Genomic DNA, 114,467 nt, shown 5'->3' on the forward strand with positions numbered 1-114,467 from the left:
CTGCCTGACGCCGGGCCAGCACCTCGGCGGCCACGGGCACCTTGATCAATGAGGCCAGATACCACGGCGTATCCGCCTGCCAGGAGAACGCCTCGCCGCTCTGTAGATTCTGAACGTAGACGCCCAGCGCTCCACCAAAGGCCTCCTCGATGGCGGCCAGCCGCGTGCTCAAACTCCCCTGCCAGGCGCTTTGTTTATCGACTTCAAAATACCAGTCGGCCTGGGCCGGCAGCGCGATTGAAAGCGCCACCAGCAAAAGCCCGGACTTGAGCGTGCGTATCAACCCTCGCAAAGCGTTTCCTCTGTATTGTTGCTTCTGTGTCGTTACTACTGTGTCGTCATGCTCAGGCCGACCTGAACCGCGCAGCGTTTAGCGGTGCGCCGTTATCCAGCGGGTGAGCCAGATCCAGAGCGCCGCCCCAAGAATCAAAAGCCCCCCGGCGCCCAGCGCCTGGGGGTACGTGATGGTGTCGTTCAAGCCCAGCAGAAAGCGCAGCACCAGAAAGATCATCACGATATGAAAAATGAACGCCTTGAGCGCGTCGCTTCCGACCAGCGTCAGCGGCAAAAGTGCCCGGGCGGCGGTGCGCCCGCCGGCCAATGCCAGGCCCAGAATGATGAAGGCCCCGCCGACGCTGAACAGCATGAAGGCAAGCTCTGGCGGGTGCTTGCCGGCGTTATTCGCCACCGCCGTCATGGCCGCGTACACGTCGCCCTGGGCTGCGGATAGCGCGTAAAAAGCACCGACCATCACCGCGCCAAGCGCGATCAACGCTAGCACCAGCCGACGCTGCGCGCCCTGCTCGCCGTGACAGCGAAGCGCCGCTTCGCCAATCAAAAGTCCGATGAAGATGAGCGGTGCGCGACTTAGCTGCCCCCAGGCGTAGTAGTCGGGATGATCGACCAGCAGCGCCTTCAAAATGGCGTGGCCGCCGAAATCGAACCCCTGAAGCCAGGCAGAGAGCGCCGTAAACCCTATAATCGCCGCTAGCCGCGACCACAGCGGTGCCTTCGCCCACAGCGGCAGGATCAGCGGCACCCAGACGAGTGCGATGGCGTAGAAGCCGAGGATCTCCACCCAGATGGCGAAGTTGCCGTACAAAAGCGTGGTGAGGATGTCGGCGGGGGCGTAGAAGGGCAGCATTTCGACGATGGTCAGCGCCTTGTACCAGAACCACACCTCGAGGCCACGCAGCCAGAGCTTCAGCCGCCGCTGGGGCCAATCCTCGTTTTGTGTGCGCGGCAGAAACGCCACCGCCAACGCGATACCGAACACCGTAATGAACAGCGACGAGGAAAATTTGGTGAGCAGATGCACCGGCACCATACCCCACTCGGGCACGTTGGGGATCCCCACCAGCCCGCTGACGGTGTGGCTCAAAATCATCAGTCCAATCGCGATACCGCGGGCCAGATCGATCGCCTCGACCCGCCCCTCGATCCGAGGCAATACCGGCACTTCGTTAAAACTCGGCACGTAACGTACATCCCTGTCGGCGGCTTGAAAGCGCTCAAGCCGTAGTGGAGAACGTTAACCTTAGCCCAACGCTCAAATCAGGGGTAGCGAGGCCCTTTAAACGCAAAACGCCCCGCAATCGGCGGGGCGTTTCGTGGCTCATCCGTGAGCCAGAAGCAGTGTCTCCTTGATCAGGAACGGGTTACCAGTTGCTGTCGGACTCCATGTCGGTGTCGGTATCCGTATCGGTTTCCCACTCCTCCTGCTCCTCCTCTTCTTCCTCGTAAGTAAATTCCTGCTCTTCCTCTTCGTACTCGGTCGTCACACCCGGCTGTTGATCCGTTTCATCACTCTGGTAGGTGCCCTGCCCCTCCTGCATCGTGTCTTCGTGCGGCGTTGGCTCCTGTGGCGTGGTGGTCTCTTCTTCCATACCGGCAAAGGCCAGTGGGCTTGCCATCAGCCCGAAAGAGACGCCGAGGATACCCAGCTTTTTCAGAGATTCCTTCTTCATGATCGTACCTCCTGGTGGTTTCGCTTTGCTGCTTTAAAACGTGGGCGAAAGATGAAATGCCCGGTTGACACGTTTACTGAGTCGACACGAGAGCGGCTCCTCATCCTGATGTTGCGCTCTCGGCCCACTCATTGCAGCGGGCGTACCAGGTTGGCACCACTTATCTTAAAGTCCTTTCACGTCATAATCTTGCAATAAAAAACCGTAGGCCAAAGGCTACTCCAAACCAGGAATAATAAGAATTATTTTGTTTACGGTTGGCACATGGGCCGGGGTGGTCATGTCAACCGGGGTTAGCAAAACGCCGGCTGTGAACCGGCGAGATTTTTCGCAGTAGGTTTGAGCGTAATAATCAAAACAAGACCGGCGCTACCCGATGCCAGCGCGCTAGGCCGGCCCCACCTTCGCGTGTTATCAGTGCGAATGGCGCGGCACCTCCGCCCCCCGGCACCCCACCAGAAAGTCGAAGTCGCACCCTTCATCCGCCTGCAGTACCCGCTCGATGTAGAGCTGGCGGTAGCCGCCCTGGCGGGCAATCAGGGACGATGCCGCCGTGGCGTCAGATTCGGCCAGCCGAGTGGCGATGTCCTCGTCGCTCACTTCCAGATTCAGCTGCCCGCTCTGGCAGTCCAGCGCGATCCAGTCGCCGTTTCGCACCGCGGCCAGCGGGCCGCCCGCCGCCGCTTCCGGCGCCACGTGCAGCACCACCGTGCCGTAGGCGGTCCCGCTCATGCGCGCATCGGAAATACGCACCATGTCGGTCACGCCCTGGGCCAGGATCTTCGGCGGCAGGCCCATGTTCCCCACCTCCGCCATACCGTGATAACCCCGCGGGCCGCAGTGCTTCATGACCAGAATGTCGTTGGCTTCCACGTCCAGGTCCGGGTCGTTGATGCGCGCCTTGTAGTCGTCGAAGTCCTCGAACACCACCGCCCTGCCGCGGTGCTGCATCAGCTCGGCCGTCGCCGCCGAGGGCTTGAGCACCGCGCCGTTGGGGGCGAGATTGCCGCGCAGGATGCAGATCCCGCCGTCCGCGGTGAGCGGGTTGTCCAGCGGGCGAATGACGTCCTCGTTATAAAGCGGCGCGTCCTGGACGTTTTCCCACAGCGTCCTGCCGTTGACGGTCAGGGCGTCCCTGAAGGGCAGCCGGTCGGCTTCGCCCAGGCGTCGCAACACCGCGGGCAGCCCGCCGGCGTAGTAGAACTCCTCCATCAGAAAGCGCCCGGAGGGCTGCAGGTCGACCACCGTGGGCGTCCCGCGCCCGACCCGGCTCCAGTCGTCGAGGCTCAGATCCACGCCAATGCGCCCGGCGATCGCCTTCAGGTGAATGACCGCGTTGGTCGAGCCGCCGATCGCCGCGTTGGTGCGGATGGCGTTATCAAAGGCGTCCTTCGTGAGGACCTTCGAGAGCCGGAGATCCTCGTGGACCATCTCGACGATGCGATTGCCGGAGAGGTGCGCCAGCACGTAGCGGCGCGAATCCACCGCCGGGATGGCAGCGTTGTGGGGCAGCGACACGCCGAGGGACTCCGCCATGCAGGCCATGGTCGAGGCGGTCCCCATGGTGTTGCAGGTGCCCGCCGAACGCGACATGCCCGCCTCGGCGGCCATGAAGTCGTGCAGCGAGATCTCGCCGGCCTTGACCTGCTCGGAGAGCTTCCAGACCACCGTGCCGGAGCCAATATCCTTGCCTTCATGCTTGCCGTTGAGCATCGGCCCGCCGGTGACCACGATGGTGGGGATGTCGCAGCTCGCCGCCCCCATCAGCAGCGCCGGGGTGGTCTTGTCGCAGCCCACCAGCAGCACTACTGCATCGATGGGATTGCCGCGAATGGCCTCCTCGACGTCCATGCTCGCGAGGTTACGGGTGAACATCGCCGTGGGCCGCAGGTTGGACTCGCCGTTGGAAAACACCGGGAACTCGACCGGGTAGCCGCCGGCCTCGAGCACGCCCTTCTTGACGTGCTCGGCGAGCTTGCGAAAGTGGGCGTTGCAGGGGGTGAGCTCCGACCAGGTGTTGCAGATACCGATGATCGGCTTGCCCTGGAACTCGTGGTCGGGAATGCCCTGGTTCTTCATCCAGCTTCGGTACATGAAGCCGTTCTTGTCGGCGGTGCCGAACCATTGAGCAGAGCGCAGAGGCGTTTTTCGAGCAGACATAAGGATCTCTCCGTATCAAAATCGGTGATTGAACAGTGGGATTTAAAAGGGAGTCAGTCGATATCAGGCGCGCTGTCGTCGGGTCTGCTTCCAGCGGTCGAACATGACGGCCAGCAGCAGGATCGCCCCACGCACCAGGTACTGGTAAAAGGTCGGCACATTGAGCAGGCCCATCGCGTTCTGTACACAGCCCATGATCAGCACCCCGACCACCACGCCGGTGATCGTCGCCACCCCGCCGGAAAGCGCGACGCCACCCAGCACACAGGCGGAGATGACCGCGAGTTCGAGCCCCATGGAGGTGTTGGGGTCACCAAGGCCCATGCGCGAAGCGAGCAGCACACCGACCACGCCGGCGACCACGCCTTGCAGGCCGAAGACGATGATCTTCAGCCGGCGCACGTTCACGCCGGCAAGCGAAGCCGCTTCCGAGTTGCCGCCGGTGGCTAGCACGTTACGCCCGAACGCCGTCATGTTGAGCACCACGCCGAAGATTACGAAGCAGGCCAGCATGGTCCAGACCGGCAGCGTCAGGCCCAAAAACGAGGCGCTGCCCAGATCGAAAAAGCCCGGCACGGTAATCATCACCGCATCGCCGCCGGAGGTGATGTAGGCCAGCCCGCGCACGAACTCCATGGCCGCTAGGGTCGCGATCAGCGAGTTGATGCCGAAGCGGGCGATCACCAGGCCGTTGAAGGCACCCACGGCGCCACCGGCGACCACCCCCGCGATCACGCCAATCACCACACTGCCGGAATTCGTGGTCATCACCGCCGCCACCACCCCGGCAAACGCCACGATGGAGGCCACCGACAGATCGACTTCGCCCAGCGCCAGCACCAACATCATGGTGGTGGCGAGGCTTCCGATCAGCGTGATGGAGAGCAAAAGCCCCACCATGTTGCGCCCAGTGAGAAAATCGGGAATGAAGATCGCCAAAGCGATGAACAGCAGCATGAAGATGGCGATCAACCCCGAGGTATCGAGCAGCGTACGCAGCGGCTTGATCAACCCCTGCCGCCCGGCGGGACGTGCCGGCGCCTTGCGGCCCTCATCAATTGTGTTTTTGTTCGTTGTCATGATGAATACTCTAAAAAAGTCGTTTCATGCCGGCAGCGCCAGCCCCAGCAAGCGCTCCGGCGTCGCCTCGCCTCGCTCGACCACCTCGATCAACTCGCCATCGCGCATCACCGCGATGCGATCGCAAATCGAGCTCACCTCGGCCAGGTCGCTTGAGATCACCACCACGCTCTTGCCCTGCTCTGCCAAGTCGTAGAGCAGGCCATAGATATCGCGTCGCGCCCCCACGTCGATACCGCGGGTCGGCTCGTCCATGACGAAAAGGTCGATCTCCTCGGCCAGCCAGCGGGCAAGAATCACCTTCTGCTGGTTTCCACCGGAAAGCTTGCCTATCGGCGCGCGATACCCCGGCGTCTTGACGCTGAGCTTCTCGATATACGCTTCAGCCTTGCGCCGCTCGCGTCCGGGGTGGCGAAATACGCCCCATCGTTTGAAGAAGCGCCGGCAGCTGATGTTCAGGTTGTCGGCAACACTCGCTACGGGAAAGATGCCCTGGGACTTGCGATCCTCAGGACACATGGCGATACCGGCACGGATCGCCTCGGCGGGGCTCTTGAAGCGCCGCGTCGTACCGTTGAAGGTGACGCTGCCGCCCTTGGGCGTCTCGACCCCGCACACCAGCCGCAAAAGTTCGCTGCGCCCGGCGCCAACCAGACCGAACAGCCCGAACACCTCGCCCTTTTTCACCGCGAAGCTGACCGGCGCGTTGATCCCGCGGCCTTCGATACCCTCGACGCTGAGCACCGTCTCCCCCGTCTCTCGAGAGCGATAGCCGTAGACGTCGTCGATATCGCGCCCAACCATTTCGCTGACCAGCAAGTCCTGGGTAAGCGCGCCCATCTGCTCATGCGTGCGAATGTGCTTCCCGTCGCGAAAGATGGTGACCGCATCGCACATCTCGAATACCTCTTCCATGCGATGGGTCACGTAAAGCACTACCCGGCCCTCGTCGCGCAGGCGCTGGACGATCCGCTTGAGCTGGCGTGTCTCCTGTACCGACAGGCTACTGGTCGGCTCGTCGAAGGCGATGATGCGCGCGTCGCGCAAGAGCGCCCGGCCGATCTCGATCATCTGTTGCTGGCCGATGGAGAGCTCACGCACTTTAGTCGATGGATGGATCGCCCCTTCGCCCAGGTCCTCGAGGATCATCAGGGCTCGCTCTTTCAGTCGGCGGCGGTCGACGAACCCCTGCCGGGTGGGCAGCTGCCCCAGCAGCAGGTTTTCCGCCACCGACATGTTCGGCGAGAGGGTCAGCTCCTGGTAGATGATCGCCACCCCTTCGCGCAGCGCCTCCCGGGCGTTAGCGAAGACGTGACGCTGACCATCGATCCAGAGCGCGCCTTCGGCAGTACGATTGACGCCGCTGAGCACCTTGAGCAGGGTCGACTTACCGGCACCGTTTTCGCCCATCAGGGCGTGTACCTGCCCGGCGTGGGCGGCAAAGCTCACCCTGTCGAGCGCGCGCACGCCGGGGAACACCACGCTGATATTCTCGAAACGCAGGTAGGGATCCGTCATATCGCTCTCCTCCACGCCGGACGACCTTAAAGGCCCAGCTCGTCGCGAACTTGCTGCCAGTTGTCCCGCGTCATCAGCGTACCGGTGGTTTCGGTATTGGCTGGCGGCTGCTCATTCTCGGCGATCCAGCGGTAGAGATCCTCGGCCGTCTGGCGGCCGTGCATGGTGGAACTCACCGCCACAGTGCCGTGAAACCCGGTTGGGTTATTGCGCGAGAACTCGGCAAAGGCGGCGCCTGAGCCGTTGATACCAACGCCGATCACGTCCTCTGGGGCTAGGCCATACTGCTCTGTCGCACGTACACCCCCCAGCACACTCTCTTCGTTGAGCGCGTAGATCACCCAGTGCTCGTATCCGCCACGCTGAGAAAGGACCGGGGAGGCAGCAGAAAACGCGCCGTTGGTATCGGTGCTTTGTTGAGGTGCATCAAAGATGTTTTCTTCGGGAAATCCTGCTTCGAGCAGCGCTTGGGTGGCGCCATTGGTGCGCTCGACCGCCGTGGGCAGCTCGTTGTTGGTGATGCGCAGTGCAGCGACCTCTTCCATGTCCCACCCACGCGCCTGCATTTCAGCAGCAATCGCCTCGCCGACCTGCATACCAATTTTAGTGCCCGACATACCCAAATGGGGCACATCGGCCATGGGTTCTCCGCTGGAATTCACGAACTGGTCATCCACCGTGATGACTTTCATATCGTACTGATTGGCACGGTTCATGATGGCCGGGCCCAAACGAACGTCAGGCGGACAGATGACGAACCCCTCGGCCCCCTGAGCGTAGAGGTTGTCGATCGCGCTAAGCACTTGCTGGCCGTCCTCACCACCTAAACGAACGACTTCAAAGCCCAGCTCTTCGCCGGCATTGGTCGCCGCTTGCTGTTCGTTGATGAACCAGGCCTGCTCGGGTTTCTTGACGATGAAGCCGATTTTCACGTTTTCGTCACTTTGTGCTTGGGCACTGAAAGGCGCCAGCATGATGGCGCTGCAAAGGGCGAGGCGGGCGAATGAGTAGGTCAAATGCATGATAAAACTCCTTTATTAATCACTTGTTGTTATGAGTCAATTGCCGCTTTGAACCGCTTTTTTTAAATCACTTGTTTCTGGGGCGTGCGCTCTTTTGATCGAGCCTGATCAGCTATCGTCGCTTTCCCGGGTAGAGAAGCGCAGCACGGTACGCGAGTGGTAGCGCTCGCCGGGCTCGAGAATCGTGCTCGGAAAGCTCTCCTGATTGGGCGAATCAGGGAAATGCTGGGTTTCCAGCGCAAAGCCCGAACGCTGCTGATAGGCTTCGCCGCGCTTGCCGGTCAGCTCGCCGCCGAGGAAGTTACCCGAGTAGAACTGGATGCCCGGCTCGGTGGTCTCGACCTCCAGCACTCGGCCGCTTTCCGGTTCCCACACCCGCGCCGCCAGTACCAGCGCATCGTTATCAGCATCCCCACGATCGATTACGAAGTTATGGTCGTATCCCTGGCCAAAGGCCAACTGCTCGTTGTCCTGATCGATACGCTCGCCGATGGCCGTGGGCCGGGTGAAGTCGAAGGGCGTGCCTGCCACCTCTCGCCGCTCGCCGGTGGGAATCAGGGTGTCATCAATCGGGGTGAAGGTGTCGGCATTGAGCATGAGCTGGTGCTCTTCGATGCTCGCGTGGCCCTCGCCGGCCAGATTGAAGTAGCTGTGCTGGGTCAGGTTGACCGGGGTGGCCTTATCGGTTTCGGCGCTGTAATCAATGATCAGCTCGTTCTGATCGGTGAGCGTATAGCTCACCTCGACGCTCAGCTCGCCGGGATAGCCCTCTTCGCCATCCGCACTGACGTAGCTCAGCGCAAGCCCCGAACCGGTCTCGTTCTCGAAGGGCTCGGCCTCCCAAAGCACTTGGTCAAACCCCTGTTCACCGCCGTGCAAGTGGTTACCCCCATCGTTGGTGGCAAGCGTATAGGTCTCGCCATTCAGGGCAAAACGGCCGTCGGCAATACGGTTGCCATACCGGCCGATGAGCGCGCCGAAATAGGGGTTGACCTGCCGATAGGTATCCGAGAGATAACCATCGAGAGCGTCGAAGCCGAGCACCACGTCGTCGAGATGCCCCTCGCTGTCCGGCACCTTCAGCGACACGATAGTGCCGCCATAGTTAATGACCTCGAGTTCGACACCATTGGCGTTGGTCAACCGGTAGCGATCCACTTTGCGACCGTCGGCCAGTTGCCCAAAGGAGGTCTTTTCGATAGCCGTGGTTTGGCTTGAAGTTTCCATATTGGCGGTCTCGCTCTGCGCCTGGGCCGTGCTCGTCAAAAGCAGAGTGCTCACCGCGCAGAGTATTGTCGGAACGACCCTATCTCGAGTGGCGTGCAATGGGGGCATGACACCCTCCTGGTAAGGTTATTGTTATCAGGGGCGAAATCGACTTCGCCTTGTCAGCGTCTACTCTAGACAAGCGGGGCATAACCAACCAATATGCAAAAAAGCCAATTCCAATACTCATATCAATATCAGTAACCCGACGAAGGCTTGTTTCATGGGAGATCCAGGCGAGGCTTGGTTTCAAAACGCTCGACTAAAGTTGCGTCATTTTCAGCTCTTTCTCGTGATCGACGAGCATCGCAACTTGCATCGGGCGGCGCACTCGCTGGGCATCAGCCAGCCGGCCGCTTCCAAGCTGCTCAGCGACCTGGAGTCCCACTTGGGCATACGACTGTTCGAGCGCAAGCCACGAGGACTCGTACCCAACTTGTTCGGGGAGGTCATGATTCGCCAGGCCCACAGCGCGCTATCGACCCTGAACCATACCGGCGAGGAGCTCGCGGCATTGCGCGATGGATATCGGGGCACCGTGGCGGTGGGTACCGTCATGGCCCCCGCCGTGACGCTTCTGACCAGCGCCATCGAACGGGTTCACCGCGACCGCCCGGAACTCAAGATCAGTGTCGATGTGGATGTCAGCAAGACGCTGGTGCACCGCCTGCTGGAGGGCGAGCTCGATTTCGCCATCACCCGTGTTCCGGCGGGTAGCAACATCGAGCACTTTGTCTTCGAGGAGATCGGTGAGGAGGAGCTGTGCTTCGTCTGCCGCTCAGCGCATCCTCTGGCCAATGGACAATCGCCGACTCTTGGCGCCATGGCCGCCTACCCTTGGGCGCTACAGCCTCCCGGCGCGCTGATGCGCCAGCGGGTCGACAGCCTGTTTCTTCACCACCAGATCGCGCCGCCGCGCCAGGTGGTCGATACTGCCGACCTGCTGGTGTCGCTGGCGCTGGTATCGAAGTCCGATACCCTGACCGTTATCACTCAGGAAACCGCTGACCTGCTCTGTACGCCTCAGCGTTTTTGCCGACTGGCTTTCAACGAAAGCCTGAGCGTACAGCCTTATGGGCTGGTCAGTCTCCGTCATCGCCAACTTTCACCGGGGGCGGCGGTGCTGATGAGCGAGCTGCGATCATTGGTTGCCGAGAACCAGTATTAACGGCTCGGCCAGGGCGACCGGTACGGTTTAGCCATCAAAGCTCAGGTACTTTCACCCGGTTGCAGGGTGAAACCCACATCGTGGCGCTTTCGGTGAACACGCTGCCCGGTGAGCCGCCGGATCAGCTCCTGGCCCGCCAAGCGTCCCATCGCTTGGCGCGGTGAGACGATCGTCGTGAGACGGGGCGTGATGTGCTGACCAAGCGCCAAGCCGTTGAACCCGGCAATGGCGATATCTTCCGGAACCCGTAGCCCTTGGCGCTGAGCCGCAAGCAGCGCGCCAGCACCGAGATCGTCGTTGGCAAAATGGATCGCCTGCGTCGCGGGGTACTCGCTTAACACACGAGCCAGGCCCAACGCGCCAGCCTCGAGACTCCCCAGTGTCTCCAACTCCACAAGCGGCGCCTCGAGGCCGCTACGTTCGAGAATCTCGCGGTGTCCCTGATAGCGCATGAGCGCTCGATAGTCGTCGGAGAGCCGCGCGCCAACATAGACGATGTGCCGATAGCCCCGGTCGACGAGGTGATGCGCCATGCAGCGACCCGCCGCGGTATGGTCCAGACCGACGTTGAGATCGAGACTCGCCCCCAGCTCCATGACCTCCATGATCGGTTGGCGAGCGTTCGCCAGCAGCGTATGGCACGCCTCGCTATGGCGTAGCCCTGCCATGATCAGCGCCGAGCAGGACCACCCCATGAAGGTGCGCACCAACTCATACTCGCGATCCAGGTCGTAGTCAGTGTTACCCAGCAGCAGTTGATAGCCTTCGTTCTCCAGAGTGTCCTGTAGACCCTTGATGACTTCGACGAAGACACTATTGCTCAGAGAAGGCACGATCACGGCGATCAACGAAGAGCGTGAAGAAGCGAGGCTTCCGGCGACCAGGTTGGGCACATACCCCAAGCGCTTCACACTTTCCAGCACGTTGTGACGCGTTTGGTCGCTAACCTTATCAGGGTGATTCAGCGCTCGCGACACTGTCATCGGCGACACTCCAGCGGCTTTGGCCACCTGCCCAAGCGTCACCTGATTGGAGCGACGGCGCGATTTGATCGCATCGAAATCGGCTTTAGACATTAGTCACATATCCTGATAGTTCGACTTGTCGCTGAGTGAAGGGTCATCTAGAACGTAATGGTAGCGCTATCATGAGCGCTTTTCTCGAGTGATTCATCGAAGCAGTCATAACAACAAGACAGAGGTAACGCCAAGTGAGCACGCAACGACAACGCCCGGCCCGCGTCGGCGTCATTGGCCTTGGCGCCATGGGCCTTGGCATTGCCGAGAACCTTCGCCAAAGCGGCTTCGATGTCACCGGCTGCGATATCAACGCTTCGGCGCGTACGGCATTTATCGCCCTGGGCGGCACCAGCGCCTCGAATCCCGCCGAACTGCACGGCTGCGATATCGTGTTGACGGTGGTTATCAACGGTCATCAGGTTGAACAGGTGCTGTTTGGTGAACAAGGGCTAGCCTCAACGCTGGCCCAGGGTAGCCTGATCCTTCAATGCGCCACGATTGCCCCAAGCCAAGCCAAGGCGCTGCACGCGCGCTTGGCGTCGCACGGGGTGGGCATGCTCGATACTCCAATCAGCGGCGGCGCGGCCAAGGCGAAAAGCGGTGAGCTTTCGGTCATGGCCTCCGGTGAGCCCGAAGCCTTCGCCCAGGCACAGCCCGTACTCGATGCCATGGCGGCGCACGTTTACCGTTTGGGAGACGCTCCCGGTATCGGTTCGAGCATGAAGCTCGTCAACCAGCTGCTGGCAGGCGTGCATATCGCCACCGCCGCCGAAGCCGTAGCGTTTGGGATTCGAATGGGCCTCGATCCCGAGGTCGTTTACGAGGTGATCACCCACTCGGCGGGTAACTCCTGGATGTTTGAGAATCGCGTTCCACACATTCTCAGTGGCGACTACACGCCGCTCTCGGCGGTCGATATCTTCGTCAAGGACCTCGATCTCGTACACCAAACCGGGCGTGAGCTGTCGATGGCGACCCCGGTAGCCGCGAGCGCGCTGCAGCAGTTCATGGCAGCAAGCGGGGCGGGGTTTGGTCGCGAGGACGATGCCGCGGTCATCAAGGTATACAAGGCGCTCTCCGGTATTTCTCTTCCGAGTGCTGCCAACGACTCTTAAGGTGATTGACCATACGTCCACCACGAATACCAAGCCGGATTCGACGAATTAGAACGAAAGGTATCACGACACCATGATTCGACTAGCTGCCAATCTCAGCATGATGTTCAACGAGCATGCGTTTATGGACCGGTTTTCGGCCGCAGCCGAGGCCGGGTTCAAGGGCGTCGAATACCTGTTTCCCTATGCTTATAGCGCACGGGAGCTAGCTGACGCCCTCGAACAAGCGCAGCTGGCGCAAGTGCTATTCAACCTGCCGCCGGGGGATTGGGAGGCGGGTGAACGCGGGCTTGGCAGCCTTCCCGGACGCGAGGCCGAGTTTCGCGACTCGGTCATTCAGGCCCTGCAGTACGCCGAAGCGTTGGACTGCCCGCAAATCCACGCCATGGCGGGCGTGCTACCCGATCAAGCCGATGCATCGACCCGCGCCGAGCATGAAGCCACATATCTGCGCAATCTGCGCTACGCCGCCAGTGAGGCGGCGAAACTGAACCGAACGCTGCTGATCGAGCCTATCAATAGCCGCGACATGCCGAACTACTTTCTGTCGCGTCAGGCGCAGGCGATGAATCTGCTGAAGCAGGTCGAGGCGCCCAACCTCAAGCTTCAGTTCGATCTTTATCACTGCCAAATCATGGAGGGTGACCTGATACGCCATCTGGAGCGTCAGTTCGAAGCAATCGGCCACGTACAGATAGCCGGCGCCCCCCAGCGCCATGAGCCCGATATCGGCGAGATCCACTACCCGGCCCTGTTCGAAAGGCTCGAGGCGTTGGGCTATGACGGCTGGATCAGCTGTGAGTATCGGCCTGCCGGGGCGACACGCGAAGGGCTTGGCTGGGGGCGTGAGTACGGCCTCGCGCCGTGACCCAACACGGGTCGAGCGACAGTGAATCGTCTAAAAAACCAACAAACGACAATACGACGAGGATATGCCCAACATGCACATTCTGATCACGGGGGCCGCCGGATTTCTCGGCCAGCGGCTTCTCCACCAGCTGCTTCAGCGCCAGACGCTTTGCGATCAGCCGATCACGCGCATAACACTGGTCGACCAGAGCCGAGCCGAGACGTCCGAAACGCCGGACATTTCACTTGAAAGCCATGCCATCGACATCAGCGCACCGAACGCATTCGACACGCTCCTCGAGCAGCGCCCTGACGCGATATTTCATCTAGCGGCGGTGGTCAGCGCCGCCGCCGAGGCCGACCTGGACTTGGGTATGGCGGTCAACTTCGATGCTACGCGCGCCTTGCTGGAGGGGTGTCGAGCCCACCATCTGAGCGAGACCCGCTTGGTCATGGCGAGCTCCGTGGCCGTTTATGGTGGGGAGCTGCCGGAGGTGCTGGACGATATGACCGCGCTGCAGCCGCAAACCTCCTACGGCACTCAGAAAGCGATGTGCGAGCTGATCATCAACGACTATAGCCGCCGCGGGCTGATCGACGGCCGCGTGCTGCGCCTGCCGACCATCGTGGTGCGACCGGGGCGGCCAAACGCGGCGGCGTCGAGCTTCGCTTCCAGCATTCTGCGCGAGCCCCTGAATCAGCAAAAGGCGATCTGTCCGGTTCCTCGCGAGCAGGCGATGTTCGTGATGTCGCCTGCCCGAGTGATCAAGGCGCTGATTCACGGAGCAGAGCTTTCATCCGAGGCGCTGGGCGCGTTTCGCGCGCTCATTCTGCCGGGCATCACCACCGACGTGACCGAGATGCTCGAAGCCCTGCAGGAAACGGCGGGCGCCGAGGCCGTTGCGCGAGTCCGTCATGAGCCCGACCCACGCATCGCACCGCTGGTGGCGAGCTGGCCCGCGCGCTTCACCCCGCAAAAAGCCGAGCGGCTCGGCTTTGTGGGCGATCGCAACTTCAAGGAAATACTCGAGGCCTACGTGGCCGAGTACTGCTGAGCAGCATTCGCCAGCTGCAGGCGAACCCAACGGGGCCTACCGCTTACAGGCCCTATCCATCACGACGAATGACATCAATACAGCCCGGTAACAACGACAATAAAGGAGCAGTATCATGACCCTTCGTTTCGCAAAATCTCCTCTTTCCACCGCCGTTGGCGCGGTGAACACGCTGGTCCTGGCAGGTTTCGCCTTCCAAGCCCAAGCGGCTATGGAAGTCAGCGTGGGCTACGCCATTTCCAGCGATTCTCACTACGGCGCCGGCTCCCGAGCGTTCAAGGAAACGCTCGAGCGCCTATCCGACGGTGAGTTTACCGTGACCGACCACCCCAGCGGCTCGCTCGGCGGCGAACGGGCCATGATCGAGGGACTTCAGATCGGCACTGTCGACGTAGTCATCACCTCGACGGGGCCTTTAGGCAACTTCGTACCGGAAACCTACGTGCTTGATCTGCCGTTTCTGTTCACCAGCTACGACCAGGCCCGCTGCGTGCTCGACGGCGAGATCGGCCAGGAACTGCTCGACAAGATGAATGAACACGATCTGGTCGGGCTTGCCTGGGCGGAGAACGGCTTTCGCCACATCACCAATAGCCGTCGCGCCATCGAATCCCCCGAGGACGTGCGCGGGCTGAAGATCCGCACCATGGAAAATCGCATTCATCAGCAGGCGTTCGAAGACCTCGGCGCAAGCCCCACGCCAATGGCGATGCCGGAGCTCTTCACCGCTCTTCAACAGGGCACCGTCGACGGCCAGGAGAACCCTCTGACGGTCATCATAGCGGCCAATCTTTATGAGGTTCAGGATCAGCTGTCGCTGACAGGCCATGTCTACTCCCCCGCTATCGTACTCGGCTCACCGGTGCTAATCGATGGGCTTAGCGACGAACAGCGCGCCTGGTTCGACGAAGCCGCCCAAGCGGCGGCCGAGGCCACGCGTGCCGAGGTTTCGCGCCTGGAGGAAGAGGGCGTGGCGTTTCTTCAGGAAAACGGCATGACAGTGACTGACGGCGTTGACCCCGCCCCGTTCCAGAGCGCCATTGAAGAGGTGAATGCCGAATTCGTCGAACAGTATGGCGACGACATGCTCGAGCGTATTCGCAACAGCGACTGCTGAGTCTGATCGTGGCGCTTCGGCGCCACGTTTTCACTTACCTGGCGGATGGGGTGGTGCATGGTGTCCTGGTTTCTACGCCTTGAGCAGGTGCTGAATCGGCTGGCGCTGACGGTGGCGATCGCGATGTTGATCGTGTCGGTGTCGCTGGGGTTCTATCAAGTCCTTACGCGGTTTCTCTTCAACGCGCCGTCGACCTGGTCGGAGACGCTGTCGCGCGCAACGATGATCTGGTGCGTGTTCATGGCCGCCGCGGCCACCTTTCGCGGTGGTTTTATGATGGCGGTTGAGGTCATCTACAAGCTTGTACCCAAGCGCGCCCTGCTGGCGCTGGAGTGGTTCATCGGGCTTTGCTGTCTGCTGGTACTGGCGGTGCTGCTGATTTACGGCATCCAGATGACTCAGCGCGTCAGCAACCAGATGCTGTCCGCGCTGGAGGTATCGATGTCCTGGGCCTACGCGGCCATTCCCGTGGGCAGCGCTTTCGCCATGCTAGCGGTGATCGCCCGGCTACTCGCCCAGAGTTTTGGACTCGAACCGTTGGGGCCAGTCCACGACGAGGCCGTCGAGCAGAGTAGCGCTCAACCAGTGCGCCCTGCGTCCCACGAAGAGTCTCGCTCATGAATCTTGCCATCGGACTGTCGCTTCTGATCCTGTTCGCTACCGGCGTCCCGATCGCGATCTCGATCATGCTGGCCTCGATCATCGGTATCGAGTTTTTCTCGCGCTTCCCCTTGGTCATGGTGCCGCAGCAGCTGTTCGTGGGGCTCGACAACTTCCCGCTGATGGCCATTCCATTTTTCATTCTGGCGGGCAACCTTATGGCCGCCGGCGGTATCTCCAACCGTCTGGTGGATCTAGCCAAGTCGATCGTGGGCGGCGTGCAGGGCGGGCTCGCCATGACCTGTGTGCTGACCTGTATGATGTTTGCCGCTGTTTCCGGCTCGAGTGTGGCGACCACCTTCGCTATTGGCGCGATATTGATTCCCGCCATGGTGAGACACGGCTATCCCAAACCCTTGGCCGCTTCCATTCAGGCGTCGTCGGCGGAGCTTGGAGTGCTGATTCCCCCCTCGATTCCCTTGATCCTGTTCGGGGTGAGCACCAATACCTCGATTGGCCAACTCTTCATTGCGGGTATCGGCCCGGGGCTTCTGATCGGGCTGGCGTTACTGGTGTTTCTCTACGTGTTCTGCAAGCTGCGCGGTTACGGCCTGCAGGATAGCCAGGACCGTACCCGATTCGTCACCGCCTTTCAGCGCGCCTGGGCGGCCATTCTGATGCCGGTCGTGGTCATCGGCGGCATTTATGGCGGCGTCTTCACGCCCACCGAAGCCTCGGCGGTGGCGGTGTTTTACGCCCTGGTCGTCGGCGCCTGCTACCGGGAACTCAAACTCAACGATCTATTGTCCGTTCTGCGCCAGAGCGTCATTTCGACAGCGGCAGTCATGTTGATCATTTCGGCAGCGGCGCTGTTCAGCTTTCTAATCAGCCGCTCCGGGCTTCCGGCCCAAGTGGCGGGTGGTGTCACGGCGATGTTCGAAAGCCCCTGGGCGTTTTTACTCGCGGTTAACGCCCTGCTCCTCGTAGTCGGCATGTTCATCGAAACTGGCGCGGCCATCCTGGTACTGGCCCCCATACTCACTCCGATCGCGATTCAATTCGGCGTTCATCCGGTCCATTTTGGGCTGATCATGGTGGTGAACCTGGCACTAGGCATGATCACCCCGCCGCTTGGGGTGAACCTGTTTGCCGCCTGCGCGGTGGCAAGAATCTCCATCGATCAGATGCTGCCCTGGCTTTTGCGATTCGTGCTGGTGGTGCTGGCGTGTCTGATGGCGATTACTTATATGCCCTGGATTTCGATGGGCCTTGTTAACCTGCTTTATAGCTAAGGATAATTATGAAGAATCTACCCGAATTTCCACCGCAAGCGGCGCTGATTGGCAATCAATGGATCGATACCGGCGCCACCCTGGAGGTCGAAGCGCCCGCCCGTGCCGAAACTATCGCGCGGATCGCCCGCAGCGGCGCCGAGCATGTTGACGAGGCAGTCACCACCGCCAAGCGCGCTTTTACCGGCGAATTGGGCGAGTGGTCGCAATGGAGCGCACGCCAACGAAGCGCCTGGCTTTACGCCTTTGCCGAGGCTATTGAAGCGCACCACGAAAACCTTTCCGCGCTGGAATGTCTGGATACTGGCAAACCGCTGATTCAAGCGCGAGCGGACATCAAGGCCTGCGCGCACTACTTTCGCTTTTACGCCGGCGGCGCCGATAAGCTTCACGGCGAAACCCTGCCTTTTGAAGAGGGCTACACCGTTTTGACCCTGCGTGAACCCTACGGCGTGTGTGCGCAGATCATTCCCTGGAACTACCCGGCACAGATTTTCGGCCGCTGCGTGGCCGCGGCGCTGGCCACCGGCAATACCGTGGTGCTCAAACCCGCCGAAGACGCTTGCCTGAGCGTGCTGAGCCTGGCGAAACTCGCCGTCGATAGCGGCTTGCCGCCCGGCGTACTCAACGTGGTACCGGGGCTTGGTCGCGAGGCGGGCGCGGTCCTGGCCGCGCATCCGGCCATTGATCATCTCTCGTTCACCGGTTCGCCGGAAACCGGCACCCAAGTGGCCCGAGCAGCCGCCGAACATCACGTGCCCGTCACCCTGGAGCTGGGCGGCAAGTCGCCACAAATCGTGTTCGACGACGCCGACCTGGATAGCGCGTTTGATGCGGTCGTGCGCGGTATCATCCAGAACGCAGGACAGACCTGCTCGGCAGGTAGCCGCCTACTGGTGCAGCGGGGCGTATCTAACGTCTTTATCGTGCGCCTCGTCGAGCGCTTTTCGACGCTGCGCTGTGCGTCGGGCGAAGAGGATGCCGACTGCGGCCCCTTGATCAATGCACGCCAGAAAGCTCGACTCGACGAACGGCTAGCCCAGGCCGAAGCCGACGGTATTCGCGTGGCGGCCAAGGGGCGTCTCGATGAGCGCGCCTCGCCCGCGGGCCATTTCGTCGTGCCGCACCTGCTCACCGATATTCCCGATGACCACACCGTGTTGCGCGAGGAGCTCTTCGGTCCGGTACTGGCGGTGCAGGCCTTCGACGACGAAGCCCAGGCACTGCGCTTGGCCAACGCCACCGATTTCGGCCTCTGCGCCGGTATCTGGACCGAGGACGGCGGTCGTCAGCTCCGTCTGGCCAAGGGTATTCGAAGCGGCCAGGTCTTCATCAACAACTACGGCGCCGGCGGCGGTATCGAGCTGCCGTTCGGCGGGGTCGGGCGCTCGGGATTCGGCCGCGAGAAGGGATTCGAGGGGCTGCGTAGCTATACACGCATAAAGACCGTTGCTCTTCGCCACGGTTAAGGACAGCGTAAAGTGGTGCAACCTGGCTTTAATAAAAACACAGGAATCTTGTTCATGAGTGACATGGCTCGATCGGAACAGCGTATCGGTATAGTGGGCGTCGGTTTAATGGGCCACGGCATTGCCAAAAACATTCTCAAGGCCGGCTATGCACTGGCCTTTCTCGACCATCCGGGTAACCAGCCAGTAGAAGATCTGCTGGCAGCGGGCGCAGTATCCTGCGACAGCGCCCGCGAGGTGGCCGAAAAAGCGCAGATCATCGTACTCTGCGTGACCGGCTCCCCGCAGGTTGAAGCCGTATTGTTCGACCCGGAAGGCGTTCTGGAGGGCTTGGCCCCAAACGCCATCGTGATCGACTGCTCGACGTCGTTACCCAGTTCCACTGCAAGCGTTGCCGCCCGCGTCGAGCAAGTAGGCGCGCATTTAGTCGATGCCGCCATGACGCGCACGCCCAAGGAGGCCGAACAGGGCCGATTGAACCTCATTGTCGGCGCATCGAGCGCACATTTCGATCGACTGAGGCCGCTGCTGGAAAGCTTTGCCGAGGTCATTACCCACGCCGGCCCGGTCGGTGCTGGCCACACCCTCAAGCTGCTACACAACTACGTTTCACTTGGATTTTCCGCCGTACTGGCCGAGGCCACCGCGGCGTCACGCCGCGCCGGTATCGACGATAACGCCTTTCTGGAAGTACTGGCCAAGGGCGGTGGCGGCGGCGTGGTGCTGGAGCGGCTGCGCCCATTCATCGAGTCCAACGACCCCAGCGGCTTTCGTTTCAGCGTGGCCAACGCGCACAAGGACCTGGGCTATTACCACGCCATGACCGATGAGCTCGATACCCCGCAAGGCGTGGCCAGCGCCGTAGCGTCACTGTATGCCAGTGTCGAGGATCAGGCCATGGCGGTGCCGGAGTTGATCGGCCTGCTCGAGTTGCGTGGCCGCAAGGTCTGGCCAGCTTCAAATGCGCGGTGATCTACAAACGGCAAGGCGCCGCGAGTACTGAACTCGCGGCGCCTTGGATCATGGGCGATTAGGGCGCGGCCGGTGCGCTCCTTGTGCGATAGTGGCGATACACCTTGATCAACAGCGGCGAGCACCACAAAAGAATCACGGCCACCCCGAGTCCGGCGCTAATTGGCCTGGAAAAGAAGCTGGTCAGGTCACCGCCGGTGCGCAGCATGGAGCTCATGAAGTTGTTCTCCACCACTTTACCCAGCACTAACCCCAGAATCGCCGGCGCCATGGGAAAGTCGTTCACTGCCAGCAGATAAGCCACCAGACCCACGATCAGCATCAGCCAGATATCCACGACGCTGTTGTTAATAGCGAAGGCGCCAACGATACAAAAGCACAGGATGACCGGCATGAGGATGCGGCTGGGCGTGAGGATGAAGAGCTTCGAGAGGCGAATGGCAGCATAGCCTACCGGCAGCATCATCAGGTTGGCGACGATGAACACCAGAAACAGCGCGTAGATCATACCGGTGCTGTCCATGAAGATGGTGGGCCCCGGGTTCATGCCTTTCATGTAGAGCACGCCGATCACGATCGCGGTAATCGAGTCCCCCGGGATACCGAAGACCAGCGCGGGCACCCAAGCGCCGCTGATACCGGAGTTGTTAGCGGAGCTGGCATCGACGATCCCCTCGACGTTGCCGGTGCCGTACTTCTCCTTCTCTTTCGAGCGCCCCTTACCGACCCCGTAAGAGATCCAGGCGGCGATATCTGCGCCAGCCCCCGGCAGCGCGCCAATCAAGGTACCGATGGAGCTTCCTCGCACCATGTTGCGCCAGTAACGCTTCAAGTGTTTGGGCACTTGGCGAAAGACACTGTCGCTGTCATCGATCCCGATGTTCTTCTTCTCCGAACGTGAGCCGTAGTAGCTGATCAACTCATTGAGCGCGAACATGCCGATCATGACCGGGATGAAATTGATTCCGGCCATCAGGTCCGGCACGCCGAAGGTAAAACGCGGCGCGCCACTCATCATGTCGAGCCCCACGGTCGACAGCAGTACGCCGAACAAAAGCGATAGAAACGCCTTGATGCGCGAGCCAATGGAAATGAAGATGGAGCAGCTCAAGCCCAGTACCGCTAGCCAGAAGTACTCGAAGGCGCTGAACTGAAGCGCCACTTCCGCCAGCGACTGTGCCACCACGATCAGGATGATGGTGCCGAAAATACCACCGAACACCGAGCAGACCAGGTTGATTCCCAGCGCCTCTCTAGCCCGGCCTTTTTTGGCCAGTGCATGAGACTCCCCGACGTAGGCAGCGGAAGCCGGCGTGCCCGGAATGTTGAGGTAGGTACCTGGAATGTCGCCAGCGAAGATCGCCATCGCTGAAGTCGTTACGATCGCGGCAATGGCCGGAATCGTATCCATGTAAAAGGTCAAGGGCACCAGCAGCGCCACCGCCATGGTCGCCGTCAGCCCAGGTACGGCGCCAACGAAGATACCGAACAGCGAGGCGAGGAAGATGACCATCAGCGTTTCGACGTTGAGCACCAGGCCCATGCCATTGATCAAAATATCCACGATAGCCCTCCTTCGAACAGCGCACCGTGTGGCAGCGGAATGAGCAGATACCGCGAAAAGACGAAGTAGATCGCAAGGGCCACCAGGGTCGATGCGGCAAGTGCGATCAGCGGCGCAGTTTTGCGTACCAACATGAGCGTGAGCATGATCAGCGCCATGGTGAGTGCCGCGCCCAGATAGTCGCTAGCGACGATATAAAAAACCACGGCCAGCGGCGGCAACACCATGGTCCACCGCATCCTCTGCGCGGCAGGAGGCAGCTCATCACCGGGCCCGCGCGCCAGCGCAAGTTGCCGCCTTGCCAGTAGCGCGTTGAAAGCCAGTGCCGCCCCACCGAGACAAAATCCCCCTCCTACGATGGAGGGGAACAGTGATGGCCCATATTGCAGGCTTGGCAGGGTAGGAAACTGTTGGGCCGTAATGATGGTGGCGACGCCGGTAACGAAAAACGCCAGCCCGGCAAATAAATCCCGCATGAGGTCTCCTTAGTTGGCCAGGCCAACTTGTTCGACGATCTCACCCAGCACGCCGTCCATTTCCTGCATCATCTGGCCAAACGCTTCTGCGTCGCGCCACTCGGTGCCAAAGCCGCGCTGGGACATGAAGTCCTGGTAAGTATCGCTTTGGTAAGCGGCCTGGAGCGCGGCTTCGAGCGTGGCCACGACTTCCTCGTCCATGCCCTGAGGGCCGACGATGCCGCGCCACGCACCGACTTGATAGGTACTGTCCACCAGTTCACGCGTAGTGGGAATATCGGGAAATGCCGCGAGCCGCTCCGGCGCCATGACTGCCAGACTTCTCACCCGACCAGCCTCGATCATCGATCGCGCTTCGGGCACCGACGTCGACACCGCCTCAATACCGCCGGAGGCCAGCTCCGTCATCGCCGGCGCCGAGCCTTCGCTGGGAATCCAGACGATCTGGTCGACAGGAATGTCCTGATCCAGCAAGAAGCCGGTGAAGGCGAGATGCCAGATGCCGCCCTGCCCGGTGCCCGAGGTGGTGAAGCTGCCCTGAGGGGCGCTGCGAATGGCCTCGAGTAGATCGTTCAGATTCTCATAGGGTGAATCGGCGGCCACTTGGATACCGGGCGGGTCGTAGTTGATCTGCCCGATCGGCGTGAAGTCCTCATGGGTGAGATCCGTCAGGCCCAGCCAGTGCATGGTATTCACTTCAACGGTGGCCAGCCCTAGCGTATAGCCATCCGGCGCTGCGTTGATCATGGCAGTGTGGCCGACGACGCCGCTACCGCCGGTGCGATTGACTACGTTGACGTTCTGACCCAATTCCTCTTCGAGCGCCCGCGCGATGGTGCGCGCTGTGGCGTCGGTGCCGCCACCCGCCGCCCAGGGAACGATCAAGGTAAGCGGCCGCTCCGGATAATCCGCTTGAGCCGTGGTTGCCAGCAGCGCCGTTAATAGCATCGAAGAGCACAGTGCCTTGCGTCCAATAGTGAGCTTTTTCATTGCGAACTCCTGTACCGTTTTGTTGTTCATGATTATGGGTATGAGTATCAATAGGTTCTTGAGGGACGCTCGGCGGGCCGTTCCTTGTACAAGCCGATGGTGGAAAGCGCCCCTTGGCGCATCAGGCTGATATCGATGCCAACGGCGATGAACTGGCAGCCCAGCGCTTGGTAGCGCCGCGCATCCTCTTCCATCGGGGCCAGAATACCTACTGGCTTGCCCGCCGCCTTGACCGTATCGATGACGCGGCGAATTGCGTCCTGCACCTCCGGGTGGCCCGGATTGCCGGGATACCCCATACCCACCGAAAGATCCGCCGGGCCGATGAATACCGCGTCCACGCCCTCGGTCACAGCGATCGCTTCGACCTGCTCGACACCCTTTGGCGACTCGACCTGAACGATCAGGCAAAGCGAGTCGGAGGCCTTGTTCAGATAATCATCTACTCCATCCCAGCGCGTGGCACGCACCACCCCGCCACCGACCCCGCGAATGCCGTGGGGCGGGTAGCGCGTCGCACGCACCAGCGCCGCCGCTTGCTCGGCGCTTTCGACCATGGGCACCATCAGCGTTTGCGTGCCGATGTCCAGAAGCTGTTTGATTAGCGCCGGGTCGTGGTTGACGCTGCGCACCACCGGCGCCGTCGGATAGGCAGCGACGGCCTGCAGCTGGGAAAGAATAGTCGGCAGCGTATTGGGCGCATGTTCGCCATCGATCAGCAGCCAGTCGAAGCCGGTACCGGCAATGATTTCAGTGGCGTAGCCGCTGGCAAAGCCGGCCCAACACCCCCAGAGAGGGACATCGCTTTCCAGCGCACGCTTGAAGGTGTTCGTGGGTACTTGCATATCAACGCTCCTCGCCCGTCGTCATACCGTTCGATCAGTTGGCTAGTCCGACCTGCTCGACGATATCGCCGAACACGCCATCCATCTCTTGCATCAACTGACCGAACGCCTCGGCATCGCGCCACTCGGTACCAAAGCCCTGTTGCTGCATGAAGTCCTGGTAGGTATCGCTTTCGTAGGCGGCTTCGAGCGCGGCCTCGAGGGTCGCGACGACCTCGGGGTCCATGCCCTTGGGTCCGGCAATACCGCGCCACTCACCCACCTGGTAGTTACTGCCGATCAGCTCCTGAGTGGTCGGGATATCGGGGAAGCTCGGAATGCGCTCCGGCGACATGACCGCGAAGCTCTTGACGCGACCCGCCTCAATCATCGAACGCGCTTCCGGCACTGAACTTGGGACGATATCGATACCGCCGGAGACCAGCTCGGTCATCGCTGGCGCCGCGCCTTCACTCGGAATCCATGTCACCTGATCCGCATCGATCCCCTGGTCCATCAAAAAGCCGGCGAACGCCAAGTGCCACACGCCACCCTGACCGGTGCCCGAAGCGGTAAAGGTGCCTTTTGGCTCGGTGCGGATCGCCTCGAGCAGTTCCTCGAGAGAGTCATATGGGGAGTCGGCGGCGACCTGGATGCCCGGAAAGTCGTAGTTGACCTGGGCGATAGGCGTAAAATCCTCGAACGTCAGATTGGTCAGGCCCAGCCAGTGCATCATGTTGACCTCGCCGGTGGCCAAGCCAATGGTGTAGCCATCCGGGCGAGCGTTGATCATAGTGGTGTGACCGACAACGCCGCTACCGCCAGTGCGGTTGACCACGTTGACGTTCTGCCCCAACTGCTCTTCCAGGGCGCGTGCGATGGTGCGCGCCGTGGCGTCAGTGCCACCACCTGCAGCCCAGGGAACGATCAGCGTGAGAGGACGATCCGGGTAATCCGCGAGCGCCGAGCCGGAAGCTGCCGCCATGGCGACGGCGAGCGAGGAAGCGATCAGTACATTCAGTGAGCGGTTTGGCGTTGTCATGGCAGGTATCCTTTCGGTGAAGTTTGCGCTGTTGTGGTTGTTGTTTGAAACGGCTTGAGCCTACCCCGCGCCCGTATGACGTGCGGCGCGGTCAAAATGTTGTATTAGAAGGCGTCCTCCAGCATGCGCTGGAAGTCTTCCCTGGACGGCACGCGCGGATTGGTGGCCGTTGAATGATCCTCCAACGCCCACTGAGCGAGCGGCTCGAGATGGGCTTCAGTGACCCCCATTTCCCGCAGGTTGGCCGGCATCCCCAGTGTGACATTGAGCTTTTCAAAGGCAGCGGCCAGATCGTCGTCGGGGGCGAGCCCCATGGCCTCCTTGAGCCGCGTGTATTTCTCTTCGCACTCGGGCTGGTTGAAGCGAATAACGGTCGGCATCAAGACCGCGTTGAGCGTGCCGTGGTGAAGTTTCAATTCGTGCACCCCACCGAGTGCATGCGACAGGGAGTGCACGGCACCAAGCCCTTTCTGAAACGCCATGGCGCCTTCGAGGGCCGCCATCATCATGTCGGTTCTCGCGGTCAGGTTTTCACCGTTCTCGACGGCTTCGACAAGGGAGCGACTGGCGCGCACCAGGCCATCGAGCGCAATGGCTTCAGCCGGCGGATTGACTTTTGGGCTCAGGAAGGTCTCCACGCAATGGGCAATCGCGTCCATGCCCGTAGCAGCAGTCAGAAAAGGCGGCAGCCCGAGCGTTAGGCAAGGATCGCAGATAGCCACCGAGGGGATCAGGTAGGGCGAAAGAAAACCGAGTTTGCGGTTGTCCTTCATCGTAATCAGTGAGGCTCTACCCACTTCGCTGCCGGTGCCCGCCGTGGTGGGTATGGCGATCAGTGGCATCACATCGGTGGTGATTTTTGCAGCGCCGCCTTCAATCGCCGCATATTGGCGAAGCGGAACAGGATGGCCGAAGAGTAGTGCGACCGCCTTGGCCAGATCGATACTGGAACCGCCGCCCACGGCCACGATGCCATCACAGGCATTGTCACGCAGAAAGGTTAGCGCCTGCTCAACCGCTGCCTCCGTCGGGTTGGCAGGGGTTTCGTCGAAAACGCATGCATCGTGGTCAAGCCTTGCCGAGGAGATAACACGGTCAATGAGGCCAGTCGCGCTCAAGCCCCTGTCGGTCACGAAAAGCGGCTTTTTCACCTTGAGCAGTTCGAGTTCACTAGAGAGTTCGTCAACCGCGTTCTCGCCGAACTGTATCTTCGTCAGGTAATTGATTATATAGGGCATTCTTGCTTCTCATTATTATTTATAGTGTGAACCAAGTAACGTCTTCATAAGGTGTCATACAGCATGATGTCATGACAACAATTTATTGACTTATTTCAAGGCTGCCAAAACGTTTTTTTGAAAGGCCTTGGCAGCACAAAACATCTTATACGTCGTCGCATTCTCGCTTGCCATCCACCAGCCGGCTCACCTTCAACGGATTGCCGTCTTTTAGCGCTTCGGGCAACAGCGCCTCTGGCAGGTCCTGATAGCACACCGGTCGCAGGAAGCGATGAATCGCTGCGCTTCCTACCGAGGTCGTACGGGTGTCCGATGTGGCCGGGAACGGGCCGCCATGAACCATCGCGTGACATACTTCAACACCGGTCGGCCAGCCGTTGACCAGAATGCGCCCGACTTTCTGCTCAAGTGTTGGCAGCAGGGCACGCGCGGCTTCCATGTCGCCCTCCTCAATCTGTAGAGTAGCCGTCAGCTGTCCTTCCAGCTGCCTGGCAATAAGTTGCATCTCGCGTTCATCGCTGCATTCGATAATCAAGGAAGCGGCGCCGAACACCTCTTCCTGAAGCGCTTCGCTGCGCAGGAAATCGGTAGCTGATGTAACGTAGAGCGCTGTCTGGCATTGATAGCCCGCCTTACCAAGCGTACCGCGCGCGATCTCTCGGGCGTTATCGCTCAATTGCGATACCCCTTCCTCGTAAGCCTGATGGATACCCGGCGTCAGCATCGTTTGCGCAGCGCTTTCTTTTACCGCGGCTCTTGCCGCTTCGATGAACATGTCCAGACTATCGCCTTTCACCGCAATGACCAGCCCCGGATTGGTACAGAATTGGCCGGCCCCCATATTGAGCGAGCCGATAAACCCTTCCCCCAATGCCTTGGCGCGAGCGCTGAGCGCCTCTGGAAGTACGAACACCGGGTTGATCGAGCTCATTTCGGCGTAAACGGGAATCGGCTGTGGTCTTGACTGGGCGGTCGCCAGCAGCGCCATGCCGCCTGCTCGTGATCCCATAAAGCCTACGGCCTGAATATTCGGATCAGCAACCAGCGCTTGACCAACCTCCCGACCCGATCCAAACAGCAAGGAGAAGACACCTTCTGGAAGCTGGCACCGGGAAATCGCTTTCTGTAAGGCTTGGCCCACAAGCTCCGAGGTGCCGGGGTGCGCGGAGTGAGCCTTGACGATCACGGGACAGCCGGCCGCCAGGGCCGAGGCGGTATCACCGCCCGCCACGCTAAAGGCCAACGGAAAATTGCTCGCCCCGAAGACCGCAACGGGCCCGACTGCGATGTGGCGCTGGCGAAGATCGGCGCGAGGCAGCGGCTGGCGGTCCGGCAATGAAGGGTCGATACGCACATCGAGCCACTCACCCGAGCGAACGACACCGGCGAATAGACGCAGTTGGCCGCAGGTGCGTCCACGCTCACCTTCCAGGCGGGCGCGTGCAAGGCCGCTTTCCGCCATGGCGCGCTCGATCAGCACATCTCCCAACGCTTCGATTTCGCCAGCGATGGTTTCCAGAAATGCTGCCCGCGCGTCGAGCGAGGTTTCCCGATAGCGATCGAAGGCCGAATGGGCAAGCTCGCTGGCCTTTTCCACGTCCGCCTCAGAGCAGCCCTTGTAGGCAGGATCCAGCGTGTCCCCCGTTGCCGGGTTGATGGCACGGATCTCCTTGCGCGTGCCATCTATCCATTGCTGGCCGATCAGCGACTGGCCTTTAAGTGAACTCATAGCGTCATTACTACCCTTGTGAGTCAAGATGATCGTGCCTCTGTTCCGCCGTGCCGTTTTCCTCTTACAAGGCCGTTACACCAACGCTCTCTTCCGGCATCACTTTGATACGGTTGATCAATGGCCTGGTCATCAGATTGCATTCGATGCGCATTTCATCGCCATGCTGAAGCTTCACGGCGTCGGCGAAGCTCAAGATCGCAGCGCCGAAGAAATGCACGTGGAGCTGCCCGGGAACGCGAAACGTTGCGTACTTGAAGTGGTGATGCTCGAGGTTTTCGATCGAGTGGCACATATGCTGTTCGCCACTTGCAAACGCGTGCTGCCACACGACCGAGCCGTCACGATGAATCGAAACGTTACCGCGGACTTCCTCGGGCAGCTCACCGATGACGATCTCGGGGCCGATGCTGGCATCGCGCAGCTTCGAATGAGCCAGATACAGGTAGTTCTGCTTTTCCGTGACGTGATCGGAAAACTCGTTGCTCAACGCATAGCCGATCCGAAACACCCGGCCTTGAGCATTGACGATATAAACGCCCGCAAGCTCAGCTTCTTCGCCGCCATCCAGCGCAAAGGCAGGCATCTGAATATCCTGGTACGGCGCGCGAAGCGTATGGCCCGTTCCCTTGTAGAACCATTCGGGCTGTACGCCTGGGCCGCCGCCCACCGGTTTGCCTCCCTCTACGCCCCAATCGAAGATGCGCTGGGTGTCGGTAATGGTTTTCTCAGGACCGCTCTTCTCACCTTCCTTGCCGTGCATCTTGTTGCGTGGTGCGGCACTGCCCAGATGCGTAAGCCCGGTACCGGTAAGCAGCAGGTGGGCAGGGTCTGGATGGGTAATCGGTGCCAGCAACCGGCCGGCCTCGATCATTTCGTTGTAGTCGAGCGTCTCGCCGGCGGCGGATGCCTCTAGCACATCGCTCAACGAGCGACCTTCGTTGGCCGCCACCAGCGCCAGGTCGTAAAGCGAAGCCGAAAGCGGTTGCAGCCTTTCTCCTTTCACCTGGGCGGCAATGACAGCGCCGTTTTCGGAGCGAATCTGAACAACATGGATATTATTTTTCATGGGAACCTCAACGAATTAATGCAAGCGATAGCCAGGGTACGTACGTCACCAACAGCAAGGCGATTAGCAGGGTAAGAAAGAAAGGGGCCGATGATCGCAGAAACTGTAGGGTACCCAGTTTGGCGATATTGCAGCTGACAAACATCAGAACACCCAACGGCGGGGTAATCTGGCCGATAAGCAGATTGAAGAGCATGATGATGCCGAAATGGACCAGATTGATGTCCAGGGAATTAAGCAGAGGAATCAGAATGGGCACCAGCACGATGATGATCGCGATGGTCTCCATGAACATTCCAATCGCCAGAAGCGCGACATTCAACAAAAGCAGCACAGCCCAAGGGTTGTCTGTCAGGCCCGTGATCCAGCCCACGACCTCCTGAGGCGCCTGCAGAATACTCAAAGACCAGGCCAAGGGCGCCGAGGCAGCGATAATGATCAAAATGGACGCCGCCTCTCGTGCCGTTGACACCAGAAGCTCACCCATGTCGCGCCAGCCCAATGATTTGTAGACGTACTTGCCTACCACGAAGGAGTACGCCACGGCGATGGCGGCCACTTCGGTAACGGTAAACACGCCTAGCCGGAACCCTACGATAATGATGATCGGCATCAGCAAGGCCCAGGCCGCGGTTTTAGCGCTTGAATAAAGCCTTTGCTTGTTGAAGCGCTCATCCTTGGGGTACTGCTTGATGATACTGATCAGCGTAATCAGAAGCGTCAGGCAAAAAGCGATCAACAATCCGGGCAGAATACCCGCAAGAAACAGATCGCCGATCGAGATATTGGCCTGCCATCCGTAGACCACCATCAGGATCGACGGAGGAATGATCGGGGAGAGCGTGGCGGACGAGGTGGTGAGTGCGACCGAAAATCCACGGTCGTAACCGTGCTTTTCCATCTGCGGCACCATCACGCGGGTCGTTGCCGCACAGTCGGCAAGCGAAGAGCCGGATATACCGGCCATCAGCACGCTCGACAGGACGTTCACGTGCGCAAGCCCCCCTCGCAGATGGCCAACCAATGATCGACAAAAACCGAACAGCCGCTCGCTGATGCCGCTTTTGTTCATGATGCCACCCGCCAGCATGAATAGCGGAATGGCCAGCAAGGGAAACGACTCGACACCCGAGGAAACTCGTTGCGCCAGGACATTCATGGGAATGTCCAGTGCAAGAATCGCGACGATGGAGGCTCCCATCATGGCGACGGCAATCGGCATACCCAACAGGATCAGTACAAATAGAAGTAGAACGATCGCGGCTAGCATAGTGAGAACCTATATTTCATCCAACGCTGATTCGAAGACCAGAAAGTCACGCTTTAGAAAGACGTTGACGAAGATGTGTAAAAGCCCAATAAAAAAGGTGATCGGCATGGCCATCGAAAAATAGACGAGTGAAATACCCAGCATGGGGGACGTGTTACGAGAGACACTCAGACAGTACAGGTAACCCAGATAGGTCATGTAGCCAAGCGTTACCGCCACCAGAGCAAAGATGCACATCCTGATCACGGGCCTCACCATGCCGGGCAAAAAGTAGAGAATGGAGTCCACGGTGATATGCTTTTTCTCGGCAAACGCGATACTGCTTCCGATGAACGTGAGCCAAACGATCAAGAGCCTCGAAACGCTTTCACTCCAGACAAACGGCGTTCCCAGCACATACCGAAAAAACACCCCTGCCACGAGTAACAAGGCCATGGCTCCCAGCAGCGAACCGGCCAACCACTTTTCCACCGTCAGGAGTTGCGAATCAAGACGCAGTAACACTGATTTCATAACAATGCCTTTAGAGTTTTCAGCCCCGTCCTTGTATGACGGGGCATCACGTCATCAGTCTTGCTGGCGATAGCTTTCCACAGCATCCAGTACGCGCTGAAAATGCTCTTCGCCCCAACGACTTGTCAGGTTATCGTAGGCATTTTGTGCCGCCTGCTCGAAAGGCGCGCGGTCGATATCGTCCACCACGTCGATCAAGCCTGAATCCTTCATCTCTTGGAGCATTTGCTCTTCGCGCGCGCTTTGCATGGCGTAGTTTTCATCGGCGAGTTCGGCCATGATCTCCTTGAGCGCTTCCTGTTGATCGCTGTCGAGCGAATTGAAGCGATTGCTGTTGATCAGCACTACCTGGCTTTGAAGCATATGGCGGCTCATGACAAGCTGGTCTTGAACCTCGAAGAACTTGCGCGCGTAGATAGTGGGGATAGGGTTTTCCTGTCCATCGACGGTGCCCTGCTGAAGCGCCAGGTAAACCTCACTGAACGGAATGGGTGTTGCCGATGCGCCGAAGGCATTGATCATTTCAACCCAGGCGGGGGATTCCGGCACGCGTATTTTCAAGCCCGCCATATCGTCAATCGAGTGAACGTCGGCGCCTTTGAAGGTGAAGTTGCGCCACCCCCAGTACCAGGATTTAGCCAGCGGCTGTAGACCGTATTGCTCATCCAGCTCATCGAAGATCGGCTGGTAGGCGTCTCCTTCCAGAATATGACGCGCTTCGTCCCAGCTTTGAAACATGAAGGGCGCATTCGATATTTCGAGGGCGGGTACCAGCGTGCTGGCGCCTGAATAACCGGGGACGACAATGTCCACCGACCCGTTGCTCGCCTGTTGAAGAAGCTGTACTTCAGAGCCAAGCTGCTCGCTTGGGAAGACCTGAATACGTACCTCACCATCAGTACGCTCTTCGACCAGCTCAGGCAGTTTTGCAAACAGCTCGTAGCTCGCCTCACCCGGGTTGAAGGTATGGGCAAGTCGCAAGGTGGTGGCCGCGTTAGCTGTAGACACGCCCCCCAGCACCCCGCCCACGCAAAGAGTCATTCCTAGAAAGCGCAGGTTCTTGGTTAGTGAAGCCATGGATCACTCCTTTTTTATTTAATATGAGCAAGCCTTGTTATAGGCGATTCAGCTTGCCTGGTTATGGCGTGCTTGGTGCATGGAAGCAATCTAGAGCAAATGAACATTGCGTTCAATGATCATTATATAGGACGATAGTCTAATCGACGTGCACCGCCCGCTTGCTAGAGTGCATCCACTATGACCGCTTTTAGATTGCGCCTACCCCGTGCATTGAAAGCCCTGACATCAGCTCGAGGTACACGATGGATCTCATCAACTCCCCCTCCGTAATCATTCATCTCAATTCGCGGGACAACGTGGGCGTTGCCTCGAAAGCGGTTCCCCAAGGCATTCCGATCGACAAGGACGGCACGCCGGCTCGGGAAAATATCGATGCGGGCCACAAAGTGGCGCTTGCCGCCATTCAACAGGGCGAGGCCGTCTTCAAGTATGGTCAGTTGATAGGGCTTGCCGCGCGGGATATACAGCCTGGCGAGCATGTGCATACCCATAACCTCACCATGATCGAGCTCGATTCGTCGCTGGACGATTTCAAGGCGCACCCAAGAACCGACACGGCCAGTCACACCCGCACCTTTCAGGGGTTTCAGCGCTCGGACGGCGGCGTGGGTACGCGCAACTACATCGGCATTCTTTCCACCGTCAACTGCTCGGCCACCGTGGCCAAGGCCGCAGCAGATGAGCTCAACCGGTCCGGCGAGCTGGACAAGATGGGGTTCGATGGCGTTGTCGCCATCACCCATGGCTCGGGCTGTGCCATGAACACCGACTCGGAAGGCTTCGACTTTCTCGAGCGCGTCATCGCGGGTTATGCCCAGCATCCCAACTTCGCGTTTGTGCTGATCATTGGCCTGGGCTGTGAAACCAATCAGGTCAAGACACTCGTCAAGAGAAAGGGGCTTGAAGATGCTTCGCGACTGGCCTACTTCAACATTCAGGATGCCGGCGGGACCCGCAGCAGCATCAAGACAGCCTGCAGTCACCTTCTGGAAATGGCCGCCCGGCACGGTCAGCAAGAACGCACACCCGCCTCTCTCGAGCACCTGGTCGTTGCACTACAGTGCGGGGGGTCGGATGGCTACTCGGGCATTACCGCAAACCCGGCGCTTGGCCATGCGGCGGATTTGATCGTACAGCACGGGGGCAGCGTCATACTCGCCGAAACCCCGGAGATCTACGGGGCTGAAAACCTGCTGATCGATCGCGCCATCGACGAAAACGTCGCACAAAAACTGCTCGATCGCATCAGCTGGTGGAAACATTACACCGAGATAAACGGGGCCGAGTTGAACAACAACCCTTCCCCGGGCAACAAGGCCGGCGGGCTCTCCACGATTCTTGAAAAGTCGCTGGGCGCGGTTGCCAAGGGGGGCACGTCGAGTCTCAACGATGTCCTGCTCTACGCGGAGAAGATCTCGACGCGCGGGTTCAACTTCATGGATAGCCCCGGGTACGACCCTATTTCCGTGACAGGCCAGATAGCCTCGGGGTCCAACGTGGTCTGCTTTACGACGGGCCGAGGCTCGGTGTCGGGTTTCAAGCCCGCCCCTTGTCTCAAGCTGGCAACCAATACCGCCATGTATGAGAAGATGCACGAGGACATGGATATCAACTGCGGTGTCATCGTTGACGGAACCGACAGCGTGGAGCGTGTTGGCGAACAGATTTTCGAGCGCATCATCGCCATCGCCTCGGGCGACATGAGTGCCAGCGAGTCGCTTGGTTACGGTAACAACGAGTTCGTCCCTTGGCTTGTAGGCGCCGTCACTTGATCGTTCACGAAACCAATCGACTGATTATGACCAATGGTTACCCATGACAAGAACGCTGCGCGATCAGCTTTACACGGCGCTCAAGCAGAGTATCGTCGAAAAGCGCCTCGAACCTGGACTGGTGCTGCTCGAAGGCAACATCGCCACCCTCTTTGGCATTAGCCGATCGCCCGTGCGCCAAACGCTGAGTCAGCTGCATGAGGAGCGGTATATATGCCGTTTCGAGGGGCGCGGCTATCTTGTCGGCGCATCGCCAGGCGATATCGTGCGGCGCCCACTCAGCGAGCGTGACTTCAAGCAGTCAGGCGACGCGCCCTGGGTCGATCGCACCGTGTCCTGGCGGGCCCATATCGATAGCGTGGAGCATGATGTCGTCCTGTGTTCGATCAAGGGTGCTTTCGAACTCAATGAACTCAAGCTCTCCAAGTCACTGAAGGTCAGCCGCACGGTCACCCATCAGATTCTTCTCTACCTGCAGTCGATCGGCTTGGTCGAGAAGACGAAATACAATAGCTGGAGCGTGGTGCCGCTGGATGACCGGCGACTGCACAACCTTTATGAAGCGCGTCGCCAGCTCGAGCCCTACATGATTGAACGGGCCGCCAGGAACATGCCTGAAAGCACGATCGACCGTTATATCGAAAGACTCGAGCATGCGGCCCGAAGCTACCCCGATATCGAAGGCGAGCTGCTGGATGAGCTGGAGAATGACCTTCACCATAGCGCTGTAAGCCTGGGGGATAACCAGGAGGTCATGAACATGCTCCGGCGCACGCACCCCATCCTGCTGGTCAGCAAGCACCTGCTCGGCCGAGTGCTCAAGCTTCCCGACCAGGACCCCTTCTTCGACGAGCATCTATGGATATTTGAAAAAATGCGCCAGCAACAACCGGTGCTGGCGGGCAAGGCCCTGGCGAGCCACCTGAAGCGTTCGGAATCCAAGGTACTTACACGCCTGATCAATTTTCGCGAGTCCGGCGAGATCGAGATACCCGTTTATCTGCGTTGATACTCGGTTGACGCTGCTCATCTGATACACGCAGCGTTCTACGGAAAAAAATAATACAGGAGCCAATAATGACAACATCCCACAGGATCGGATTCATCGGTATCGGCATCATGGGCGCTCCCATGGCGGCACGTTTAGCCAAAGCCGGCCACTCGGTCAAGGCCTGGAATCGGACGAAAGCAAAAGGGGATCCTCTTTCATCGCTTGGTGTGAGCATCGTCGAGACGCCCTGCGATGCCGTAGTAGCGTGCGACATCGTCATCGTAATGCTGAGCTCGGGGCCCGTTTGCGACGAATTGTTGCTGGATGGCGGGGTGCTCGATGCCATGGCGCATAATGCAAAACTCATCGTCATGAGCTCCATTCCAGTCGAGACCGCCCAGCGCCAAGCCGATGAAGCCGCCAAGCGAGGTATCCGCTACCTGGACGCCCCGGTCTCCGGCGGCGAGCAAGGCGCGATCGATGGCACACTTGCCATCATGGCCGGGGGCGAGTCCGCCGACTTTGATGCAGTAGCGCCAGTGCTTGAGCTACTGGGTCGGCCTATCCATATCGGCCCCGCCGGTAGTGGCGAGCTAGCCAAGCTCGCCAACCAGATGATCGTGGCCAATACCATTGCCACTGTAGCGGAAGCCATCCTGCTCGCCGAGCGCGGCGGCGCCGACCCTACACGCATGCTCGAAGCGCTGGAGGGCGGCTTCGCCGACTCGACCGTGCTGCGCATTCACGGTCAGCGCATGGTGGCCGAAAACTTCACTCCCGGCGGGCCGGCCAAATGGCAGTTCAAGGATACCCAAACCGCCATGGCGCTCGCCCGAACGCTCGATCTTTCGCTGCCGGTCTCGTCGCTGGTCGACTCTCTTTTTCAAGAACTGATCGAAAGCGGCGGCGGCGACCTGGACCATAGCGCCCTTATTCAGCAGCTTCGCCGCCACAACGAAAAGCGGCAGAATATCTGAGCACGCACACCACTACACGGAGAACAATGACAATGACCGATACTTTTGAACCGCACACTATCACCCAATTCAGCACCCAACTGCTCGAAGCGGCGGGCCTTGATAGCGACAAGGCGCGTATCGTGGCCGACGTGCTCGTCGAAGGCGATTTGATGGGGCATACCACCCACGGCCTGCAGCTTCTCGCGCCCTATCTCGGTGAACTCCAAGCCGGCAACATGCGCGCCAGTGGCGAGGTGGAGGTAGTCGCCGAACGCGCTGCGGTGCAAACCTGGGACGGACACTACCTGCCCGGCCCCTGGTTGATCGTCGAGGCGATGAACGCGGCAACCACCATGGCTAGAAACTGCGGCACGGGCACGGTAGTGATTCGTCGCTCCCACCATATCGCTTGCCTGGCCGCCTACCTGAAACGCGCCACGGACGAAGATCTGATAGTGGTCATCGAGTCCTCCGACCCGGCCACCGCGTCGGTCTCGCCTCACGGCGGTCTGCGCGCCACCCACACCCCCAACCCCATCGCCGTGGGTTACCCGACCCATTCCGGGCCAGTGCTGCTGGACGTCAGCACCTCGATCACCACCAACGGCATGGCCGGGCGCCTCAACAAGCAGCAAGGGCGTTTTCCTCACCCTTGGCTCAAGGACGCCGAGGGCCACGCCACCGACGATCCGGGCGCGCTGTTTCAGGACCCCAAAGGCAGCATCATGCCAATCGGCGGGCTGGATCACGGCCACAAGGGGTACGCGCTGGGTCTCATGGTCGAGGCACTGACTGCCGGACTCGGTGGGTTCGGACGCGTACAGGCGCCCACCCAGTGGGGCGCGGCCGTGATGGTGCAGATCATCGACCCGGCCGCCTTTGGCGGGCTCGACGCGTTCAAACAGGAAACCGGTGCGCTGGTCGACGCCTGCCGCGCCAATCCGGTTGCAGAAGGCAGCCAAGCGGTGCGCACCCCAGGCGAGCGCGGCTTGGCGCTGCACGAGCGCTACTCGCGTGAAGGCGTGCCGCTTCCCGAAGGCGTTCCTCAAGCACTGCAGGAGTGGGCACAGCGGCTGGGCGTGCCTTTTCCCGACGCGAACATCAGTGATTCCCACGCCCGCTAAGCGGGCCACACCGCAGAGCCACGACGCTTACAACGAGAGATCACCATGAAACAAGAACGCATCGGTTTTATCGGACTTGGGTTGATGGGCAAGGAGATGGCCCGCCATCTGCTCGAGCAGGGTTACCCGCTGACGGTCATGGCGCATCGCAACCGCGAGGCGCTCGAGGCGCTTTGCCGCGACGGCGCAAGTGAAGTCACCACAGCAGCCGAGATGGCGGCTCAAAGTGACATCGTCTTTATCTGCGTGAAGACCTCGGAGCAGGTGAGCGATCTCGTCAAGCGGCCCGACGGCCTAATGGCCGGCGCGCGGCCAGGACTCGTCATCGTCGACTGCTCGACGGCACGCCCTGATATCACCGAGCAGCTCGCCGACACCCTGGCCCCCCAGGACGTCACGCTGATCGATGCGCCGTTGGCGCGAACGCCCAGGGAAGCCCGCGAGGGCCGGCTCAACGTAATGATCGGCGGGGAAGACAACGTCGTTACTCGACTCACGCCGATCATCCAGTGCTTCGCCGAAAACGTGTTTCACGTTGGCCCCACCGGTTCGGCCCACAAGCTCAAGTTGATCAACAACTTTCTTTCGCTCGGGGCGGCGGCGCTGGCCGCCGAAGCAGCCAGCATGGCAGCGGCTCTGGACGTCTCCCAGCAGAAGCTTCTGGATATCTGCTCCCAGGGCGGCGCCAACAGCGCCATGCTCGCCCCGGTCATGGAGTGGGTGCTCGAGCGCGAATGCACGAAGCTCAAGTTCAGCCTCGGCAACGCCGAGAAGGACATGAGGTACCTGACCGAGACCTTGGCCACCTATCAGGCGCGCTCAGCAATGCTGCCGCCGCTGTGTGCGTTCCTCACCCGAGCGAAAGAGGATCAGGGCGACGAAAGTTTCGTCCCTACTGCCTACGACAGCTGCGTTCAAAAATGAACGGTCGGTGGCGTTTGGCTACTCGATGAACGCCTCGGTCGTTTCACGATAGCCATACAAGAACGCATCAGCGACGTGGCGTAGCGGGGCGATATCGACCTCGCTGCGCCCGGTCTTGATCAACTCGGCGAAGTGATTATACAGGCCGCGATACTCCTGCTCCTGCTCGTCCAGGAGCACCTCTTCGTCGATCATCAGCCGGCAGCCGCCCTGGGTTAAACTCAGGGAGTGACCTTCGCTTTCGACGTGAATGTCCCAGGTCTGCGCGCCGGTCTGGCGAAAGTCGAAGTCAGCCGAGACCGCTGCTCCCTGGGTATCGACAAAGCTCAGCTCGGCCGCGATGGGCGCCTGCACATTCTCGGGTATGCGTAACCGGGCATGGCGAAGAAAAAACGGCGCAGGCAGTATTGCCGTGGCAATCGAAAGCGCATTGATGCCCGGGTCGAATACGCCCATGCCGCCAGGCTGCCAAATCCATGCTTGGCCGGGGTGCCAGACCCGCACATCCTCTTTCCACTCGATTTGGACCCGGTCGATACGACGGTTCGCAAGCCAGGCTTTTGCTAAAGCGACCCCCGGTGCGAACCGAGAGTGCCAAGCCGCAAACAGGGTCACCCGTTGCTGATTGGCCAGTTCGATTAGCGCTTCCACTTCGCTCAGCGTCGCACCCGGTGGCTTTTCCAACAGCACATGGTGACCGCTCAGCAGCGCAGCCCGAGCTGTCTCGAAGCGTAGCGTGGTCGGCGTGCAGATTGACACCGCCTCGATATCCGGATGGGCGTTGAGCATCGCTTCGATGTCTTGAAAGCCAGGCACGCCCTCAATCGATGCGTAGGGGTCCGCGGTAGCGGCCAATTGCAAGACCGGCGTTTGCTGGATGGCAGGCAGGTGCTGGTCGCGAACGATCTTGCCTGCACCGATCAGGCCGAGCTTGATCCTGGACATTCGCTTGCCTCTTGTTACGTGCAAGGTGGATTGAAACCGGAACTTACCCTTCGAAAGTGACCGGCGGTGACGTTGGAAGCTCGACGCTTCGCCCCAGCGAAGTGGTGCTATGCTCGAGCCCCAGCGCGGCACCGGTCCCGGCCAGCACGGCTTCAGCGGCCTGAAAAGCCTCCTTGGGGCGACGCAGACGAATGCTCTCCATGAGCACACGGTGGCGCTCCAGGCTCTCCTCCGAGTCCATGGCGAGCTGATTGGATAGAGAGACCGTCATGAAGATGGAGGGGCGCAGAATGTGCGATAGCTGCGCCCAAACGATGTTATGGGTCGCCTTGAAGATCGCTTCGTGAAAGGCAATATCACATTCGCTGTGCAGCCGCCGCTCGTCTTCGCCAGCAGCATTGCTTAGATTCTGCCCCATACCGTCGAAAGCTTCCTCGATCGCGAGCAGGTCACGCGCCGTAGCACGCTTGGCGGCAGTCATTGCAACGTAAGGCTCGACATCCAAGCGAAAGGCAAGAATCTCCTTGAGAATAAGCGGGTTGGGTGGCGCGTAGCGCGTCAGCCACTCGGTGACCTGAGGATCGAGAATGCGCCATTCGGCGTACTCGCGTACCCGAGAGCCGTGCCCCGATATGCGCTCGAGAATGCCCGCATTCACCAGCTGACGCAGATCGCTGCGCACCGCCGAGCGATTAATCGCGAAGCGCTCGCACAGATCGATTTCGCGAGGCACCAGGTCGCCTGGGCGGTAACGCCCGCCGAAGATATCCTTGACGAGGTACTCGTCGATACGCACGCGGGGCGCGGCTTTACTGGACACGGTTTTTCTGGAAACTGCCACTTAAAGAGACCCTGTTTCATTGATCGCTCATCATAACGCACTTGGTCAGGCGCCCGCTTCGCTCAATGATTATCACGCGGAACATGTCTGCGCGCCACGTCTCGGTAGTCGGTGGCGGACTTTAGCGTCATGCCGCGATCGAGCGGCTCCACTAGCGTGCGCTGAATCTCCTGCCAGGGCGTCTGATGGCCAGGATAGCGATACCCGCCCTGGCCTGCCAGTCGCTCTCTACGCTCTTCGAGCTCGGCGCTATCGATTAAAAGCTGCACCTGACCTTTTCGAAGATCGACTCTTAGCCGATCGCCGTCTTCGAGTAACGCCAAGCCACCGCCAGTAGCCGCCTCCGGCGAGGCATTAAGAATGGAGGGCGACCCGGACGTACCGGATTGGCGTCCGTCGCCCAGACAGGGAAGTGATTCGATACCCTGCTGAATGAGTGCCGCCGGCGGTTGCATGTTGACCACTTCGGCGCCGCCAGGATGCCCCACCGGCCCAGCACCGCGCATCACCAGAATCGTGCGCGCGTCGACCCCAAGTGCGGGATCATCGATACGCGCGTGATAGTCCTCAGAGCCGTCAAAGACCACGACCTTGCCCTCGAAAGCATCCGGGTCGCTTGGGTCGCTGAGAAACCGCTGGCGGAAATCCCGTGAAATTACGCTGGTCTTCATCAGCGCCGAGTCGAACAGGTTACCCTTGAGGTTGAGAAACCCCGCGTGCGCCACTAGCGGGTCGGCGTAACGGTGTATGACCTCTTCGTCCTCGATGATGACTCCTTCGAGCGTCTCGCCAAGCGTGCTCCCACTGACCGTAGGTACTTCAACATTCAGCCGCCCCGCGTTGCGAAGCTCGCCAAGCACCGCGGGCACACCGCCAGCGCGATAGAACTCTTCGCATAGAAACGCGCCAGCAGGCATTACGTTGGCCAACAGTGGAATCTCGTGACCCAGCCGCTGCCAATCATCGTTGTCGATTTCGACCCCGGCGTGGCGGGCGATGGCATTGACGTGAACCGGCGCGTTGGACGAGCCACCCAGGGCCGAGCAGGCAACGATCGCGTTCTCGAACGCCGGACGGGTCAGGATATCCAGCGGGCGCAGATCTTCCCAGACCATATCGACGATGCGCTCGCCGGTTGAATAGGCCACCATCGCACGCTCCTTGTAGGGTGCGGGAATCACCGCGGAACCCGGCAGGCTCATACCCAGCACTTCTGCCATGGCGTTCATGGTCGATGCGGTGCCCATGGTGTTGCAGTGGCCGATCGACGGCGCCGAATCGCTCACCCGCGATAGAAACTCGGGGTAGTCGATATCGCCAGCCGCCAGGCGCTTGCGCAGCTCCCAGATGATCGTGCCCGAGCCAACCCGCTCGCGCCCGCGCCAGCCGTTGAGCATCGGCCCGCCCGAGAGCACGATGGCGGGAATATTGACCGTTGCCGCCGCCATTAGCGCTGCCGGTGTGGTCTTGTCGCAGCCGGTGGTCAGCACCACGCCGTCCAGCGGGTAGCCGTGGAGTACCTCGACGATGCCCAGGTAGGCGAGATTGCGATCCAATGCCGCTGTAGGGCGACGAACATTTTCATGGATCGGATGCATGGGAAATTCGAAGGGCACCCCGCCACTGGCACGAATACCGTCCTTGACCCGCTTGACCAGCTCGATGTGGTGGCGGTTACAGGGCGTCAGATCCGAACCGGACTGGCAAATACCAATGATGGGCTTGCCGCTAGCGAGCTCGTCAAGGGTAATACCGTAGTTGAGATAGCGCTCGATGCATAACGCCGTGGTACCGGGGTGATCAGGATTATCGAACCAGTAGCGCGAACGTAGCTCCTCGGGAGTCAAACGACGAGAATCGGCCATGGGGGCATTCCATGTTGAATGTCAAAAAAGAAAACGTGATGAGACGTTACGCGCCCCCAATGGATTCGTCGATACATACAAAAGTATATGTTGAACATAGCCGTTAAACGTAAGACATTCCTTTCAGGCGCGGTGCTTATGAATCACGGGCACCGTAGAGCTACAACAACAACGTCCGCTACGCGGCCACCCACGAACCGGCGCTACCCCCAGGTAACGATCATGGGAAGGCCTACCGGTAAGGAGCACTAGATCCATGAACCAGCTACTCAAACGCACGCTATTGATCACCGGCACCGCCTTGATCGGCACCAGCGCCGCCCACGCTCAGATGCCCGAGCTTTCCGATCCACCGGAAATCGAAGGCGCGACCGTGAGCGACCACGGCAGCGTAACCCTACGAATGGGATTAGGACTTGCCGAGACCTCGCCGCAGTATCTCTCCAGCCAGTACTTCGCCGACATTCTCGATCAGCGCAGCGAAGGCCGCATTAGCGTCAACATCTTCCCGAATAGCCAGCTCGGCGATGACGTTCAGATGATGGAAATGCTACAGACCGGCACACTCGACATGACCTACCCCTCGACCTCTCCGGCCACAGGCTACGTGAGCGAGCTGGCGGTGTTCGATCTGCCCTTTTTGCTCCCCACCCGCGAAGCCGCGATTGAGGCGATGCGCAGTGATGCGGCCCAGGAAATGCTTGATGCCTTCGATGGCACGGGTATCAAGGCGCTGGCCTTCTCGGAAAACGGCTTTCGTCAATTGACCAACAGCGCTCGCCCCATTGCATCACCCGAAGATGTTGCCGGGCTGGACGTCCGCGGTCTTTCAGTACGGACCATGGAGAACCCGGTTCACCTCGCCATTTGGCAGGCGCTGGGCGCCAACCCAACGCCCATGGCGTTCGGCGAGCTCTTCTCGGCGATGGAGCAGGGCGTGGTCGACGGCCAGGAGAACCCCTGGAGCACGATCTTGACCTCCAACTTCTATGAAGTGCAGGAGTACGGCTCCGAGACTCGCCACGTCTACACGCCGTTCATCAAGATGATTTCTCAGCGTGCCTGGGATCGTCTCGACCCGGAATACCAGGAACTGGTGCAGGAAGCGGCGCTTCAGGCGGCGGATTATGAGATCCAACTGTCCAGCGAATACGATGACTGGGCGCGCGACCAGCTCGAAGAGCGCGGCATGCAGGTCACCCGTTTGGACGACGAGCAAATCGCCGCTTTCCAGGACGCCGTACAGCCAGTCTACGATGAGTGGGCGCCGCAAATCGGTGAAGACCTGGTCGCCGAGTTCCAGCGCATCGCCGAGTCCTCGATGACCCAATAAGCGATACCCGACGGCGGCACTGCGCCGTCACCTCATCCGGCAAGAGGCGCTCGCCTCTTGCCGTCGCGCTACCAGCCTTGTGAGATGCCATGGATACGCCGCCGGACGACCAAATTCCCGATACCGCCGCGCTCTTCGATGACCCTACGCGCCACCCACTCGAAATCGAACCTGAAATTGGCCGCGGCCCCGTACTCTTTCGCTGGATGACGCTCGCCATGGAACATGCGATCGCCGCGCTGCTGGTCGCCTTGATCGTGTCGGTGTCCGCCAACGTGATCGGGCGCGCCGCGCTCAACCACTCGCTCCCTTGGGCGGATGAACTCGCCCGCATGCTTTTCATATGGCTCATCTTTTTGGGCGCCGCCGCGGCCTTCGCGCGTTACGAGCATATCGCGGTCGACATTCTGGTGCAGCGCCTGAAGCCGCGCGCCGCCCACGCACTCTATCTTTTCCAGCACCTCGTCATCCTGGGGCTGATGGGCATCATTGTGTGGGGCGGAGCGCTAGTCGTCGCTCGCGCTTCCAGCCGTACCGCGATTCTCAACGTGCCCTGGAACCTGATCAATTTTTCGCTGATTCTCTGCGCGGGCTTCATCGCCGCTGTCGCGCTGTGGCGCGCCTACCAGAGCATTCGCTTCATAGCCTCGCCGGACACGGCGTCACCCCTCAACGAAGGCCGCTGACCATGCTGTGGATATTTTTGGGCATTCTATTCGTTTCGCTGGCGCTGGGCCTGCCGATCGCGTTCGGGCTTGGCGTTGCCGCGGTCGTCATGGCGTTCATTTCAGACATTCCGCTGTCCGTTCTGATCGAGCAATCGATCCGCGGCGTCAACAGTTTTCCGCTGCTGGCAATTCCGTTTTTCATCCTCGTGGGCGAGGTCATGAGTCAAGGTGGCATCGCGCGAAGGCTCATGGAGCTCGCCGGCACCCTGGTCGGTTTCGTGCGCGGCGGGCTTGGTCAGGTAGCAATTACGGGTTCCATGTTCTTCGGCGGTATTAGTGGCTCGGCGGTAGCGGACACCGCCGCTACCGGGGCGATGATGATTCCGTCGATGACCAAACAGGGCTACAGCGCCCCTCAGGCTACGGCGATCAACACTGTTTCCTCGGTCATCGGCATCATCATTCCGCCGTCGATTCCGCTGATTCTCTACGGCATCGTGACCGAAACTTCGATCAGCCGGCTGTTCATCGCCGGTATCGTGCCAGGCATTTTGATCGGCCTGGCATTGATGGCGACCACCTTCATCATGGCTACCATCGGCCACGCCGGGCAGACACGGCGCTTTCGTCTCGGGCCGCTTTGGGCTGCCTTCAAGGCCGCCTGGCTTGCGCTGGTTCTGCCTGTCATCGTGATCGGAGGTATTATTGGCGGTGTGTTCACCGCCACCGAAGCCGCCGTGGCCGCCCTGCTCTATTCACTGTTCATTTCGCTGGTCGTCTACCGCGAATTCAAGATCACCGCGCTTTGGGGCATGCTGATTCGCACCGCGCGCCTTACCGGTATGGTGCTGTTGCTGCTCGCCTTCGCCACCGTCATCGCCTGGTTTCTGACCATCAACATGGTGCCGCAAACCCTGGTGAGCCAGGTACAGGCGATTACCCAGGACCCCTTCCTACTGCTCCTGATCGTGGCAGGACTTTTGTTGTTGGTGGGGTTCGTCATGGATCTGACGCCTGCCATGGTCATCATGGCCCCCATGTTGACGCCGATCGTGACCTCGGTTGGGGTCGACCCTGTCTACTTCGGCGTGCTTATGGCGTTTATTTTGGGCATCGGTCTGCTAACGCCGCCCGTGGGCACCTGCCTCTACGTGGGCTGCGGTGTGGGCAAGGTCTCCATGGAGCAGCTGGTCAAGGCGATGTTGCCTTACTACGCGGCGCTTCTGGTCGTGCTGGTGGTGTTGATCGCTTTCCCGGGCATTGTGACCTGGCTGCCGGACTTGACCGCGGTTCGAGGCAACTAGATGACGCTTGGCGTGCAACGTTGGCATAAAGTCGAACAGAGCGCGCCGGCAACCTATCATACTCTATGATAGGTACACGCTAAGCGCTAATGGCGGGTCCACAATAATCTCAACAGCAGTTCAAACAACAATCGAACCGGACATTTCCAATGAGACTCGAACGAAAAAAGGCGCTCATCACCGCGGCGGGCCAGGGTATCGGCCGCGCCACGGCGCTGCGCTTCGCGGCGGAAGGCGCCCAGATCATCGCCACCGACATCAATCCCGCAAGCCTTGAGGCTCTCTCCTCCACACCCGGCATTACGACGTTGCCGCTCGACGTCCTGGACCCGGCGGCTATCGATGCACTGGCTGAAAAAGTCGGCGCCGTCGATATCCTGTTTAACTGTGCGGGATTTGTCGCCAACGGGTCGCTGCTGGACGGTAGCGACGCGGACTGGGAGCTCTCGCTGTCGCTCAACGTCATGGCCATGGTGCGCATAACCCGTGCTTTTCTACCGGCCATGCTCGAACAGGGGGGCGGCAGCATCATCAACATGGCCTCCGTTGCCTCGAGCCTCAAGGGGGTGCCCAATCGCTGCGCCTATGGCACCTCGAAAGCAGCGGTTCTGGGGCTGACCAAGTCGATCGCCAGCGACTACATCGGCCGCGGTATTCGCTGTAACGCGATCTGCCCCGGCACCGTGGATTCGCCGTCGTTGCGCCAGCGCATCGACGAGCAGGCAAAGCAGCAAGGGCGCCCGCGCGACGACGTCTATGCCGATTTCATCGCCCGCCAACCCCAAGGACGGCTAGGCACACCGGAGGAAATCGCCGCGCTTGCCACCTATTTGGCCGCCGATGAGTCTGCCTATACCACCGGCACGGCGCAAATTATCGACGGCGGCTGGCTCGTTTGACGTCGCACTGCTCGCCGATGCTGGATATCTTTCACGCCGACCCGCAGGACCGTTTGAGCCCCGGTTGGCTAACCCCAAAGGAACTGCATAAATGAAACTGTTACGTTTTGGAGCCCCCGGCCAGGAAAAACCCGGTATCGTGGACGCGAATGGCACGATTCGCGATCTCTCTTCGCACCTTTCAGATTTAAGTGGGGAGCACCTGGATCGGCGCGCGCTCGAGCGGCTCGCGTCAATCGACACCTCGACGCTGCCCGAAGTCGCCGCCGACATACGTCTTGGACCTTGCGTTTCGGGTGTGGGCAAATTCATCTGTATCGGTTTGAACTACTCTGACCACGCCGCCGAAACCGGCGCCGAGGTGCCGCCGGAGCCAGTCATTTTCAACAAATGGACCAGCGCCATCTGTGGGCCCAACGACAACGTCGTGATCCCACGCAACTCACAAAAAACCGATTGGGAAGTAGAGCTTGGCGTCGTGATCGGCAAGACCGCGCGCTATGTCGATGAAGCGAGCGCCATGGACCACGTCGCCGGGTTTTGCGTGGTGAACGACGTTTCCGAGCGCGAATTCCAGCTCGAACGCAGCGGCACCTGGGACAAGGGAAAGGGGTGTGACACCTTCGGTCCGCTGGGCCCCTGGCTTGTGACACCCGATGAGATCGCGGATCCACATCAGCTCGACATGTGGCTCGAGGTGGATGGCAAACGCTACCAGAACGGCAATACCCGCACCATGGTGTATCAGATCCCCTACCTGATCAGTTACCTGAGCCAGTTCATGAGCCTGCAGCCAGGCGATGTGATCTCGACCGGTACGCCGCCCGGCGTCGGTATGGGTCAGCAACCCCAAGTCTACCTCAAACCCGGCCAGCGTATGCGCCTGGGGATCGAAGGGCTAGGTGAACAGACTCAAGCGGTCGTCGCCGAGTCCGACGATAGCACTCGCTAAGCAGCCTGACGTGATGGCGCCGGCGTCTACTCCGACGCCGGTTTCAAGCGCTGCTTGAGCTGGCGGTAGGTGCCGTAGTGACGCTCCAAATGACGTCGCATGGCGGCTTCCGCTGCGTCCGCATCGCCGGAGGCGATCGCCTCGACGATGTCGGTGTGCGCCTGAGTGGCGGCCTGGTCCTCACCCTGCTGCTGCAGTACGTGGGCGCGCCGGTCATCGAGCCACTCCGATAGCGCGACGTGAATGGCATCAAAGATCGGGTTACGCCCAATACTCGCCAGTACGCCGTGGAAATCGTTATCCGAGCGTTTGAAGCGCGCCTCGTCGCCGATCGCCTCCCGATTATCCGCCAGCGCCTGGCGCAGCCGCGCCAGGTCCTCCTCGGTTGCATTACGCGCGGCATAGCGGGCCAGCGATATCTCGAACGCCGCTCGCGCCTCCTGAAAGTGCTGCTGCCCGTTCGGCTGGGAAAGAAGCTGCCGCGTTACGCCGGAAAGGCGCGCCATGACGGCCTCCGCTGTGGGGCGAATGACGCGGGCACGGGTGCCGCTATTGATCGCGATCAACCCCAACTGCTGCAAATAAAAAAGCGCTTCACGCACGGCCGGACGCCCGACTCCGAACTGCTCCATCAGCTCGCGCTCCGAGGGGAGCTGATCGTTCTCGCTCAGCCGACCTTCGAGAATTTCCGCCTCGAGCTGCTCGGCGACCTGCACGGAGAGCGTCTTGCGCTCGATTCGGTATTTACTCATAAAAACTCATCCTGGCTACTTCCGATAATTCAGGGGCTACTCTACTGCATTTTTACACGTCAGGCGTTTGGCATACGCGCTCTACGCTAGCGCCGACAGCGCCTCGATCCCGTAGCGTGACGCGATTTCGGCATAGGCACTCTGGTTGGCCCTGTCCAGTGGAATGCCTTGTGTATCGCGCTCAGCCTGACAGCGCCACTCGCGATCCCCTGGCGCCATAACCTGCGCCCCTAGCGTTGCCGGCTGGCGCCGCAGGTCGGTCAGATACGCCGCCAGCCCGCGCGCAAAGCTGCCCTCTTCCACGAAAGCATCGGGATGTAGGGCGAGAAAGAAGTGGCCGACTCCGCGCGGGGTCGCCATGTCGGGTCCGTTCATCGGCAACAGACGAAAGCCGTGCTGCATGCCGGAAAGCGTCGAGCTCAAAATTTCGACCATGCCGCCCAGCCCCGCTCCCTTGAAGCCAAAATCCCCGCCTCCGAGCGGCAGCAGCGACGTGACCTCTTTCGGATCGGTGCTCGTCTGGCCATCCGCACGAGCAGCGACTTGGCCGGGAAGCTCACGCCCGATCGCGCCGAACTGCTGAACCCGATTCCACGGAATCGAGCTGGTCGCCATGTCCAGCAGATAGGGTAGCTCACCCTCTACCGGCGCCGCGAAGGCGATGGGATTGGTGCCATGAAACGCGCTAGTTCCTTCGTGAAGCTTCACGAACGGGTCAGAGTTGCAAAACGCCATGCCGACATAGCCGCGTTCTGCTGCCGCCAGCGCGTAGCAGCCCGCCGCACCGAAGTGGGAAGAGTGCCCCACTGCGACGGCGCCCACTCCGGTCTTTGCTGCCATGTCGGTCGCGTGCTCCATGGCTTTGTATCCAGCCAGATGGCCAAAGCCGTCGTCAGCATCGAGAAAGCCCGTGGCCGCCAGGCGATGATAAAAGCGCATGGTAGGAGCGCCATTGACGCGTCCGCCTTCCAGCGCCTTCAAGTAGTGTGGCAGCAATCTCAAGCCGTGACTGTCAGTGCCCATGCGCGACGCCGTCACCAGCGCGCGGGAGACCGCGTACCCCGAGGCATGATCGGCGCCCGCCGCTTCGAGCGCCTGCTGTATAAAGCGGGTAAGGTCGTCGCGCCTCACGCGAAAATCAAGTAAACCAGGATCGAATGAAATAGGCATAAATCGATGCTCCTGTTCGCCGCCGCTACGCCCAGGCGCGGCGGCGTGTTTAACGATAGATCAGTGAAGGCAGCCACATGGAGATGGTGGGAACGAACGTCACCAGCAAAAGAGAGATAATCAGCGGCACCAGAAATGGCAAAGTACCGCGCATACAGCGCTCGAAGCTCACGTTGGAGACGCGCGAAAGCACGTACAGCACCATGCCGACCGGCGGCGTGAGTAGTCCGATCATCAAATTGAGCACCATGATCACGCCAAAGTGCACCGGGTCCACCCCAACCGCGACGGCCATGGGCAACAGCACTGGCACCAGAATGGTGATAGCGGCGATGGTTTCCATGAAACAGCCAACGATGATGAGCACGATATTAGCCATCATCAACACTGCCAGCTTGCTGTCGGCGAAGTTACCCATCAAGGCAATGACGTTTTGAGTTACCTGGTTGCTGGTCAATATCCAGGCAAATATCGAGGCGGCGGAGACGATGAAGAGGATGACCGCCGTGGTCTCGATCGTCTCCATGCTCACCTTGAGCAGCTTTTTAAAGGTCAGGGTACGGTAGACGACGCCGCCCAGTATGAGAGCATAGAACACCGCCGCTACCGCCGCCTCGGTGGGCGTGAAGGCGCCGGTGATGATGCCGCCGACAATGATGATCGGAGTCATCAGCGATAAAAACGCCCGCTTGAAGGTATGGCCGAGTACACGCAGCGAGAAGACCGCATCGCGCTGGTAGCCCCGCCGTCGTGAGATCAAAAAGATCATCAGCATCAGCATCGCCCCCATCAATAGACCCGGCACCAGTCCAGCGGCGAACAGCTGCCCCACCGAGGCCGATGCCATCACGCCATAGATGACCATCGGCAAACTCGGCGGAATGATCGGCCCAATGGTCGAAGAGGCGGCGGTGATTCCCACCGCGAACTCCTCGTCGTAGCCGGCATCCTTCATCGCTTTGACCTCGATCATGCCAAGCCCCCCGGCGTCCGCCACCGCAGCGCCGGACATGCCTGAAAACACGATGCTGGCACCGACGTTGACGTGCCCCAGCCCGCCGCGCATCCAGCCCATTAGCGCCTTGGCGAAATTGAAGATACGCTCGGTGATACCGCCGTTATTCATCAGGCTACCGGCGAAGATGAAAAACGGGATAGCCAACAGCGGGAAACTATCGATGCCGTTGATCATGCGGTGAGCAACGACGATGTTGGGTACCTGACCAGTGATCAGTACGAACATCAGACACGCGCCGGCGAGACTGATCGCGATCGGCGCGCCCAGCACTAGAAGAGTGAATAGTGAAAAGAAAAGAAAGGCCAGGTCATGGCCCATTAGGGGCAAAATGACACAGCCCAACACGGCCAGCGCCGCCAGTAGCGGCGAAAGCAGCGGCTTTTGCCAGCGCATCAAGGAAAGTCGAGACATACAAGGCCTCACGAGTAAAAGGGAGCCGAGGTCGAAGTTTTTCTACGCCGCGTTGCGGTGTGTTCGATACGCGACATAGAAACGCTGGAGGGTGCGAAGGGCCATTAGCACGAACGCCGCGCACACGGTGTAGTAGATCAGGCTCTTGGGCAGGTCGACGGAGACCATCAAACTACTGGTGCGACCCGCCAGTTGAAAGGTAATCCAGGCCATCGCCACGAAGAATGCCAGGCTCAATAGTCCCATCAGGCGCTCGAGCAGCCGCGCCTGCCAGCTCGGCATATAGTGGTAGAAAAACTCCACCAGAATATGGCTGCCGTTACGCGCCGCCATGACGCTGCCCAGAAACCCCACCACGATCAGCAGATACCTTGCGATTTCCTCGGTCCAGCCGATTGAATCGCCCAGCACGTAACGACTGAAGAATTGGGCAAAGACGACCAGAATCAATGCCCAGAACAAAACCAGGGTAACGAAATCCTCAGCCGCGTAATCCTTCATTCTGAAAGGGGTATCGTCGAAAGCAGCCTCGAAATCGACCGTCGGATCGCCTTGGGGCGGCACGTTATCTTGCCTGTCGTTCATGGCAGTCGTCTCCTCGCGCCCCGCTTGACAGCGGGACGTCGATCAACCAGGACGTAAGAGAGGTTTACTGACCAATCGCCTGAAGGCGATCGTAGGTCTGCTCGTCCCACGTAGCGGCACTGCCGTGGTGAGCGGGTAGCACTGCTTCGCGAAAGCGTTCGCGGTCCACCTCGTTGATAGTGTTGCCCTGCTCCTCGAACCAGGCGACGAGCTCGGTCTCGGCCTGCTGAATGTCGCGGGTGTTGTTGCCCGCCGCTTCCTGGAACACCTCGCGGAATATCTGCTGGTCCTCTTCGGAGAGCCGGCTCCAGCGCGGCCCACCCACGATGGTGATCAGCGAATCGGTGATATGTCCGGTCAGGTTGATATAGTCCTGCACTTCATAAAAGGCCTTGGCCTTGATCGTCGGCAGCGGATTCTCCTGGGCATCGACTACACCCTGTTGAAGCGCGAGATACACCTCGTCGAAAGCGATCGGTGTCGGGTTGGCGCCTACGGCCTGGGGCATCATCATGTACATGGGCGCGTTGGGCACACGGATCTTGAGACCCCGCATGTCTTCGGGTTCATTGATCGGCTCGTTGGAGGTAACGTGGCGCTCGCCGTAGTAGTTGAGCGCAATGGGAACGTTCCCGGTCTGGTCCTGGTACCCCTGTGCGATTTCGTTGAACAACTCACTGTCGGCAAAAGCCTGCCAGTGATCGAAGTCGCGGAACATGTACGCCGCCCCGGCGATGCCGATCGGACCATAAGCACGACCAGCGAACTGCGTGCCGGTATAGATGACGTCGACCGTACCGAGTTCGAGCCCTTCGTTGATATCCTCCTCCTTGCCCAGCGACGCCGCCGGGTACACCTCCATGGTGTAGCGCCCGTCGGTGCGCTCCTCGATCTGATCGGCGGCCCACAGGGCCCACTCGTGAAAGGGCTCGGTGGTTTCGTAGACGTGTGCGAAACGCAAGTTCTCCGCCGCGCCGGCAACGCCGACGCTTGCCGTGAACAGCGCAGCGCCCAGAAGACAGGAAAGACGAGCATGGGTATAGCGATTGTTGCGCATGAGAGACTCCTCACAACCCTTGGACTTGTTATTGGTCAGTTGTTATCGGTCGGTGTGCTCGCGGTAACGTCACTTGAAACTGAAGCTCAGTCGTTATACGTGTCATACCGCCTTTTCAAAGCTAGACGCTGACTTCGACCCCGGCAACTGCACGCCTTGAAACTTTAGTCGTGGTCAGAAAAGTGTCGGCGATACGATGACTGCGCTAGCGTCTTAGGCCATTGGCGTATCGACCCACCTCAAGTTGCTACGCTAAAGTCGCTGTTCAGTTGGCATACCTGTCATACAGAATCTTCAGCGTGACAAGGCCCATTACCGATACCGCAACCCATTATTGACGGAGGTACGCGTGCAACCACTCTCCTCGAAAGACGTTCTCCCCCGGGATGCCGACCGCGCGCTACTGGTCGGCCGAGTTTGGCAAGCAGGCGAAAATTCAGGCCCCGCGTTGGTCACAGTGCGCCGTGGCCAAGTGATCGACATTACCGAATTCGGTCCCACCATGGCAGACCTGCTTGAGCGCGACGACCTACGCAACGTGGTACAAAACGCCGAAGGCCCAGAGCTCGGTCATATTGACACGCTGGTGACCAATTCTCAGGCAGTACCGCCCAAAAAGCCTTATCTACTTGCCCCCTGCGACGTGCAGGCGATCAAGGCTTGTGGCGTCACCTTCGCCGTCAGTCTTCTGGAGCGCGTTATCGAGGAGCAGGCCGGCGGCGATCCGGCGCGGGCCAAGGCGCTTCGCGACGATTTGCAAGCGGTGATCGGCACCGACCTTTCCCGAATCGTACCCGGCTCCGAAGAGGCGGCCACGCTCAAACGAGCGCTTCAGGAGAAAGGCGGCTGGTCACAGTACATGGAAGTGGGCATCGGCCCCGACGCCGAGGTCTTTACCAAGGCACAGCCGCTCTCATCGGTAGGGTTCGGCGCTACTGTGGGCCTTCATCCGAGCTCAAAATGGAATAATCCTGAGCCCGAAATCGTTCTGGCCGTGGATAGCCAGGGCGAAGTCCGCGGCGCGACGCTTGGCAATGACGTCAACCTGCGTGATGTCGAGGGCCGCAGTGCCCTATTGCTGGGCAAGGCGAAGGACAACAATGCTTCATGTTCGCTGGGCCCGTTCGTTCGTGTGTTCGACGAGCATTTCGGTATCGACACGGTTCGCGCAAGCCAGGTATCGCTACGTATCGAAGGCGCAAGCGACGGTTTTGTGCTCGAAGGTACAAGCGACATGCGCGAGATCAGCCGCGATCCGTTGGACCTGGTACGCCAGACCATCGGCGCACACCACCAGTACCCCGATGGCTTCATGCTGTTTCTCGGCACCATGTTCTCGCCTATCGAGGATCGCGACGGCGAAGGCCAAGGCTTTACCCACCACATTGAGGATCGGGTCGCCATCGCCACGCCGGCGCTCGGCACGCTGATCAACGCGGTCGGTAAAAGCGACGAGCTTCCACCCTGGACTTTTGGCATCCGGGAATTGATGCACCATTTGGCGCGCCGCTAAACACTCAAGGAGACGATAATGACAACGATTACCCACATCGACATTCAGGATATCCGCTTTCCCACCTCGCGCTCGCTCGATGGTTCGGATGCCATGAACGCCGCGCCGGACTACTCCGCCGCCTATGTCGTGCTGCATACCGACGATGCATCGCTCGAAGGTCACGGGCTCACCTTCACCATTGGGCGCGGCAACGAGATCGTGATTACCGCGCTGAACTCGCTAGCGCCGCTGGTTCAAGGCCGTACGCTCGAGTCGATTACCGACAACATGGGCGCGTTCTGGCGCGAGTTCACTGGCGACAGCCAGCTGCGCTGGATTGGCCCCGACAAGGGTGCGATCCACTTGGCGACCGCCGCCATCGTCAACGCGCTGTGGGACCTGTGGGCCAAACGCGAAGGCAAGCCGGTGTGGAAGCTTCTGGCGGACATGAGCCCTGAACAGCTGGTGCGCTGTCTGGATTTTCGCTTCGTCACCGACGCGCTGACGCCGGAGGAGGCGATCAGCCTGCTGCGCCGCCAGGCCCCCGGCAAGGCCGAGCGTGAAGCGCATATGCGTCGCGACGGCTACCCGGGCTATACCACGTCGGCAGGCTGGCTCGGCTATAGCGACGACAAGGTGCGCGCGCTTGCTCGCGACGCGCTGGCCGACGGTTGGACTCACTTCAAGCAGAAGATCGGCGGCGATCTTGACGAGGACGCCCGCCGCGCGGCGCTGCTGCGCGATGAGATTGGCTGGGATAACGTGCTGATGATGGACGCCAACCAGGTGTGGGAAGTCGATGAAACGGTGCACAAGATGCGCCGACTCGCCGAGTTCGACCCACTCTGGATCGAGGAGCCCACCAGCCCCGACGACATTCTCGGCCACGCGGAAATCCGCCACCGCGTCGCGCCCATCGGGGTGGCGACCGGCGAACACTGCCACAACAAGGTGATGTTCAAGCAGTTCTTCCAGGCCGAAGCGCTCGACTATTGTCAGCTCGACGCCGCACGCCTGGGCGGGCTCAACGAAGTCATTCTGGTAGTGCTGATGGCGGCCAAGTTCGGCGTGCCGGTCTGCCCCCACGGCGGCGGCGTCGGGCTTTGCGAATATACCCAGCATATCGCCTTGTTCGATTACATCGCCGTCTCCGCCGACCTCGATGGGCGAGTACTGGAGTATGTCGATCACCTGCACGAGCACTTCATCGACCCGGTCGTGGTCAGCCGCGGCCGCTACCAAGTGCCCGAGGCGCCCGGCTACAGCATTACCATGTATTCCGAGTCGCGGGAGCAGCATCGCTTTCCCGACGGCCCAGCCTGGCAGGAAGCCCCTCATGAGTGATACAGGCGCCTTTCTGAACGAGCTCGAAGCGCTTCTAGGAGAGCGAGGCCTTCTTCGCGACAGCGCTGCCATGGCCCGCTACGTTAGCGACTGGGCCGGCGCATCGCTAGGCACACCGCTGGCCGTGGCTCGGCCATCAAGCGCCGAAGAAGTCGCCGAGGTGGTGCGGCGCTGCCATGCCCAAGGAGTGGCCATGACGCCTCAGGGCGGCCACAGCGGACTAGTGGCCGGCGCCTTGCCCGCACAGGATGGCCAGGAACTGGTGATCAGCCTGGAGCGGCTCGATCGCGTGCGCGACATCGACCCGATCAACTTCACCATGACCGTAGATGCCGGTTGCATTCTCGAAAACGTCAAGCGCGCCGCGTGGGAGCACGACTGCGATTTTCCACTCTCCCTCGGCGCTCAGGGGAGCTGTCAGATCGGTGGCAACATCGCCACCAACGCAGGCGGGTTGAACGTGCTGCGCTACGGCATGATGCGTGAGCTGGTGCTGGGGCTCGAGGTAGTGCTGCCCGATGGCCGGCTCTGGCAAAACCTGACCGCACTGCATAAGGATAACCGCGGCTACGCCCTGCAGCAGCTGTTCATGGGTAGCGAAGGCACGTTGGGCATCGTAACCGGCGCGGTATTGAAGCTATCACCCCAGCCGACCCAAAGCCGCTCGGCACTTTTGGGAATGCCTTCGGTACAGGCGGTGGTCGATCTTTATACCCTGGCGCGACGCGACTGCTGCGATCTGCTGACTGCCTTCGAGCTGATCCCCAGGCGCTGCATCGAACTGGCCATGGAGGCCACGCCAACGCTCAATGACCCCATGGATCAGCCCTACCCCTGGTACGTGCTGATGGAAGTTGCCGCGACCGGACCGATCGACCTCAATGTCCTGTTGGAGCAGCTTCTGGAGACAGGTATGGAGCGCGAGCTGGTGCTGGACGGCGCACTGGCGGGCAGTGACGCCCAAGCGGCTCAGCTATGGCAATTCCGTGAAAGCATGCTGGAAGGTCAGCGTCGGCGCGGTGAGCATCTACGTACCGATCTTTCCGTACCGATTTCGAAACTTCCCGCTTTTGTGAGCGAAGCAAGTGATGCGATCGCCACCCTGGACGACGAATGCGAGATCATCGCTTACGGCCACGTGGGCGACGGCAATCTACACTTCAATATTCTTCCGCCGCCTACCATGGCGGACGACGAGAAGAAGGCCTACCTGCATACCCTGGAGACGCGCCTGTTCGAGGTGCTGGACGGTTTCGACGGCAGTATCAGCGCCGAGCACGGTATTGGACGCATCAAGCGGGCCGCCTACCTTGAGCGGCTCGCGCCCACCGAGCGCGAACTGCTGGAGGGCATCAAGACACTGTTCGACCCCAAGGGCCTGATGAATCCCGGGCGTATCCTGCCGCCGGGCTAGAGAAAGAAACGCCCCGCAGGTCTCCCCACGGGGCGTTTCTCAATATCCCATCACCTCCGGAAGCCAGGTCGCGAGCCCCGGAATGGCGATCAACAGCAAAATTGCGAGTATCACCGGAATCAGAAAAGGCAGGACCGCCTTGACCACTTGGCCGTAGCGCAGTTTGGTGATACTGACCATCATGAACAGCACCGTGCCGAAAGGCGGCGTGATGACGCCGATCGAGAGCGTGATGACCATGACGATGCCGAAGTGGATCGGGTCGAGGCCGGCGGTCAGCGCGGCGGGCACCACGATCGGGGTAAAGATCAGAATGCTTTCGATCACCGACATGAAGCAGCCGATCAACAGAAAGAACAGCGCAAAGCAGATCAACAGCGCGAAGGTGGGCATGTCGAGGCTCGCGACCTGGCCCGCCAGCGCCTGGGGAATACCCATACGCACCAGAATCCAGCCGTAGAAACTCGACACCGCAATGATCAGCAGGATGACCGCGCTGAACATCAGCGTGCGGCGAAAGGCGTCATACAGACTCTTCAGCGTCAGGTCGCGATAGATCACCCCGCCGAGGACGATGGCGTAGAGCGAGGCGATGGCGCCGGCCTCGGTAGGCGTGAAGAAGCCGCCCCAGATACCGCCGACGATGATGGCCGGCATCAACAGGGGTAAAATCGCCCGCTTGCCGGTGCGCAGCACTTCGCCGCCGTCGAACGGGGTCGGCTCGGGCATCTTGACCCGTCCGGTCGCGCCGAGAAACACGGTCATGCCCATCAGCAGCGCGGCCATCAGAATACCGGGCAGCAGCCCCGCCATGAACAGCCCGCCGATGCTGACGTTGGCAAGCCAGCCGTACACCACCAGCGCGATACTCGGCGGAAGGATAGGGCCGACCACGCTCGAGGTCGCGGTGATCCCGGTGGTGTAATCGAGCGCGTAGCCGCGCTCTTTCATCGCCTTGATTTCGATGCTGCCAAGTCCCGCGGCATCGGCGACGGCGGTGCCGGACATGGTGGCGAAAATGGAGCTTGCCACCACGTTGGCGTGGCCAAGCCCGCCGCGAGTGAAGCCCACCAGCGCGGTGGCGAAATCGAAAATTCGCGTCGTGGTCGAGCCCAGGTTCATGATGTTGGCTGCCAGAATGAACAGCGGTATGGCCAGCAGCGTGAAATTGTTGAGCGTTTGCACCATGCGAAGCGATAGAAGCTCCACCGGCAAGCCGCCCGCGCCGGTCACTGCCAGCGCGATAAAGGAGGTCACGCCAATGGCGACCACCACGGGTAGGCCGATCATCATCAGCCCCAGCAGCCCGCCAACGAAAATAGCCAATTCGGTCATGGCGCGTGCTCCTCGTGAGCGGTCTCGATACGCCAGCTAACCGGACCGCGAAGCACCTGCCAAAGCGCGATCACCGCCATACAGGCAAAACTTAGCAACAGCGCGTAATAGAGATAGGTGAAGCTGATGCCGAGCGAGACGGTATTGTTGTAGGCACTGGCCTTTGCCATGACCCAAGCGCCCCAGCCCGCCAGGGCAAAAAAGCCAAGCGATACCAGCGCGATGAACCGGTACTGCACCTGGCGGCCCAGCCCATTCAGGCGGTGGCTGAAAAGATCGACGACCAGATGATCGCTTCGCACCCAGGCCGAGATCGACCCTAAACCAACGGCGTAAATGGCCATCAGCGACACGACTTCCTCGCTCCAGGGCATTCCCCAGTTCAGAAAGTCCCGCGCCAGCACCGCGGTGACGACAAGCCCCAGTATGCCCACCAGGATGGCAACCCCCAGGGCGTCGCACACACGGGTGACAAGGCGTAATACGCCAAAGGCAAAACGATCAACGCCGCCCGCAGGCGGCAATGTTTCATCCACGAATTCACTCCTTCGCTTATAACAAGGGGCGGCGCTCGCGCGAGCACCGCCGGTCAATCATTCGGCCGGGACGGCGCTGGCGTTGACGGCATCGTCACGAACGCCTTCGGCCATCTCGGATAGCACCTCGTCGATGGCGGGCATGGCCGCTTCGCGGAATGCTTCGACATCGGGCTCGATGACCGTCATGCCCTCTTCCTGAAGCGCGTCGAGGTAGTAGTCGTCGAGTTCGCGCTCTTGCTCGTTACCGTACTCGCGCGCCACGTCCACGGCCTCGCTGATCAGCGTCTGATCCTCTTCGCTCAAACCATTCCACCAGCGCGCGCTCGCCACCCAGCTCCAGGGGAACTGCACGTGGCTGGTCATGATGAGGTAGTCCTGCACCTCCCACAGGCGCCGGGTATAGGGTGAGGAGAGCGAGTTTTCGTGTCCGTCCACCTGACCGGTCTGCATCGCCAGATAGATTTCCGGCGCGGGCACGTTCACCACCTGCGCACCGATCTCCTCCCATACCGTCAGCCAGATCGGCAGTGACGGGAGACGCAAACGAAAGCCTTCCAGGTCCTCGGGCGTATGGATTTCCTTATTGGCCGTCATGTGGCGCGGGCCACGGTGCTGAAGCCCCAGGAACTTGAGCCCGCCGCGCTGTTCGGCCTGCTCCACCATGGTTTGGCCCGAGGGGCTGTCGAGATAGCGGTCGACCTGATCCCACGTGGTGAACAGAAACGGCACGGTGATAGCGTCATATTCCGGCGCGTACTGCTGGCGCCAGTTGCCACCGGTCAGCGAGATCTGGGTCTGCCCCAGATTGAGAAGCTCCAGCACCGAATCCTCGCCACCAAGCGAGCCTGCCAGGAAAGGGCGAACGTCGAAACGTCCGGGTGCCTGCTCCTCCAGGTACTCAGCGAAGCGTTCGACGGCGGCGCTTTCCGAGCCGCCCTCGCTCATGGTGTTGTTGACCTGGATTTCGATCGTGTCGGCCAGTACGAACGGCGCCGCCGTCAACATGCCAACACCTGCCAGCGTGGCCAGTAGTGATTTCCGCATTGTCGTGACTCTCTACGGTTGTCGTTATTAGGCGCTGCACACCCTGGGGCAGCCTGTGTGTTGGCTCGATCTTGAAACAAGGGGTGTCAGGGCTCAAATCGACGTTCGTGAAGGCAGCCTTCGTCAAATACGATGGCTTTAAACGCTGTCAGGACGGGTCATTGATAGGTGTACCTCAAAGGCTATACGACTAAAGAAGCATGCGGCGAGACTCACGTTGCGGCGTCAGCAGGCACTTTTCGAGTGAGATGATCGACCAGATGTCGGGCGGTGGCCGAAAGCGTTGCGTAGCGGCGCATGCCGATCACCAGCTCACGCTGCGCCCAGGGCTCGGCCAATGGAATGCTTGTCAGCCGAAGGTCTCGCAAATCCCGATAGATCGTCTGCTCGGGCAGAATACCGATCCCCATGCCGTGGTGAATCATTCGGCAAATGGCATCGAAGCTTCGCACCTGAATACGCATGCGCAGCGCGCCGCCCGTTCGCTGCGCCTGCTCGAGGAGCAGGGAGTGAAGGGAGGTATCCTGCTGTAGGCCGATGAAATCGAAATCGAGCGCATCAAAAAAGGTGATGTGCTCACGCTGTGCCAGCGGATGGTCGGCAGCCATGACCAGCATGAGCCGATCCTGACGATAAGGCTTGCACTCGAGATCCGGTGCGGCGACGTGGCCGGCGAACACGCCGACATCGGTGAGCCCATCGCGTACCGCCGTGATAATTTCGCTGCTTACCCGCTCCTGCAGGTCGATCTTGATATCCGGATAGCGCGTGCAAAACGCACTCAGATCCTGTGGCAGAAATGCGATGATCGCGGAGGTGTTGGAGTGGATACGTACGTGGCCCTTGACGCCTTCGCTGTACTCGTCCAGCTCCGCCTGCAGCCGCTCGAGGTTATCCAGAATCTGGCGGGCGTGGTGCAAAAAAGCGTGGCCGGCAGGCGTTAGCTCCACGCCGCGCGGCTTGCGATATAAAAGCGTGGTACCCACGAGCACCTCCAGGTCGCTCATGCGCTTGCTCACCGCCGCCAGCGCCAGATGCTCGCGTTCGGCCGCGGCGGTCAGGCGGCCTTCATCCGCGACGGAAATGAAAAGCTTCAATGTCGTGAAGTCGAACCGGCGCATGGCTGTCTCCTGAAAACGAATGCTCATGCTAACGCACCCTTTCGTCGTTCACGAAGTCCTGCTTATCGATTGCCTAATTGTCGAACGCGCACCCCTTGAGCATGCTGAAGGTAAGGATACTCCTATAACCGTCATAGAGAGAGGCCGTCGGTGACTACAACGACTCGTGAACTACCGCTAAAAGGCATCAAGGTGCTGGAACTTGGCCAGCTGATCGCGGGGCCTTTCGCCACCAAGTTACTCGGCGAATTCGGCGCCGATATCATCAAGATCGAGCCGCCCGGGACAGGCGACCCGCTTCGCAAATGGCGAATGATGGAAGAAGGCACCTCGCTCTGGTGGCACGTACAGACGCGCAACAAGCGCTCAGTGGCGCTGGACCTTAGAAGCGAAGAGGGGCAGGCACTCGTTCGAAAGCTCGCCCAGGAGGCGGACGTGGTGGTCGAGAACTTCCGCCCGGGCACGCTGGATGGCTGGAATCTGGGCTGGGAGACGCTATCAACGCTTAACCCGGGCCTGATCATGGTGCATATCTCCGGCTACGGCCAGACCGGCCCCTACCGCGACAAGCCGGGCTTCGGCGTGATCGGCGAGGCGATGGGCGGGCTTCGCTACCTGACCGGCCAGCCCGGTGAGCCATCGGTGCGCGTGGGTGTGAGCATCGGCGATTCGCTCTCGGCGCTTTATGCGGTAATCGGCACGCTGCTCGCGCTGCAGGAGCGCCAGAAGAGCGGCCTGGGCCAGGAGATCGACGTGGCGCTTTATGAGTCGGTCTTTGCGATGATGGAGAGCCTGCTGCCGGAATTCGACGCCAGTGGCCAGGTCCGCGAGCCAAGCGGCAGCGCCCTGCCCGGCATCACGCCCTCGAATGCCTACCGCTGCGAAGGCGGCGAGTACGTGCTGATTGCCGGCAACGGCGACAGCATCTTCAAACGCCTGATGGGCGTGATCGGCCGCCCTGATCTGGCCGAGGACCCGGCGCTTGCCCATAACGACGGGCGCAGCCGGGAAGCCGCCATGATCGATGCCGCCATTGAGGCCTGGACCGAGCAGCGCCCACGCGATGCGATTCTCCAAGCGCTGGACGATGCCCGCGTGCCCGCCGGCTACCCCTACACCGCCCAGGACATCGCGTTTGATCCACACTACATCGCCCGCGAGATGATTCAGACCTATACCCGCGAAAGCGGCGAGCCGCTGAAGGTGCCCGGCGTGCTACCCAAACTCAGCGCCACGCCCGGGCGGCTCGGTAACGGCGGCCCAAAACTTGGCCAGCACACCGAGGAAGTGCTCGACGAACTCGGTATCGACCAGGCCACCCGCGCCAAGCTGCGCGGCGCCGGCATCATTTAAGGAGCGCACCATGATCCCCCAAACTCCCTGCCCCGAGCGCATCGAGATCAATGAAGTCGGCCCCCGCGATGGCCTGCAGATCGAGAAGCGCTTCGTGCCCACGCCGGACAAGATCCGCTGGATCAACGCGCTCTCCCAAACCGGCCTTGCGCGTATCGAAGCCACCTCCTTCACCTCGCCCAAGGCGATCCCCAACCTGGCGGACGCCTCAGAAGTCGTCAACGGCATCAAGCGCCGCGACGGCGTCGAGATTACCGTGCTGGTGCCCAATCTCAAGGGTGCTGAACGCGCGCTGGCCTGCCAAGTCGATGAACTCAACCTGGTCATGTCGGCAAGCGACAGCCACGGCCTGGCCAACCTGCGCATGACGCCCGAGCAGTCGATCGAGCGCTTTGGCGACATCCTGGACGTGGCGCGGGAAAACAGCGTGTTCGTCAACGCCTCGCTATCGACGACCTTCGGCTGCCCGTTCGAAGGCGAAGTCCCCCAGAAGCGCGTTCTGGAACTCATCGAGCAATTGGTCGCCCTCGGGATTCAGGGCGTCACGCTGTGCGACACCACCGGCATGGCCAACCCCGCCCAGGTGAAGGCGCTTTGTGAAGCGGTCATCGCCCGCTGGCCAGGCACCGCTTTCACCCTGCACGTGCATAACACCCGCGGCATGGGCCTGGCCAACGCGCTGGCCGCCTGGCAGGCGGGCATCACCCGCTTCGACTCGGCCCTGGGGGGCCTTGGCGGCTGCCCCTTCGCGCCGGGCGCGACGGGCAACGTCTGCACCGAGGACCTGGTGCACATGTTCGAGGCGATGGGTGTGGACACCGGCGTAGATCTGGACGCCCTGCTGGAGGTGGCCGCCACGCTGCCCGAGCTCGTCGGTCACGACGTGCCCGGGCAGGTGGTCAAGGCCGGCAAGTGGGACCGGCGCTACCCGATGCCCAGCCGCTAGGCCGGCCCCACCACGTGCTTCACCTCCAGATACGCACTGAGCCCCCAGGGCCCAAGCTCGCGGCCGATGCCGCTTCGCTTGAAGCCGCCCCAGGCGGTCTCCGGTAGCACCAGCTGCTCGGTGTTGTACCAGATGCTGCCGGCCTTGAGTTGCTGGCCGATGCGCCTGGCGCGATCAACGTCGCCGCTGATCACCGTGGCGGCGAGGCCAAAGTCGCTGTCGTTGGCGAGCGCGACCGCCTCCGCCTCATCCCTGACGCTGCGCGCGCAGAGCACGGGGCCGAAGATCTCCTCGCGCCATAGGCGGCTTTCTACCGGCACGTCGCGGTAAAGCGTCGGGGCGGCGAAGTAGCCCTGCTCGGGCAAGGTGTAGTGGGTGTGATCGCGTACCGCGGTCAGCCCTTCCTGTTCGGCGATATCCAGGTAGCCGTTGACGGCGTTCCGCTGTCTGGCGCTGGTGAGCGGGCCCAGGTCGGTGCCCTCGTCAAGCGGATCGCCCAGAGTGAGCGCGTCCATTCGCGTGGCAAGCGCCTCAAAAAGCGCCTCGGCCACGTCTTCGTGCACTAAAAGGCGCGAGGTCGCCGAGCATATCTGGCCGGCGTTGAAATAGATGCCCGCCATGACCCAGTCGGCGGCCTGCGAAGGATCCGCGTCCTCCATCACCAGAATGGGCGACTTGCCGCCAAGCTCCAGCGATACCCCGGCAGTGCGCGCGCTCGCGGCCTTCATCACCGCCTCGCCCACGCGGTTGCTGCCGGTGAAGGAGATTTTGTCCACGCCCGGATGACTTGCCAGCGGCGCGCCGATGCCGTCACCGTCGCCGTTCAAGAGATTCAGCACGCCCGCGGGCAGGCCGATGTCCAGCGCGATTTCCGCCAGCGCCTGCTCGGGCAGCGGCACCACTTCGGAAGGCTTCAGCACCACGGTACAACCGGCAGCCAGGGCCGGGGCGAGCTTCCAGGCGCTGGTGACCAGCGGAAAATTCCAAGGCGTGATTAGAGCGACCACGCCGGCGGGGTCCAGGTAGGCCCGCGCCTCGACGCCCTCCATCTCGACCTCGACTCGTTCGCCCTGGCGGGCGTCCAGCGCCCGCGCCTGGCCGGCGTAATAGCGATAGCAGGCAATCGCGTCGTCCAGATCGATGCCCGCTTCCATCAGCGGCTTGCCGTTGTTGGTAGCACTCAGTTCGATCAGCGCCTCGCGCCGGGCGGTCAAGGCGTCTGCAAAGCCGTCGAGATAGTCCGCACGCACCGCGCCGCCTAGCGCCTGCCACGCGGGCTGAGCCTGTCGTGCTGCTTGCACCGCAGCGTCGACATCCTGAGCGGCACCCGCCGTGACGCGTGCGATCACTTCTTCGCGGTACGGATTAACCACCTCCAGCTTCCGCGTGCCTTCAGAAAGCACCCACTGGTTGTTGATGAACTGCTGATCGAGGATTTTCATGGTGTCTCCGAACGGGTAGCGCCTTGCTGCCAAGCGCCGGCGTCGATTTCGATGAGAAGCGGACGAGCGGCGTCGCGCTCGGCAAGCGCCGCCGCCAACTGGGACGGGCTTTCGATATGAGCGGTCGGGCAGCCGAAGCCGTCGGCGAGGATCAAAAAGTCTGGCGCCTTGAGATCGACGCCCAGGCGCGCCACGCCGTTATCGTCCATATAGCGGCGGATCTCCTCGTACCCCGCGTTGTGCCACAGCAGGATCACGACAGGAATCTGCTCCTCGACGGCGGTGGCGATCTCCGAGAGCGTAAACATCACCCCGCCATCGCCCACCAGCGCCACCACGGGAAGCTGCGGCTGCGCGAGCTGGGCACCGAGCGCAGCGGGCAACCCGTAGCCCAGCGTCCCGTAGCCCGTCGAGGCGTTGAAGTAGCGCCGCGGCTGGGGCTGACTGACCAGATGATTGCCGGCGTAGACCGGTGCGGTGGAGTCGCCCACCAGAATCGCCTCGGGCAGATGCTCGGCAAGCGTCTCGTAGAGCGGCACGAAGGTGGAAAACGCCGGATCGTTTTTCAGATCGAGTTCCGCCAGCGCTTCACTGACCCGCTCGGCACCGCCCCGCGACAGCGGCTCAGGGAAATACTCGGCCAGCAGCGCCAGCGTGCGCCCGGCATCACCCACCAGCCCAAGCGTGGTGGCCTGGTTGCGCGCCAGCTGCTCGGCGTCGATATCCACGCGAATCAGCGTGCCGGTCAGCAGAAAGTTGTCGTCGAACACCACGTCATAATCGGTTTCACCAAGCTCGGTGCCCACGGCGAGAATCACATCGGCATCAAAAGCGAGCCGGCGCACCGCGGGGAGTGCTGCGTTGGCGCCGAGATCCAGTGGGTGGTCGCGCCCCAAAAGCCCCTTGGCGTTGATGGTGGTCACCGTCGGCGCGTCGAGGCGCTCGACCAGCGCGTGGGCGGCCTGGAAGGCATCCTCGCAGCCGCCCCCCAAGAGCACCAGCGGGCGCTTCGCCGCCTCCAAAAGCCTTGCTGCTTCGCGCAGGCCTTCCGGGTCCGGCGCCGCGCGGTAAAGGCGCGGTGCCTTCCAGGAGCGGGGCGGCGTGACCGGCGCATCGAACAGATCGATGGGCATCTCGATATGCACCGGGCCCGGGCGTGCGCCTCTAAACACTGCAAAGGCGCGAGCCAGGACCTCGGGCAGCGTGTCGGCGTCGAGCAGCGTATGGCTGAAACGCGCCACACCGCTGATCACCTGCTGCTGGCTTTGTAGCTCGTGGAGCCGCCCCTGGCCGAGCCCCAGGGTGTCGCGGCGGTTGACGCTCGAGATCACCAGCATCGGCACCGAGTCCGCGAGCGCCTGGCCCATGGCGGTGGCAATGTTGGTCATGCCGGGGCCGGTGATGATCAAACACACCCCGGGCTGGCCGCTGGCGCGGGCGTAGCCGTCGGCCATGAAGCCCGCGCCCTGTTCGTGGCGCGGCGTGATGTGACGGATGCCTCCGCCTTCGAGGCCGCGGTAGAGCTCGACCGTGTGCACGCCGGGAATCCCGAAGAGTGTGTCGACGCCGTAGGTGTCGCGCAGAAGGCGAATCAGAAGCTCGGCGCAGGTCATCGTATCGTGCTCTTTCATCGAAGCTCCTTAAAAGACGAGGGTATGCGCGATCAAGGCGATGATCGGCAGCGTAATGGCGGTGCGCAGCAGAAAGACCGCTGCCAGCTCCCAAAGCGCGATGGGAATCTTCGACTTCAGCAGCAGCGCGCCGATTTCGGACATGTACACCAGCTGCGTCATCGACAGACACGCGATCACGAAGCGAGTGAGCTCGCTGTCGATATTGGTGGCCAGCACCGCCGGCAGAAACATATCGGCAAAGCCCACCAGTGTGGCCGGTGCCGCGGCCTGAGCTTCAGGAATGCGCAGCCACTCCAGCACCGGCACCATGGGGTAGGAGAGCCAGGTAAAGAGCGGCGTGAACTCGGCCAGAATCAGCGCGACGGTGCCGATCGCGAACACCAGCGGCAGAAGCGTCAGGAAGATGTCGATGACGTTGATCAGCGCCAGTTTGGCAAGCGCCATGGGTCCCGGCGCGCCTGCGGCGCGGCGCGTGGCCTGCTGCAGACTGTAGCGGAAAAGCCCGGCGCGGCCGGTGTTCTCTTCGCGAATCTGACAGCCGACCGGCTCATGGTAGTCGTCGGATTTCAGCGACAGCGGCGGAATGCGCGAGACGATGATCGCGGCGATCAGCCCGGAAACCACCACGGTGAAGTAGAACGGCACGAACAGGTGGTTCAAATCGACGAAGTTAACCACCAGCAGGCTGAAGGCAATGGACGCCACGGAGAAGTTGGTGGCGATCACCGAGGCCTCGCGGCCGCTGTAGAAGCCCTGCTCGTACTGCTGGGAAGTGATCAGCACGCCCACGGTGCCCGAACCCATCCAGGAGGCGGTGGCATCGATGGCGCTGCGCCCCGGCAAATTGAAGATGAGGCGAAACGGCTTGCGCACCAGGCTACCGATGAACTCCATGAAGCCGAACTCGACCAGAAACGGCAGCAAAATCGCAGCGAAGAAGAAAAACGTCAAAAGCACCGGCGCAAGGTCGTTGAGCATGACCCCGCCGGTAAACGAGGCGGTGACGAATTCGGGGCCCACTTGAAAATAGGTCATCACCACGAAAATGGCGCCCAACACGCGCAGCGCCACCCAGATCGCCCCGACCTGAAACATGTCGCCGAAGTGCCCGCCCTGGGCCCAGGCCGGTTTCGCGGCCTTCACGTAGAGTGTAACGATGACCGACACGCACAGCACCACCATGGCGATCAGCGGCAGCGCCCCGCCGAGTAGTGCCTGCAGGCCATCGGCCATCATCCCCATACCGATGTTGACCGACTCACCGGTTTGAAACGGCACCAGAAACAGCAACACCCCGATGATCGAGGGAATCAGGAACTTGAGCAGATGGCGGCGCGGGATGGCCTCGTCGGGCGCGCGCTCATCGTGTATCGCTTGAGGGTCGGACATGATGTTCACCTGTTGGAAATGATTATTGAAGGTGGGCTGGCGGCGTTCGCAGGAAAGGTTCGACCTTTCTTTTTTGTCGTTTTTTTATCGTTCTTTTTATTACCCGTATCGCTTTCAGACGGGCGCCCGAACGGCGCCCAACGCGATCACTCTCCTTTCTTCACGCCCGGCAGCACGCAGAGCATCTCGTACAAAAGCGTGGCGCCCATCAGCGCGGTATTGCCGCTGGTGTCATACGGCGGCGAAACCTCGACGAGATCACCGCCGACGATGTTGAGCCCTGCCGCGCCGCGCACGATCTCGAGGCCCTGATGGGAGGTCAGCCCGCCCATCTCGACGGTGCCGGTGCCCGGCGCCACCGACGGGTCGAGGCCATCGATGTCGAAGCTGATGTACACCGGTGTGTCGCCCATCTGTGCGCGCACCTCGTCCATCAAGGGCGCCAGCGACTGGTACCAGCACGCCTCGGCCTGAACCACGCGAAAGCCCTGGTCGCGGCACCAGTCGAAGTCCTCGGCGGCGTAGCCGGTACCGCGCAGGCCGATTTGCACCACCTTCTCTTTCGCCAAAAGCCCCTCTTCCTGGGCTCGGCGGAAGGTGGTGCCGTGGGCAATCTCCTCGCCGAACATGTGCTCGTTGACGTCGGCGTGAGCATCGATATGAATCAGCCCCACCGGGCCGTGCTTTTTGGCCATGGCGCGCAGAATCGGCAGCGTCATGGTGTGGTCGCCACCAAGCGTCAACGGCACGCAGTCGTGGCTCAGCACGTCGTCGAAGAACGCGGTGATGATGTCCACGCTCTTGGGCAGGTGGAAGGTGTTGATCGGCACGTCGCCGATGTCCGCCACCTGCAGGGACTCAAAGGGCGCGGCGCGAGTGGCCATGTTGTAGGGGCGCAGCATGCGCGACTCGTCGCGAATCTGGCGCGGGCCCATCCGCGTGCCGGGTCGGTTGGAGGTGCCGATATCCATGGGGATACCAATGAAGGCAACGTCGAGACCTTCGGCACTTTCCTGGCTAGGCAGGCGCATCATGGTCGCCGGTCCGCCAAAGCGCGGTACGCTGTTGCCGCCCAGCGGCTGGTTGAAATCACTCACGGCGCTTCTCCTTGTAATGATTTTCGAGTCCAGCGTCCTGAACACTGAGCCCGATCGAAAGGTTTACACAGATACTGCATTTAGCGTGCCAGGCGAGCTGAGCCCCCAAAATCGGTCTTTATCCGCCCTGATTGATGCAAAAACGACTCGAAAACGCGTAGTATCGAGTCGTTTTTGCATTGACGAGTCACCATCGGTTCGAGGAAAACGGCGTGGACGAAATCGATCGCAGCGTGCTCAAGACCATCGTGGAGACCGCCAACGACCACTTCTTCATCGTGAGTGGCGACGGTCAAATACTGGACATCAGCCCCGGCGTCGAGGCGGTGTACGGGCTCTCGCGCGAGGCGCTACTGGGCAGCAACGTCAGAGAGCTTGAGCGCGACGGCGTGCTCAGGCCCTCCATCAGTCTGGAGGTCATGCGCACCCACCGCCCGGCGCAGCTGATGCAGGTCACCGGCACCGGGCGGCGGGTGATCGCCGAGGCCCACCCGGTGTTCGTGAACGGCAGGCTCGAGCGCATCGTCAGCCGCTCGCGGGACATGACCGACCTGCAGCTTTTGCAGGACGAGTACGCGCTGTTGCAAAAGCGCTTCAACGAGCACGTCAAGCGCGGCCAGAGTGTGACCGACGACCCGGCGCTCGACAGCGCCCTGGAGGAGCTTCAGGTGCGAAGCCACGCGATGCGCGAGGTCGCAAGCCTTTTGAAGCGCGTGGCGCCTTCCGGGGCCAGCGTGCTGATGCTGGGGGAATCCGGCGTGGGCAAAACGGCGTTTGCCCGTCAGCTCCACCGCTGGAGCGAGCGCGCGGCCGGCCCCTTCGTCGAGGTCAACTGCGGCGCCATTCCGGAGAACCTGTTCGAGTCCGAGATGTTCGGCTACCAGCCCGGCGCGTTCAGCGGCGCCGCCCGCCAGGGCAAGGCGGGGCTTCTGGAGCAGGCCGAAGGCGGCACGCTGTTTCTCGACGAGATCGGCGAGCTTCCGCTGTTGATGCAGACCAAGCTTTTGAAGGTAATTCAGGACGGCAAGATGACGCGCCTGGGCGACACCCGCCCCCGCCGGGTCGATTTCCGCCTGGTGGTCGCCACCAACCAGGACCTGGCGGCGCGCGTGCAGGAAGGCCTTTTCCGGCTGGATCTCTACTACCGCCTCAACGTGATTCCCGTGACGCTGCCGGCACTTCGCGATCGCCGCGAGGACATTCCGGGGCTTGCCGAGGCGTGTCTGGCGCGGCTCAACGCCCACTACGGGCGGCAGAAGTTTCTCGACAACCACGTCTGGTCGACGCTGATGGGCAGCGACTGGCCCGGCAACGTGCGCGAGCTCGAGAATTGGCTGGAGCGCGCCTGGCTTTCGAGCGCGCTCGATCGCATCGAAGGCGTTGAGCCCTCCTCTTCGCCTGCCGCTGCGCCCCACACGCCAAAGGCGCCAAGCGCGCCGCCTCCCCTCGAGGGTGAATCCCTGCCCGCCTACCTTGCGCGACTGGAGCGCGAGCTTCTTGAGCGCGGCTGTCGCACGCACGCCAGTACCTACGCGCTGGCCGAGCACCTGGGAATCAGCCAATCAAGCGTGGTGCGTAAGCTCAAGCGTCACGGGCTTAAACTTCGCTGACACACTTTCGCCACGCAAGCGTCACACAAAGGCAACGTCCTTGACCCACAGTGATTGGCCACGATCCATCTTTGGTGAAAGCCATGAGCCAATCGCGCATTCAACTGGCGGGCGTCTCCAAACAGTGGGGCGCCATCGCCGCTGTCGACGACATCTCGTTTGAGGTGACGCCGGGGCAGTTCGTCATTCTGCTGGGGCCCTCCGGCTGCGGTAAATCGACCACGCTGCGCATGATCGCCGGGCTCGAAGAGGCCTCAAGCGGCGCGATTCACATCGGCGAGCGCAACGTCACGCGCGCCCCGCCCGGGGATCGCGGCCTCTCGATGGTATTTCAGTCCTACGCGCTCTTTCCCCACCTGAGCGTGGCCGAGAACATCGTCTTTGGCCTGAAGAGCCGCCGCGTGCCCAGGGCCGAACGCCAAAAGCGCCTTGCACACGTGGCCGAGCTGGTCGACCTGACACCCTATCTCGACCGCAAGCCGGCGAACCTGTCCGGCGGCCAGCGCCAGCGGGTGGCGCTGGCCCGCGCCATCGTTTCCGAGCACCCGATTTGTCTGATGGACGAGCCGCTTTCGAACCTGGATGCGCGCCTACGCACCGAGATGCGCCGCGAAATCAAGGCGCTGCAGCGCCGGCTCGATATGACGGTGATTTACGTCACTCACGATCAGGTGGAAGCCATGAGCATGGGCGACCGGGTCATTTTGATGCAGCACGGCCGCATCGTTCAGGACGCCACCCCGAGTGAGCTCTACAACCAGCCGGCGAGCGCCTTCGCCGCCAGTTTCATAGGAAGCCCCGCCATGAATCTACTGCCTTTGGTCGCCGGTGTTGCCGGTGCTGTGATCGACGGCGACACCACCCCCGTCGCGCCGCTGGAAGCCGCCGGCGGGCAGCTCGGCGTTCGCCCCGAGGATATCGAGCTTCGCCCTGAAAACGCGCCCGGCGTTGCCGCACGCATCGAGGGCGAAGAGTACCTGGGTGCCGACACCGTCGTTCACGTGAGCGTGGGCAGCCACTCTCTTCGCGTACGCGTGGCGGGCCGCCCCGCTATCGAAGAGGCGGCCTGCCGCCTCTACTGGGCGCCGGAAAAGGCGCATCTGTTCGCCGCCGACGGTCTGCGACACGAGCATTTGGCGCCCCGCGCCTTCGCCGCCGCCCCAAGAAGCGTTGCCCGCCCGCCGACGGTAGGCTCGTTCCAGCACTGATTCGCCACCTACTCGTTATCCACTCGCTATTCAGAAGGAGCTCATCATGTTGTCTCGTCTTCCCTTTGCCCTCACCGCGCTGGCCGCCGGCCTTTTGAGCGCCACCCAGGCCAGCGCCGCGGTCGATCTCACGATGTACTACCCGGTGTCGGTGGGCGGCGCCTTGACCGACGTGATCGACGAGCTGGTCGAGGAGTTCGAGGACGAACACCCGGAGATCGATGTCGAGGCCATCTATGCCGGCAACTACGACGACACCCGGGTGCGCGCGATGTCCGCCATCGAAGCCGGCGATACGCCCGAGCTTTCGGTGATGTTCTCCATCGACCTGTTCGAGCTGATCGAGCAGAACGCCATCGTCGCCTTCGACGACCTGGTCGAGACCGACGAAGAGCGCGCGTGGCTGAACGGTTTTTACCCCGGTTTGATGGAAAACGGCCAGCTCGACGGCAAGACCTACGGCATCCCGTTCCAGCGCTCGACCATCGTGCTGTTCTGGAACAAGGACGCCTTTGAAGCGGCCGGGCTCGACCCGGACACCCCGCCGCAAAACTGGGATGAAATGGCCGAGATGGCCGCCACCGTGCGCGAAGCAAGCGGTGACCAGTGGGGCGTCATGGTGCCCTCCACCGGCTACCCGTACTGGATGTTTCAGGCCTTCGCCTATCAAAACGGCCACCGGCTGATGAACGAGGCCGGCACCGAAGTCTATTTCGACGACCCGGCGGCCATCGAGGCGCTGGAGTACTGGGTATCGCTTGCCGAAGATGGCGTCATGCCCAGCGGTACCATCGAGTGGGGGACGCTTCGCCAGAACTTCCTCGAGCAGTCCACGGCAATGATGTGGCATACCACCGGCAATCTGAGTGCCGTGAAGAGCGACGCCGACTTCGATTTCGGCGTGGCGATGCTGCCAGCCAAAACCCAGCGCGGAAGCCCCACCGGCGGCGGCAACTTCTACATCTTTGCCGATACCAGCGAGGAGGAGCAGCGCGCCGCGATGACCTTCATCCGCTGGATGACCGCTCCCGAGCGCGCCGCGGACTGGTCGATCGAAACCGGCTACATGGGCGTGAGCCCCGCCGCCTATGAGACCGAGGCGCTGCGCGACTACGTCGAGGCCTTCCCGCCGGCGGCGGTGGCCCGCGACCAGCTCGAGTTCGGCACCGCTGAGCTTGCCACCTATGAGGGCGGGCGCATTCGCCGCACGCTGGATAACGCCGTGCAAGCCGCGCTCACCGGCCAGATGACGCCGGAAGCGGCACTGACCCAGGCGCAAGCCGAGGCCGACCGTATCCTGCGCCGCTACGCCCGCTAAGCCTATTCAGGCGCCGGGCCTTCCCGGCGCTCACTCACCGGCGAGCCTTCACCATGACGCTGACCGCCCACCGCAAGCTCCAGCTCTATGGGGCGCTACTGCTGCTGCCCGCCGCGCTGCTGCTGGGTCTCTTCGCCTATCTGCCCACGATCACCACGGTGATTCAGAGCCTTTATCTGCCCGGCTTTCGTGGCGCGCCGCCGGCATTCGTCGGGCTCGAGAACTACCGGTTTCTGTTCGAGGACCCCAAGTTCTGGCAGGTGGCGCGCAACAACCTGCTCTACGCGCTGGGCACCATTCCGCTCTCCATGGCGCTTGCGCTCTGCATGGCGCTGCTGGTCAACGGCAAACTTCCTGGGCGCGGGCTGGTACGCATGGCCTACTTTACGCCGACGATTCTGCCGATGATCGCCGCTGCCAATATCTGGATGTTCTTCTACGCCCCGCAGATCGGGCTATTCAACACGCTGCTCGGCGCCTTGGGCCTTGGCGGAGTGAACTGGCTGGGCGACCCTGACGTGGCGCTCTACTCGATCATCGTGATGTCGGTGTGGAAGGAAGCCGGCTTTTTCATGATCTTCTATCTGGCCGCCCTGCAGGCGATCCCCCCGGAGCTCAAGGAGGCGGCGGATCTCGAAGACACGAGCCGCGCGCGCTTTTTCTGGCGGGTGACCTTTCCACTTTTGATGCCGACCACCCTGTTCGTTTTGATCAACGCGCTGATCAACGCCGTGCGCGTGGTCGATCACCTGTTCATTCTCACCAAGGGCGGGCCGAACAACGCTACCAACCTGCTGCTCTACTACGTGTACGAGAACGCCTTCGCGTTTTTCGACCGCACCACGGCGGCCACCATCACGGTGGTGATTCTGCTGGTGCTGGCGGTGGTGGCCACGCTCAAGTTCACCCTTCTGGACCGCAGGACCCACTACCAATGACGACGTTATGCCAATGAGCACTCTGGCCGCCTCCCACCCGCGCCGTCTGGCGCTGACGTTTTCGCTCGAGCATCTGGCCGCCTGGCTTTTGGCGATCGTCTGGATCTTTCCGCTGCTCTACGCGGTGTGGGCGGCGTTTCACCCGCCGGCGTTCATGGTGCGCTTCGAGCTCTTCGCGCCATTGAGCCTTGAGAACTTCAAAACCGCCTGGGCCCAGGCGCCGTTCGCGCGCTACTACCTCAACACCTTTTTACTGGTCACCGGCGTGGTGGCGGCGCAGTTCGTGGTGTGTACGCTGGCGGCGTTTGCGTTTGCGCGCTTTCCCGTGCCCGGCAAGAACGCGCTGTTTCTGCTGGTGCTGATCCAGCTGTTCGTGTTTCCCGAAGTGCTGATCGTCGAGAACTACCGTATCGCAAGCGGCCTTGGCTTGATCGACACCATCGCCGGCATGGGGCTGCCTTACGTGGCCAGCGCCTTCGGCATCTTCTTGCTGCGCCAGACCTTCAAGACCATCCCGCGAGAGCTCGAGGACGCCGCGCGTATTGAAGGCTGCAGCTGGCTTGGCGTGCTGTGGAAGGTCTACGTGCCGCTGGCCAAGCCCACGTATCTGGCCTACGCGCTGGTCTCGATCAGCCACCACTGGAACAACTTCCTGTGGCCGCTGGTGGTGACCAACTCCGTCGAAAGCCGCCCGCTGACCGTGGGCCTGGGCGTTTTTTCCGCGCCGGAAACCGGCGTCAACTGGGCCACCGTCAGCGCGGCGACGCTCTTGAGCATCGCCCCGCTTCTGGTTGCTTTTCTGCTCTTTCAGCGTCAGTTCGTGCAGTCGTTTCTACGCGCGGGCATCCGGTAGCGCCCGCTTTCGTGCGACAATCCTCAAAAGCGTCAACAAGCGAGGAGAGCGCAACGATGCACGGCGAACCCCACCCGGCGGCGTTGAAAGTGCTGCAGGAAGTCTTCGGCTTCGATCAGTTTCGCGGCCCGCAGCAGGCCATCATCGAACACGTCACTCACGGCGGCGATGCGCTGGTCCTGATGCCCACCGGCGGCGGCAAGTCGCTTTGCTACCAGATTCCGGCGCTTCTGCGCGAGGGCACGGCGATCGTGGTCTCGCCCCTGATCGCGCTGATGCAGGACCAGGTGGCTGCACTCGTGCAAAACGGTGTGCGCGCGGCGTACTTGAATTCGAGCCTCGATTTTCAGGACGCGATGGCCGTGGAAAATCAGCTTCGCGCAGGCTCCCTCGATCTTCTCTACGTCGCCCCGGAGCGCCTGGCCACGCCGCGCATGCAGGCGCTGCTCGACCAGGCGCCGATTGCGCTCTTCGCCATCGACGAGGCCCACTGCGTCTCGCAATGGGGGCACGACTTTCGCCCGGAGTACCGCCAGCTCTCCCAGCTTCACGAGCGCTTTCCAAGCGTTCCTAGGATTGCGCTCACCGCCACCGCCGACGTGCCGACCCGCGGCGATATCATCGAGCACCTGCAGCTTCAAAACGCCGCGCTCTACAACAGCGGTTTCGACCGGCCCAACATTCGCTATCACATCGCCGAAAATCAGGGCAACACGCGCGAGGCGCTCTTGCGCTTCATTCGCGAGAACCACGACGGCGAGGCGGGTATCGTCTACTGCCTGTCGCGCAAGAAGGTCGAGGAGACCGCGGCCTGGCTCGAACGCCAGGGATTGACCGCCCTTCCCTACCACGCGGGGCTCCACCCGGAGCAGCGCCAGGAGAACCAGAGCCGCTTTTTGCGCGAGGACGGCGTCATCGTGGTCGCGACCATCGCCTTTGGCATGGGCATCGACAAGCCGGACGTGCGTTTTGTGGCGCACCTGAACCTGCCCAAGAGTATCGAGGCCTACTACCAGGAGACCGGCCGCGCCGGGCGCGACGGTTTGGCTGCCGACGCCTGGATGGCCTACGGGCTGCAGGACGTGATCACCCTGCGTCAGATGCAGCAGGATTCGAGCGCCGGCGACCAGCAAAAGCGTATCGAGCAGCAGAAGCTTGATGCCATGCTGGGGCTTTGCGAGATCATCAGCTGCCGCCGCCAGGCGCTGCTGCACTACTTCGGTGATCATCTGGAAACGCCCTGCGGCAACTGCGACAACTGCCTGACCCCGCCGGACACCTGGGATGCGACCGTGGCCGCGCAGAAGGCGCTGTCGTGTGTCTTTCGCACCGAGCAGCGCTTTGGCGTGACCTATCTGGTCGACGTGCTGCTGGGCAAATCGAACGAGCGGATCACGCGCTTTGGCCACGACCGGGTGAGTACCTTCGGCATTGGTAATGAGCTTTCCACCAACGAGTGGAAGGCGCTTTATCGTCAGCTGATCGCCAGCGGCTATTTGAGCGTGGATATCGAAGGCCACGGCGCCGTCCACCTGACCAATAAGGCCAAGCCGGTGCTGCGCGGCGCGGAGTCGCTGACGCTTCGCAAGCCAGTCAAAACGAAAGCCACACGGCGCGGCAAAGGGGCTGCCCCCGCCCAGGGCCACGGCCCGCTGTGGGAGGCGCTGCGCCACCACCGCAAGGCGCTTGCCGACGAGCAGGGCGTGCCGGCCTACGTGATTTTCAACGACGCCACGCTCAATGAGCTCGTCGAGCGCCGCCCGGAAAACCTAGAGACGCTGGGTGGCGTCACCGGCATCGGCGCGCGCAAGCTCGAGGATTACGGCGAGGGGATTCTGGCCGTGATCGGGGCGCACAAGGGCGACGCCCCGGCGGTGAGCGTCGGTGATAGCGCTCGGCAGTCCGCTGACATGGTGAAACAGGGTCTTCCGGTCGAGGAGGTGGCGAACCGTCGCGGCTTTACCGTCAATACCATCTACCGCCACCTGGCGGAGGCGATTGAAGGCGGAGCGCTCATGCTCGATCAGGTGATGACGCTTGCGCCCGCCGAGCGCGAGCGCATCGAAAGCGCGATCCGTCAGCACGCGGGGGGCGGCATGAAAGCGATTTTCGAGGCGCTCGACGGCCAGGTCGACTACAACGTGCTGGCCTGCGTGCGTGCGGCGATGAACGCGCCAGGCTAAGGCCAAGACCCGGGCAAGGCTAGCGCTCGCGGCAGTGCTCGCCGCGGGCGATGGCGTCCTGATCAAACACACCAGTGTCGAGCACCCAGCCGGTCACAAGCGTTGCCGGGGTGACGTCGAACGCCGGGTTCCATACCGGGGCATCCTTGGGTGCCCAGCTCGCCTCGCCGAAGGCACCGGTCACGCCGCGCACTTCAGAGCCGTCGCGCTGCTCGATGGGAATCTCGGCGCCGGTGGCGCAGGCCGTATCCACCGTGGTGTAGGGAGCGACGACGTAGAACGGCACTTGGTGGTAGTGCGCCAGCACGGCGAGCATGTAGGTGCCCACCTTGTTGGCGAAGTCGCCGTTGGCACAGATGCGATCGGCGCCGACCATGATCTTGTCGACCTTGCCCGCCGCCATCAGGCTCGCTGCCATGCTGTCGCAAATGAGCTGGTAGTCGATGTCGAGATCCGCCATCTCCCAGGCGGTCAGGCGCCCGCCCTGCAAAAGCGGTCGGGTCTCATTCACGTAGACGTGAAGTTTGGTGCCCCGGGTATTGGCCACGGAGAACGCACCGATGGCCGTTCCCACACCGGCAGTGGCCAGCGCCCCCGTGTTGCAGTGGGTCAGCACTCGGTCGCCGTCCCTTAAAAGATCGGCGCCGCGCTCGGCCATCGCCTGGCAAAGCGCGCGGTCCTCCTCGAACAGCGCCGTGGCGCGCGCCCAAAGCGCCTCGACGCCTTGATCAAAGCAGGCCTCCATCGCGTCCAGACAGTACATCAGGTTCACCGCCGTGGGGCGCGTGGCGCGAAGATTATCGCTCACGCCCTGCCAGTTGCCCTGCGGGTTTCGTGCGGCGTACTGGGCCAGCACGAAGGCCGCGCTCAGCCCGATCAGCGGCGCGCCGCGAATCGCCAGGCGCTTGACCGCCGCCTGCCAGGCCTCTGGCGTATTGCAGGCCTCCCACTGCTCCACCTGGGGCAGACGCGTCTGGTCCAGATACGCGAGGGTCTCGATATCGACGCGCAGGCTGCGGGATTGAACGAAGGGCATGGGCAACTCCTGAGGGGCGACTTATCACGCGCGGAGCATATCATATAGAATGAAGCGCTTTGGATAGCGACCGGTACCGCGCATGACCTCAAAAGACGAACTGCTGGCGGCCATCGGCTGGGCCGCCGGCAACGGTTGGACCCCGGCCACCGGCGGCAATTTCTCCGTTCGCGCCGAGCGGGGGTATCTCGTCACCGCCTCCGGCGTCGACAAGACCCGCGTGCGCGAAGATGACCTGCTCTTGTGCGATTCTGGCGGCCGCGTGCTCGAAGGCACGGGCAAACCGAGCGCCGAAAGCGACCTGCACGCCGCACTCTACCGTCTCGACTCATTGATCGGCTGCGTGCTGCACGTTCACACCGTGGCGAGCACCGTGCTCTCGCGCCGCTTCCCCCAAGGCATTGCGCTCGAAGGCTTCGAGATGCAGAAGGCGCTGTTGGGCAACACGACCCACGACGCCTCGATCACGCTGCCGGTCGTTCCCAATTCTCAGGATATGGCCGAGCTTTCACGTCATGTCGAAGCCGGCTGGCCGATGCCCTGGGGCTTTCTGGTCGAGGGCCACGGCATCTACGCCGTGGGGGCCTCCATCGCCGAGTGCCGGCGCCATTTGGAAGCGATCGAATTTCTGCTTGCCTGCGTTCTGGAAGAGAGCCGCTACTCATGAGTGATTCCACTATCCGCGCCGTGATCATGGACGTCGAAGGCACCACCACCGACATCCGCTTCGTCCACGACGTGCTGTTCCCCTACGCCCACGATCAGCTGCCCGAGTACGTGCAGACCCACAGCGCCCAGCCCGAGGTCGCCGAGCAGATCGACGCCGTGCGCCGCGAGCTTGCAAAGCCCGAGGCGAGCCTCGACGAGGCCATCGAGGCACTGCTCTACTGGATCGAGACCGACCAGAAGGTCACCGCGCTCAAGGCACTGCAGGGCATGATCTGGGCGGACGGCTACCAGCGCGGCGCCTTCAAGGGCCATCTGTATGACGATGTCGCGCCGTGTCTTCGCCAGTGGAAAGAGCGAGGGCTTTCGCTCTACGTCTACTCCTCCGGTTCGGTGCAGGCGCAGAAGCTGCTGTTCGGCCACAGCGATGCCGGTGATCTCACGGCGCTTTTCGACGGCCACTTCGACACCCACATCGGCCACAAGCGCGAGGCAGATGCCTATCGGCGCATCGCGGAGGAGCTTGCTCTCGCCCCGGCGTCGATCCTGTTTCTATCGGATGTGGTCGAAGAGCTCGACGCCGCCGCAAGTGCCGGTATGAAAACGCTGCAGCTGGTGCGCGAAGGCACGCAGGCGGGCACCGAGCACGGCGTTGTGGCAAGCTTCGACGACATCACCCTCTAACGCATAACGCCAATAGCAAAGGAGCGCCCCATGTCACAACTCAAGGTGTTTGCCGACCAGAACCCGCAGGCCGCGCTGGTGGATATCCAGGACGGCGCGCAGATCAAGGCAGAACTCAACCGCGTCGGCGTGCTGTTCGAGCGCTGGGAAACGCCCGGCGAGATTGCCGACGACGCCACCCAGGAAGAGATTCTGGCGCTGTATGAAGCGGACATCGAACGCCTGAAGGCCGAAGGCGGCTACCAGACGGTGGACGTACTCCATATGGTGGCCACGCACCCGGACAAGGACGCCATGCGCCAGAAGTTTCTCAACGAGCACCGCCATCACGAGGACGAAGTGCGCTTTTTCGTCAAGGGCCAAGGGCTTTTCTGCCTGCACCTCGACGACAAGGTGTATCAGGTGCTCTGCACCCAAGGCGACCTGATCAGCGTACCCGCCAACACCCCGCACTGGTTCGATATGGGCCCGGAACCCTCCTTCACGGCGCTGCGTTTCTTCGACAACGTCGAAGGCTGGGTGCCCCACTGGACCGACAGCGATATTGCCGGACGTTTCGATCGTCTCGACCAGCTTTAAAACGCTCTCTCGGCCGCCGCCGTGCCTCCAGCACGCATGGCCGCCAGAAACGACAACGCGGGCCATGGCCCGCGTTGTCATTAGTGTTCTTTTCTTAGCGATTGTAAGCGCGAGCCAGCGCCAGTAGCGCGTGGGGTTTGCGGTAGGCGCTCGCATTGACCACCAGCTCCTCGCCCATTTTCAGATTGCGCGCTTCCAGCTTAGCGCGAAGCGCGGTATCGCCGATCTCCTCGAAGTCGGCGTTGTGGGCAAGCGAGAGCACTCGGCGGTGCATCTCGATGCCACAAAACGCCAGGGCGTCGTCGCGAAGCTCCAACAGCAGCGTTTCGCAGGCGGTTTCGCTCTCCTGGTTCTGGTCCTCGAACAGCGCGCGGGGGTAGAGAATGCCGCTGCGCTCGGTGTGCCAGAGGTGGCGAAACTCGTCGTCGAAACGGTTCAAACACTCGCCGATCACCTCGAGAATCCACGCCTGATACGCCTCGAGCGCGTCCGCCGTTCGGTGGGCGGGCTGACTGAAGTAGGCCATCAGAAAGTTCGCCACCGCCATGCCGAGATCGAAGGCCATCGGCCCGTACTGGGAGAACTCCGGGTCGATCACGCGCACGCTCGACTCGGTCGCCATGATCGAGCCGGAATGCAGGTCGCCGTGAATCATGGTTTCGGCGTTGGCGGTGAATTTCAACAGCATCCGCTGGGCCTTCGCCTTGAGCAGGGCGTTAGTGCGAAGCGCGGCCACGGCCTCGGCAAGCTCCGGGGTGTGGTGGTTCATCTCGGCCTCGAAATAGGGGTCGGTGAACACCAGCGACTCGGTAATGGCGGGAATCGCCACGTTGCCGGAAAAAAGCCCGACGTCGGCTTTCTTCTCCGGGCTCGAAAGCGAAAGCTCCGAGCCGCGAAAGGCGGTACGCGCGCAGAACTCACCAAGCACCTTACCCAGCCCCTCGACCCGCTCGCCCTTGATCAGCTTGCGGCGCAGGATGACGTGCGGCTGCAGGTACTCCATCACGATCAGCGCCTGGGCCTTGTCGAAATGGTACACCTCGGGGGCGACGCCGGGGGCGCGTTTGGCCTGGCGTACCAGGGCGTAATACTCGAAGTGCGCCCGATAGAGCGGCAGCGGCCAGCTCTCGCCCACCATGCGCACATAGGGCAGCGCCTGCTTGACCACCACGCTGCCCGTCTCGCCGGTGACGATGAACACCAGGTTCAAGTTGCCGTCGCCCACCTCACGCACGTCCCACTGAGCGGGATCGCCGCCCACACGTCGCGCAACGTCGTCGACGCCCCCCAGCCGTGCGCCCAGCGTCGCCACATCGAGCGCTTCATAACCGTCGGATTTACCGCTTTGATCGCCCTGCACAACCGTCTCCTTCGAAAATAGTCGGCCTATTTGTGCCTGGCGCGAAAGCAAAGTCAACTCGATGAACGCGGCGCTCGAGGCGTATCCAGCTCCCCGCTCGCGCTTTTCTGCCATGGGGCGTCTTGAGCCAGGAAGGTGCGGTTGCGCCCGCCAAGCTTTGCCTGGTAGAGCGCGGCGTCGGCACGCGCCAGCAGATCATTGGGCGCCGCGGCTTCACGTTGGCTCGAGACCGCCACACCGATGCTGACCGTCACGATCGCTGACTCAGCGACGCCGGGATTGGCGATATGTAGCGCTTCGATTCGCCGACGCACACGCTCGGCGGTTTGATACGCCTGGTGTGAGGAGATGTTCGCCAGCAGCAGCGCAAACTCCTCGCCGCCAATACGTGCGACCTGGTCGATCTCGCGGCTTTCGGCCTGCAGGGCGGCGGCGATCCGGCGCAGGCACTCATCGCCTTCGGGGTGGCCATAATGGTCGTTGTAGGCCTTGAAGTGATCCACGTCGATAATCAAGAGACTCAGCGGCGCCTGGGAGACGCGCGCCTCTTGCCACCGGGCCTCAAGCGCGGCTTCGAACTGGCGCCGATTGCCAATATTGGTCAAGGGGTCGGTGAGCGAAAGCTTCGAGAGTTTTTCGTTATCCTGACGGTAGTGGCCGGAGCGAATCCTTTCGCGCAGCAGCAGTAAATAGGCGCGCCGTTCGTTGCGCTCCAGCCGATAGCAGGTCACCAGCGTGAAAAGCGCCGTTGAAAAGATTCCCAAACACGCCAACCGTTTGGCCTCTATCGGCATGGGCTCGTACCCGACGAGGGTGACCAGCATAACGGCGATACACACCGCCGTGGTCACGCAGGCAAACGTGAATCGCAGAGGAAAAAATGTATTGCCGGCCACCAGAATCAGGCCGAAGCAGTACACATCGTAGTAGGAAAAGGGGGCCCGGGAGGCGCGCAGCACGATACAGGAGGCGACCATGGCGCACACGACGATATTAGCGACGAGCGTTTCGCGCCAAAATGGTGTTACCCCTCGATAGAGCAGCCAAAAGGCGGGCATCCCGATCAGCAGTACGGCGCCCACCCGCACCAGCAAAATGAAATCGAAAATGTCGGAGCGAAACGTGTAGTCGTTGGCCAGAAACAAAAAGTAGATGGGGGTCGCGATCAGCGTCGACACCAACATGCTGCGCCGCCGCCGACTCTGGGTATCGGCTTCGAACTGCGCCTCAAGCGGGGAAGGGAAGTTCAGACGAAACTCGCTTTGCGAAAGTTCAGCATCGACGGCTTTCGCTAACGCCCTGTCATCCATACGCTCTCCCATGCCCGTAACGCTTTACCTTTTTTTACATTTTACGGCACGTTTTGAACAATGACACGCCGCGCAGCACCTGTACCAGCACGATGTGACACATGCTCTATCATTAACGTTCGTTTTTAATTCAAGGAGATTTTCATGCAGCGCCAACAGCATTCCCAAAGCGGCGACTGGCTTTTCACCATTGGCCAGCGCGAACTCGTCGTTCATCAGCGCTACGAAGTATTGAGCATCGTTAACGATATTCTGATCGGCATCTGGTTCGTGATTGGCAGCGTCTGCTTTTTCTATGAGGGCAGCATTCAGACCGTCGGCGTGTGGCTGTTTCTGATCGGCAGCGTGCAGCTTTTGATTCGCCCGCTCATTCGGCTTCACCGCTTCATCTACTTCAAGCGGCTGCCGGACACCGACCAGGACGCCTGATCAAGGCTTTGGCGGCGCGACGTTTTTAGCGCAGCCGAGCCTGCGCGCACCCGCTCATCGACTCATGAGTCGCCTTCGTTAGAGAGCGCCTAACACTGCTGGCGATTGACCCCGTGACGCAGGCGCAAATGTCCGCGCAGGCGCCTTGCCAGCACGTCGACGCCAATGTTGAGTAGCGCGGTGATCAATATCAGCACCATCGCGCGGTCAAAGCGAATCTCCTGGATCGCGCTATCCACGTAAAAACCGAGGGTAGCGATGCCGAGGATGCCGAGAATCGCCGTTTCGCGCATGATGATCTCCCAGCGGTAGAACAAAAGCGCCAGAAAGGGGCCGTAAAGGCGTGGCACTATCTCGTACGCGTAGCGGTTCACCCCCGTTGGGGCGTCCTGTCTGAGCGTCACCTCGTTGCTGCGCCGCCCGATAAGGTGCGCGATGATGCCGCCGTTGTGCAGCGCCAGCGCCACCACCGCTGGCAGCATCGACGGCCCCCAGAGCTGCAGCAAAATGAACGCCAGCATGTACTCCGGCGTCGAGCGCATCACCACCAGACCCACGTGGCCCGCCACGCCGCCGAAGCGGCCCATGAAGTGGCGCGAAATCAGCGGAAAGAGCAGCAGCGCCAGCACCCCGGTCGCCACCAGCGCGATCTGGGTGAGCAGCAGCGTATTCCAGATGCCCGGCAGCGCCTGGTCGACGAACAGCCGGGTCAACCACGCCCACAGTGCCTCGAGCCCCTCGCCTCTTCTGAGCGGCGCGGGCACGATGTCCTCGGTGAAAAACCGCGTCACGTTCGACCACATGATGGGAAGCCCCGTGCCCAGAAAGAAAGGCGCTACGAGCAGATAAAGCGGCAGGATTTTCGGGCGCGCCCACCACCTGAGCGTACCGATCAACAGGTAAAACATCAGCAAAAGCGCGCCCACCGTCGGGTAGTGGCCCTGGGCGAACGCCGCCATCAGGTGATAGCCAATGGTCGGCATGCCGACGAAACCGAGCACCGCACTGGAGCGCAGCCCGCACTCCAGACGGTAGGCCGTGTAGCTCACCAGGTGCGGCCAGGCCTGGCTGATACGCGCGTAGACGAGTGTCGAGACCCGGTCGGCTCTTCGCGGCAGCGCCTCACCGGGCAGCGGGTCGGTTTCATCGAGGATTTCCGCGTACACCTTGGCGAAGATGCCCGCGTAGGGAATGGCGATGGCCAGCACCCCGGTCACCGGATGCAGGCCGAAGCTTTGAAGAAAGATTAGCGCCCAGAAGAGTTCGTGGATGGCGCGAATGAAGGCGCTGAAGGTGCGCACCCACCAACGGTGGAAGACAAGCGCCAGAAGCATCCCGGCAAGCGAGCCCACCCCAACGCCGACGAAGGCAAACGCCACGGTGCGCAACAGCGCCCCGCCAAGCGAGTCGACGCTCGAAAAATCCGGCTGGAGCAAGCCTAAAAAAAGCTGGCCCAGCGAATGCCAGGGGGCGTGGGCGCTGATCTCGAAATCGCCAAGCGCCAGGCACACCAGCGCCAGCAGAACGAACCCGAGCGTGACGCGGGTCGTGGCAGAGAGCGGCATCAGTAGAGATCCTGAAGAGAGGCGGCGGTGAGCGTCTTGCTCGGCGCATCCAGCGCGATGGCCCCCTCCTTGAGCCCGACGATTCGGGTACAGAACGCAAGCGCCAGCTCCAGATCGTGCATCGCCAGCACCGTGCGCGGATAGCCCTGGGTCAGCTTGCCCATGATCGCACTTGCCTGGGGGCCATCGAGCGCCGAGACCGGCTCGTCGGCCAACAGCAACTCGCCCTGCTGGTAGAGCACGCGAGCCGCCGCCACGCGCTGGCGCTGGCCGCCGGAGAGCTCACCGCAGGGCGTCCAGCGCTTCTCGCCAATGCCAACGTCATCGAGCAGCGCGACGATCTCGTCGATGTCGCGCTTCCAGGGTTTGGCAAGGGTCGCCAGGTTGCGCCACCAGGGGTGGCGGTCGAGCCTGCCCATGTAGACGTTGTGAAACACCGACAGCGTATCAACGAGCCCCAGCGCCTGGGGCATCAGCGCCACCGGCTGTGTCTGCCAGCGGTCATACATCAAGGAGAGCAGCGTCGACTTGCCCGCCCCGCTCTTGCCGATGAGCGCCACGTGCTCGCCCTTGTCGATCGTAAACGACAGCGGCTCGAGCACTCGGGTGGCGCCGTAGTAAGCCTCGGCGTTTTGTAAAACGAAATCGCTCACCCTTACAGCAGGTCCAGCGAGACCGCCACGTCATGAATCGGTTGGAAATCCTCGTTCGAGGCGGGGATGAAGCCCGAGCGCGGGAAGCTCGCCAAAAGCTCCGGGTCGTCCATATCCAGAAGCGCCTGCTGCAACCGCTCGGTGAACCCCTCGCCGAAGCGCTCGTCGACGTCGCCGCGCACGGTCCAATGGTAGTCCGGATAGGTCGGTGATTCCCAAACGACCTGCACCTGCTCCGGGTCGACGTTGCCCTGCTCGACCTCGTTCTCCCAGGCGGTATAGCTCAGAACGCCCGCCTGATACGCCCCGGACTGCACCAGCGACACCGTGCGGCTGTGGTTGCCGCTGTAGCCCACGCGCGAAAAGAGCTCGCCCGGCGAGGCGCCCAGATCGCGAGTCAGAAAGTACTCCGGCATCAGCCGCCCGGACGTCGAGCTTTGCGAGCCGAAGGTGAAGGTCAGCCCCTCGAGCGCTTTTGGTGCGGTATCGGACTCGACCGGCTCGATGCCGGTGGATGCGTTGGCGATGAAGTAGCTCTTGTACTCCGGGTCCTCGACGCCCTGGGCGATCGCTTGGGAGCCGGGCACCAGCTCGCGCGCCTGCACGCCGGTAAAGCCGCCGAACCAGGCCAGCTGTACCTGATTGTTGCGAAACGCGGTGACCGAGGCGGCATAAGAGGTCACGGGAATGAAGCGCACGTCGACATCGAGCTCGTCAGAAAGGTAGTCTGCCACCGACTGAAAGCGCTGCTGCAGGCGCGTCTCGTCCTCGTCGGGAATGGCGGTGAAAACCAGCGTATCGGCGGCGGCCAAGGGTGAGGCCAGCGCAAACAGAACGGCCGCACGGGCCAGTAGCGGTGGGCGAGACATGGGAGCGTCCTTTCATGAATGAAGAAACCGGCGCCGAGCACGCCGAAGCAAACCTAACCCAAGAATAACAGCATCGCCTGCGCTGTCAGTCAAACGGTGCTTGAAAACATCATCCTTTACCGCCAGAGGATTGTCGACTTTCATCAGGAGACCGACGCCTTGTGTGCACACGCTGGTGCGTTTGATAGGCGCCATGAAAGCATCTATAAAAGCGACCGATCACATCAACGCCGCCCCTATTTATCGCATTGAAAGTACCGGCGTTTTTTTAAAAAGAGTAAAACGAATGACCATACACGAGATCTTTTTTGCCGGCGGCTGCCTATGGGGCGTGCAGGAGTTCATGCGCCACCTCCCCGGGGTCGTGCGTACCGAAGCCGGTCGGGCCAACGGCACCACCTCGACCACGTCATCGAACTACGACGGCTACGCGGAGTGCGTGCGCGTCGAGTTCGATACGCGCGAGGTGGGCGTGGCGGCCCTGATGGGATACTTCTTTGAAATCATCGACCCCTACAGCGTGAACCGCCAGGGGGAGGATGTCGGTGAAAAATACCGCACGGGGGTCTACAGCCGACGAGCGGCGCATCTTGAGGCGGCCCGGGCCTATATTCGCGGGCGTGACGATAGCGACAGGATCGCGGTCGAGGTGGCGCCGCTTTCCAACTACGTCAAAAGCGATCCGGAACATCAGGACCGCTTGACCCTTTTTCCTGAGGACTACTGCCACATCCCGCTCGATCTGCTGCGCAAGTATCGCGTCTAGCGCGCTTTTCAGTGAATGGTTGCCATCCAGGCAGCGCTGTCACAGAAGTGTCAACTATCGCTCGTAGGCTAGTGGGCGCTCACCTTCCTGGAGACGTCCCCATGCTCAAACGCCCGCTTTGCCTTGCCGTTGCGCTTTCGACCCTTACGCTTTCTACCATCAGCGCCGCCGAAACCCTGACGCTTTATACCAGCCAGCCGCAAAGCGACGCTCAGCAGACCGTCGATGCCTTCATGGCAGCGCACCCGGAGATCGAGGTGGAGTGGGTGCGCGACGGCACCACGCGCTTGATGACGCGGCTTCGCTCGGAGCTCGCCGCCGGCGTGAGCAACCCGGACGTGCTGCTGATTGCGGACAGCATGACCATGGAGTCGCTCAAGAATGATGGCCACCTGCAGCCCTACCAGAGCCCGGAGCGCGAAGCGTTCGATTCAAGCCTCTTCGACCCGGAAGGCTACTACTACGGCACCAAGCTGATCACCACCGGCATCGTCTACAACACCGGCGCCGACCACCAGCCGTCGAGCTGGCAGGACCTGCTCGACCCCGACTACGAGGGTCTGGTCGCCATGCCGAGCCCGCTCTACTCGGGGGCGGCGCTGATTCACATGGCAGCGCTCACCGACAACCCGGAGTTGGGTGACGCCTACTATGAAGGGCTTCGCGACAATCGCGTCGAGGCGCAAAGCGGCAACGGCGGCGTCTTCAACGCGGTGGCGGCGGGCACCAAGGCCTACGGCATCGTGGTGGACTTTCTGCCGATTCGCGAAGCGGCCAAGGGCTCGCCGGTCGCGTTCGTGTTTCCCGACGAGGGCGTAAGCGCAGTGACCGAGCCGGTGGCGATCATGGCGGATGCCGATAACGTCGACGCCGCCCAGCAGTTCGTCGACTTCGTGCTCTCTCAGGAAGGCCAAGAGTTGGTCAGCGGCCAGGGCTACCTGCCCGCCCGCGACGGCACCGCCCCGCCGGACGGCTTTCCGGCGCGGGATACCATCGAGCTGATGCCGGTGGATACCGCCCAGGCCCTCGAGCAGGAAGAGGCGCTGAAGGCGCGCTTTAGCGAGCTGTTCGGCGGCTGATGGTGGCCTTCGAGATCGGTGCCGGCGGCCAGCAACGGCGACTTCTGACGGCGCTGACGCTCGTCATCGTCATCTTGAGCCTGGCCCCCAGCGCGCGGCTGCTATTCGAGGCGCTGGGAGATCTCAATCTCGGCAGCGACGCACCGCTTGTGCGCGTGCTACAAAGTGGCGCCACCTGGCGGGCTCTCGGGTACAGCGTCTACACCTCGGGGCTGGGGATGCTGATCGCGCTCGTGCTTGGCAGCCTCTTTGCCTTCGTCATCACCCTGACCGACATTCGCGGAAAAGCGGTGCTGGTGTTCTGCTTCATGCTGCCGATGATGATTCCGCCCCAGGTGACGGCCCTTGCCTGGCTGCAGCTTTTCGGCCCGGCGAGCCCGCTTCTGAAGAGCTTAGGGGTAGCGCCGGCGCTCGGCAGCCCCCAGCCGCTCTACTCCGCCGAAGGCATCGCGCTACTGCTCGGCATTCAGGCAGCGCCGCTGGTGTTTCTGGCGCTGCGCACCTCGCTTCTGTCGCTGCCGCGGGAATTGATCGAAGCCGCGCGCATCAGTGGCGCCCGCCAGTCCCAGGTATGGGGCCATATCGTGCTGCCGGTCACACGCGGCGCTCTGGTGGCGGGGGCGTCCATGGCGTTCATCTCGAGTCTGGGTAATTTCGGCATTCCGGCCATGCTCGGCATCCCCGCCGGGGTTTACGTGCTGCCGACGCTGATCTACCAGCGCATGGCGAGCTTCGGCACCGGGGTGCTGCCGGAAATGGCGTCGCTGTCGCTGTTGATCGGCGTGATTGCGCTTCTCGGCGTGGCGCTTCAGCAGCATTTCATGGGCAAAAGCCGCTTTGGGCTGACCGGCCACAGCGGCCGCGCCCACGACTTTTCGCTGGGGCGTTTCAAGCTGCCCATCACGGCGCTGATGGTCATCGTGCTGCTGGTGATTCTAATCGCCCCACTGCTGGCGCTCATGATCAGCTCGCTGGTGCCCGCCATGGGCGTGCCGCTGAACGCCACTACCGCCACGCTCGCGGCGTTTGAAGAGGTGCTGAGCCGCCAGGGCGCGACCTGGCGTGCGGTGAGCAATAGCCTGTGGCTCGCCGGCGGCGCCGCGCTTTTGCTGATGGCTGCGAGCCTGCCGCTGGCCTACCGCCTTTACCGGCTGTCGCCCAGGCTACAGCGCCTGGCGCTCGGCGCGGTGGAGCTGCCCTACGCGCTGCCCGGGGTGGTCCTCGCCATCGCCTGCATTCTGCTGTTCGTGCGGCCGCTTCCGCTCATCGACGTGGCGCTTTACGGCACGCTGACGCTGATCTTCATCGCCTACCTGGCGCGCTTTTTAGTGGTGTGTTTGAAGCCGGTGGCGGCGAGTCTTGCCCAGCTCGACCCGTCGCTCGAGGAGGCCGCCCAACTCGCCGGCGCCGGGCCCTGGCGCCGCATGGCGACGATCGTGCTGCCGCTGGTGGCGCCGGCGCTGTTCGCCGGCGGGCTTCTGGTGTTTTTGCTCGCGGTGAACGAGCTCACGGTGTCGGCGCTTTTGTGGAGCGCCGGCAACGAAACCCTGGGCGTGCTGATTTTCAATCTGGAGGAAGGCGGCGAAAGCGTGCTGGCCTCGGCGGTATCGATACTGGTGGTCGCGATGGTCGCCGTGCTGATGCTCGCCTTGAGCCTGTTGGCGCCTCGTCTACCCAAGGGAGTCGTTCCATGGCAGCGCTGAGTATCGACGGTGTGAGCAAGTTCTTTGGCGAGCACGCCGCCGTCGACGACCTGTCGCTCACCGTGGAGCCCGGTGAGTTCGTGGCGCTCCTTGGCCCCAGCGGTTGCGGCAAGACCACGATGCTGCGCATGCTGGCGGGCTTCGAGCCGGTCTCCCGCGGCGAGATCCGCCTGAATGAGTCGCTGCTGGCAAGCGCTTCGCACCACGTCGAGCCGGAGCAGCGCCACATGGCGATGGTGTTTCAGTCCTACGCGCTATGGCCGCACATGAGCGTGGCGGACAACGTCGGCTACCCGCTCAAGCTCAAGAAGGTGCGCGGCCAGGCCTACCGCGAGCGCGTTCAGCGAGCGCTGGCGCTTGTAGAGCTCGAAGGCTACGCCAGCCGCACGCCCCAGCAACTTTCCGGCGGCCAGCGCCAGCGCGTCGCGCTTGCCCGATGTCTTGTCACCGACCCGGCGGTAGTGCTGCTCGACGAGCCGCTGGCAAACCTGGACCGTCACCTGCGCGCCGCCATGGAGCAGAGCTTTCACGCGTTTCACCGCCGCACCCAGGCCACCATGGTCTACGTGACCCACGACCAGAGCGAAGCGATGGCGCTGGCGGATCGCATCGCGGTGATGCGCGAAGGCCGCCTCGTTCAGTGGGCCACGCCCGAGACGCTCTATCGCGAGCCCAAAAGCCAGTGGGTCGCGGGCTTCATCGGCCAGGGCAGCGAGCTTCACATCGCCGCCGGTGCCCCGGGCCAGCGCCTTGAAGAGGCCGCGCTGATGCAGGGCCTGGCCGCCCCTGCCCACGCCCGCACCCAGCCGGTGCTGGTGCGCCCGGAGCACGTTCGCATCAAGCCGGATGCCCCGGTTGATCAGGATCTGATCGCCTGCGTCGAGCACCAGACGTTTCGCGGCGAGCGCTTCGAGCTGCACCTGCGCCTTTTGGATGGCACCGCGCTCATGGCCTACCACCCGCACGCGCTGGCGCCCGGCCAGCCGGTGGCGCTGTCGCTGACCGAGGGCTGGTGTCTGGAAAGGGATTAGCCGGCGCAGAAGCTGGCCGACAGAAGGCGTTCAGCGCGCGAGCTTCTTGCGTCGCTGCTCGGCGCGCTTGAGCGTTGACATCTTTTCCGGGCGCTTCATGGAAGACCAGCGGCTGATCTCGTCCATGTTGCGCCCGCAGCCGGTGCAAAGCCCGCTCTTGAGCTGGCACACCCCGATACAGGGACTTTCGATCTTCTGAGCCATCAGTGCTTGACCCCTTTATCGCGCAACCGGCGCCGCCAGTCGCCGCCGTGGGTACGTGCGCAGGCCTGTTCGCTATCAACCTCGATGTGCCGGGCAGGGGTTTCGATAGCCACGCCGGCCTCCTCGAGCGCCACCGTCGTCAGCGCCTCCAGCCGCTGCTGACCCTCCCCTTTCAGCGCCTGGGCCAAGTGGGCGTCGGTATCGAAGACCCAGATGACGCGCAGGCTTGCTGGAAAGTGGCCGTAATCCACCTCGTGGGTAAGCCAGACGAACCCGTCGAGCTCGAACTTGGCCTCCTCGCAGGCGCGAGTGAGCGAATCGACCAGCGCGCGCTCGACTCTTCCGCGCTCTCGTTTGGCTATCATGGAGACTCGCTCTTTATCAAAAGCACGATCCTACCGGTAGCGCTGCCAGGCCAGCAAGGCAATGGGTAACAGCGACACCGGCAGCAGCCACGCGTTGAGCGCCGCCCAGCCGAGCGTGCTCACCAGCGGCCCGGCCGCGAGCGCCGACACCGCCACGGCGCCGAACACCAGAAACTCGTTGGCTGCCTGCACCCGCGCTTTCTCCGCCGGGCGCCAGGCCTGGCCGACGAGCCCGGTGGCCGGCAGAAACGTAAAGTTCCAGCCAAGGCCGAGCAGCACCAGCGCCACGTTGAAGCCGGCAACGCTGAGCGAGAACTGGGCGGCCAGCGTGCTCGCCGCCAGCAGCAGGCAGCCCACGACGATCACCCTGCGAGCGCCCAGCCGGGCGATCAAGGGCCCGGTGAAAAACGACGGCGCGAACATCGCCACCACGTGCCACTGAATGGTCATGGCCACGTGATCGAAGCCGTGCCCGGCGTGACTCATGGCCAAGGGCGTGGCCGTCATCGCCAGGTTCATCACCGCGTAGCCGACCATTGCCGAGACGACCGCCACCAGGAAGGCGGGCTGGCGCAGAATCTCGCCCAGCGGGCGCTGCTCGCCCGTCGGCGCCTCACTGAATGCCGGCGGGAGCCGGGTGACGAGCAGCAGACCCAGCGCGAGCACGTAGAGCGTGGCGAGCCCCGCAAAGCTTGCCAGAAACGGTATGTCGGAGAGCTCGCGGCTGAACCGGGCAAGCCAGGGGCCGGCGAAGGCGGCGAGCAAGCCGCCGCCCATGACCAGCCCCAGGGCGCGCTCGCGGTGGCGCGCCTCGGCGGCTTCCAGTGCGGCAAAGCGGTAGAGCTGGCCAAAGCCGATGCCCACGCCGATCAAAAAGGTCGCGAGCAGGAAAAGCGGGAAGCGGCCCAGCGTCAGCGCCGCCATGGCCACCCCGGTGCCCAAAAGCCCGACGAGATTACCCAGCACGAAGCCGCGCTTGCGCCCAAGCTTGCCCATGATCAGGGAGGCGGGCACGGTGGCGCACATCAGTCCCAGCCACTGGCTCGCCACCGGCATCGTGGCAAGTGAGGCACTGGGGGCGAGCGCGGCGCCGACCAGCGGCGAGACCGCGATCAAGAGGATGTTGCCGCTGACCAGCAGCGCCTGGCAAAGCGATAGCAGGATGACCGTTAGCGGCATGGGGGTTCTCCTTGAAGGGGTTCGCGGTACCCGTGGTGAAAGCGCTGGCGGTAAACGGACGGCGAAACGCCGTAGTGGCGCTGAAAGAGCCGGCGAAGCTGCTCGGCGCCGCCCAGCCCCCAGCGCCCCGCCAGCCGTTCGAGCGACACGTTCGGGGCATCGAGCAATGCTCCACGCGCCTGCTCCAGGCGCAGCCGGGTCAGGTAGGTGCCGGGGGTGAGCGCCAGGTGGCGCTTGAACAGCCTGGTGAGGTGGCGCGGCGAGACCGCCATGACCGCCGCCATGCTCTCGAGGCTGTGCGCGGCGCCGGGGTCGGCGTGAAGCACATCCAAAAGCCGCTTGAGTGGCCCGGCGCGGCCTTGACCTTGCAGCATCTCGCTGAACTGCGACTGCCCGCCGGGCCGGTGCAAGAACATCACCAGCTCCCGGGCGATCTGCCCGGCAAGCGTGGCCCCCTGGTCGGCCTCGACCAGCGAAAGCGCCAGGTCGATACCCGCCGTGACGCCGGCGCTGGTGTAGCGCCCGCGGCTTTCGAGATAGAGCGCGTCGGGCTCGACGGCAAGGCGCGGATATTCGCGCGCCAGCTGCTCGGCCCGGCGCCAGTGAGTGGTCACGCGGCAGCCGTCCAGAAGCCCCGCCTCGGCCAGCAGAAACGCCCCGCTGCAGATCGATCCCAGCCGACGCACGTTGGGCGAAAGCTTACAAAGCGCCGCCGTCAGGGCCGGATCAAAGCGCGCCTGCATCACGCCGCTGCCGCCGGCGACCAGCAGCGTATCGAGCGGCTGACGTAACAGCTCGCCGACGGCGCAATCGGCCTGAACCGCGAGGCCGCCGTTGGTGGTGATCATGCCCGGCGTGCTCGCCGCGAGGCTCAAGCGATAGCGCGTTTCACCGCTGAGCTTGTTGGCGGTGGCAAAGACCTGCCAGGGTCCGCTGATATCGAGCATCTGGCAGTCGGGGTAGGCAATGAAGGCGATGGGGCGCGTCACGCGGCGTCTCCGAATCGAGAGGGTCGGCCCAGTGTCCGCCGCCGGCGCCGTGTCGGCAAGGACCATCATCCCACCGATCGGGACATCACCCTAGCCAGTCGAGTCGACCTGGGCTTGAAGGCGATGAACGCTGGCGGCGAAGTCGCTGAACCGCTCGCCCTGGATCAACACGTGCTCGCAAAGCGCCTGCTCGGCCTGGGCGGCGTCGCCCCGGGTGATCGCATCGACGATCGTTTGATGCTCGGCTAGCGACCCACGCATGCGCTGGCGGACCTGCAGCTGCAGGCGCCGGTAGGGCTTGAGCCGCTGCTTGAGCTGACGCGCCTCGAGGGCCAGAAAGGTATTATGGCTAGCGGCGTAGATGCACTCGTGAAAGCGCTCGTTTTCGTAGTAGTACTCGTCGGTGTCGCCGGCCAGCGCCGCGGCCTCACAGCGCCGATGGGCGACTTGCAGGGCGTCGAGCTCCGTCTCGGTGATGCGCCGCGCCGCCAGCCGAGCGCACATGCCCTCGAGTTCCGCCATGACCTCGAACATCTCGATGAGCCGGTCAAGCCCCACGCTTGCCACGAAGGTGCCCTTTTTGGGCGACACGGTGACCAGCCCGCTCGCCACCAGATGCTGAAACGCTTCGCGAACCGGCGTGCGCGACACGTTGAACGCACGGCCAAGTTCTTCCGGGTCGAGCCGCTCGCCGGGTTTTCGTCGGCCGTTGATGATGTCGTCTTCGAGACTGTCGCGCAGTCGCTGAGCGCTGGAGCGCTTGGTGGAAACCATGGCTTTTCCTCGTGCTTGACGTTTATTTTTGTTATGCATGCTTCTTGACATTAGCACACTGAAACGCTATTGAAATATACATCAGTCTCACTGATGAACATTAAAAGCGCTTCCAAACACACAAAAACAAACGTTGGAGATGCCCCATGAAACCCATCGTAATCCCGATGGCGACCGCCCTTGCGCTCTGCGCATCCGCCGCCTCTGCCGATACCGTTCTACGCGCCTCGCACCAGTTTCCCGGTGGCCAGGGCGACATTCGCGATGAAATGGTCCAGATGATGGCCCGCGACGTGGCCGCCGCCGATGTAGGCCTGACCATCGAAGTCTATCCCGGTCAGTCGCTGTTCAAGGCGCGCGAACAGTGGGGCGCCATTACCCGCGGCCGCCTCGATATCACGTCCCTTCCGCTGGATTACGCCAGCGGCCGCCACCCGGAGTTTTCGGCGACGCTGATGCCGGGGCTGGTGCGCAACCAGGCGCACGCCCAACGCCTCAACGACTCCGAGTACATGGCGATGATCAAGGAGGTCATCATCGACGGCGGCGCCCGCGTGCTGGCAGATGCCTGGCTTTCCGGCGGCTTCGCCTCGAGCCAGCAGTGCATTACCTCGCCGGACACGATCGAAGGCCAGAATATCCGCGCGGCGGGCCCGGCGTTTGAAGAGATGCTCGAAGCCGCCGGCGCCTCGATCTCCTCGATGCCCTCCTCCGAGATCTATACCGCCATGCAGACCGGCGTGCTCGACGCTGCCAACACCTCCTCGATGTCGTTCATCTCCTACCGGCTTTTCGAGCAGGTCGACTGCATGACCCAGCCCGGCGACTTTGCGCTGTGGTTCATGTACGAGCCCATCCTGATCTCCGAGCAGGTCTGGCAGGGCCTCGATGAGGCGCAACAGACCGCGCTGATGGAGGCCGGTGAGGCCGCCGAGGCGTTCTTCGCCGAAGAGGCCGCGGCCATCGACCAGCAGATGGTCGATGTGTACGAGGAGAACGGGGTCGAGGTGGTCAGCATGAGCGAAGAGGATTACAACGCCTGGCTGGATATTGCCCGCGAGACCTCCTACAAGAACTTCGCCGAAAGCGTTCCCAACGGGCAGGCCATCATCGATGCGGCATTAGCGGTCGAGTAAGCCCTTACTCACGCTCCCCCCTGGCCACTTCGCGCGTCAGTACGCAGGCAGTGGCCAGGGGTATCGCCCGCTTAGCTCGATGAGGCCTTTATGACGACTACAACGACGCAACGCCCCGCCGCGCGCGCCGGGGTCATCGGCGGGTATATCCGCTCCATGGATATACTTTCGCGCTTTTTTGCTTATCTCGCCTGTGCGCTGTTCATCGCCGGGGTGCTGGCGATCTGCCAAATGGTGTTCATCCGCTACGCGCTGGGCATGAGCACCAGCTGGCAAACCGAGTTCACCATCTTCTCCGTGACCGGCGCCATGCTGCTGGGAAGCCCCTACGTGCTGATGACCGGGGGCCACGTCGCCATCACCATTTTACCCGACGCCCTTGGGGGCGTGGTCAAGCGCGCGATGCAGCTGATCGCCGCGCTCTTCGGGCTGGGCTTTTGCGTCGCGCTTGCCTACGGCGCCTGGGTCTACGTGATCGAGGCGTTTCACGGTGGCTGGACCACCGGCTCGGTCTGGAACCCGCCGCTCTGGCCGGCGCTTCTGCCCATGGCGTTGGGTGCGACGCTTTTGTCGCTGCAGTACGTGGCCGACATTCTGCGCGGGGAGGGCTAACCATGGACCCCATCACATTAGGCATCATCGTGGCCGTCGGCCTCATCGTCCTCATGGCCATTGGCACGCCCATCGCCTTCGCATTGGGCGGTGTCTCACTGCTTGCCCTACTGTACGACCGTGGGCCTTCGGAGCTTACCTACTTCGGTGAAACCTTTTTCGACCGTATCGCCGAGTTCGGCTTCGTCGCCATTCCGATGTTCATTCTGATGGGCGCGGCGGTGGCCTCCTCGCCAACCGGGCGCGACTTATACCGCTCGCTGGATTTGTGGATGGGCCGGCTGCCTGGCGGGCTCGCGGTGTCCAACATCGGCGCCTGCTCGATCTTCGCCGCGCTTTCCGGCTCGTCACCGGCCACCTGTGCGGCGATCGGCAAGATGGGCATTCCAGAGATGCGCGTGCGCGGCTACCCCGATGGCGTGGCCGCGGGCTGCATCGCCGCCGGCGGCACGCTGGGCATTCTGATTCCGCCCTCGGTCACCATGATCATCTACGGCATCTCGACGGAGACCTCGATCGGGCGGCTATTCATTGCCGGGGTCGTGCCCGGGTTCATGCTGGCCGGGCTGTTCATGGTGTGGACCATGATCGCCTGCAAGATGGCCGGTGGATATAACAATCCCATGGCGGCCTCGGCGGAAAAGCTCACCCAAACGGTCAAGGAGAACGTCGATGCCAATCTGAAGGCGCTGGTACGGGTGCTGCCCTTCCTCGCCGTGGTCGCGGGCATTCTATTCGCGCTCTACGGCGGTGTGGCCACGCCGTCGGAGGCCGCCGGCGTCGGCGCGTTTCTCTGCCTCGCCCTGGCGGTGATCATCTACCGCATGTGGCAGGTGGGGCCGATCAAGCTGATCATGCGCGACTCGCTGCGCGAAAGCGTGATGATCATGCTGGTGATTGCCACCGCCGAGGTGTTCGCCTATGCGCTCTCGTCGATGTTCATCACCCAGACCGTCGCCGAGGCAATCGCCAATCTGGAGGTCAACCGCTGGGTGCTGATGGGCGTCATCAACCTGTTCCTGCTGGTCGCCGGCTTCTTTTTGCCGCCGGTGGCGGTCATCGTGATGACCGCGCCGATTCTGCTGCCGATCATACTGGCCGCCGACTTCGACCCCTACTGGTTCGCGGTCATCCTGACCATCAACCTGGAGATCGGCCTGATCACCCCGCCGGTGGGGCTCAACCTGTTCATCATCAAGGGCATCGCGCCAGATATTTCGCTGCGCGACATTTTGCTGGGAAGCCTCCCCTACGCGCTGTGCATGGTGCTGGGCATCCTGCTTTTGTGCCTGTTCCCCGGCATCGCTTTGTGGCTGCCCAACCTGATCATGGGCTAAAGGAGGCGCATCGTGAACATGACGTTTCTACAGGAGCTTTTCAACAACATCACCCAGCGTGATGCGCTGTTGCGGCGCAAGCAGCCGGAGGCGGTGACGCCGGATCATCGCCAGCTGATCAAGGCGTGCAACGCCTTGATGGCAAGCGACGGCGAGGCGTCGAGTATTGCGCTGGCCAGTAGAGCGCTGGCGCTCTACCAGCGCCTCTCGTCCGGCGAGAAAACCACCTTCTTCGAGCGTCTGGCAGCGGATTTCGCCGCCGACCCGGCGCAGATCGACACCGCCTACGCGGCGTACTCGAAAGCGCGGGACAACCTCACGCTTCAGGCGCTGTTCGAGGCCTGCGAGCCCCGGCGTCAGGAGCTTTTCCGGCGTTTGAACCTGGCAAGCGACGGCACGTTCGACCTGGTCAAGATGCGCGAGGACCTGCTCGGGCTTTTGCGCGAGCAGCCAGCGCTTGCGCCTATCGACGAAGACTTCGCCCACCTGTTCGGCTCCTGGTTCAACCGCGGTTTTTTGATGCTCAAGCGCATCGACTGGAACACGCCAGCCTCGATTCTCGAAAAGATCATCCGCTACGAAGCGGTGCACGAGATTCAGGACTGGAACGATCTGCGCCGGCGACTGGACGCGCGCGACCGTCGCTGCTTCGCCTTCTTTCACCCGGCGATCGGCGACGAGCCGCTGATCTTCGTCGAGGTGGCGCTGCACAAGGGCCTGCCCAACCGCATACAGCCGATTCTCAAGGGCGAGGAGAGCGGCCTCAAGGAGCCGGATAACGCCGATACTGCGGCCTTTTTCGGCATCAGCAACTGCCAGACCGGTCTGCGCGGCATCTCGTTTGGCAATTTCCTGATCAAGCAGGTCGTGCAGGAGCTCAAACAGGAGCTTCCCCAGCTCAGGTACTTCGTCACCCTTTCACCGGTGCCGGGCTTTGCCCAGTGGCTTTCAGAACAGCGCCAAAGCGCCCACTGGTCGGAAGAGGTTCAGACGGCGCTCAAGGCGCTCGACACCCCGGGCTGGCCGGCGGACAGCGAGCGCGAGGAGCGCTTGAAAGAGGTGATCAAGCCGCTGGCGGCCCACTATCTGGTCGATGTCAAACATCCAGGGGGGCTGCCGCTCAATCCGGTGGCGCGCTTTCACCTGGGCAACGGCGCCGAGCTTCATCGCATCAACTGGTTGGGCGACACCTCGACCAAGGGCGTCCAGCAGGCGACGGGGCTCATGGTCAACTACCTCTACGTGCTGGACGACATCGAACGCAATCACGAAAACTACACCGCCAAAAAGGCCGTGGCCTGCACAAGCGAGGTCCGCGACCTGGCCCGTCGGGCGAGAAAAACGCTGGCCAAGGGAGAGACGTCCAAATGAATCACAACCTGTTCGACACCTTTGCCGCAACGATGAACGCGCGCGCGACGGCCGACTTCATCACCACCCGCGAAGGCCGGCGCTACACCTACCGTGACGCCCATGATAAAAGCGCGCGCCTGGCCGGTGCGCTCGTCGCCCTGGGCGTCAAGAAAGGCGACCGCGTGGCCGTACAGGTCGAGAAAAGCCCGGAAGCGATTCTGCTCTATCTTGCCTGCCTGCGCATCGGCGGCGTCTACCTGCCGCTCAATACCGGCTACACCGGCGATGAAATCGACTATTTACTGAGCGACGCCGAGCCTGCGCTCTTCGTCTGTGCCCCGTCATCATTGGTAGAGGCGCGCGAGATCGCCGAGAAAACCGGCTGCCCCGCGGTGGAGACGCTGGGGCAAAGTGCCGACGGCACGCTGTGGGAAAAAGCCGCGCAGGCGCCGCCGCAGGAGGAGATCGCCAAGCTCTCATCCCAGGATCTGGCCGCCATTCTCTATACCTCTGGCACCACCGGGCGCTCCAAGGGCGCCATGCTGACCCATCAAAACCTGGCCTCCAACGCCAAAACGCTGGCCCGGGCGTGGCACTTCAGCGCCGAGGACCGGCTCATCCATGCGCTGCCCATCTTTCATACCCACGGCCTGTTCGTCGCCTGCAACGTGGTGCTGATGGCCGGCGCGTGCATGCTCTTTCTGCCCAAATTCGACGCCGACGTGATTTTCGAGGAGCTGCCGCGGGGTAGCGTGATGATGGGTGTTCCCACTTTCTACACCCGGCTGGTTCAGGATGCGCGCCTGACGCCAAAGGCAACGGCCAACATGCGCCTGTTCGTTTCGGGCTCGGCGCCGCTCACGGCGGAAACCCACCAGGCCTTCGAGGAGAAAACCGGCCAAGCCATTCTCGAGCGCTACGGCATGACCGAAACCAACATGAACCTCTCCAACCCCTATGAGGGCGAGCGGCGCGCCGGCACGGTCGGTATGCCGCTGGACGGGGTCGAGATTCGTATCATCGACCGCGAGACCGGCCGGGAGGTCGAGGACGGCGATATCGGCATTCTCCAGGTACGCGGGCCCAACGTATTCATCGGCTACTGGCGCATGCCGGAAAAGACCCGCGAGGAGCTGCTGGACGACGGCTTTTTCATCACCGGCGACCTGGCCCTGCGCGATACCCAGGGCTACGTGCATATCGTCGGGCGCGACAAGGACCTGGTGATCTCTGGCGGCTACAACGTCTACCCCAAGGAGGTCGAGCAGCTGATCGACGAGCTCGACCCGGTCGACGAATCCGCCGTGATCGGCCTGCCACATCCGGATTTCGGCGAGGGCGTGACCGCCGTGGTCGTGCTCAAGCCCGGCGCCGAGGCCAGCGAGCAAACGATTCTCGAGCACCTCCAAGGGCGGCTGGCCAAATACAAGCAGCCCAAGCGGGTGTTCTTCGTCGACGAGCTCCCGCGCAACACCATGGGTAAGGTGCAGAAAAACCAGCTGCGCCAGCGCTTCGAGGCCACCTACCGGTCATGATGCGGGCGCCTCGAACCCCTGGATCAGCGCCCGGGATTGCTCACGAATCTCGTTCTGTGCCGCGCGTGCGTTTTGTTTGGTCTGCTCGTCGCCAAGTGCCTCCAGGTTGGCGTCGACGTTGAGCAGCACGCTTTGAACCGCGGCGTGAAGCAGATAGGCGCCGGCGGTGGCATCGCTTTCAAACTGTGCCTCGATGTGCGAAAGCGCCTGGTGGCCAAGCGTGAGCGCCTCCAGGCAGCGCCGGGCGGTGTCCAGCGGCACCTGAACGGCGCGGCTCGCCGCCGCCTGGATGGCCTCGCGCCGGGCGGCTTTTTCATCAAAGGAGCGTTTGGGGCGCTTAAGCGCGTCCATCATCGCCTCGAACGCGGCCACGTCCTCGTCGGCCAGCGGCGACAGCGCCTGTTTTAACGCCTCTCCCTCGTCGATCAACGCCTGACGGTCATCGCTTTGCGCGTGCTGCTGGCCAAGGTGTAGCCCCTTGAGTATCAGCGCCAGGCCCAGGCTTGCGCTGACGGCGGCCGCGGCACCGCAGCCCGGCATGGGCTTTAGGGCCAGAGCGTCGCGAAAGTCATCGAGCGGCATCTGCCAAATACTGTCGTGCGCTGTATCATGAGTCATGAGCGTTCCTCGAAAGGGGTGGATGCGAGAACTCGCGCGGGCGTGCCGGGTCCTAGAAAGACACGTTTCAGGTTAAATCATTTGTCCCGCGCCGTATCGGAGTGTCAGGGTCTATCCTTGTCTTTCGATCTTCGCTTTTATTCATGGACGCTTTTATCAGGGAGTATCACTTTTGACGACGCTTACCGACACGCCCGCCGCCTCCGCGGCCGAACTTCACGAGCGCATCGTGGCCAGCGCCGCCCACGATGGCTCCCTCGAGTGGCCCAGAGCCGATATGGAGCTCGACGAGGACAACGACACCCTCATTTTTGCGCTACACGACTACGGCAACCTGACGCTCACGCTGTCCAAAAGCGACGACGAATGGGTGGCGATGACCACCATCACGCCGGTCGATAGCGTTTCAGACCAGACCGCGCTAAACGAGGAGCTTTTGCGCCAGGGCGTGATGCTGCCGCTGGCCTCCGTTGGGATCGTCACTTTGGACGGGCGCGACTACTACGTGGCTTACGGCCAGCTTTTCGCCGATTCGCGACTCGCCTCCATCTGCGCCGAGCTTCACGCCACGGCGAGCGCGGCGATGGAAGTGGCGCGCCTCATTCAGTCCGATTTTTCCCATTCGCCGCGTTAATCCCGAGGAATTTTTATGCTCAACAAGATCATGACCGCGCTGCGCGGCAAGGCCAATGAAACCGGCCAGGCCGTCGTCGACTCCCAGGCACTGCGTATCCTCGACCAGGAGATTCGCGACGCCGAGCAGCATCTGAAAACGTCGAAAACCGAGCTTGCCCGCCTGATGGGGCAGCGACAGATCAACAGCGACAAGGCCATCACCCTCGAGAAAAAGATCGATGAGCTCGAGCACAGCGCCGAGGCGGCGCTGGATCGCGGCGAGGAGCAGCTCGCCGTTGAGGTTGCCGAGCGCATCGTTGCCCTGACCGAGGCGCTCGAGGCCGAGCAGCAGATCGTGGGCGAGTTCGATACCAGCATCGAGAGCCTTCGCAACACCATTCGCAACACCGAAAACCAGCTGCGCCAGCTCAAGCAGCAGGTCAGCGTGGTCAAGGCAACGGAGTCCGCCCAGCGCGCCCAGTCCGCCGTGGCCGCTCGCCACTCCGGGCAAAACAGCGCCATGGGCAGTGCGATGGAGTCGCTCGAGCGTATCCGCGAGCGCCAGGCGCTGGACAGCGCGCAGATGAAGGCTGCCGAGCAGCTCAGCGCCGAAGAGAGCGGAAGCGAACTCGAAAGCCGCCTGAAAGCGGCAGGCATCGGTGCCAACGAGCGCCGCGCGGACGACGTATTGGCCCGCATCCGGGCCAAAAAGGCGCCCACCGAGTGAGCTTTTTCAAGTCATAACGCCCAGGGCGATGGCGGCAGGTTGCCGCCGATCGCCGGCCGATTACCCAGGAGAGCCGAATGCTGAAAACCCTGAAAGCGCTGCTTGGCGGGCAAAGCGAGCGCTTTGATGCGCCGGACGCCTCGTCGGATTTCACCGCTGGCCTTCCCATCGGCATGTCGTCGAGCGACTTCGCCGGGCTGCGCCTGGATGGGCGTGTGCGACTAAAGCTCAGCGAGCTCGCCGCCTACCCGGATACGCTGTTTCAGTGGGAAAGCGAGCGTGACTATCACATCGCCGCGGTGGGCCACGTGGAGCTGGGCCAGGGCGCGCACCTGGTGCGCTTTTATCTGGAAAACGATACCTGGCTTCAGGCCAACGTCGAGGGCAAGCAGGTCATCGAGTACAAGGTGTTCGACTTCTACCGGGTGAGCCATCTCTCAAACGATGAGTTCGACGCGCTCTTGAACCCTGCCGAGGCACAAACGAGCACGCTCGGCGTCAAGCGCCTCACCGTGGCCTCGACCGCCGACGAAGGCGAGCGCGTCTTCGACCGGGTGTGGGGCGAACCGGAAAGCGAGTGGTCGCCGCCGGTGCAGTTCGAGGAGCAGGTCATGACGCAGGAGAGCGTCATGACCCGGCAGGTGGTGCATCACGCCATGCTGTACGAGCGCGCCATCAAAGGTGCCGAGCGCATGGAGTACGTGCTGTTGAGCGCCGAGGACGATGGCGAAGGTGGCTTCATGCTGGTGGAGAATCTGGGCGTTGACGTCGCCTCGATCGACATTGATGCTATTTGATCCTCGGCGTCTTATGCTGTCAGACCTCATTCGTCAACACGGAAGACTCGACCATGAACTATCTGCAAGGCCTGCCCCACTTTCTCGGCTATCTGATCGGCGCACTGATTCTTTTGGGCGCGTTCATGTACTGCTACAGCCGCATCACGCCGCACAAGGAGTGGGCGCTGATTCGCCAGGGCAACGCCGCGGCCGCGACCGCCTACGCGGGTTCGATCATCGGCTTTACCCTGCCGCTTTATAGCGCCATGGCGAACTCGATCAACTTCATCGACTTTTTGCTGTGGGGGGTGATCGCCTTCGGCGTACAGCTGGCGACGTTCTTCGGCTTGAAAGTCGTTCTTCAGAATCAGGGCGAAAGCCTTTCGACCCATATTAACGAAGGCCATATGGCCTACGGGATTCTGGTCGGCAGTATCTGCATTGCGGTCGGTTTACTCAACGCCGCCTCGATGACGTGGTAAGGAGTCCTTCATGAACCAGCACGACAATCATCTGCCCTCGCGCAAGCGCAGCGCGCGGCTCTCTTTGGCACTGATGGGCGCCGGCGCCTTCACGCTGACCGGCTGCGGCCAGCCCGAGGAAGTGACCGACGTCCGCTTCGACAGCCCGCGCAGCTATCAGAGTGTCGAGGAGTGCGTCGAGGCGAACGTCTATACCCAAAGCGCCTGCGAGGAGTCTTATGAAGCCTCGATCAAGGAAGTGCCGCGCTTTGACTCGCTCGAAGCCTGCGAAGCCGAACACGGCGAAGGCGCCTGCGTGGCGCCGACCGAGGAGCAGGCCCAGGCCGCGACCGGCGGCGGTGGCGGCGGCTGGTTCATGCCGGCACTGATGGGCTACATGGTGGGCAACATGATGTCGCGCACCAGCCGTGGCGCCACCAGCCAGGGGCTTTATCAGGAGCCGGTCTACCGCAACCGGCAAAACCAGGGCAACTGGAACGCGGCCACCAACCAGGCCAGCCAGCGCGTCAACCAGCGTCAACAAACCATGCGCACCTCGGCGATGCAGAGCCGCCAGGCAACCCAGCGCAGCGGCTTCGGCTCACGCTCCTCCGCCCGCGGCGGCTGGGGTTCCTGATCTTCATGCTCAGAGTCGAGATCAAGGAGCGCGCGCAGTGGAAAACCCTGGCCCAGGAGCTGGGGTTTCATTTTCATACCATCGACGGCGAACCCTACTGGAAAGAGAGCGCCTACTACCAGTTCACCCTGGAACAGGTAGAGCGCGACATCGAAGCCCCGACCGAGGAGCTTCACGAGATGTGCATGGCGCTGGTGGACAAGGTGTGTCACTCCAACGCCCTGATGCAGCGTTTGAGCATTCCGGAATTCATGTGGGACGCCATTTTCGATTCCTGGCGCGCGGGCCAGCCCCATCTTTATGGACGCATGGATTTCGCTTACGCAGGCGATGGGCCGGCCAAACTGCTGGAGCTCAACTACGACACGCCCACCTCGCTCTATGAGGCGGGCATCTTTCAGTGGGTGTGGCTCGAGCAGGCGATCGAGCAGGGGCTGATCCCGCGCCACGCGGATCAGTTCAACTCGATTCAGGAGAAGCTTTTAGGGGCGCTGGCGCATATCGGCCAGCGTCTGAGTGATAACACGCTGCACTTCTCCTGCATCAAGGATAACGTCGAGGAGCGTGCTACGGTCCACTACCTGCAGGATATCGCCGTACAGGCCGGACTCAAGGCGCCGTTCATCCATACCGAGGATATCGGCGTTCAGCCCGGCTGCGACTACTTCGTGGATCTGGACAACGCGCCGATCAAGGCACTGTTCAAGCTCTACCCCTGGGAGGAGCTGGCCCAGGAGGAATTCGGCAGAATGATTCCCGAGCTTGCCACCCACTGGTTCGAGCCGCCCTGGAAGGCGGTGCTCTCCAACAAGGGGATTCTGCCACTTTTATGGGAAGAGTATCCGGATCACCCCAACCTGCTGCCCGCCTACTTCGAAAAACCGGACGAGAAGCCACTAGCACCTGGCTGGGTGCGCAAGCCGTTTTTCTCTCGCGAGGGAAGTAACGTTCAGCTCAAAACCAACGATGGAGCGTTCGAGGACGTGGCCGGGCCCTACGTGGATAGCCCCTGGATTCGCCAGGCCTACCACCCGATGCCGCGTTTCGGCCAATATCATGCGCTGGTGGGCAGTTGGGTAGTCGGTGATCGCGCCTGCGGCATGGGCATTCGCGAAGATGTGGGGCGCATTACCAAGGATTCGTCCTGCTTCGTGCCCCACGCGATCATTTAACTCCGATAATAACGGCTTACGCGGCTGTCGCATCCTGAAGCGACCTTTGACTCGCCGACCGGCTTGCCCAAAGGGGAAGCGCCTGAGGGGTGAGCGGTTCGGACTCGACCGGCTTGAAGTTGCGAGCACCGGTCCAGGCGATGGGTTGTCCAAGCCTGACTTCTCGCGCCACGCTGCCTTTGGCCAGGCACAGAAGATAGTCGTTGCTTTCGGTCGGGTGCCAGTGCGACAGAAGCTCGAATGCCTCTGCCTGAGAGCGCCGTGCGGCGATCACGCCCAGCGCAGGCTCGCTGTAAAGCTCGACGATATGCGCCACGCCCTTCTCCTTTAATGCCTGCCAGGTGGCGGCATCCAGCGGTGAGGTGGCGATCGCGGTGATGCCAGCGGGCAGTGACGGCAAACGTTGGGCGAGTTGGCACCAGCGCTGGCTATCGGTGGCCACGACGTCACCGGCATTGAGCTCCCAAAGCGCGCCAGCGCTTTCGAAAAGTGAGCGCGTTTGCCAGCCGCCCGCCTGGGGTAGCAGCGCGCCGAGCATGAAGCCGGATACGGTCTGCAATGAGAGCCAGCTAATCAGCGTGCGCTCGCTGGAGGTGGAAAGCTCCAAAAACGCTTTGAGCGACTGGGCCTCCTGGGCCAGCGCCGCGCCGACGTGCCGATACGAACGCTGCAGGCGGTTACAAAACGCGTTAGGCGTGGTGTCGAACAGGTTTAAATACTCGATGTCCGCGTGTTCGGCAATGGCACCGGCCCACTCGTCGAGCGTGATGGCCGTGTCCGCCAGCGTCAGCTTTTGGGTACCGAACAGGTGGTCAATCGCGTGAGCCAGTCCGGCGCGTTCCGGCGTGCCGACACAGGGCAGCATGTCCGTATGCTTCGCCTTGTGGTGCTGGGCCGCAACCGAGCGAAGAACGCTCAGGGTCGTCCGGTGTGAGAGTGACAACATGATTGCTTCCTCTGCAAAGATGTCATTTTGACCGTCATAAATTATTCGATTGTATCACTTTTGTCAAAATAATTATGCGCTACCCACGCCAGCAAAAAGCCTTCCTGACACCGTTTATAAGCGATATTTTGCTTCAAAAGCCCAACTGACTCCTGAGCCTGCCCATCCAGTGAAGGCCGTCATTGTACAACTATTGAATCGAGTTATGAGCTTACGCTTTTTTCGATGTTTCACATTAATTCACAAAATTGGCCGTTCAAAGCGCGCTCAGTGGCTATAGCGCTCAATGCATTTAGCGGTACTATGGAACTAATCACTTATTACCACCTCTTTGGTCATCGCTTGCCGCTCGACCCTTTTGGAGCCCCGCCCGGATGAAGGCACGCTGGAAATCCCTGCCCCTGAGTTTGAGACAGTTTCTCTCCTTTGCCACCGTGATGACGCTGACACTGCTTCTGGCGCTGTACTTGCAAGCTCGTACACAGACGCAGGCGCGTTTCGAGCAGCTCATCGACGAGGAGTTACCTCAACAGGTCGAGGCGCTGGCTACACGCTTGGTGCTCCGCTTGAGCCCTTCTCTCGCGGTTTCCGAGAGTGTGGCCGATAGCTACGTATTGGAGCAGTGGGTACGCGATGGATTGCCGGCGACCGAACAGGACGCGGTTGCCGGCTACCTGTCACGCACGGTCGATCAACTTCAGGCGGATCTGCTCTTTTTTGCCGTACAGTCACCGGTCGGCGCCTATTACTTTCAGTACCGTGATGGCGAGCTTCTGCAACGCTCGCTCGAAGGCCCCGCCAGCGACGACCGCTGGTATTACGAGTTCACCGATAGCGAAGCGCCCTACAACCTCAACCTGGACAGCGACACCTTCACCCCGGGCGACAGTTTCGTCTTCCTCAATTTTCGCAGTGACGCGCTGGCGCCCAACGGACGCCCGCTGGTCGTTGCCGGGGCGGCGCTGAATCTCGATCAAATGGCCCGACTGATCGAAGACTTTACGCTGGGCGAGACGGGCCACGCGGCGCTACTGGACGACACGGGCGAAATTACCGTCAATAGTGCAGAGGGCACCTCAGACGCCAGCACCACCGTTTCGCTGCCCACTGCGCCAGGTAGCGGCACCAGGGTCGAAGAGGTCCTTCGCGACGGTACTGCCTATCTCACCGCCACCCGCTGGGTGCCGGAGCTTGGGCGCTATTTGATGATCGAGGTGGACAAGCACGAATACGTCAAGGCCGCACAACTGCGTTTTCTAGCCTCGACCGGCTGGGGGCTTTTGATTTTGCTGATCGGGCTTTTATTGCTCTATCCGCTAACCGTAAGGCTATTGCGCCCCTTGACGCGCTTTCAGCGTCAACTCAAGGAGATCACGCTAAGCCTTGACCTTACCCGCCGCGTCGAAACCGACGACCGCGCCGAACTGGGCGACCTGGCCGATCAAACCAACGAACTACTGGAGCGCCTGGCCCGCGCCATGACCGCCGTTTCCAGCAATGCCCTGGCGCTTAACTCCGTCGCGGATCGGTTAGCACAGACCGCCGGGCTTTCCGGCGTAAAACACGGTGACATGGGCGTCGAAGCCGACCAGACCATGGCCGCTGCGGTCGAGCAAATGGCCTCGTCGGTGGCGGAAATCACCTCCACCATGGAGGAGCTTTCAACCTCATCCACGCAGATCGCCGATCATTCCGGGTCGGTGGTGGATGTCGCCAACCAGACCCTCGAGCGCAGCCGTAAAGGCGCAAGGGCCATGGAGCTTCTGCAGTCGAAAATGCAGGAGATTAGTAGTGACAGCGAACAGAGCCTGGCGGAAATCGTCGCATTGGGCGCGAAATCAAAGCAGATCAGCAAGGTGATGGAGCTCATCAACACATTGGCTGCGCAAACCAAACTGATCGCCTTCAACGCCGCACTCGAGGCCTCAAGCGCCGGTGACTCCGGGCGACGCTTTTCGGTAGTGGCCAACGAGATCCGTCGACTGGCCGACAGTGTGACCGACTCCACCCAGGAAATCGAAGTCCATACCGAGGAAATTCAGCACGCCATCAGCCGTTTGGTCGTAGCGTCGGAAAAAGGCGCGGCGTCGATTGAGCAGGGCGTGGACGTCAGTCAGACCACGGCACAGGATCTTGATGCGGTACTCAAGGCCGCCAGTCAGACCAGCAATGCGGCTCAACAGATATCGCTTTCGACACAACAGCAAAAAACCGCCAGCAGCCAGGTCGTGACGGCGCTACGTGATATCGATACGGCCAGCGCCCGCAACGCCCAGTCGGTACGCCATATCACCGATATCAGTCAGGAAATGATTCGCATGTCCGCCGAGCTCAACGAACTCGTGCAGGAGTTCAGGCTCGACTCGTCCACCACGGAGCTCACGTAGCGCGTCCAGGAACCCAACCATGAGTGCAATCCGGGTGGTAATCGTCGACGACAGCCCCGTGGCGCGAGACGTGTTGCGCCATATCCTTGCCCGCGAAAACGACATCGAGATCGTGGGCGAGGGCTCCAATGGGCAGGAGGCAGTCACGCTCGCCCGCCGGCTGGCACCTCACATCATGACCATGGATCTCTCGATGCCGGTCATGGATGGTTTGGCGGCGATCAAGGAGATCATGCACACCAAGGCGCTACCGATTCTGGTGGTCAGCGAACGCTTTGAGGCCCAAACCGCCTGCCAGGCACTTGAGTTCGGCGCGCTGGAAGTGATCGGCAAGCCTGCCTTTGAGGGCGAGGATGCCCAACGGCTGATCGAGCGACTACGGCTTCTGTCCGGAGTCGCCGTTATCACCCGCATGCGCCAGCGCGCGACAACGCCATGCTCGCTCTTGCCCAGCAGAACGGCACCGCTGCGTGCATTTCAACGCATCGTGGCCATCGCCTGCTCGACGGGTGGCCCCCAGGCACTTGCGCGCCTGCTCAGCCGGTTGCCGACCGATTTCATTGCGCCGATCGTCATCGCTCAGCATATCAGCCCCGGTTTCATCGAAGGTATGGCACAGTGGTTGGCCACTATCTGCACGCTACCGGTCAGCGTCGCCCGGGACGGGGATCACTTGAATCCCGGATGCATTTATCTGTCACCTTCGGAAAGCGATCTAGCGATTACCGCGGACCATACGTTCAAGCTCCTCCCGAGCCCGCCGGGGTCGATTTATCACCCCAGCTGCGACACTCTCCTGAGCAGCGTGGCAAAGGTTTACGGCCCGGATGCCGTGGGCATCATTCTGACCGGCATGGGGCGAGACGGTGTGCAGGGCATGAGCGCCATCCGCCTTGCCGGTGGCACGACGATCGCTCAGGACGAGGCGAGCTCAGTGATCTACGGCATGAACCAGGAAGCCGTGCGCGCGGGAAGTATTCAACGAGTGGTCGCCCTCGAGCAGCTGCCAGAGCACTTGATCGAGACCCTGCATCCCCCGCGTTGGCCGAGATCATCGTTTTGATGAATACGTATATGCCCCTCAAGCAGCTGGTATACGAGCATTACGGCCTTCAACTGGACGGACTGGCCGAGCCGCGCCTGTTAAAGGCGATCAACGCGCTGATCACCACCACCGGCAAAACCGATACCGTGGCACTGATTGACCTGCTCGAAAACGACAGGCGCCTGTTCGATGATTTCATCGGCCAACTGACGATCAACGAAACCTATTTTTACCGGGAGGTTGAGGCGCTTGATTGGCTCGTGAGCCACTACCTTCCCCTGCGTTTGAACGAAACCTCGGCGCCCCTGCGCCTGTTAAGCGCGGGCTGCTCCTCCGGGGAAGAACCCTATAGCCTGGCGATGGCGCTGATGGAGCGCTTTGGCCCGCGGGCGACGTCACTTTTTAGCATTACCGGTGGCGACGTGGATCAACAGATGCTGGCCAGAGCGCAGCGAGGGCTTTATAGCGGCATGGCCTTTCGCACGCTCCCCCCTCACCTGAAGGCGCGCTACTTCAAGCCCTACGGTCGCCAATACCTGATCGACGACGCGCTTCGCGATTGGGTGCGCTTTCAAACGCTCAACGTGCTGGACCCCACGCCACAGAGCGATCGACACGCGCCCTTCGATGTCATCCTGTTTCGTAACGTTTCCATCTATTTCGATGAAGAAAAGCGCCGGGTCATTCAACAGCGCTTGAGCGAGCGCCTCGCGCCGACCGGCGTTCTGCTTTGTGGCGTCACGGAAACCCTGGGCAACGATCTGGGCATTCTCAAGCTGACCCAGCACCAGGGCGTGTTTCATTTTCGCCACGCAAACGCCGCCGCCGGCCCGGTCTCGCCAGTTTCCGACGCTCGCCTCGCGCCGGAGTCTCGACCGGTGCCTCAAGCGCCGAAGCCGCTTCAACGGCGCTCTATCGAGAAGGCGACCAGTGGGGAGCTGCCGCACTCGCCGCCGGCCTCTTTCAAGCAACGCATCGAGCTTGCGCGCGAGTGGCTGGATCACAGCCGGTTCGAGGACGCCGAAGCTTGCGTGGCGACCCTGTTAAAAGAGCAGCCCTGGAGCATCGATGCGCTGGTGCTGGCCGGGCTCATCGCTCGCTGGCAAAAAAATGCCGGCCACGCTCAGGCGCTTTTCAAGCGCGCCATCTACGTGATGCCGGAATGCTGGCCCGCGCATTTCTATCAGGCGGAGCTGTTTCGCACGGGCGAGCTGCCACGCTCGCCGGCCCCGCTGCGTCGCGGCTATGAGGCCACGTTGCGTTTGCTCGACGCTAACCCCACATCGCCTGGCGGGCTTGAGGTCATGGCACCGCCGATCCCGCCCGGAGACGCGTTCTTTTTAGCCAAACGCTATCTCGAAGCGCATGCCATTGGGCTGGAGGACGACGATGGCCTTTGATCTCTCCCGCTTCATCGCGCGCTTCGTCGAGGAGGCGCAGGATCATCTGCCCCGCTTGAAAGAGGGGGTCGACGCCCTCGGCCGTGGCGAACGTCACGCCGAAGAGATCAACGCCCTGTTTCGCGCCATGCATACGCTCAAGGGGTCATCGCGGATGCTGCGCCTGGACGCCATTACGTCGCTGGCGCACAGCGCGGAAGAGCTTCTGAGCGCGCTGCGCGACGGTACCCGCAAGCCAACGCCGGACACGCTCGAACTATTGAACCAGGCCGTGGAGCTACTGGACACCCAAGTCAACCGCCTGGCCGAAGGCCACGCGCCGGACACGCTGCCTACCGCCGACCCCGCGCTTTGCCAGGCCATGGAGGGCACCACCGCGGCGCCGGCTTCTGCATCAGACCCGGCGCCGATACCCGCGCCTGTCCCTGGCCCAACCTCTGCCGCTGAAAAGAACGTCGCTCAAGCGGCCACCGACGAAGCACTTTCCCGACGCCTCAAACTCAGCGATACCGTTCGCGTTCGGCTGGAGCGACTCGATGATCTGATTCGTCTGATGGGCGAGGTGCTTTCGGGTCATCATCAGCAGCACGACCTGCTGGATCGGGCCCAGGCGCTGGGCAAAGCGTTGCCGTCGACGTATCAGAGCGCCTTTCGCGCGTTTCATCGCGATCTTAAGGATAGCGTGCTCACCCAGGACGCACTGATGAGTGATCTTCACGACCGCGCACTGCAGATGCGCATGCTGCCGCTTTCTGTCGTGTTCGACCCGCTCGCGCAGATGACCAGAGATCTGGCTCATGCCCTGAACAAGCAGGCTTCCTGTGAGTTGCAGGGAAGCGAGATCGAGCTCGATCGACAGATGATCGACCGGCTGTCCGAGCCGTTGATTCACCTGCTGAGAAACGCCCTGGATCACGGGCTGGAAACGCCCGATCTGCGGCGTCAGGTCGGCAAGGCCGCGAAAGGTAGGGTATCGCTCAAGGCGTGGCAGGACGGGGGCTGGGTCGTGATCGAACTCAGCGACGACGGCGCGGGTATCGATATCGACGCCGTTCGCCAGAAGGCGCTTGGCCGGCAGTTGATCAATGAAGAGCAGCTCACGACGCTGAGCGAGCATGAAACCCTCGAACTGATTTTCCTGCCCGGATTCTCGACCAAACCACTGATCACCGACATGTCAGGCCGGGGTGTGGGTATGGATGTGGTTAAGCGCACCGTGGTGGACGAGCTCAGCGGCGATATCCGGGTCGACAGCCAGCCGGGTAAGGGCACCACCTTCGCGCTGCGTCTGCCGCTGTCGCTTGCCATGCTACGGGTGCTGCTGATTCGAGCGGGCTCACAGACGCTGGGCTTCACAGCACCCTATGTTCAGGAGCTTTTGAAAGTCACGCCCGATGACTTCATCGATACGGCGGGCCAGCCCACGCTGGTTTTGCGCGACGAATTCATTCCCGTGGTATCGCTCGCGTCACTGCTGGGCCTTGAAGCGCCGACAGAAAATGCCCAGGTGTTGCTACTGATCGTTCATCAGGGCAGCCAGAAGCTTGCGCTAATCGTCGAGGAGTTGATTGACGAGCGTGACATGGTGATCAAGCCTTTACCGCCCCATCTTCGCCATCTGCCGCTGGTCGCCGGCATGGTCAGCGTCGGGCGCAACGACCTTGCAAGCCTGCTTCACGTTCCCGCATTATTAACTCAGGTTAAACGAGGCGGCCGCCGCTCCTCGATACTGGAACTCAAGCAAGCCCGGGCGCATCGAATACTGATCGTGGACGATTCGCTCAATACACGCGAAATCGAGAAAGATGTGCTCGAGGCCTGGGGATACCGGGTATCGCTTGCCGAAAACGGTCGCGATGGCCTGACCAAGGCGCTTGCCGACTCCTTCGACGCGGTGCTGACCGATGTCGAAATGCCGATCATGGATGGTTTTACGCTCACCGCTCGGCTGCGCGAACACGAGCGCTATCAGCAAGTGCCGATCATCATCATCACCTCGCGAGAGAAAGAGAGCGATCGCCAGCGAGGCATCGACGCCGGTGCCGACGCCTATATCGTGAAGGGTAGCTTCGACCAGAACAACCTCGTGGATACGCTCAAAGCCCTACTGGGATAGCGCCCCAGGACCAGAAAGAGGAAACTCATGCGGATTCTAGTCGTTGACGACGATGAGCTAGCGGGCGAGATGACCGCTGCCATCCTCGCCTCGCAACACTACACCCCAGTGCTTGCGCTGAACGCGATGGAAGCGATCACCCAGCTCGAGCGTCATTCGGACATCGCGGCCATTGTCAGCGACATGCATATGCCGCTGATCAATGGCACCGACCTCTGCTCGATGCTCAGGGAGCAGGATGTGGCGCTGCCGTTCATCCTGCTGACCGGTGATAGTCCGGATAGCGACCTCCTTGAGACGCCGGGGATTCATGCCTGCCTGCAAAAGGAGGCGGATATGGCCTCGACGCTGTGTCAAACCCTCGAAAGCGCCCTTGGTGCGCACTCCCCTGAGTGAGAATACAGGTATCGAGATGCCGTCCCACGCCCAGACACTGCACGACAAACTCAACGAGCTGCGCTTGCGCTTCGTCGAGCAGCTCCCAGAACGGTTGCAGGCCATTACCCAGCAGTGGCAGCAAAGCCAAGCCTCCTGCGAGGCGCGGGCGCGGCTGGCACCGGATCTACATCGTTTTTTCCATAGCCTGAAAGGCACCGGGCGTTCACTGGGGTTCGAGCGACTCGCCGCGTTAGCCGAACAGGGCGAGAAGCTTCTCACCTCGACATCGGCGCAGGCGCATATCGCCCCGATGATGGATACACTGCTTGGCAAACTCCGTCAGGAACAGGCAAATCTGTTAAAGCAAAAAAACCAGGCGACCACACACGGCTCATCCGCCACGGTGGAACTCCCGGCAACTGCCCTACGCGCAGGCAATCATCGCCAGCGGCTGATCTATCTCTGCGACGATGAGCCCGAGCAGGTCAGCCAACTGCTGCATCATTTACGCTGTTTCGGCCACGAGGCGTACCACTTCGAAGACACGCAGACCTTCTTCAACGCGGTACTGACACGTCGGCCCGACGCCATCATCATGGATGTCCAGTTCCCTCAGGGAAAGACCGCTGGTCCCGAAACCCTGGCCAGCCTGAACAAGCTGACCGGCGAGCGGCTGCCGGCCATCGTACTCTCCTCCTCTGGCGATTTCGGTTCACGACTCAGCGCGGTGCGCGCCGGCTGCAGCGGCTACTTCATCAAACCGGTGAAGCCACTGGAGATAATGCTGGCGCTGGACAAGTTGACCGCCGAACCCGACGACGAACCGCTCAGAGTGCTGGTAGTGGACGACGAGCCGGAAGCGGCTGGCTATCACGCCGCCTTGCTCGAGCGTGCCGGCATGATCACCCAGCAGGCTCACTCCCCCGCCCAGGCATTCGTTACGCTGGAACGCTTCAACCCGGATTTGATGCTGGTAGACATGTACATGCCGGTCTGTTCCGGCGAGGAGCTGGCCACCATCGTACGCCAGCAGCCGGAGTACGTGGGGCTTCCGATCATATACCTCTCTGGCGAGACCGACAGCCAGAAGCAGTTGACGGCCATGAACGCCGGCGTAGAAGGCTTCATCACCAAGCCCGTCATCCCCGATGACCTGGTGGCCGCTGTGACGCTGCGCGCCGAGCGCTTGCGGCACCTGCGCGCGCTGATGACTCAGGACAGCATGACCGGTCTTTATAACCACAGCACCACCACCGATTTGATCAACCGAACGCTGGCGCAGGCGTACCGAGACGACACTCACCATGCCATGGCCATGCTCGATATCGACCACTTCAAGGACATCAACGATACCTACGGCCATCTGGCGGGCGACCAGGTCATCATCACCCTGGCGCACATGCTGAAAACGCGCTTTCGCACCTCGGACATCATCGGCCGCTACGGCGGTGAAGAGTTCGTCATCCTGATGAAAAACGTGACGCTGGACATCGCCACCCGGCTGATCGAGAGGCTACGCCAAGACTTTGAGCAGGTCGATTTTCACGCCGGTGACGCGCGCTTCAACTGCACCTTCAGCGCCGGTATCAGCGATTTTCCCCGCCACCCTTCCACCGAGACGCTGCGCGTTAGTGCCGACCAGGCCCTTTACCGCGCCAAGAGCCAAGGGCGTAATCAGCTCGTCATCAACACGGAGGCCGATGCCCTTGACGACCAATGATGATTCTCGTCTGGATCTCGAGCAGGCGCTTTCAAGCCAGGGCGCCGGATGCTCAGACCTTGAGGTAGATGAGCCGACTCAGCAAGTGGTGCTTTTTCGGCTGGCCGGTCAGCGCTTTGCCTTGGCCGGAAGCGTGGTGAGCGAAATTCTGAGCGGCGAGCAAAGCGTGTACTTCATACCCGGGCTGCCCGATACCATCGAGGGCGTAATCCATCTGCGGGGCACCATCGAGTCCGTTATTACGCTCGAGCGCCTTCTGGGACTTGAGGCGTCCAAAAGCGATGGCATGATCCTGCTCGTTCGTGGCGATGCGATTACCACAGGGGTACGCATTGAGCAGCTGGACGATGTGTGCGACGTCGTGATCAGCGCGCTCAGGCCCCCGCCGGAAACGCTGCCTGAAGCGCTCAAACCCTTCGTTGGCGCGGTGATCCATAGAGACGAGCGTGAAGCCATCGCCCTGCTCGATGCCCAGGCACTGCTAAGCGCTTTTCAGGCAGGCCAGGGTTAGCGCGTGCCGACGGTCGCGCTCGTCGCCTTCTCGACAGGCCACTACCGCTACGCGCTCGAGGCAAGCCAGGTACGCCGCCTCACCCTGCACGCCGACGTCGAACGCGTCATCAGGGCAGCAGCGCTACTGGGTCTACCGGATAACGACGCTCCCCCGGATCGCTGGCTTACGCTAAGCGACGCACAAGGCGTGTGGCAACTCGGGGTCGGGGGCAGCGTCGAGCTCATCGAATGGCCCGCCTCGGCGCTTTACCCCTTGCCCGCGCTCGTCAAGGCACGCGCATTGGCCCCCTTGTGCGGCGTGGCCATGCAAGGAGCACGTGCCGAGCTATGGCTACTGGACGCCGAGCGGCTCACAGGCCCTACGGCGCCAGCCACAGACACGTAAGCGAATCGCCGGGCGTGACCGTCCGATGCGCCTCGACGACGGCGAGCGCGTCGGCGG

Annotated in this window: 107 protein-coding genes (2 of these 107 only partly in view); 57 read left to right on the top strand and 50 right to left on the bottom strand. The window is 61.9% G+C overall.

Going from position 1 to position 114,467, the window contains the following annotated elements:
* From RN347_RS14465 to RN347_RS14500, 8 genes are all read right to left on the bottom strand, one after another.
* Nucleotides 1-292, bottom strand: the start of a protein-coding gene (locus tag RN347_RS14465; RefSeq protein WP_311958691.1) for a serine hydrolase. Its footprint begins 815 nt before the window's first position; the window shows 292 of its 1,107 coding nt (coding positions 1-292); its start codon is at nt 290-292; the stop codon falls past the left edge of the window.
* Nucleotides 293-370: 78 nt separating this feature from the next.
* The gene (locus tag RN347_RS14470; protein ID WP_311958692.1) at nt 371-1,477 is read right to left on the bottom strand and encodes an acyltransferase family protein; all 1,107 of its coding nucleotides are present in this window, start codon (nt 1,475-1,477) and stop codon (nt 371-373) included.
* Between the two features lie 181 nt (nt 1,478-1,658).
* Nucleotides 1,659-1,967, bottom strand: coding sequence for a hypothetical protein (locus RN347_RS14475; protein ID WP_409365761.1), 309 nt, complete (start codon nt 1,965-1,967; stop codon nt 1,659-1,661).
* A 414-nt stretch (nt 1,968-2,381) separates the two neighbouring features.
* On the bottom strand, nt 2,382-4,127 hold the full coding sequence (locus tag RN347_RS14480) for an IlvD/Edd family dehydratase (protein WP_311958693.1): 1,746 nt from the start codon (nt 4,125-4,127) through the stop codon (nt 2,382-2,384).
* A 63-nt stretch (nt 4,128-4,190) separates the two neighbouring features.
* Entirely contained in the window at nt 4,191-5,207 is a 1,017-nt protein-coding gene (araH, locus tag RN347_RS14485; protein WP_311958694.1) for an L-arabinose ABC transporter permease AraH, read from the bottom strand.
* A gap of 24 nt (nt 5,208-5,231) precedes the next feature.
* On the bottom strand, nt 5,232-6,725 hold the full coding sequence (gene araG, locus RN347_RS14490; protein ID WP_311958695.1) for an L-arabinose ABC transporter ATP-binding protein AraG: 1,494 nt from the start codon (nt 6,723-6,725) through the stop codon (nt 5,232-5,234).
* 26 nt (nt 6,726-6,751) lie between these two features.
* On the bottom strand, nt 6,752-7,747 hold the full coding sequence (locus RN347_RS14495) for an arabinose ABC transporter substrate-binding protein (protein ID WP_311958696.1): 996 nt from the start codon (nt 7,745-7,747) through the stop codon (nt 6,752-6,754).
* Nucleotides 7,748-7,855: 108 nt separating this feature from the next.
* A complete protein-coding gene (locus RN347_RS14500) occupies nt 7,856-9,082 on the bottom strand; it encodes an aldose epimerase family protein (RefSeq protein ID WP_311958697.1) in 1,227 nt (408 codons plus the stop codon).
* A 154-nt stretch (nt 9,083-9,236) separates the two neighbouring features.
* Between RN347_RS14500 and RN347_RS14505 the strand changes: the two genes are divergently transcribed.
* On the top strand, nt 9,237-10,181 hold the full coding sequence (locus RN347_RS14505; RefSeq protein WP_311958698.1) for a LysR substrate-binding domain-containing protein: 945 nt from the start codon (nt 9,237-9,239) through the stop codon (nt 10,179-10,181).
* A 41-nt stretch (nt 10,182-10,222) separates the two neighbouring features.
* On the opposite strand, the gene RN347_RS14510 is transcribed toward RN347_RS14505, so the two are convergent.
* On the bottom strand, nt 10,223-11,257 hold the full coding sequence (locus RN347_RS14510) for a LacI family DNA-binding transcriptional regulator (protein WP_311958699.1): 1,035 nt from the start codon (nt 11,255-11,257) through the stop codon (nt 10,223-10,225).
* Between the two features lie 188 nt (nt 11,258-11,445).
* Between RN347_RS14510 and ltnD the strand changes: the two genes are divergently transcribed.
* The 8 genes from ltnD to RN347_RS14550 all read left to right on the top strand — a co-directional run bounded on the left by ltnD (nt 11,446) and on the right by RN347_RS14550 (nt 19,669).
* Nucleotides 11,446-12,315 (top strand): L-threonate dehydrogenase, encoded by an 870-nt coding sequence (ltnD, locus tag RN347_RS14515; protein ID WP_311960856.1) that lies wholly within the window; start codon nt 11,446-11,448, stop codon nt 12,313-12,315.
* 73 nt (nt 12,316-12,388) lie between these two features.
* Nucleotides 12,389-13,183, top strand: coding sequence for a 2-oxo-tetronate isomerase (gene otnI, locus RN347_RS14520; RefSeq protein WP_311958700.1), 795 nt, complete (start codon nt 12,389-12,391; stop codon nt 13,181-13,183).
* 73 nt (nt 13,184-13,256) lie between these two features.
* The gene (gene denD, locus RN347_RS14525; RefSeq protein ID WP_311958701.1) at nt 13,257-14,219 is read left to right on the top strand and encodes a D-erythronate dehydrogenase; all 963 of its coding nucleotides are present in this window, start codon (nt 13,257-13,259) and stop codon (nt 14,217-14,219) included.
* A gap of 115 nt (nt 14,220-14,334) precedes the next feature.
* The gene (locus RN347_RS14530; RefSeq protein ID WP_311958702.1) at nt 14,335-15,336 is read left to right on the top strand and encodes a TRAP transporter substrate-binding protein; all 1,002 of its coding nucleotides are present in this window, start codon (nt 14,335-14,337) and stop codon (nt 15,334-15,336) included.
* Nucleotides 15,337-15,393: 57 nt separating this feature from the next.
* Entirely contained in the window at nt 15,394-15,957 is a 564-nt protein-coding gene (locus RN347_RS14535; protein ID WP_311958703.1) for a TRAP transporter small permease, read from the top strand.
* Complete coding sequence (locus RN347_RS14540) at nt 15,954-17,228, top strand: TRAP transporter large permease (RefSeq protein ID WP_311958704.1); 1,275 nt, start codon at nt 15,954-15,956, stop codon at nt 17,226-17,228. Before RN347_RS14535 ends, RN347_RS14540 begins: the two co-directional genes overlap by 4 nt.
* A gap of 8 nt (nt 17,229-17,236) precedes the next feature.
* Nucleotides 17,237-18,697: an aldehyde dehydrogenase family protein gene (locus tag RN347_RS14545; protein WP_311958705.1), complete on the top strand. Its 1,461-nt coding sequence runs from the start codon at nt 17,237-17,239 to the stop codon at nt 18,695-18,697.
* Nucleotides 18,698-18,751: 54 nt separating this feature from the next.
* A complete protein-coding gene (locus RN347_RS14550) occupies nt 18,752-19,669 on the top strand; it encodes an NAD(P)-dependent oxidoreductase (protein WP_311958706.1) in 918 nt (305 codons plus the stop codon).
* A 58-nt stretch (nt 19,670-19,727) separates the two neighbouring features.
* On the opposite strand, the gene RN347_RS14555 is transcribed toward RN347_RS14550, so the two are convergent.
* The 11 genes from RN347_RS14555 to RN347_RS14605 all read right to left on the bottom strand — a co-directional run bounded on the left by RN347_RS14555 (nt 19,728) and on the right by RN347_RS14605 (nt 31,461).
* Nucleotides 19,728-21,212, bottom strand: coding sequence for a tripartite tricarboxylate transporter permease (locus tag RN347_RS14555; protein WP_409365783.1), 1,485 nt, complete (start codon nt 21,210-21,212; stop codon nt 19,728-19,730).
* Between the two features lie 8 nt (nt 21,213-21,220).
* Nucleotides 21,221-21,709, bottom strand: a complete 489-nt coding sequence (locus tag RN347_RS14560) for a tripartite tricarboxylate transporter TctB family protein (RefSeq protein WP_311958708.1) — start codon at nt 21,707-21,709, stop codon at nt 21,221-21,223.
* Between the two features lie 9 nt (nt 21,710-21,718).
* Nucleotides 21,719-22,699: a tripartite tricarboxylate transporter substrate binding protein gene (locus RN347_RS14565; protein WP_311958709.1), complete on the bottom strand. Its 981-nt coding sequence runs from the start codon at nt 22,697-22,699 to the stop codon at nt 21,719-21,721.
* Nucleotides 22,700-22,746: 47 nt separating this feature from the next.
* Nucleotides 22,747-23,544, bottom strand: coding sequence for an HpcH/HpaI aldolase/citrate lyase family protein (locus tag RN347_RS14570; protein ID WP_311958710.1), 798 nt, complete (start codon nt 23,542-23,544; stop codon nt 22,747-22,749).
* A gap of 34 nt (nt 23,545-23,578) precedes the next feature.
* On the bottom strand, nt 23,579-24,565 hold the full coding sequence (locus RN347_RS14575) for a tripartite tricarboxylate transporter substrate binding protein (RefSeq protein ID WP_311958711.1): 987 nt from the start codon (nt 24,563-24,565) through the stop codon (nt 23,579-23,581).
* A 104-nt stretch (nt 24,566-24,669) separates the two neighbouring features.
* A complete protein-coding gene (locus RN347_RS14580) occupies nt 24,670-25,803 on the bottom strand; it encodes an iron-containing alcohol dehydrogenase (RefSeq protein WP_311958712.1) in 1,134 nt (377 codons plus the stop codon).
* A gap of 145 nt (nt 25,804-25,948) precedes the next feature.
* A complete protein-coding gene (locus RN347_RS14585) occupies nt 25,949-27,532 on the bottom strand; it encodes an aldehyde dehydrogenase (NADP(+)) (protein ID WP_311958713.1) in 1,584 nt (527 codons plus the stop codon).
* 64 nt (nt 27,533-27,596) lie between these two features.
* Nucleotides 27,597-28,601, bottom strand: a complete 1,005-nt coding sequence (araD1, locus tag RN347_RS14590) for an AraD1 family protein (RefSeq protein ID WP_311958714.1) — start codon at nt 28,599-28,601, stop codon at nt 27,597-27,599.
* A gap of 7 nt (nt 28,602-28,608) precedes the next feature.
* Complete coding sequence (locus RN347_RS14595) at nt 28,609-29,871, bottom strand: TRAP transporter large permease (RefSeq protein ID WP_311958715.1); 1,263 nt, start codon at nt 29,869-29,871, stop codon at nt 28,609-28,611.
* 9 nt (nt 29,872-29,880) lie between these two features.
* The gene (locus RN347_RS14600; protein WP_311958716.1) at nt 29,881-30,384 is read right to left on the bottom strand and encodes a TRAP transporter small permease; all 504 of its coding nucleotides are present in this window, start codon (nt 30,382-30,384) and stop codon (nt 29,881-29,883) included.
* A 54-nt stretch (nt 30,385-30,438) separates the two neighbouring features.
* The gene (locus tag RN347_RS14605) at nt 30,439-31,461 is read right to left on the bottom strand and encodes a TRAP transporter substrate-binding protein (RefSeq protein ID WP_311958717.1); all 1,023 of its coding nucleotides are present in this window, start codon (nt 31,459-31,461) and stop codon (nt 30,439-30,441) included.
* Nucleotides 31,462-31,706: 245 nt separating this feature from the next.
* Between RN347_RS14605 and RN347_RS14610 the strand changes: the two genes are divergently transcribed.
* The 5 genes from RN347_RS14610 to RN347_RS14630 all read left to right on the top strand — a co-directional run bounded on the left by RN347_RS14610 (nt 31,707) and on the right by RN347_RS14630 (nt 37,234).
* On the top strand, nt 31,707-33,236 hold the full coding sequence (locus tag RN347_RS14610; RefSeq protein ID WP_311958718.1) for an altronate dehydratase family protein: 1,530 nt from the start codon (nt 31,707-31,709) through the stop codon (nt 33,234-33,236).
* Nucleotides 33,237-33,279: 43 nt separating this feature from the next.
* Nucleotides 33,280-34,245, top strand: coding sequence for a GntR family transcriptional regulator (locus tag RN347_RS14615; protein ID WP_311958719.1), 966 nt, complete (start codon nt 33,280-33,282; stop codon nt 34,243-34,245).
* Between the two features lie 68 nt (nt 34,246-34,313).
* A complete protein-coding gene (locus tag RN347_RS14620; protein WP_311958720.1) occupies nt 34,314-35,204 on the top strand; it encodes an NAD(P)-dependent oxidoreductase in 891 nt (296 codons plus the stop codon).
* Nucleotides 35,205-35,236: 32 nt separating this feature from the next.
* Nucleotides 35,237-36,310: an Ldh family oxidoreductase gene (locus RN347_RS14625; protein WP_311958721.1), complete on the top strand. Its 1,074-nt coding sequence runs from the start codon at nt 35,237-35,239 to the stop codon at nt 36,308-36,310.
* 45 nt (nt 36,311-36,355) lie between these two features.
* Entirely contained in the window at nt 36,356-37,234 is an 879-nt protein-coding gene (locus RN347_RS14630) for an NAD(P)-dependent oxidoreductase (RefSeq protein WP_311958722.1), read from the top strand.
* 18 nt (nt 37,235-37,252) lie between these two features.
* On the opposite strand, the gene RN347_RS14635 is transcribed toward RN347_RS14630, so the two are convergent.
* The 3 genes from RN347_RS14635 to RN347_RS14645 all read right to left on the bottom strand — a co-directional run bounded on the left by RN347_RS14635 (nt 37,253) and on the right by RN347_RS14645 (nt 40,885).
* Nucleotides 37,253-38,179 carry a Gfo/Idh/MocA family oxidoreductase gene (locus RN347_RS14635; RefSeq protein ID WP_311958723.1) on the bottom strand — a complete coding sequence of 309 codons (927 nt, stop codon included), beginning with the start codon at nt 38,177-38,179 and terminating at the stop codon, nt 37,253-37,255.
* Nucleotides 38,180-38,222: 43 nt separating this feature from the next.
* Nucleotides 38,223-38,999, bottom strand: coding sequence for an FCD domain-containing protein (locus RN347_RS14640; RefSeq protein ID WP_311958724.1), 777 nt, complete (start codon nt 38,997-38,999; stop codon nt 38,223-38,225).
* A gap of 83 nt (nt 39,000-39,082) precedes the next feature.
* Entirely contained in the window at nt 39,083-40,885 is a 1,803-nt protein-coding gene (locus tag RN347_RS14645) for an IlvD/Edd family dehydratase (RefSeq protein WP_311958725.1), read from the bottom strand.
* Between the two features lie 256 nt (nt 40,886-41,141).
* Here RN347_RS14645 and RN347_RS14650 point away from each other — a divergent pair, with 256 nt between their 5' ends.
* The 5 genes from RN347_RS14650 (at nt 41,142) to RN347_RS14670 (ending at nt 46,041) form a co-directional block, all read left to right on the top strand.
* Complete coding sequence (locus RN347_RS14650; RefSeq protein WP_311958726.1) at nt 41,142-42,218, top strand: TRAP transporter substrate-binding protein; 1,077 nt, start codon at nt 41,142-41,144, stop codon at nt 42,216-42,218.
* Between the two features lie 89 nt (nt 42,219-42,307).
* Nucleotides 42,308-42,904: a TRAP transporter small permease gene (locus tag RN347_RS14655; protein WP_311958727.1), complete on the top strand. Its 597-nt coding sequence runs from the start codon at nt 42,308-42,310 to the stop codon at nt 42,902-42,904.
* 2 nt (nt 42,905-42,906) lie between these two features.
* Nucleotides 42,907-44,190, top strand: a complete 1,284-nt coding sequence (locus tag RN347_RS14660) for a TRAP transporter large permease (protein WP_311958728.1) — start codon at nt 42,907-42,909, stop codon at nt 44,188-44,190.
* A gap of 149 nt (nt 44,191-44,339) precedes the next feature.
* Complete coding sequence (locus RN347_RS14665; protein WP_311958729.1) at nt 44,340-45,089, top strand: SDR family oxidoreductase; 750 nt, start codon at nt 44,340-44,342, stop codon at nt 45,087-45,089.
* Between the two features lie 91 nt (nt 45,090-45,180).
* The gene (locus tag RN347_RS14670; RefSeq protein ID WP_311958730.1) at nt 45,181-46,041 is read left to right on the top strand and encodes a fumarylacetoacetate hydrolase family protein; all 861 of its coding nucleotides are present in this window, start codon (nt 45,181-45,183) and stop codon (nt 46,039-46,041) included.
* Nucleotides 46,042-46,067: 26 nt separating this feature from the next.
* Here RN347_RS14670 and nanR read toward each other — a convergent pair whose 3' ends face one another.
* The 5 genes from nanR to RN347_RS14695 all read right to left on the bottom strand — a co-directional run bounded on the left by nanR (nt 46,068) and on the right by RN347_RS14695 (nt 51,034).
* Nucleotides 46,068-46,793 (bottom strand): transcriptional regulator NanR, encoded by a 726-nt coding sequence (gene nanR / locus RN347_RS14675; protein ID WP_311958731.1) that lies wholly within the window; start codon nt 46,791-46,793, stop codon nt 46,068-46,070.
* 81 nt (nt 46,794-46,874) lie between these two features.
* Nucleotides 46,875-47,924 (bottom strand): Ldh family oxidoreductase, encoded by a 1,050-nt coding sequence (locus tag RN347_RS14680; protein ID WP_311958732.1) that lies wholly within the window; start codon nt 47,922-47,924, stop codon nt 46,875-46,877.
* Nucleotides 47,925-48,012: 88 nt separating this feature from the next.
* Nucleotides 48,013-49,392 carry a TRAP transporter large permease gene (locus RN347_RS14685; RefSeq protein WP_311958733.1) on the bottom strand — a complete coding sequence of 460 codons (1,380 nt, stop codon included), beginning with the start codon at nt 49,390-49,392 and terminating at the stop codon, nt 48,013-48,015.
* Between the two features lie 42 nt (nt 49,393-49,434).
* On the bottom strand, nt 49,435-49,977 hold the full coding sequence (locus RN347_RS14690; RefSeq protein ID WP_311958734.1) for a TRAP transporter small permease: 543 nt from the start codon (nt 49,975-49,977) through the stop codon (nt 49,435-49,437).
* 64 nt (nt 49,978-50,041) lie between these two features.
* Nucleotides 50,042-51,034, bottom strand: a complete 993-nt coding sequence (locus RN347_RS14695; protein WP_311958735.1) for a sialic acid TRAP transporter substrate-binding protein SiaP — start codon at nt 51,032-51,034, stop codon at nt 50,042-50,044.
* A gap of 349 nt (nt 51,035-51,383) precedes the next feature.
* On the opposite strand from RN347_RS14695, the gene RN347_RS14700 reads away from it, so the two are divergent.
* From RN347_RS14700 to RN347_RS14710, 3 genes are read left to right on the top strand one after another with little or no spacing between them, the layout of a single operon-like run.
* Entirely contained in the window at nt 51,384-52,547 is a 1,164-nt protein-coding gene (locus tag RN347_RS14700; protein ID WP_311958736.1) for a fumarylacetoacetate hydrolase family protein, read from the top strand.
* Nucleotides 52,548-52,565: 18 nt separating this feature from the next.
* Nucleotides 52,566-53,873 (top strand): L-fuconate dehydratase, encoded by a 1,308-nt coding sequence (locus tag RN347_RS14705; protein WP_311958737.1) that lies wholly within the window; start codon nt 52,566-52,568, stop codon nt 53,871-53,873.
* Nucleotides 53,866-55,287, top strand: coding sequence for an FAD-binding oxidoreductase (locus tag RN347_RS14710; RefSeq protein WP_311958738.1), 1,422 nt, complete (start codon nt 53,866-53,868; stop codon nt 55,285-55,287). The genes RN347_RS14705 and RN347_RS14710 overlap by 8 nt, the downstream gene beginning before the upstream one ends.
* Nucleotides 55,288-55,326: 39 nt before the next feature.
* On the opposite strand, the gene RN347_RS14715 is transcribed toward RN347_RS14710, so the two are convergent.
* The 4 genes from RN347_RS14715 to RN347_RS14730 form a co-directional block, all read right to left on the bottom strand.
* Nucleotides 55,327-56,622, bottom strand: coding sequence for a TRAP transporter large permease (locus RN347_RS14715; protein WP_311958739.1), 1,296 nt, complete (start codon nt 56,620-56,622; stop codon nt 55,327-55,329).
* A complete protein-coding gene (locus RN347_RS14720) occupies nt 56,619-57,158 on the bottom strand; it encodes a TRAP transporter small permease subunit (RefSeq protein ID WP_311958740.1) in 540 nt (179 codons plus the stop codon). The genes RN347_RS14715 and RN347_RS14720 overlap by 4 nt, the downstream gene beginning before the upstream one ends.
* Before the next feature lie 57 nt (nt 57,159-57,215).
* Nucleotides 57,216-58,205 carry a TRAP transporter substrate-binding protein gene (locus tag RN347_RS14725; RefSeq protein ID WP_311958741.1) on the bottom strand — a complete coding sequence of 330 codons (990 nt, stop codon included), beginning with the start codon at nt 58,203-58,205 and terminating at the stop codon, nt 57,216-57,218.
* A 212-nt stretch (nt 58,206-58,417) separates the two neighbouring features.
* Nucleotides 58,418-59,326, bottom strand: a complete 909-nt coding sequence (locus tag RN347_RS14730; protein ID WP_263587280.1) for a LysR family transcriptional regulator — start codon at nt 59,324-59,326, stop codon at nt 58,418-58,420.
* Nucleotides 59,327-59,476: 150 nt separating this feature from the next.
* Here RN347_RS14730 and RN347_RS14735 point away from each other — a divergent pair, with 150 nt between their 5' ends.
* Both RN347_RS14735 and RN347_RS14740 read left to right on the top strand, forming a co-directional pair.
* Entirely contained in the window at nt 59,477-60,679 is a 1,203-nt protein-coding gene (locus tag RN347_RS14735) for a CaiB/BaiF CoA-transferase family protein (RefSeq protein ID WP_263586089.1), read from the top strand.
* A gap of 10 nt (nt 60,680-60,689) precedes the next feature.
* Nucleotides 60,690-61,625, top strand: coding sequence for a hydroxymethylglutaryl-CoA lyase (locus RN347_RS14740; RefSeq protein WP_311958742.1), 936 nt, complete (start codon nt 60,690-60,692; stop codon nt 61,623-61,625).
* On the opposite strand, the gene RN347_RS14745 is transcribed toward RN347_RS14740, so the two are convergent.
* From RN347_RS14745 to speB, 4 genes are all read right to left on the bottom strand, one after another.
* Nucleotides 61,622-63,067, bottom strand: coding sequence for an aldehyde dehydrogenase family protein (locus RN347_RS14745; RefSeq protein WP_311958743.1), 1,446 nt, complete (start codon nt 63,065-63,067; stop codon nt 61,622-61,624). The genes RN347_RS14740 and RN347_RS14745 overlap by 4 nt on opposite strands.
* The gene (locus RN347_RS14750) at nt 63,064-64,698 is read right to left on the bottom strand and encodes a 5-guanidino-2-oxopentanoate decarboxylase (protein ID WP_311958744.1); all 1,635 of its coding nucleotides are present in this window, start codon (nt 64,696-64,698) and stop codon (nt 63,064-63,066) included. Before RN347_RS14750 ends, RN347_RS14745 begins: the two co-directional genes overlap by 4 nt.
* Nucleotides 64,699-64,707: 9 nt before the next feature.
* Entirely contained in the window at nt 64,708-66,090 is a 1,383-nt protein-coding gene (locus RN347_RS14755; RefSeq protein WP_263586085.1) for a YjiH family protein, read from the bottom strand.
* Between the two features lie 146 nt (nt 66,091-66,236).
* Nucleotides 66,237-67,187, bottom strand: a complete 951-nt coding sequence (gene speB / locus RN347_RS14760; RefSeq protein WP_263586084.1) for an agmatinase — start codon at nt 67,185-67,187, stop codon at nt 66,237-66,239.
* 212 nt (nt 67,188-67,399) lie between these two features.
* Here speB and RN347_RS14765 point away from each other — a divergent pair, with 212 nt between their 5' ends.
* The 6 genes from RN347_RS14765 (at nt 67,400) to recQ (ending at nt 75,297) form a co-directional block, all read left to right on the top strand.
* Nucleotides 67,400-68,797 (top strand): sigma 54-interacting transcriptional regulator, encoded by a 1,398-nt coding sequence (locus tag RN347_RS14765; RefSeq protein ID WP_311958745.1) that lies wholly within the window; start codon nt 67,400-67,402, stop codon nt 68,795-68,797.
* Nucleotides 68,798-68,880: 83 nt separating this feature from the next.
* Nucleotides 68,881-70,005, top strand: coding sequence for an ABC transporter ATP-binding protein (locus tag RN347_RS14770; protein WP_263586082.1), 1,125 nt, complete (start codon nt 68,881-68,883; stop codon nt 70,003-70,005).
* Nucleotides 70,006-70,051: 46 nt separating this feature from the next.
* A complete protein-coding gene (locus RN347_RS14775; protein WP_311958746.1) occupies nt 70,052-71,323 on the top strand; it encodes an ABC transporter substrate-binding protein in 1,272 nt (423 codons plus the stop codon).
* A 53-nt stretch (nt 71,324-71,376) separates the two neighbouring features.
* A complete protein-coding gene (locus RN347_RS14780) occupies nt 71,377-72,261 on the top strand; it encodes a sugar ABC transporter permease (RefSeq protein WP_311958747.1) in 885 nt (294 codons plus the stop codon).
* A 13-nt stretch (nt 72,262-72,274) separates the two neighbouring features.
* Nucleotides 72,275-73,114 carry a carbohydrate ABC transporter permease gene (locus tag RN347_RS14785; protein WP_311960857.1) on the top strand — a complete coding sequence of 280 codons (840 nt, stop codon included), beginning with the start codon at nt 72,275-72,277 and terminating at the stop codon, nt 73,112-73,114.
* 56 nt (nt 73,115-73,170) lie between these two features.
* Entirely contained in the window at nt 73,171-75,297 is a 2,127-nt protein-coding gene (gene recQ / locus RN347_RS14790; protein ID WP_311958748.1) for a DNA helicase RecQ, read from the top strand.
* Nucleotides 75,298-75,316: 19 nt separating this feature from the next.
* Here the strand turns inward: recQ and mtnA are convergent, their stop codons facing one another.
* Nucleotides 75,317-76,333, bottom strand: a complete 1,017-nt coding sequence (mtnA, locus tag RN347_RS14795) for an S-methyl-5-thioribose-1-phosphate isomerase (protein WP_311958749.1) — start codon at nt 76,331-76,333, stop codon at nt 75,317-75,319.
* 82 nt (nt 76,334-76,415) lie between these two features.
* Between mtnA and mtnB the strand changes: the two genes are divergently transcribed.
* From mtnB to RN347_RS14810, 3 genes are read left to right on the top strand one after another with little or no spacing between them, the layout of a single operon-like run.
* Nucleotides 76,416-77,000 carry a methylthioribulose 1-phosphate dehydratase gene (gene mtnB / locus RN347_RS14800; RefSeq protein ID WP_311958750.1) on the top strand — a complete coding sequence of 195 codons (585 nt, stop codon included), beginning with the start codon at nt 76,416-76,418 and terminating at the stop codon, nt 76,998-77,000.
* The gene (gene mtnC / locus RN347_RS14805; RefSeq protein WP_311958751.1) at nt 76,997-77,683 is read left to right on the top strand and encodes an acireductone synthase; all 687 of its coding nucleotides are present in this window, start codon (nt 76,997-76,999) and stop codon (nt 77,681-77,683) included. Before mtnB ends, mtnC begins: the two co-directional genes overlap by 4 nt.
* A 30-nt stretch (nt 77,684-77,713) precedes the next feature.
* A complete protein-coding gene (locus tag RN347_RS14810; RefSeq protein WP_311958752.1) occupies nt 77,714-78,262 on the top strand; it encodes a cupin domain-containing protein in 549 nt (182 codons plus the stop codon).
* A gap of 94 nt (nt 78,263-78,356) precedes the next feature.
* On the opposite strand, the gene mtnK is transcribed toward RN347_RS14810, so the two are convergent.
* Both mtnK and RN347_RS14820 read right to left on the bottom strand, forming a co-directional pair.
* Nucleotides 78,357-79,622 carry an S-methyl-5-thioribose kinase gene (mtnK, locus tag RN347_RS14815; protein ID WP_311958753.1) on the bottom strand — a complete coding sequence of 422 codons (1,266 nt, stop codon included), beginning with the start codon at nt 79,620-79,622 and terminating at the stop codon, nt 78,357-78,359.
* 53 nt (nt 79,623-79,675) lie between these two features.
* Complete coding sequence (locus RN347_RS14820; RefSeq protein WP_311958754.1) at nt 79,676-80,932, bottom strand: GGDEF domain-containing protein; 1,257 nt, start codon at nt 80,930-80,932, stop codon at nt 79,676-79,678.
* A gap of 144 nt (nt 80,933-81,076) precedes the next feature.
* On the opposite strand from RN347_RS14820, the gene RN347_RS14825 reads away from it, so the two are divergent.
* Nucleotides 81,077-81,361: a YrhK family protein gene (locus tag RN347_RS14825; RefSeq protein ID WP_263586072.1), complete on the top strand. Its 285-nt coding sequence runs from the start codon at nt 81,077-81,079 to the stop codon at nt 81,359-81,361.
* An 89-nt stretch (nt 81,362-81,450) separates the two neighbouring features.
* Here RN347_RS14825 and RN347_RS14830 read toward each other — a convergent pair whose 3' ends face one another.
* Genes RN347_RS14830 through RN347_RS14840 form a run of 3 tightly spaced genes read right to left on the bottom strand, consistent with a single transcriptional unit; the run spans nt 81,451 to nt 84,448 of the window.
* The gene (locus tag RN347_RS14830; RefSeq protein WP_311958755.1) at nt 81,451-82,926 is read right to left on the bottom strand and encodes an ABC transporter permease; all 1,476 of its coding nucleotides are present in this window, start codon (nt 82,924-82,926) and stop codon (nt 81,451-81,453) included.
* Nucleotides 82,926-83,579, bottom strand: coding sequence for an ATP-binding cassette domain-containing protein (locus RN347_RS14835; protein WP_311958756.1), 654 nt, complete (start codon nt 83,577-83,579; stop codon nt 82,926-82,928). The genes RN347_RS14830 and RN347_RS14835 overlap by 1 nt, the downstream gene beginning before the upstream one ends.
* Nucleotides 83,580-83,581: 2 nt before the next feature.
* Nucleotides 83,582-84,448 (bottom strand): putative selenate ABC transporter substrate-binding protein, encoded by an 867-nt coding sequence (locus RN347_RS14840; RefSeq protein ID WP_263586069.1) that lies wholly within the window; start codon nt 84,446-84,448, stop codon nt 83,582-83,584.
* A 286-nt stretch (nt 84,449-84,734) separates the two neighbouring features.
* Between RN347_RS14840 and RN347_RS14845 the strand changes: the two genes are divergently transcribed.
* The 4 genes from RN347_RS14845 to RN347_RS14860 all read left to right on the top strand — a co-directional run bounded on the left by RN347_RS14845 (nt 84,735) and on the right by RN347_RS14860 (nt 89,027).
* Nucleotides 84,735-85,214 carry a peptide-methionine (S)-S-oxide reductase gene (locus RN347_RS14845; RefSeq protein ID WP_311958757.1) on the top strand — a complete coding sequence of 160 codons (480 nt, stop codon included), beginning with the start codon at nt 84,735-84,737 and terminating at the stop codon, nt 85,212-85,214.
* 101 nt (nt 85,215-85,315) lie between these two features.
* Nucleotides 85,316-86,293: an ABC transporter substrate-binding protein gene (locus RN347_RS14850; protein ID WP_311958758.1), complete on the top strand. Its 978-nt coding sequence runs from the start codon at nt 85,316-85,318 to the stop codon at nt 86,291-86,293.
* Nucleotides 86,293-87,996, top strand: coding sequence for an iron ABC transporter permease (locus tag RN347_RS14855; protein WP_263586066.1), 1,704 nt, complete (start codon nt 86,293-86,295; stop codon nt 87,994-87,996). Before RN347_RS14850 ends, RN347_RS14855 begins: the two co-directional genes overlap by 1 nt.
* Complete coding sequence (locus RN347_RS14860; protein ID WP_311958759.1) at nt 87,984-89,027, top strand: ABC transporter ATP-binding protein; 1,044 nt, start codon at nt 87,984-87,986, stop codon at nt 89,025-89,027. The genes RN347_RS14855 and RN347_RS14860 overlap by 13 nt, the downstream gene beginning before the upstream one ends.
* Before the next feature lie 30 nt (nt 89,028-89,057).
* Here RN347_RS14860 and RN347_RS14865 read toward each other — a convergent pair whose 3' ends face one another.
* From RN347_RS14865 to RN347_RS14885, 5 genes are all read right to left on the bottom strand, one after another.
* Nucleotides 89,058-89,231, bottom strand: a complete 174-nt coding sequence (locus tag RN347_RS14865) for a DUF1289 domain-containing protein (protein ID WP_263586064.1) — start codon at nt 89,229-89,231, stop codon at nt 89,058-89,060.
* Nucleotides 89,231-89,596, bottom strand: a complete 366-nt coding sequence (locus tag RN347_RS14870; RefSeq protein ID WP_263586063.1) for a hypothetical protein — start codon at nt 89,594-89,596, stop codon at nt 89,231-89,233. The genes RN347_RS14865 and RN347_RS14870 overlap by 1 nt, the downstream gene beginning before the upstream one ends.
* Before the next feature lie 30 nt (nt 89,597-89,626).
* Complete coding sequence (locus RN347_RS14875; RefSeq protein ID WP_311958760.1) at nt 89,627-90,775, bottom strand: MFS transporter; 1,149 nt, start codon at nt 90,773-90,775, stop codon at nt 89,627-89,629.
* On the bottom strand, nt 90,766-91,764 hold the full coding sequence (locus tag RN347_RS14880) for a GlxA family transcriptional regulator (RefSeq protein ID WP_263586061.1): 999 nt from the start codon (nt 91,762-91,764) through the stop codon (nt 90,766-90,768). Before RN347_RS14880 ends, RN347_RS14875 begins: the two co-directional genes overlap by 10 nt.
* Nucleotides 91,765-91,854: 90 nt before the next feature.
* A complete protein-coding gene (locus tag RN347_RS14885; protein WP_311958761.1) occupies nt 91,855-92,538 on the bottom strand; it encodes a GntR family transcriptional regulator in 684 nt (227 codons plus the stop codon).
* A 146-nt stretch (nt 92,539-92,684) separates the two neighbouring features.
* Between RN347_RS14885 and dctP the strand changes: the two genes are divergently transcribed.
* The 5 genes from dctP to RN347_RS14910 all read left to right on the top strand — a co-directional run bounded on the left by dctP (nt 92,685) and on the right by RN347_RS14910 (nt 98,511).
* A complete protein-coding gene (dctP, locus tag RN347_RS14890) occupies nt 92,685-93,674 on the top strand; it encodes a TRAP transporter substrate-binding protein DctP (protein ID WP_311958762.1) in 990 nt (329 codons plus the stop codon).
* 90 nt (nt 93,675-93,764) lie between these two features.
* The gene (locus tag RN347_RS14895) at nt 93,765-94,286 is read left to right on the top strand and encodes a TRAP transporter small permease subunit (protein WP_263586058.1); all 522 of its coding nucleotides are present in this window, start codon (nt 93,765-93,767) and stop codon (nt 94,284-94,286) included.
* Between the two features lie 2 nt (nt 94,287-94,288).
* Nucleotides 94,289-95,623 (top strand): TRAP transporter large permease, encoded by a 1,335-nt coding sequence (locus RN347_RS14900; protein ID WP_311958763.1) that lies wholly within the window; start codon nt 94,289-94,291, stop codon nt 95,621-95,623.
* A gap of 12 nt (nt 95,624-95,635) precedes the next feature.
* Nucleotides 95,636-96,994, top strand: a complete 1,359-nt coding sequence (locus RN347_RS14905; protein WP_311958764.1) for a malonyl-CoA decarboxylase — start codon at nt 95,636-95,638, stop codon at nt 96,992-96,994.
* A complete protein-coding gene (locus tag RN347_RS14910; RefSeq protein WP_311958765.1) occupies nt 96,991-98,511 on the top strand; it encodes a malonyl-CoA synthase in 1,521 nt (506 codons plus the stop codon). Before RN347_RS14905 ends, RN347_RS14910 begins: the two co-directional genes overlap by 4 nt.
* Here the strand turns inward: RN347_RS14910 and RN347_RS14915 are convergent.
* Nucleotides 98,506-99,129 carry a cyclodeaminase/cyclohydrolase family protein gene (locus RN347_RS14915; protein ID WP_263586054.1) on the bottom strand — a complete coding sequence of 208 codons (624 nt, stop codon included), beginning with the start codon at nt 99,127-99,129 and terminating at the stop codon, nt 98,506-98,508. The genes RN347_RS14910 and RN347_RS14915 overlap by 6 nt on opposite strands.
* A gap of 172 nt (nt 99,130-99,301) precedes the next feature.
* Between RN347_RS14915 and RN347_RS14920 the strand changes: the two genes are divergently transcribed.
* The 6 genes from RN347_RS14920 to RN347_RS14945 all read left to right on the top strand — a co-directional run bounded on the left by RN347_RS14920 (nt 99,302) and on the right by RN347_RS14945 (nt 103,520).
* Nucleotides 99,302-99,763 carry a DUF2170 family protein gene (locus RN347_RS14920; protein WP_311958766.1) on the top strand — a complete coding sequence of 154 codons (462 nt, stop codon included), beginning with the start codon at nt 99,302-99,304 and terminating at the stop codon, nt 99,761-99,763.
* A gap of 15 nt (nt 99,764-99,778) precedes the next feature.
* Nucleotides 99,779-100,471, top strand: a complete 693-nt coding sequence (locus RN347_RS14925) for a PspA/IM30 family protein (RefSeq protein ID WP_311958767.1) — start codon at nt 99,779-99,781, stop codon at nt 100,469-100,471.
* A 77-nt stretch (nt 100,472-100,548) separates the two neighbouring features.
* Complete coding sequence (locus RN347_RS14930) at nt 100,549-101,268, top strand: DUF2491 family protein (RefSeq protein ID WP_311958768.1); 720 nt, start codon at nt 100,549-100,551, stop codon at nt 101,266-101,268.
* Between the two features lie 53 nt (nt 101,269-101,321).
* Nucleotides 101,322-101,732 (top strand): DUF350 domain-containing protein, encoded by a 411-nt coding sequence (locus RN347_RS14935; RefSeq protein ID WP_252106107.1) that lies wholly within the window; start codon nt 101,322-101,324, stop codon nt 101,730-101,732.
* Between the two features lie 10 nt (nt 101,733-101,742).
* Complete coding sequence (locus RN347_RS14940; RefSeq protein ID WP_263586050.1) at nt 101,743-102,348, top strand: DUF1190 domain-containing protein; 606 nt, start codon at nt 101,743-101,745, stop codon at nt 102,346-102,348.
* Nucleotides 102,349-102,353: 5 nt separating this feature from the next.
* Nucleotides 102,354-103,520 carry a glutathionylspermidine synthase family protein gene (locus tag RN347_RS14945; protein WP_311958769.1) on the top strand — a complete coding sequence of 389 codons (1,167 nt, stop codon included), beginning with the start codon at nt 102,354-102,356 and terminating at the stop codon, nt 103,518-103,520.
* Between the two features lie 16 nt (nt 103,521-103,536).
* On the opposite strand, the gene RN347_RS14950 is transcribed toward RN347_RS14945, so the two are convergent.
* Nucleotides 103,537-104,466 carry a hypothetical protein gene (locus tag RN347_RS14950; RefSeq protein ID WP_311958770.1) on the bottom strand — a complete coding sequence of 310 codons (930 nt, stop codon included), beginning with the start codon at nt 104,464-104,466 and terminating at the stop codon, nt 103,537-103,539.
* A 374-nt stretch (nt 104,467-104,840) separates the two neighbouring features.
* On the opposite strand from RN347_RS14950, the gene RN347_RS14955 reads away from it, so the two are divergent.
* From RN347_RS14955 to RN347_RS14990, 8 genes are read left to right on the top strand one after another with little or no spacing between them, the layout of a single operon-like run.
* Nucleotides 104,841-106,853, top strand: a complete 2,013-nt coding sequence (locus RN347_RS14955) for a methyl-accepting chemotaxis protein (RefSeq protein ID WP_263586047.1) — start codon at nt 104,841-104,843, stop codon at nt 106,851-106,853.
* Between the two features lie 19 nt (nt 106,854-106,872).
* Nucleotides 106,873-107,916 carry a chemotaxis-specific protein-glutamate methyltransferase CheB gene (cheB, locus tag RN347_RS14960; RefSeq protein ID WP_311958771.1) on the top strand — a complete coding sequence of 348 codons (1,044 nt, stop codon included), beginning with the start codon at nt 106,873-106,875 and terminating at the stop codon, nt 107,914-107,916.
* A gap of 11 nt (nt 107,917-107,927) precedes the next feature.
* Nucleotides 107,928-109,298, top strand: a complete 1,371-nt coding sequence (locus RN347_RS14965; RefSeq protein ID WP_311958772.1) for a CheR family methyltransferase — start codon at nt 107,928-107,930, stop codon at nt 109,296-109,298.
* Complete coding sequence (locus tag RN347_RS14970) at nt 109,288-111,414, top strand: hybrid sensor histidine kinase/response regulator (protein WP_311958773.1); 2,127 nt, start codon at nt 109,288-109,290, stop codon at nt 111,412-111,414. Before RN347_RS14965 ends, RN347_RS14970 begins: the two co-directional genes overlap by 11 nt.
* A gap of 27 nt (nt 111,415-111,441) precedes the next feature.
* Nucleotides 111,442-111,810, top strand: coding sequence for a response regulator (locus RN347_RS14975; RefSeq protein ID WP_311958774.1), 369 nt, complete (start codon nt 111,442-111,444; stop codon nt 111,808-111,810).
* Nucleotides 111,811-111,826: 16 nt separating this feature from the next.
* Nucleotides 111,827-113,512, top strand: coding sequence for a diguanylate cyclase (locus RN347_RS14980; RefSeq protein ID WP_311958775.1), 1,686 nt, complete (start codon nt 111,827-111,829; stop codon nt 113,510-113,512).
* Nucleotides 113,493-114,023 carry a chemotaxis protein CheW gene (locus RN347_RS14985; RefSeq protein WP_409365762.1) on the top strand — a complete coding sequence of 177 codons (531 nt, stop codon included), beginning with the start codon at nt 113,493-113,495 and terminating at the stop codon, nt 114,021-114,023. Before RN347_RS14980 ends, RN347_RS14985 begins: the two co-directional genes overlap by 20 nt.
* 3 nt (nt 114,024-114,026) lie before the next feature.
* Nucleotides 114,027-114,410, top strand: a complete 384-nt coding sequence (locus RN347_RS14990; protein WP_311958777.1) for a hypothetical protein — start codon at nt 114,027-114,029, stop codon at nt 114,408-114,410.
* Here RN347_RS14990 and glp read toward each other — a convergent pair.
* Nucleotides 114,385-114,467, bottom strand: partial view of a gephyrin-like molybdotransferase Glp gene (glp, locus tag RN347_RS14995; protein ID WP_311958778.1) — the end only. It continues 1,123 nt past the right edge of the window; 83 of the gene's 1,206 nt are visible here — the last part of the coding sequence; its start codon lies beyond the right edge, outside the window; its stop codon occupies nt 114,385-114,387. The two genes, RN347_RS14990 and glp, sit on opposite strands and share 26 nt — an antisense overlap.

Source organism: Halomonas sp. PAMB 3264, from assembly GCF_031954245.1.
GTDB lineage: Bacteria > Pseudomonadota > Gammaproteobacteria > Pseudomonadales > Halomonadaceae > Vreelandella.

Bases quoted from the DNA above. Each gene is read 5' to 3' on its own strand.
- RN347_RS14475 (WP_409365761.1), bottom strand. From the start codon at position 1,967: ATGAAGAAGGAATCTCTGAAAAAGCTGGGTATCCTCGGCGTCTCTTTC.
- RN347_RS14480 (WP_311958693.1), bottom strand. From the start codon at position 4,127: ATGTCTGCTCGAAAAACGCCTCTGCGCTCTGCTCAATGGTTCGGCACC.
- araH (WP_311958694.1), bottom strand. From the start codon at position 5,207: ATGACAACGAACAAAAACACAATTGATGAGGGCCGCAAGGCGCCGGCA.
- araG (WP_311958695.1), bottom strand. From the start codon at position 6,725: ATGACGGATCCCTACCTGCGTTTCGAGAATATCAGCGTGGTGTTCCCC.
- RN347_RS14495 (WP_311958696.1), bottom strand. From the start codon at position 7,747: ATGCATTTGACCTACTCATTCGCCCGCCTCGCCCTTTGCAGCGCCATC.
- RN347_RS14500 (WP_311958697.1), bottom strand. From the start codon at position 9,082: ATGCCCCCATTGCACGCCACTCGAGATAGGGTCGTTCCGACAATACTC.
- RN347_RS14505 (WP_311958698.1), top strand. From the start codon at position 9,237: ATGGGAGATCCAGGCGAGGCTTGGTTTCAAAACGCTCGACTAAAGTTG.
- RN347_RS14510 (WP_311958699.1), bottom strand. From the start codon at position 11,257: ATGTCTAAAGCCGATTTCGATGCGATCAAATCGCGCCGTCGCTCCAAT.
- ltnD (WP_311960856.1), top strand. From the start codon at position 11,446: ATGGGCCTTGGCATTGCCGAGAACCTTCGCCAAAGCGGCTTCGATGTC.
- otnI (WP_311958700.1), top strand. From the start codon at position 12,389: ATGATTCGACTAGCTGCCAATCTCAGCATGATGTTCAACGAGCATGCG.
- denD (WP_311958701.1), top strand. From the start codon at position 13,257: ATGCACATTCTGATCACGGGGGCCGCCGGATTTCTCGGCCAGCGGCTT.
- RN347_RS14530 (WP_311958702.1), top strand. From the start codon at position 14,335: ATGACCCTTCGTTTCGCAAAATCTCCTCTTTCCACCGCCGTTGGCGCG.
- RN347_RS14535 (WP_311958703.1), top strand. From the start codon at position 15,394: ATGGTGTCCTGGTTTCTACGCCTTGAGCAGGTGCTGAATCGGCTGGCG.
- RN347_RS14540 (WP_311958704.1), top strand. From the start codon at position 15,954: ATGAATCTTGCCATCGGACTGTCGCTTCTGATCCTGTTCGCTACCGGC.
- RN347_RS14545 (WP_311958705.1), top strand. From the start codon at position 17,237: ATGAAGAATCTACCCGAATTTCCACCGCAAGCGGCGCTGATTGGCAAT.
- RN347_RS14550 (WP_311958706.1), top strand. From the start codon at position 18,752: ATGAGTGACATGGCTCGATCGGAACAGCGTATCGGTATAGTGGGCGTC.
- RN347_RS14555 (WP_409365783.1), bottom strand. From the start codon at position 21,212: ATGGGCCTGGTGCTCAACGTCGAAACGCTGATGGTCATCTTCCTCGCC.
- RN347_RS14560 (WP_311958708.1), bottom strand. From the start codon at position 21,709: ATGCGGGATTTATTTGCCGGGCTGGCGTTTTTCGTTACCGGCGTCGCC.
- RN347_RS14565 (WP_311958709.1), bottom strand. From the start codon at position 22,699: ATGAAAAAGCTCACTATTGGACGCAAGGCACTGTGCTCTTCGATGCTA.
- RN347_RS14570 (WP_311958710.1), bottom strand. From the start codon at position 23,544: ATGCAAGTACCCACGAACACCTTCAAGCGTGCGCTGGAAAGCGATGTC.
- RN347_RS14575 (WP_311958711.1), bottom strand. From the start codon at position 24,565: ATGACAACGCCAAACCGCTCACTGAATGTACTGATCGCTTCCTCGCTC.
- RN347_RS14580 (WP_311958712.1), bottom strand. From the start codon at position 25,803: ATGCCCTATATAATCAATTACCTGACGAAGATACAGTTCGGCGAGAAC.
- RN347_RS14585 (WP_311958713.1), bottom strand. From the start codon at position 27,532: ATGAGTTCACTTAAAGGCCAGTCGCTGATCGGCCAGCAATGGATAGAT.
- araD1 (WP_311958714.1), bottom strand. From the start codon at position 28,601: ATGAAAAATAATATCCATGTTGTTCAGATTCGCTCCGAAAACGGCGCT.
- RN347_RS14595 (WP_311958715.1), bottom strand. From the start codon at position 29,871: ATGCTAGCCGCGATCGTTCTACTTCTATTTGTACTGATCCTGTTGGGT.
- RN347_RS14600 (WP_311958716.1), bottom strand. From the start codon at position 30,384: ATGAAATCAGTGTTACTGCGTCTTGATTCGCAACTCCTGACGGTGGAA.
- RN347_RS14605 (WP_311958717.1), bottom strand. From the start codon at position 31,461: ATGGCTTCACTAACCAAGAACCTGCGCTTTCTAGGAATGACTCTTTGC.
- RN347_RS14610 (WP_311958718.1), top strand. From the start codon at position 31,707: ATGGATCTCATCAACTCCCCCTCCGTAATCATTCATCTCAATTCGCGG.
- RN347_RS14615 (WP_311958719.1), top strand. From the start codon at position 33,280: ATGACAAGAACGCTGCGCGATCAGCTTTACACGGCGCTCAAGCAGAGT.
- RN347_RS14620 (WP_311958720.1), top strand. From the start codon at position 34,314: ATGACAACATCCCACAGGATCGGATTCATCGGTATCGGCATCATGGGC.
- RN347_RS14625 (WP_311958721.1), top strand. From the start codon at position 35,237: ATGACCGATACTTTTGAACCGCACACTATCACCCAATTCAGCACCCAA.
- RN347_RS14630 (WP_311958722.1), top strand. From the start codon at position 36,356: ATGAAACAAGAACGCATCGGTTTTATCGGACTTGGGTTGATGGGCAAG.
- RN347_RS14635 (WP_311958723.1), bottom strand. From the start codon at position 38,179: ATGTCCAGGATCAAGCTCGGCCTGATCGGTGCAGGCAAGATCGTTCGC.
- RN347_RS14645 (WP_311958725.1), bottom strand. From the start codon at position 40,885: ATGGCCGATTCTCGTCGTTTGACTCCCGAGGAGCTACGTTCGCGCTAC.
- RN347_RS14650 (WP_311958726.1), top strand. From the start codon at position 41,142: ATGAACCAGCTACTCAAACGCACGCTATTGATCACCGGCACCGCCTTG.
- RN347_RS14655 (WP_311958727.1), top strand. From the start codon at position 42,308: ATGGATACGCCGCCGGACGACCAAATTCCCGATACCGCCGCGCTCTTC.
- RN347_RS14660 (WP_311958728.1), top strand. From the start codon at position 42,907: ATGCTGTGGATATTTTTGGGCATTCTATTCGTTTCGCTGGCGCTGGGC.
- RN347_RS14665 (WP_311958729.1), top strand. From the start codon at position 44,340: ATGAGACTCGAACGAAAAAAGGCGCTCATCACCGCGGCGGGCCAGGGT.
- RN347_RS14670 (WP_311958730.1), top strand. From the start codon at position 45,181: ATGAAACTGTTACGTTTTGGAGCCCCCGGCCAGGAAAAACCCGGTATC.
- nanR (WP_311958731.1), bottom strand. From the start codon at position 46,793: ATGAGTAAATACCGAATCGAGCGCAAGACGCTCTCCGTGCAGGTCGCC.
- RN347_RS14685 (WP_311958733.1), bottom strand. From the start codon at position 49,392: ATGTCTCGACTTTCCTTGATGCGCTGGCAAAAGCCGCTGCTTTCGCCG.
- RN347_RS14690 (WP_311958734.1), bottom strand. From the start codon at position 49,977: ATGAACGACAGGCAAGATAACGTGCCGCCCCAAGGCGATCCGACGGTC.
- RN347_RS14695 (WP_311958735.1), bottom strand. From the start codon at position 51,034: ATGCGCAACAATCGCTATACCCATGCTCGTCTTTCCTGTCTTCTGGGC.
- RN347_RS14705 (WP_311958737.1), top strand. From the start codon at position 52,566: ATGACAACGATTACCCACATCGACATTCAGGATATCCGCTTTCCCACC.
- RN347_RS14710 (WP_311958738.1), top strand. From the start codon at position 53,866: ATGAGTGATACAGGCGCCTTTCTGAACGAGCTCGAAGCGCTTCTAGGA.
- RN347_RS14715 (WP_311958739.1), bottom strand. From the start codon at position 56,622: ATGACCGAATTGGCTATTTTCGTTGGCGGGCTGCTGGGGCTGATGATG.
- RN347_RS14725 (WP_311958741.1), bottom strand. From the start codon at position 58,205: ATGCGGAAATCACTACTGGCCACGCTGGCAGGTGTTGGCATGTTGACG.
- RN347_RS14730 (WP_263587280.1), bottom strand. From the start codon at position 59,326: ATGCGCCGGTTCGACTTCACGACATTGAAGCTTTTCATTTCCGTCGCG.
- RN347_RS14740 (WP_311958742.1), top strand. From the start codon at position 60,690: ATGATCCCCCAAACTCCCTGCCCCGAGCGCATCGAGATCAATGAAGTC.
- RN347_RS14745 (WP_311958743.1), bottom strand. From the start codon at position 63,067: ATGAAAATCCTCGATCAGCAGTTCATCAACAACCAGTGGGTGCTTTCT.
- RN347_RS14750 (WP_311958744.1), bottom strand. From the start codon at position 64,698: ATGAAAGAGCACGATACGATGACCTGCGCCGAGCTTCTGATTCGCCTT.
- RN347_RS14755 (WP_263586085.1), bottom strand. From the start codon at position 66,090: ATGTCCGACCCTCAAGCGATACACGATGAGCGCGCGCCCGACGAGGCC.
- RN347_RS14770 (WP_263586082.1), top strand. From the start codon at position 68,881: ATGAGCCAATCGCGCATTCAACTGGCGGGCGTCTCCAAACAGTGGGGC.
- RN347_RS14775 (WP_311958746.1), top strand. From the start codon at position 70,052: ATGTTGTCTCGTCTTCCCTTTGCCCTCACCGCGCTGGCCGCCGGCCTT.
- RN347_RS14780 (WP_311958747.1), top strand. From the start codon at position 71,377: ATGACGCTGACCGCCCACCGCAAGCTCCAGCTCTATGGGGCGCTACTG.
- RN347_RS14785 (WP_311960857.1), top strand. From the start codon at position 72,275: ATGAGCACTCTGGCCGCCTCCCACCCGCGCCGTCTGGCGCTGACGTTT.
- recQ (WP_311958748.1), top strand. From the start codon at position 73,171: ATGCACGGCGAACCCCACCCGGCGGCGTTGAAAGTGCTGCAGGAAGTC.
- mtnA (WP_311958749.1), bottom strand. From the start codon at position 76,333: ATGCCCTTCGTTCAATCCCGCAGCCTGCGCGTCGATATCGAGACCCTC.
- mtnB (WP_311958750.1), top strand. From the start codon at position 76,416: ATGACCTCAAAAGACGAACTGCTGGCGGCCATCGGCTGGGCCGCCGGC.
- mtnC (WP_311958751.1), top strand. From the start codon at position 76,997: ATGAGTGATTCCACTATCCGCGCCGTGATCATGGACGTCGAAGGCACC.
- RN347_RS14810 (WP_311958752.1), top strand. From the start codon at position 77,714: ATGTCACAACTCAAGGTGTTTGCCGACCAGAACCCGCAGGCCGCGCTG.
- RN347_RS14820 (WP_311958754.1), bottom strand. From the start codon at position 80,932: ATGGATGACAGGGCGTTAGCGAAAGCCGTCGATGCTGAACTTTCGCAA.
- RN347_RS14825 (WP_263586072.1), top strand. From the start codon at position 81,077: ATGCAGCGCCAACAGCATTCCCAAAGCGGCGACTGGCTTTTCACCATT.
- RN347_RS14830 (WP_311958755.1), bottom strand. From the start codon at position 82,926: ATGCCGCTCTCTGCCACGACCCGCGTCACGCTCGGGTTCGTTCTGCTG.
- RN347_RS14840 (WP_263586069.1), bottom strand. From the start codon at position 84,448: ATGTCTCGCCCACCGCTACTGGCCCGTGCGGCCGTTCTGTTTGCGCTG.
- RN347_RS14845 (WP_311958757.1), top strand. From the start codon at position 84,735: ATGACCATACACGAGATCTTTTTTGCCGGCGGCTGCCTATGGGGCGTG.
- RN347_RS14850 (WP_311958758.1), top strand. From the start codon at position 85,316: ATGCTCAAACGCCCGCTTTGCCTTGCCGTTGCGCTTTCGACCCTTACG.
- RN347_RS14855 (WP_263586066.1), top strand. From the start codon at position 86,293: ATGGTGGCCTTCGAGATCGGTGCCGGCGGCCAGCAACGGCGACTTCTG.
- RN347_RS14860 (WP_311958759.1), top strand. From the start codon at position 87,984: ATGGCAGCGCTGAGTATCGACGGTGTGAGCAAGTTCTTTGGCGAGCAC.
- RN347_RS14865 (WP_263586064.1), bottom strand. From the start codon at position 89,231: ATGGCTCAGAAGATCGAAAGTCCCTGTATCGGGGTGTGCCAGCTCAAG.
- RN347_RS14870 (WP_263586063.1), bottom strand. From the start codon at position 89,596: ATGATAGCCAAACGAGAGCGCGGAAGAGTCGAGCGCGCGCTGGTCGAT.
- RN347_RS14875 (WP_311958760.1), bottom strand. From the start codon at position 90,775: ATGCCGCTAACGGTCATCCTGCTATCGCTTTGCCAGGCGCTGCTGGTC.
- RN347_RS14885 (WP_311958761.1), bottom strand. From the start codon at position 92,538: ATGGTTTCCACCAAGCGCTCCAGCGCTCAGCGACTGCGCGACAGTCTC.
- dctP (WP_311958762.1), top strand. From the start codon at position 92,685: ATGAAACCCATCGTAATCCCGATGGCGACCGCCCTTGCGCTCTGCGCA.
- RN347_RS14895 (WP_263586058.1), top strand. From the start codon at position 93,765: ATGACGACTACAACGACGCAACGCCCCGCCGCGCGCGCCGGGGTCATC.
- RN347_RS14900 (WP_311958763.1), top strand. From the start codon at position 94,289: ATGGACCCCATCACATTAGGCATCATCGTGGCCGTCGGCCTCATCGTC.
- RN347_RS14910 (WP_311958765.1), top strand. From the start codon at position 96,991: ATGAATCACAACCTGTTCGACACCTTTGCCGCAACGATGAACGCGCGC.
- RN347_RS14915 (WP_263586054.1), bottom strand. From the start codon at position 99,129: ATGACTCATGATACAGCGCACGACAGTATTTGGCAGATGCCGCTCGAT.
- RN347_RS14925 (WP_311958767.1), top strand. From the start codon at position 99,779: ATGCTCAACAAGATCATGACCGCGCTGCGCGGCAAGGCCAATGAAACC.
- RN347_RS14930 (WP_311958768.1), top strand. From the start codon at position 100,549: ATGCTGAAAACCCTGAAAGCGCTGCTTGGCGGGCAAAGCGAGCGCTTT.
- RN347_RS14935 (WP_252106107.1), top strand. From the start codon at position 101,322: ATGAACTATCTGCAAGGCCTGCCCCACTTTCTCGGCTATCTGATCGGC.
- RN347_RS14940 (WP_263586050.1), top strand. From the start codon at position 101,743: ATGAACCAGCACGACAATCATCTGCCCTCGCGCAAGCGCAGCGCGCGG.
- RN347_RS14945 (WP_311958769.1), top strand. From the start codon at position 102,354: ATGCTCAGAGTCGAGATCAAGGAGCGCGCGCAGTGGAAAACCCTGGCC.
- RN347_RS14950 (WP_311958770.1), bottom strand. From the start codon at position 104,466: ATGTTGTCACTCTCACACCGGACGACCCTGAGCGTTCTTCGCTCGGTT.
- RN347_RS14955 (WP_263586047.1), top strand. From the start codon at position 104,841: ATGAAGGCACGCTGGAAATCCCTGCCCCTGAGTTTGAGACAGTTTCTC.
- cheB (WP_311958771.1), top strand. From the start codon at position 106,873: ATGAGTGCAATCCGGGTGGTAATCGTCGACGACAGCCCCGTGGCGCGA.
- RN347_RS14965 (WP_311958772.1), top strand. From the start codon at position 107,928: ATGCCCCTCAAGCAGCTGGTATACGAGCATTACGGCCTTCAACTGGAC.
- RN347_RS14970 (WP_311958773.1), top strand. From the start codon at position 109,288: ATGGCCTTTGATCTCTCCCGCTTCATCGCGCGCTTCGTCGAGGAGGCG.
- RN347_RS14975 (WP_311958774.1), top strand. From the start codon at position 111,442: ATGCGGATTCTAGTCGTTGACGACGATGAGCTAGCGGGCGAGATGACC.
- RN347_RS14980 (WP_311958775.1), top strand. From the start codon at position 111,827: ATGCCGTCCCACGCCCAGACACTGCACGACAAACTCAACGAGCTGCGC.
- RN347_RS14985 (WP_409365762.1), top strand. From the start codon at position 113,493: ATGCCCTTGACGACCAATGATGATTCTCGTCTGGATCTCGAGCAGGCG.